This window comes from Duganella aquatilis (assembly GCF_009674565.1).
GTDB classification, from domain to species: domain Bacteria; phylum Pseudomonadota; class Gammaproteobacteria; order Burkholderiales; family Burkholderiaceae_D; genus Rugamonas; species Rugamonas aquatilis.
In genome coordinates this window covers 229329-343104 of the sequence record NZ_WKJL01000003.1, presented here as the reverse complement: position 1 = coordinate 343104, position 113776 = coordinate 229329, and the positions used below count along the sequence as shown (strand labels likewise).

The 113776-nt window shown below is 65.3% G+C and carries 102 protein-coding genes and 1 tRNA gene (2 of these 103 only partly in view); 59 read left to right on the top strand and 44 right to left on the bottom strand.

The features are described 5' to 3' along the window. Positions 1-378, top strand: the final stretch of a protein-coding gene (locus tag GJ698_RS07685; RefSeq protein WP_154357015.1) for a LysR family transcriptional regulator. It extends 534 nt beyond the left edge of the window; the window shows 378 of its 912 coding nt (coding positions 535-912); the start codon falls outside the window, past its left edge; its stop codon occupies positions 376-378. Here the strand turns inward: GJ698_RS07685 and asd are convergent, their stop codons facing one another. Next, positions 379-1224 carry an archaetidylserine decarboxylase gene (gene asd, locus GJ698_RS07680; RefSeq protein ID WP_371865179.1) on the bottom strand — a complete coding sequence of 282 codons (846 nt, stop codon included), beginning with the start codon at positions 1222-1224 and terminating at the stop codon, positions 379-381. Positions 1225-1397: 173 nt separating this feature from the next. Between asd and GJ698_RS07675 the strand changes: the two genes are divergently transcribed. From GJ698_RS07675 to GJ698_RS07655, 5 genes are all read left to right on the top strand, one after another. Then, complete coding sequence (locus tag GJ698_RS07675; RefSeq protein WP_154357013.1) at positions 1398-3596, top strand: TonB-dependent receptor plug domain-containing protein; 2199 nt, start codon at positions 1398-1400, stop codon at positions 3594-3596. 44 nt (positions 3597-3640) lie between these two features. Further along, positions 3641-4555 (top strand): LysR family transcriptional regulator, encoded by a 915-nt coding sequence (locus GJ698_RS07670; protein ID WP_154357012.1) that lies wholly within the window; start codon positions 3641-3643, stop codon positions 4553-4555. 178 nt (positions 4556-4733) lie between these two features. Further along, entirely contained in the window at positions 4734-5024 is a 291-nt protein-coding gene (locus GJ698_RS07665; protein WP_154357011.1) for an H-NS histone family protein, read from the top strand. A 77-nt stretch (positions 5025-5101) separates the two neighbouring features. Next, positions 5102-6391, top strand: coding sequence for a metal-dependent hydrolase family protein (locus GJ698_RS07660; protein ID WP_154357010.1), 1290 nt, complete (start codon positions 5102-5104; stop codon positions 6389-6391). Between the two features lie 34 nt (positions 6392-6425). Beyond that, on the top strand, positions 6426-7040 hold the full coding sequence (locus GJ698_RS07655) for an LON peptidase substrate-binding domain-containing protein (protein ID WP_154357009.1): 615 nt from the start codon (positions 6426-6428) through the stop codon (positions 7038-7040). Here the strand turns inward: GJ698_RS07655 and GJ698_RS07650 are convergent. After that, positions 7037-7996 carry a DMT family transporter gene (locus GJ698_RS07650; protein ID WP_154357008.1) on the bottom strand — a complete coding sequence of 320 codons (960 nt, stop codon included), beginning with the start codon at positions 7994-7996 and terminating at the stop codon, positions 7037-7039. The two genes, GJ698_RS07655 and GJ698_RS07650, sit on opposite strands and share 4 nt — an antisense overlap. A 78-nt stretch (positions 7997-8074) precedes the next feature. Here GJ698_RS07650 and GJ698_RS07645 point away from each other — a divergent pair, with 78 nt between their 5' ends. After that, positions 8075-9433: an erythromycin esterase family protein gene (locus GJ698_RS07645; protein ID WP_154357007.1), complete on the top strand. Its 1359-nt coding sequence runs from the start codon at positions 8075-8077 to the stop codon at positions 9431-9433. Here GJ698_RS07645 and GJ698_RS07640 read toward each other — a convergent pair. Continuing rightward, entirely contained in the window at positions 9363-9647 is a 285-nt protein-coding gene (locus tag GJ698_RS07640) for a DUF1294 domain-containing protein (protein WP_371865178.1), read from the bottom strand. The two genes, GJ698_RS07645 and GJ698_RS07640, sit on opposite strands and share 71 nt — an antisense overlap. A 47-nt stretch (positions 9648-9694) precedes the next feature. Beyond that, entirely contained in the window at positions 9695-10744 is a 1050-nt protein-coding gene (gene trpS / locus GJ698_RS07635) for a tryptophan--tRNA ligase (RefSeq protein ID WP_154357005.1), read from the bottom strand. Positions 10745-10994: 250 nt separating this feature from the next. Here trpS and GJ698_RS07630 point away from each other — a divergent pair, with 250 nt between their 5' ends. After that, positions 10995-11267 (top strand): CCDC90 family protein, encoded by a 273-nt coding sequence (locus GJ698_RS07630; protein WP_154357004.1) that lies wholly within the window; start codon positions 10995-10997, stop codon positions 11265-11267. Here GJ698_RS07630 and GJ698_RS07625 read toward each other — a convergent pair whose 3' ends face one another. Genes GJ698_RS07625 through GJ698_RS07615 form a run of 3 tightly spaced genes read right to left on the bottom strand, consistent with a single transcriptional unit; the run spans position 11268 to position 13990 of the window. Then, entirely contained in the window at positions 11268-12077 is an 810-nt protein-coding gene (locus tag GJ698_RS07625; RefSeq protein ID WP_154357003.1) for a substrate-binding periplasmic protein, read from the bottom strand. Next, on the bottom strand, positions 12074-13312 hold the full coding sequence (locus GJ698_RS07620; protein WP_154357002.1) for a TCR/Tet family MFS transporter: 1239 nt from the start codon (positions 13310-13312) through the stop codon (positions 12074-12076). Before GJ698_RS07620 ends, GJ698_RS07625 begins: the two co-directional genes overlap by 4 nt. Positions 13313-13330: 18 nt before the next feature. Beyond that, a complete protein-coding gene (locus GJ698_RS07615; RefSeq protein WP_154357001.1) occupies positions 13331-13990 on the bottom strand; it encodes an HD domain-containing protein in 660 nt (219 codons plus the stop codon). Positions 13991-14189: 199 nt separating this feature from the next. Between GJ698_RS07615 and GJ698_RS07610 the strand changes: the two genes are divergently transcribed. The 5 genes from GJ698_RS07610 to GJ698_RS07590 all read left to right on the top strand — a co-directional run bounded on the left by GJ698_RS07610 (position 14190) and on the right by GJ698_RS07590 (position 19195). Beyond that, entirely contained in the window at positions 14190-14681 is a 492-nt protein-coding gene (locus tag GJ698_RS07610) for a chemotaxis protein CheW (protein WP_154357000.1), read from the top strand. 83 nt (positions 14682-14764) lie between these two features. Beyond that, complete coding sequence (locus GJ698_RS07605) at positions 14765-16366, top strand: methyl-accepting chemotaxis protein (RefSeq protein ID WP_154356999.1); 1602 nt, start codon at positions 14765-14767, stop codon at positions 16364-16366. A 46-nt stretch (positions 16367-16412) separates the two neighbouring features. Next, positions 16413-17924 carry a dienelactone hydrolase family protein gene (locus GJ698_RS07600; RefSeq protein ID WP_154356998.1) on the top strand — a complete coding sequence of 504 codons (1512 nt, stop codon included), beginning with the start codon at positions 16413-16415 and terminating at the stop codon, positions 17922-17924. Continuing rightward, entirely contained in the window at positions 17921-18940 is a 1020-nt protein-coding gene (locus GJ698_RS30615; protein WP_208023788.1) for a lysozyme inhibitor LprI family protein, read from the top strand. Before GJ698_RS07600 ends, GJ698_RS30615 begins: the two co-directional genes overlap by 4 nt. A 54-nt stretch (positions 18941-18994) precedes the next feature. Continuing rightward, positions 18995-19195, top strand: a complete 201-nt coding sequence (locus tag GJ698_RS07590) for a hypothetical protein (RefSeq protein WP_154356996.1) — start codon at positions 18995-18997, stop codon at positions 19193-19195. On the opposite strand, the gene GJ698_RS07585 is transcribed toward GJ698_RS07590, so the two are convergent. The 3 genes from GJ698_RS07585 to GJ698_RS07575 all read right to left on the bottom strand — a co-directional run bounded on the left by GJ698_RS07585 (position 19192) and on the right by GJ698_RS07575 (position 21029). Next, a complete protein-coding gene (locus tag GJ698_RS07585; RefSeq protein WP_154356995.1) occupies positions 19192-19857 on the bottom strand; it encodes a ribonuclease HI family protein in 666 nt (221 codons plus the stop codon). The genes GJ698_RS07590 and GJ698_RS07585 overlap by 4 nt on opposite strands. Continuing rightward, a complete protein-coding gene (locus GJ698_RS31245) occupies positions 19857-20594 on the bottom strand; it encodes a YXWGXW repeat-containing protein (protein WP_154356994.1) in 738 nt (245 codons plus the stop codon). Before GJ698_RS31245 ends, GJ698_RS07585 begins: the two co-directional genes overlap by 1 nt. A 207-nt stretch (positions 20595-20801) precedes the next feature. Next, on the bottom strand, positions 20802-21029 hold the full coding sequence (locus GJ698_RS07575) for a hypothetical protein (protein ID WP_154356993.1): 228 nt from the start codon (positions 21027-21029) through the stop codon (positions 20802-20804). A 192-nt stretch (positions 21030-21221) separates the two neighbouring features. On the opposite strand from GJ698_RS07575, the gene GJ698_RS07570 reads away from it, so the two are divergent. From GJ698_RS07570 to GJ698_RS07525, 10 genes are all read left to right on the top strand, one after another. Continuing rightward, complete coding sequence (locus tag GJ698_RS07570) at positions 21222-24518, top strand: penicillin-binding transpeptidase domain-containing protein (protein ID WP_154356992.1); 3297 nt, start codon at positions 21222-21224, stop codon at positions 24516-24518. An 82-nt stretch (positions 24519-24600) separates the two neighbouring features. Next, positions 24601-25917, top strand: a complete 1317-nt coding sequence (locus GJ698_RS07565) for a hypothetical protein (RefSeq protein WP_154356991.1) — start codon at positions 24601-24603, stop codon at positions 25915-25917. 11 nt (positions 25918-25928) lie between these two features. Then, positions 25929-26510: a hypothetical protein gene (locus GJ698_RS07560; protein ID WP_307766649.1), complete on the top strand. Its 582-nt coding sequence runs from the start codon at positions 25929-25931 to the stop codon at positions 26508-26510. Next, complete coding sequence (locus GJ698_RS07555) at positions 26511-27800, top strand: hypothetical protein (RefSeq protein ID WP_307766648.1); 1290 nt, start codon at positions 26511-26513, stop codon at positions 27798-27800. It abuts the gene before it with no gap. Further along, a complete protein-coding gene (locus tag GJ698_RS07550) occupies positions 27797-28804 on the top strand; it encodes a hypothetical protein (protein ID WP_154356989.1) in 1008 nt (335 codons plus the stop codon). The genes GJ698_RS07555 and GJ698_RS07550 overlap by 4 nt, the downstream gene beginning before the upstream one ends. An 89-nt stretch (positions 28805-28893) precedes the next feature. Then, the gene (locus GJ698_RS07545; RefSeq protein ID WP_154356988.1) at positions 28894-31152 is read left to right on the top strand and encodes a hypothetical protein; all 2259 of its coding nucleotides are present in this window, start codon (positions 28894-28896) and stop codon (positions 31150-31152) included. 20 nt (positions 31153-31172) lie between these two features. Then, complete coding sequence (locus GJ698_RS07540) at positions 31173-33467, top strand: SUMF1/EgtB/PvdO family nonheme iron enzyme (protein ID WP_154356987.1); 2295 nt, start codon at positions 31173-31175, stop codon at positions 33465-33467. A 36-nt stretch (positions 33468-33503) separates the two neighbouring features. Further along, positions 33504-33845, top strand: a complete 342-nt coding sequence (locus GJ698_RS07535) for a zinc ribbon domain-containing protein YjdM (protein WP_154356986.1) — start codon at positions 33504-33506, stop codon at positions 33843-33845. Next, positions 33842-34528: a YjjG family noncanonical pyrimidine nucleotidase gene (locus GJ698_RS07530; protein ID WP_154356985.1), complete on the top strand. Its 687-nt coding sequence runs from the start codon at positions 33842-33844 to the stop codon at positions 34526-34528. The genes GJ698_RS07535 and GJ698_RS07530 overlap by 4 nt, the downstream gene beginning before the upstream one ends. Positions 34529-34557: 29 nt before the next feature. Further along, on the top strand, positions 34558-37533 hold the full coding sequence (locus GJ698_RS07525) for a sensor histidine kinase (protein ID WP_154356984.1): 2976 nt from the start codon (positions 34558-34560) through the stop codon (positions 37531-37533). Here the strand turns inward: GJ698_RS07525 and GJ698_RS07520 are convergent. The 3 genes from GJ698_RS07520 to GJ698_RS07510 all read right to left on the bottom strand — a co-directional run bounded on the left by GJ698_RS07520 (position 37515) and on the right by GJ698_RS07510 (position 39919). After that, the gene (locus tag GJ698_RS07520) at positions 37515-38468 is read right to left on the bottom strand and encodes an MBL fold metallo-hydrolase (protein WP_154356983.1); all 954 of its coding nucleotides are present in this window, start codon (positions 38466-38468) and stop codon (positions 37515-37517) included. The two genes, GJ698_RS07525 and GJ698_RS07520, sit on opposite strands and share 19 nt — an antisense overlap. Before the next feature lie 133 nt (positions 38469-38601). Further along, entirely contained in the window at positions 38602-39243 is a 642-nt protein-coding gene (locus GJ698_RS07515; RefSeq protein ID WP_154356982.1) for a GNAT family N-acetyltransferase, read from the bottom strand. 1 nt (position 39244) lies between these two features. Further along, entirely contained in the window at positions 39245-39919 is a 675-nt protein-coding gene (locus GJ698_RS07510; protein WP_154356981.1) for a sigma-70 family RNA polymerase sigma factor, read from the bottom strand. A gap of 149 nt (positions 39920-40068) precedes the next feature. Between GJ698_RS07510 and clpP the strand changes: the two genes are divergently transcribed. Continuing rightward, entirely contained in the window at positions 40069-40683 is a 615-nt protein-coding gene (clpP, locus tag GJ698_RS07505) for an ATP-dependent Clp endopeptidase proteolytic subunit ClpP (RefSeq protein WP_154356980.1), read from the top strand. On the opposite strand, the gene GJ698_RS07500 is transcribed toward clpP, so the two are convergent. Then, on the bottom strand, positions 40680-41558 hold the full coding sequence (locus tag GJ698_RS07500; RefSeq protein ID WP_154356979.1) for a LysR substrate-binding domain-containing protein: 879 nt from the start codon (positions 41556-41558) through the stop codon (positions 40680-40682). The two genes, clpP and GJ698_RS07500, sit on opposite strands and share 4 nt — an antisense overlap. A 99-nt stretch (positions 41559-41657) precedes the next feature. Here GJ698_RS07500 and GJ698_RS07495 point away from each other — a divergent pair, with 99 nt between their 5' ends. The 3 genes from GJ698_RS07495 to GJ698_RS07485 all read left to right on the top strand — a co-directional run bounded on the left by GJ698_RS07495 (position 41658) and on the right by GJ698_RS07485 (position 43305). Next, positions 41658-41942: a DUF1330 domain-containing protein gene (locus GJ698_RS07495; RefSeq protein WP_154356978.1), complete on the top strand. Its 285-nt coding sequence runs from the start codon at positions 41658-41660 to the stop codon at positions 41940-41942. Between the two features lie 78 nt (positions 41943-42020). Further along, the gene (locus tag GJ698_RS07490; RefSeq protein WP_154356977.1) at positions 42021-42419 is read left to right on the top strand and encodes an OsmC family protein; all 399 of its coding nucleotides are present in this window, start codon (positions 42021-42023) and stop codon (positions 42417-42419) included. 4 nt (positions 42420-42423) lie between these two features. Continuing rightward, entirely contained in the window at positions 42424-43305 is an 882-nt protein-coding gene (locus tag GJ698_RS07485; protein ID WP_154356976.1) for a pirin family protein, read from the top strand. Positions 43306-43312: 7 nt separating this feature from the next. On the opposite strand, the gene GJ698_RS07480 is transcribed toward GJ698_RS07485, so the two are convergent. The 8 genes from GJ698_RS07480 to GJ698_RS07445 form a co-directional block, all read right to left on the bottom strand. Beyond that, positions 43313-44803: an FHA domain-containing protein gene (locus GJ698_RS07480; protein WP_154356975.1), complete on the bottom strand. Its 1491-nt coding sequence runs from the start codon at positions 44801-44803 to the stop codon at positions 43313-43315. A 142-nt stretch (positions 44804-44945) separates the two neighbouring features. Beyond that, the gene (locus tag GJ698_RS07475) at positions 44946-46025 is read right to left on the bottom strand and encodes a PP2C family protein-serine/threonine phosphatase (RefSeq protein ID WP_229259875.1); all 1080 of its coding nucleotides are present in this window, start codon (positions 46023-46025) and stop codon (positions 44946-44948) included. Further along, positions 46022-46501 carry an SH3 domain-containing protein gene (locus GJ698_RS07470; RefSeq protein ID WP_154356974.1) on the bottom strand — a complete coding sequence of 160 codons (480 nt, stop codon included), beginning with the start codon at positions 46499-46501 and terminating at the stop codon, positions 46022-46024. The genes GJ698_RS07475 and GJ698_RS07470 overlap by 4 nt, the downstream gene beginning before the upstream one ends. Positions 46502-46507: 6 nt before the next feature. After that, positions 46508-48142, bottom strand: coding sequence for a hypothetical protein (locus GJ698_RS07465; RefSeq protein ID WP_154356973.1), 1635 nt, complete (start codon positions 48140-48142; stop codon positions 46508-46510). Positions 48143-48145: 3 nt separating this feature from the next. Then, entirely contained in the window at positions 48146-50611 is a 2466-nt protein-coding gene (locus tag GJ698_RS07460) for an FtsW/RodA/SpoVE family cell cycle protein (RefSeq protein ID WP_229259874.1), read from the bottom strand. Further along, positions 50611-51651: a serine/threonine-protein kinase gene (locus GJ698_RS07455; protein ID WP_154356972.1), complete on the bottom strand. Its 1041-nt coding sequence runs from the start codon at positions 51649-51651 to the stop codon at positions 50611-50613. Before GJ698_RS07455 ends, GJ698_RS07460 begins: the two co-directional genes overlap by 1 nt. 74 nt (positions 51652-51725) lie before the next feature. Continuing rightward, positions 51726-52151, bottom strand: coding sequence for a YMGG-like glycine zipper-containing protein (locus GJ698_RS07450; protein ID WP_154356971.1), 426 nt, complete (start codon positions 52149-52151; stop codon positions 51726-51728). A gap of 146 nt (positions 52152-52297) precedes the next feature. Then, positions 52298-52828, bottom strand: coding sequence for a GNAT family N-acetyltransferase (locus tag GJ698_RS07445; RefSeq protein ID WP_154356970.1), 531 nt, complete (start codon positions 52826-52828; stop codon positions 52298-52300). Positions 52829-52964: 136 nt separating this feature from the next. Here GJ698_RS07445 and GJ698_RS07440 point away from each other — a divergent pair, with 136 nt between their 5' ends. The 5 genes from GJ698_RS07440 to GJ698_RS07420 all read left to right on the top strand — a co-directional run bounded on the left by GJ698_RS07440 (position 52965) and on the right by GJ698_RS07420 (position 57935). Continuing rightward, positions 52965-54395, top strand: a complete 1431-nt coding sequence (locus GJ698_RS07440) for a M20/M25/M40 family metallo-hydrolase (protein ID WP_154356969.1) — start codon at positions 52965-52967, stop codon at positions 54393-54395. A gap of 76 nt (positions 54396-54471) precedes the next feature. Next, positions 54472-54711 carry a hypothetical protein gene (locus tag GJ698_RS07435; RefSeq protein ID WP_154356968.1) on the top strand — a complete coding sequence of 80 codons (240 nt, stop codon included), beginning with the start codon at positions 54472-54474 and terminating at the stop codon, positions 54709-54711. A gap of 41 nt (positions 54712-54752) precedes the next feature. Further along, on the top strand, positions 54753-55127 hold the full coding sequence (locus GJ698_RS07430; RefSeq protein ID WP_154356967.1) for a hypothetical protein: 375 nt from the start codon (positions 54753-54755) through the stop codon (positions 55125-55127). Between the two features lie 58 nt (positions 55128-55185). Further along, positions 55186-56568 carry a TolC family protein gene (locus GJ698_RS07425; protein ID WP_154356966.1) on the top strand — a complete coding sequence of 461 codons (1383 nt, stop codon included), beginning with the start codon at positions 55186-55188 and terminating at the stop codon, positions 56566-56568. Further along, the gene (locus tag GJ698_RS07420) at positions 56565-57935 is read left to right on the top strand and encodes a multicopper oxidase family protein (RefSeq protein WP_154356965.1); all 1371 of its coding nucleotides are present in this window, start codon (positions 56565-56567) and stop codon (positions 57933-57935) included. The genes GJ698_RS07425 and GJ698_RS07420 overlap by 4 nt, the downstream gene beginning before the upstream one ends. Here GJ698_RS07420 and GJ698_RS07415 read toward each other — a convergent pair. After that, complete coding sequence (locus GJ698_RS07415; RefSeq protein ID WP_154356964.1) at positions 57932-58726, bottom strand: hypothetical protein; 795 nt, start codon at positions 58724-58726, stop codon at positions 57932-57934. The genes GJ698_RS07420 and GJ698_RS07415 overlap by 4 nt on opposite strands. Before the next feature lie 110 nt (positions 58727-58836). Between GJ698_RS07415 and GJ698_RS07410 the strand changes: the two genes are divergently transcribed. The 3 genes from GJ698_RS07410 to GJ698_RS07400 all read left to right on the top strand — a co-directional run bounded on the left by GJ698_RS07410 (position 58837) and on the right by GJ698_RS07400 (position 60745). After that, on the top strand, positions 58837-60099 hold the full coding sequence (locus GJ698_RS07410) for a voltage-gated chloride channel family protein (RefSeq protein ID WP_154356963.1): 1263 nt from the start codon (positions 58837-58839) through the stop codon (positions 60097-60099). Positions 60100-60183: 84 nt separating this feature from the next. Next, a tRNA-Leu gene (locus GJ698_RS07405) sits at positions 60184-60268 on the top strand. A 279-nt stretch (positions 60269-60547) separates the two neighbouring features. Further along, positions 60548-60745 (top strand): hypothetical protein, encoded by a 198-nt coding sequence (locus GJ698_RS07400; RefSeq protein ID WP_154356962.1) that lies wholly within the window; start codon positions 60548-60550, stop codon positions 60743-60745. Here the strand turns inward: GJ698_RS07400 and GJ698_RS07395 are convergent, their stop codons facing one another. Together GJ698_RS07395 and GJ698_RS30830 are read right to left on the bottom strand one after the other, a co-directional pair. Next, positions 60746-61033: a hypothetical protein gene (locus tag GJ698_RS07395; RefSeq protein ID WP_154356961.1), complete on the bottom strand. Its 288-nt coding sequence runs from the start codon at positions 61031-61033 to the stop codon at positions 60746-60748. A gap of 77 nt (positions 61034-61110) precedes the next feature. Further along, entirely contained in the window at positions 61111-61779 is a 669-nt protein-coding gene (locus GJ698_RS30830; RefSeq protein WP_229259873.1) for a PEP-CTERM sorting domain-containing protein, read from the bottom strand. 288 nt (positions 61780-62067) lie between these two features. On the opposite strand from GJ698_RS30830, the gene GJ698_RS07385 reads away from it, so the two are divergent. Together GJ698_RS07385 and GJ698_RS07380 are read left to right on the top strand one after the other, a co-directional pair. Then, positions 62068-62904: a hypothetical protein gene (locus GJ698_RS07385; protein ID WP_154356960.1), complete on the top strand. Its 837-nt coding sequence runs from the start codon at positions 62068-62070 to the stop codon at positions 62902-62904. Positions 62905-62921: 17 nt separating this feature from the next. Next, entirely contained in the window at positions 62922-65132 is a 2211-nt protein-coding gene (locus tag GJ698_RS07380; protein WP_154356959.1) for an acylase, read from the top strand. Here the strand turns inward: GJ698_RS07380 and GJ698_RS07375 are convergent, their stop codons facing one another. Genes GJ698_RS07375 through GJ698_RS07365 form a run of 3 tightly spaced genes read right to left on the bottom strand, consistent with a single transcriptional unit; the run spans position 65133 to position 68085 of the window. After that, complete coding sequence (locus tag GJ698_RS07375; RefSeq protein WP_208023787.1) at positions 65133-65519, bottom strand: HNH endonuclease; 387 nt, start codon at positions 65517-65519, stop codon at positions 65133-65135. Positions 65520-65536: 17 nt separating this feature from the next. Further along, on the bottom strand, positions 65537-66721 hold the full coding sequence (locus tag GJ698_RS07370; protein ID WP_154356958.1) for a trans-sulfuration enzyme family protein: 1185 nt from the start codon (positions 66719-66721) through the stop codon (positions 65537-65539). Continuing rightward, positions 66718-68085: a pyridoxal-phosphate dependent enzyme gene (locus tag GJ698_RS07365; protein ID WP_154356957.1), complete on the bottom strand. Its 1368-nt coding sequence runs from the start codon at positions 68083-68085 to the stop codon at positions 66718-66720. Before GJ698_RS07365 ends, GJ698_RS07370 begins: the two co-directional genes overlap by 4 nt. A gap of 67 nt (positions 68086-68152) precedes the next feature. Here GJ698_RS07365 and GJ698_RS07360 point away from each other — a divergent pair, with 67 nt between their 5' ends. Then, the gene (locus tag GJ698_RS07360; RefSeq protein ID WP_154356956.1) at positions 68153-68713 is read left to right on the top strand and encodes a thymidine kinase; all 561 of its coding nucleotides are present in this window, start codon (positions 68153-68155) and stop codon (positions 68711-68713) included. Between the two features lie 26 nt (positions 68714-68739). Here the strand turns inward: GJ698_RS07360 and GJ698_RS07355 are convergent, their stop codons facing one another. From GJ698_RS07355 to GJ698_RS07335, 5 genes are read right to left on the bottom strand one after another with little or no spacing between them, the layout of a single operon-like run. Beyond that, a complete protein-coding gene (locus GJ698_RS07355; protein WP_154356955.1) occupies positions 68740-69444 on the bottom strand; it encodes an ABC transporter ATP-binding protein in 705 nt (234 codons plus the stop codon). 9 nt (positions 69445-69453) lie between these two features. Then, positions 69454-70197 (bottom strand): ABC transporter ATP-binding protein, encoded by a 744-nt coding sequence (locus GJ698_RS07350; protein WP_154356954.1) that lies wholly within the window; start codon positions 70195-70197, stop codon positions 69454-69456. Further along, positions 70187-71170 (bottom strand): branched-chain amino acid ABC transporter permease, encoded by a 984-nt coding sequence (locus tag GJ698_RS07345; protein WP_154356953.1) that lies wholly within the window; start codon positions 71168-71170, stop codon positions 70187-70189. Before GJ698_RS07345 ends, GJ698_RS07350 begins: the two co-directional genes overlap by 11 nt. 13 nt (positions 71171-71183) lie before the next feature. Then, the gene (locus GJ698_RS07340; RefSeq protein WP_154356952.1) at positions 71184-72068 is read right to left on the bottom strand and encodes a branched-chain amino acid ABC transporter permease; all 885 of its coding nucleotides are present in this window, start codon (positions 72066-72068) and stop codon (positions 71184-71186) included. 27 nt (positions 72069-72095) lie between these two features. Then, positions 72096-73310 carry an ABC transporter substrate-binding protein gene (locus GJ698_RS07335; RefSeq protein ID WP_154356951.1) on the bottom strand — a complete coding sequence of 405 codons (1215 nt, stop codon included), beginning with the start codon at positions 73308-73310 and terminating at the stop codon, positions 72096-72098. Between the two features lie 145 nt (positions 73311-73455). Here GJ698_RS07335 and GJ698_RS07330 point away from each other — a divergent pair, with 145 nt between their 5' ends. From GJ698_RS07330 to GJ698_RS07320, 3 genes are read left to right on the top strand one after another with little or no spacing between them, the layout of a single operon-like run. After that, entirely contained in the window at positions 73456-73905 is a 450-nt protein-coding gene (locus GJ698_RS07330; RefSeq protein ID WP_154356950.1) for a VOC family protein, read from the top strand. 18 nt (positions 73906-73923) lie between these two features. Beyond that, complete coding sequence (locus GJ698_RS07325; RefSeq protein ID WP_154356949.1) at positions 73924-75135, top strand: FAD binding domain-containing protein; 1212 nt, start codon at positions 73924-73926, stop codon at positions 75133-75135. Further along, entirely contained in the window at positions 75122-75763 is a 642-nt protein-coding gene (locus tag GJ698_RS07320) for a TetR/AcrR family transcriptional regulator (protein ID WP_229259871.1), read from the top strand. Before GJ698_RS07325 ends, GJ698_RS07320 begins: the two co-directional genes overlap by 14 nt. A gap of 4 nt (positions 75764-75767) precedes the next feature. Here GJ698_RS07320 and GJ698_RS07315 read toward each other — a convergent pair whose 3' ends face one another. Further along, positions 75768-76862, bottom strand: a complete 1095-nt coding sequence (locus GJ698_RS07315) for an amidohydrolase family protein (protein ID WP_154356947.1) — start codon at positions 76860-76862, stop codon at positions 75768-75770. A gap of 174 nt (positions 76863-77036) precedes the next feature. Between GJ698_RS07315 and GJ698_RS07310 the strand changes: the two genes are divergently transcribed. Then, positions 77037-78059, top strand: coding sequence for a porin (locus GJ698_RS07310; protein WP_154356946.1), 1023 nt, complete (start codon positions 77037-77039; stop codon positions 78057-78059). 9 nt (positions 78060-78068) lie between these two features. Here the strand turns inward: GJ698_RS07310 and GJ698_RS07305 are convergent, their stop codons facing one another. Then, positions 78069-78869: a substrate-binding periplasmic protein gene (locus GJ698_RS07305; protein WP_154356945.1), complete on the bottom strand. Its 801-nt coding sequence runs from the start codon at positions 78867-78869 to the stop codon at positions 78069-78071. Between the two features lie 147 nt (positions 78870-79016). Here GJ698_RS07305 and GJ698_RS07300 point away from each other — a divergent pair, with 147 nt between their 5' ends. From GJ698_RS07300 to GJ698_RS07255, 10 genes are all read left to right on the top strand, one after another. Further along, positions 79017-79967 (top strand): LysR family transcriptional regulator, encoded by a 951-nt coding sequence (locus GJ698_RS07300; RefSeq protein ID WP_208023786.1) that lies wholly within the window; start codon positions 79017-79019, stop codon positions 79965-79967. A 119-nt stretch (positions 79968-80086) separates the two neighbouring features. Next, positions 80087-81688 carry a methyl-accepting chemotaxis protein gene (locus GJ698_RS31240; RefSeq protein WP_154356944.1) on the top strand — a complete coding sequence of 534 codons (1602 nt, stop codon included), beginning with the start codon at positions 80087-80089 and terminating at the stop codon, positions 81686-81688. A 134-nt stretch (positions 81689-81822) separates the two neighbouring features. After that, the gene (locus tag GJ698_RS07290; RefSeq protein WP_154356943.1) at positions 81823-83472 is read left to right on the top strand and encodes a methyl-accepting chemotaxis protein; all 1650 of its coding nucleotides are present in this window, start codon (positions 81823-81825) and stop codon (positions 83470-83472) included. Between the two features lie 127 nt (positions 83473-83599). Continuing rightward, complete coding sequence (locus GJ698_RS07285) at positions 83600-84238, top strand: TetR/AcrR family transcriptional regulator (protein WP_229259870.1); 639 nt, start codon at positions 83600-83602, stop codon at positions 84236-84238. A gap of 124 nt (positions 84239-84362) precedes the next feature. Beyond that, positions 84363-85064 (top strand): LLM class flavin-dependent oxidoreductase, encoded by a 702-nt coding sequence (locus GJ698_RS07280; protein WP_166454822.1) that lies wholly within the window; start codon positions 84363-84365, stop codon positions 85062-85064. Positions 85065-85186: 122 nt separating this feature from the next. Continuing rightward, entirely contained in the window at positions 85187-85594 is a 408-nt protein-coding gene (locus GJ698_RS07275) for a hypothetical protein (RefSeq protein ID WP_166454821.1), read from the top strand. Between the two features lie 54 nt (positions 85595-85648). After that, positions 85649-86677, top strand: coding sequence for a porin (locus GJ698_RS07270; protein WP_154356939.1), 1029 nt, complete (start codon positions 85649-85651; stop codon positions 86675-86677). A gap of 13 nt (positions 86678-86690) precedes the next feature. Further along, positions 86691-87845 (top strand): FAD binding domain-containing protein, encoded by a 1155-nt coding sequence (locus GJ698_RS07265; protein ID WP_154356938.1) that lies wholly within the window; start codon positions 86691-86693, stop codon positions 87843-87845. Further along, positions 87838-90459: a putative bifunctional diguanylate cyclase/phosphodiesterase gene (locus GJ698_RS07260; RefSeq protein WP_229259869.1), complete on the top strand. Its 2622-nt coding sequence runs from the start codon at positions 87838-87840 to the stop codon at positions 90457-90459. The genes GJ698_RS07265 and GJ698_RS07260 overlap by 8 nt, the downstream gene beginning before the upstream one ends. Beyond that, complete coding sequence (locus tag GJ698_RS07255; protein WP_154356937.1) at positions 90452-91360, top strand: hypothetical protein; 909 nt, start codon at positions 90452-90454, stop codon at positions 91358-91360. The genes GJ698_RS07260 and GJ698_RS07255 overlap by 8 nt, the downstream gene beginning before the upstream one ends. 51 nt (positions 91361-91411) lie before the next feature. On the opposite strand, the gene GJ698_RS07250 is transcribed toward GJ698_RS07255, so the two are convergent. Beyond that, a complete protein-coding gene (locus tag GJ698_RS07250) occupies positions 91412-92752 on the bottom strand; it encodes an MFS transporter (protein ID WP_154356936.1) in 1341 nt (446 codons plus the stop codon). A 258-nt stretch (positions 92753-93010) separates the two neighbouring features. Between GJ698_RS07250 and GJ698_RS07245 the strand changes: the two genes are divergently transcribed. Beyond that, the gene (locus GJ698_RS07245) at positions 93011-95242 is read left to right on the top strand and encodes an NADP-dependent isocitrate dehydrogenase (RefSeq protein ID WP_154356935.1); all 2232 of its coding nucleotides are present in this window, start codon (positions 93011-93013) and stop codon (positions 95240-95242) included. 94 nt (positions 95243-95336) lie between these two features. Here the strand turns inward: GJ698_RS07245 and GJ698_RS07240 are convergent, their stop codons facing one another. Beyond that, positions 95337-95960: a hydrolase gene (locus GJ698_RS07240; protein WP_154356934.1), complete on the bottom strand. Its 624-nt coding sequence runs from the start codon at positions 95958-95960 to the stop codon at positions 95337-95339. Between the two features lie 137 nt (positions 95961-96097). On the opposite strand from GJ698_RS07240, the gene GJ698_RS07235 reads away from it, so the two are divergent. After that, on the top strand, positions 96098-96646 hold the full coding sequence (locus GJ698_RS07235) for a hypothetical protein (protein WP_154356933.1): 549 nt from the start codon (positions 96098-96100) through the stop codon (positions 96644-96646). 34 nt (positions 96647-96680) lie between these two features. On the opposite strand, the gene GJ698_RS07230 is transcribed toward GJ698_RS07235, so the two are convergent. The 4 genes from GJ698_RS07230 to GJ698_RS07215 form a co-directional block, all read right to left on the bottom strand. Then, positions 96681-97109, bottom strand: coding sequence for a copper chaperone PCu(A)C (locus tag GJ698_RS07230; protein WP_154356932.1), 429 nt, complete (start codon positions 97107-97109; stop codon positions 96681-96683). Beyond that, positions 97106-97720, bottom strand: coding sequence for an SCO family protein (locus GJ698_RS07225; protein WP_154356931.1), 615 nt, complete (start codon positions 97718-97720; stop codon positions 97106-97108). The genes GJ698_RS07230 and GJ698_RS07225 overlap by 4 nt, the downstream gene beginning before the upstream one ends. A 71-nt stretch (positions 97721-97791) precedes the next feature. Further along, a complete protein-coding gene (locus tag GJ698_RS07220) occupies positions 97792-98172 on the bottom strand; it encodes a DUF2946 domain-containing protein (RefSeq protein ID WP_154356930.1) in 381 nt (126 codons plus the stop codon). Positions 98173-98317: 145 nt separating this feature from the next. Continuing rightward, on the bottom strand, positions 98318-100291 hold the full coding sequence (locus GJ698_RS07215) for a methyl-accepting chemotaxis protein (RefSeq protein ID WP_166454820.1): 1974 nt from the start codon (positions 100289-100291) through the stop codon (positions 98318-98320). A gap of 392 nt (positions 100292-100683) precedes the next feature. On the opposite strand from GJ698_RS07215, the gene GJ698_RS07210 reads away from it, so the two are divergent. Beyond that, positions 100684-102939: a carboxy terminal-processing peptidase gene (locus GJ698_RS07210; RefSeq protein WP_154356929.1), complete on the top strand. Its 2256-nt coding sequence runs from the start codon at positions 100684-100686 to the stop codon at positions 102937-102939. Between the two features lie 55 nt (positions 102940-102994). Here the strand turns inward: GJ698_RS07210 and GJ698_RS07205 are convergent, their stop codons facing one another. Beyond that, the gene (locus GJ698_RS07205; RefSeq protein ID WP_208023785.1) at positions 102995-103864 is read right to left on the bottom strand and encodes a LysR family transcriptional regulator; all 870 of its coding nucleotides are present in this window, start codon (positions 103862-103864) and stop codon (positions 102995-102997) included. A gap of 134 nt (positions 103865-103998) precedes the next feature. Here GJ698_RS07205 and GJ698_RS07200 point away from each other — a divergent pair, with 134 nt between their 5' ends. From GJ698_RS07200 to GJ698_RS07190, 3 genes are all read left to right on the top strand, one after another. Then, a complete protein-coding gene (locus tag GJ698_RS07200; RefSeq protein WP_154356927.1) occupies positions 103999-104757 on the top strand; it encodes an SDR family NAD(P)-dependent oxidoreductase in 759 nt (252 codons plus the stop codon). Between the two features lie 183 nt (positions 104758-104940). Then, positions 104941-105453, top strand: a complete 513-nt coding sequence (locus tag GJ698_RS07195; protein WP_154356926.1) for a DUF3592 domain-containing protein — start codon at positions 104941-104943, stop codon at positions 105451-105453. Positions 105454-105632: 179 nt separating this feature from the next. Beyond that, the gene (locus GJ698_RS07190; RefSeq protein WP_371865172.1) at positions 105633-107783 is read left to right on the top strand and encodes a gluconolaconase; all 2151 of its coding nucleotides are present in this window, start codon (positions 105633-105635) and stop codon (positions 107781-107783) included. 21 nt (positions 107784-107804) lie between these two features. Here GJ698_RS07190 and GJ698_RS07185 read toward each other — a convergent pair whose 3' ends face one another. Further along, on the bottom strand, positions 107805-108062 hold the full coding sequence (locus tag GJ698_RS07185; RefSeq protein WP_154356925.1) for an NHLP-related RiPP peptide: 258 nt from the start codon (positions 108060-108062) through the stop codon (positions 107805-107807). A 150-nt stretch (positions 108063-108212) separates the two neighbouring features. Between GJ698_RS07185 and GJ698_RS07180 the strand changes: the two genes are divergently transcribed. After that, positions 108213-109373, top strand: a complete 1161-nt coding sequence (locus GJ698_RS07180) for a putative peptide maturation dehydrogenase (RefSeq protein WP_154356924.1) — start codon at positions 108213-108215, stop codon at positions 109371-109373. Here GJ698_RS07180 and GJ698_RS07175 read toward each other — a convergent pair. Further along, on the bottom strand, positions 109349-113776 hold the 3' portion of the coding sequence (locus tag GJ698_RS07175) for a hybrid sensor histidine kinase/response regulator (RefSeq protein WP_229259868.1). The gene runs 384 nt beyond the window's last position; only the last 4428 of its 4812 coding nucleotides appear in the window; its start codon lies beyond the right edge, outside the window — the gene reads right to left on this strand; it ends in the stop codon at positions 109349-109351. The two genes, GJ698_RS07180 and GJ698_RS07175, sit on opposite strands and share 25 nt — an antisense overlap.

The following is a 113776-nucleotide window of genomic DNA, read 5'->3' as shown; positions in this document are numbered from 1 at the left end:
CTGCCCGAGCACCCGGACGACTTGTTCAAGCACGATCTACTCAGCCTGCCGCCGCGCCTGAACGGGCTGATACGCTGGAATCTGCTGCGCGGCAAAACCTCGTGGGAGCGCGAGCTGCCGGTGCGGCTGCTGGCGAATTCGCCGGAACTGCTGGTGCGCATGGCCAGCACCGGCATCGGCATCGGCGCGTCGACCGAGGCGATTGCGCGGCCGTATCTGCAGCGTGGGGAGTTGGTGCGGGTGTTGCCCGAATGGGCGTTTCCGCAAGTGACGGGCTGGGCGGTGTTCCCCGGGCGGCGGCTGATGCCGGCCAAGACCCGGGTGTTCATCGATATGCTGCAGGAGGCGTTCGATAGCGGCGCGCCGGCCGGCATGTAGTTACTTCGTCTGCGCCATTTCCTCGCCCAGGCGGACGGGGCCGGCTGGCTGCCAGGCGGGATTGAACTTCAGCACATCCTTCTGGAACAGCATCACCACGGTGGAGCCGAGCAGGAAGCGGCCCAGCTCATCGCCTTTTTTCAGCACGATGTTCTGGTCATCGTATTTCCACTCGGTGACTTGCGGCAGGCGCGGCGGATTGACCACGCCGTGCCAGACGGTCGCCATGCTGCCGACGATGGTGGCGCCGACCAGCGTCATCACGAACGGGCCGTGGGCGGTGTCGAACACGCAGACCACGCGCTCGTTGCGGGCGAACAGGCCGGGAATGCCGCGCGCGGTGGTCGGATTGACCGAGAACAGCTCGCCCGGCACGTAAATCATGCGGGTCAGCTTGCCGTCGATCGGCATGTGGATGCGGTGGTAGTCGCGCGGACTCAGGTACAGGTTGGCGAAGCTGCCGTGCTGGAACTGCGCCGCCAGTTGCGCATCGCCGCCGACCAGCGCTGTGGTGCTGAACTTGTGGCCCTTGGCCTGGAAAATCTGGTCGTCCTCGATATCGCCGAACTGGCTGATGCGGCCGTCGACCGGGCAGATGTAAGCGGCGTCTGCCAGCGGACGGGCGTCCGGGCGCAGGGCGCGGGTGAAGAATTCGTTGAAGGTCTTGTAGTGGGCGATATCCGGATCGAATGCCTCGTCCATATTGACGTTATAGCGGCCGACAAACCAGCGGATCAAGCGGGTGGTATAAGCGCCGCCCTTGGCGCCAGCGACGCGGCCGGCGAAATTGGTCAGCGCTCCCTTGGGAAGCAGGTATTGCGGCAAAACGGCTAAGCGGTCGGACACGGGTGACAGATCCATACAAGTTAACGATCGCGCATTATAGCGTCCGCCATTATCGTTTTCGCGATGAGCGTTTATGAAATTTAGCTAAACACGCGATGTTGTTGCTAAATACTGAACATTTTTGTTGGATCAAGGCATAATTTAAGCATCCCAAAACTCGCTCGATCCGTATCATGCCTACTCGTTTGACGCAGATAGCCGCCGCCGTCTTCGCCCTTTGTTCCGCCACCGTTGCCCATGCCGACATGGAGCAGCCCAGGCAGGACGAGATGCAGAAGGTGGAAATCAAGGGCTCCGCCGCCAAATATGATGCGCGCCGCGACGATACCGCCAGCAAGACCGTGGTCAGCAGCGAGGAAATCCAGAAATACGGCGACACCTCGGTCAACGATGTACTCAAGCGCCTGCCCGGCATCACCATCGGCGGCGCGGCCGGTCGCAGCGGCGGCGAGATCCGCATGCGCGGCCTCGGCGCCGGCTACACGCAGATCCTGATCAATGGCGAACGCGCGCCGGCCGGCTTCTCGATCGACAGCCTGGCGCCGGACGTGATCGAACGCATCGAGGTGCTGCGCGCCGCCAGCGCGGAGTTCAGCACCCAGTCCATCGCCGGCACCATCAACATCGTGCTGAAGAAGGCGCTCAAGCCGGCTCAGCATGAACTCAAGCTCACGCAGTCCAGGAGCAGCACCGGCAGCTCGCCGGCCGTCAGCCTGCAAATGTCGGACAAGAATGGTGCGACTTCTTATTCGTTTGGCGGCAATGCCTGGCGGTTCAACTACGACCGCACCACGCCAAGCTGGGAAACCGGCAACGGCGCCGACGGCATCCCCAACGTTTCGCGCGCCATCACCTGGCAGGACATCGGCCATGGCGACGGCTTCAACCTGTCGCCGCGCATCAACTGGAACCTGGCCGGCGGCGATACGCTGACCTCGCAATCCTTCCTCAACTACAACCGCTTCGCCAGCACCACCCACAGCCGCACCGAGACCGCCTTCGGCGCCGGCCCGGACTACGACCGCATCGACGGCACCTACAGCAACCACAACGGTTTCGGCCGCACCGACCTGAACTGGGTGCACAAGCTGGAAGAGGGCGCCAAGCTGGACGTGAAAGCGGCGGTCAGCGACAACCGCAACACGTCCGATTCGCTGCAGGTCGGCGGCAACAACGGGGCGCCGGCAACGCTGGTGCGCACCGTGCATTCCGAAAGCGCGGAGCAGGGCTTCAGCACGCAGGGCAAGTATTCGACGCCGCTCACCTTCGGCACGCCGCCCGCCGGCACGGAGGCCACCGAGCATGCGCTGTCGCTGGGCTGGGACGCCGGCGTCACGCAGCGCGACGACAGCCGCGTCCAGCGCGATGCCGATTTGCCGGGCAGCTCGCCGATCAACAGCGACGAAGGCTTCAACGCCAAGGTCACGCGGCTGGCGCTGTACGGCCAGGACGAGTGGAATATCACGCCGCTGTGGTCGGTCTACACCGGCGTGCGCTGGGAAGGCCTGGACACCCGCGCCGACGGCGGCAGCATCGATCCCGTGCAGAACCGTTCCAGCGTGCTGAGTCCGCTGATGCAGACGCTGATCAAGCTGCCGAACAAGAAAGACCAGGTACGCGTGGCGTTGACCCGCACCTACAAACCGCCCACCACCGCCGCGCTGATTCCGCGCAAGTTCACCTCGACCAACAACAGCCCGACCGAGCCTGACCGTCGCGGCAATCCCAACCTGAAGCCGGAACTGGCGCTGGGCCTGGATGCGTCGTTCGAGCATTACTGGGGCGAGGGCGGCCTGCTGAGCGCCAGCGCCTCGGTGCGCCGCATCGAGAACTATACCCACCAGGGCCTGTTCTTCCAGGACCAGCGCTGGGTTTCGACCGCCATCAACGACGGCCGCGCCGAAACGCGCGGCATCGAGCTGGAAGCCAAGTTCCCGGCCAGCGTGCTGATGGATAACGCGCCCAAGCTGGACCTGCGCGCCAGCGTCAGCCGCAACTGGTCGCGCGTGGACAGCGTGCCGGGGCCGGACAACCGCCTGGATCAGCAGGTGCCGCTCAGCGCCACGGTCGGCATCGACTACAAGACGCCGGATGGCCAGTTGAGCACCGGCAGCAACTTCAGCTTCCGCAACGGCGGCCTGGCGCGCCTGAGCGGCACGCAGGGCGGCTACACCTCGGTGCGCCGCGATCTGGACGTCTACGCGCTGTGGAAGCTGGACCAGCAGAACAATCTGCGCGTCGCCGTCTCCAATCTGCTGGCGCAGGACTACACCACCGAAAGCCTGTACAGCGACAGCAACGGCACGCTGAACCGCACCACCGTGGCCAACGGCGAAACCCAATTCCGCGTGACCGTAGAGACCCGCTTCTGACGGTGGTATGATTTCCCGGTGAATTCTTTCGCCGTGGAATGCCCTTGAAGATACCTAAGAGTACGCTTGAGCAGTGGCAAGTCCTGCAGGCCATCGTCGAGTGCGGCGGCTATGCGCAGGCGGCGGAAGCCTTGCACCGCAGCCAATCCTCGGTCAGCTATATGGTGGCCAAGTTACAAGAGCAACTAGGCGTCGAACTGCTGGAAATCGACGGCCGCCGCGCGCGCCTGACCCGCAACGGCGAAGCGCTGCTCAACAAGGCCCGCGAACTGCTGGGCGACGCCTTCCAACTGGAACAACTGGCCGGTAGCCTGGCTGAAGGATGGGAGCCGCAAGTCAGCATCGCGGTCGACAGCCTGTTCCCGGTCGAACTGCTGGTGCAGGTGCTGCGCGATTTCGAACCCTGGGCGCGCCATACCCGCGTCAATCTGGAAGAAACCGTCCTCTCCGGCTCGGAAGACGCGCTGATCGAAAAGCGCGTCGACATCGCCATCGTCAGCCGCATTCCGTCGGGCTTTCTCGGCGATGCGCTGATGGATATCGAATTCGTCGCCGTCGCCCATCCCTGCCATCCGCTGCATGCCCTCGGGCGCGAACTGGAACTCGATGACCTCGGCCGCAACCTGCAAATCGTGGTGCGCGATTCCGGCACCCTGAATCCGCGCGACCACGGCTGGTTAAACAGCAATCAGCGCTGGAGCGTCACCAGTCCGCACACGCGGCTGGAAATGATTTGTAATGGAATCGGTTTTGGCTGGCTGGCCGAACACAAGATTAAAAACCAGCTGGAACAAGGCTTGCTCAAGCCTTTACCCTTGCGCGTCGGTCAACGACGTAAATTGTCTTTATCGCTGGTGGTGGCGAATCCTGAATTAGCCGGACCGGGCACATGCCGTTTAGCTAATTTAATTCGCAAAGTGGTGGCAGATGGGATACAGTTGCGCCCGTTGTGCGAATGAACCGGCATTTATATTCCCTAAACAGTTGTGGAAAATATCCGTTTTTATAGCTATATTGGTATTTGTTCGGATATATGTGGAATATCTCTGCAAACTTATGGTAAATTGCGCCTATCAAATCTCACACATTGTCACTTGTGGTTTTTTAAATCCAACCCACCGATAAGAAGGAAATAAGATGACGACTTACCAGGAATACAAAGCGAAGATCGCTGAACTGGAAAATCTGGCTGAAACCGCCCGCAAGGACGAAATTGCGCAGGCGAAAGAGAAAATCGCCACCATCATGCGCGATTATGGCCTGACCATCGCCGATCTGGGCGCTGTAGCCAAGGTCAAGACGTCCAAGCCGCGCGCGCCGGTGCCAACCAAGTACCGTGACGACGCCACCGGCCAGACCTGGACCGGCCGTGGCCGCGCGCCAAAATGGTTGGAAGGCAAGAACAAAGATGATTATCTGATTAAGTAATTCTTCAGCAAAAGCTGGTAGCCGGGGTTTATATCGATAAACCCGGTACCAGCTTTTTTCTTTTTGGGGCGCACTCCATGCAGCGTAGCGGCTTTGCAGTCTTATTCTCGATCTTAATCGGCGTATTCTCGCCGCAGGCGCAGGCGGCCGATACCCTGTTAAGTCCGGCGCGGGTGTGGACCGGAGAAGGTGCGGCGCACGCCAATTGGTCGGTGCTTATCAGCGGCGGCAAGATTGCCGCAGTCGGTCCCGGCGATAAAATGAATATCCCGGCCGGCGCCGAGCGTATCAGCCTGCCGGATGCGACGCTGATCCCCGGTTTAATGGATTTGCACTCGCACGTGCTGCTCCATCCATATAACGAAACCTCGTGGGATGACCAGGTCTTAAAGGAATCGGTGGAATACCGGACCTTGCTGGCCAGCCGCCACGCGGCCGCGACTTTACAAGCCGGTTTTACCACCTTGCGCGATCTGGGCACGGAAGGCGCGCTGTATGCGGATGTCGCGATTAAAAAAGCGATTAACGACGGCGTAATTCCCGGCCCGCGCCTGTTTATCGCCACCCGCGCGATTGTCGCCAGCGGCAGTTATGGGCCGTCGCCGCGCAGCTACCGCGACGATGTCGACCTGCCCAAGGGCGCGCAGGAGGCCAGCGGCGTTGACGAAGTCGTCAAGGCGGTGCGCGAGCAGGGCGCGCGTGGCGCGGACTGGATCAAGGTCTATGCCGACTACCGCACCGGCGTCGACGGCAGTTCGCGCGCCACCTTCACCCAGGCCGAACTGAACGCGCTGGTGCAGACCGCGCATGAATCGGGCCGCAAGGTGTCGGCCCACGCCAGCACCGACGAAGGCATGCGCCGCGCCACGCTGGCCGGCGTCGACACCATCGAGCACGGCTACGGCGGCAGCGAAGCCACGTTCAAATTGATGGCCGAGCGCCATGTGGCCTATTTCCCGACGCTGACGGCGCCGGAAGCCACCAGCGAATACTTCCAGAAATACCAGCGCAGCAACTGGCAAACCGCGCCCACGCCGGCCATGCAGGCCGCCGCGCGCGCCTTCCAGCTGGCGCGCAAGCTCGGCGTCACCATCGGCAACGGCAGCGATGTCGGCGTGTTTGCCCACGGCGACAACGCGCGCGAGCTGGAGTGGCTGGTGCGCCTCGGCATGACACCGGTGGAGGCCTTGCGCGCGGCCACCGTGGTCAACGCGGCGGTGCTGGACCAGTCCGCTACACTGGGCCAGATCCGCGAAGGCTATCTGGCCGACGTGGTGGCGGTGCGGGGCGATCCCACGCAAGATATCGCCGCACTGCGCAACGTGCAATTTGTGATGAAAAACGGAACCATTTTCCGTCGCCCTTGAACCGGGGCCAGCCATTTCGTGCGATGATAGCGAAATGCCATCCATCCCACTTTTCCCGTTGAAAACGATCCTGTTCCCTGACGGGCATCTGCCGTTGCAGGTGTTTGAAGTGCGTTACCTGGACCTGGTGAAGCGCTGCATCGCCAAGGGGGAAGAGTTCGGCGTGGTGTCCTTGTTGGACGGCAGCGAAGTGCGCGTGCCGGACCAGCATGAAACGCTGTCCGCCGCCGGCACCATGGCGCGCATCATCGACTGGACCGCGCCGCTGCCGGGGCTGCTGCAAATTTCCTGCATCGGCACCACGCGCTTCCAGGTCAAGTCCGCAGAGCAGCTCAAGCACGGCTTGTGGATGGCCGAAGTGGACGAGGTGGCCGAAGACATGGTGGTGCCGATTCCCAGCGAACAACAGGACGTGGCCAACGCGCTCGGCGCGCTGATCCGTTCGCTCCAGAAGAAACAGATTTCCACCGCCAATATGTCGCTGGCGCCGCCGTACCGGCTGGACGAAGCCGGCTGGGTCGCCAACCGCTGGTGCGAACTGCTGCGGCTGGACCTGGAAGAAAAGCAGCGCCTGCTGCTGCAGGAAAATCCCGTGCTGCGCCTGGAACTGGTGCAGGACGTGCTCAGCGAAAACGGCCTGCTGGATTAACCTGCGTGCGCCTTGCTGGCGTCTTCCAGTGCATGTATCCGTACCGACCACATCACGCCTGCCACCAGCAGCACCATAGCGGCGATCTCCAGCCCGCGCGGCAGTTGCTGCTTGTAGATGAAGCCGTACAGCAGCGCGAATAGCGTCTCGAATAAAATCAGCTGGCCCGACAGGGTCAGCGGCACCTTGCGGCTGGCCACATTCCACAGATGGTTGCCGATGGCCGAAGCGCCCAGCGCGATCACGCCGTTGACGAGCCAGAACAGGCCCCAGTCGCGTCCGCTGGCCGCGCCGGCGGCGCCCGTTACTTCGCCGTGGAACAGGGCGAAAGCCACCAGCGTGATCACCAGCGCGATCAGGCCGCTGGAAACGCCATACAGGGCCGACCACTCGCCGCTGCTGAAATGCGGATTGCGCTTCAGGTAGCGCGCGTTGTCGACCGAGTACCAGGTCCAGCAGGCCAGCGCGCCGGCCGCGCACGCCACGCCCAGCAGCTTGCTGGCCAGCGGCAGGCCGTTGCCGGCGTCATGGGTGAAGACATCGATATTGATGCAGGCGATGCCGGCCGCGACCAGCAGCAGGGGCAGCAGCAATTGCCGCAGCGGCACCGAGCCGTGGTCCTTGTGGCCGATCAGCGTGACCGAGATCGGCAGCACGCCGATGATCAGCGAGGTGGCCGCCACGCCGGCGAACTTCACGCCCAGCGCAAGCAGCATGTAATAGACGATGTTGCCGGCCAGCGCATGCTTGACCATGGCGACGATGTCGGCCCGGTCCAGCCGCCGCAGCAGCGCCGGCAGGCGCGAGGACATCATGACGGCGGCGATCAGGCCATAGCAGAGGTAGCGGCCGCAAGCCATTTCCAGCGGCGTGAAGGCGTTCAGGAACACCGGCGACACAAACACCATGCCCCACAGGGCTCCGGCCAATAAACCGCACAACACGCCATGCCACATCGCACACTCTTTCCAAAGCACAAGTTTCAAAATAACCATAGAGTGTCGCATATCTGCGTACATTTTGGAGGATTTATCATGTCCGACCAAACGACCATGGAGGTGTTGCGCACGCATGCGCTGCCTCTTCGCACTGACGACGACCTCGACGCGGTGGTCGATCATATCGGTGATGCGCCGCTGGTGCTGATGGGCGAGGCCAGCCACGGCACCAGCGAGTTCTACCAGCTGCGCGCGGCCCTCAGCAAGCGCCTGATCGTCGAACGCGGCTTCGACGCCATCGTGGCCGAGGCCGACTGGCCGGATGCCTTGCAGGTCAGCCGCTTCGTCCAGCTCAGCGGCGGCGACCAGACCGCCGACCAGGCCATGGCCGGCTTCGAGCGTTTTCCGCAATGGATGTGGCGCAACGTCGACATCGTCAGGCTGCTGTACTGGATGCGTCTGCACAACGAGCATGTGCATGCGCCCAACCACCGCATCGGCTTTTACGGCATGGACCTGTACAGCCTGCAAAAATCGATGCACGAGGTGGTGCGCTACCTGGACCGCGTCGACCCGCAAGCGGCCAACCGCGCCCGCGAGCGCTACAGCTGCATCGACCACATGGCGGCCGATCCGCAGTTCTACGGCCAGGCCGCGGCGCTGGGCCTGCGCACCGATTGCGAGGCGGAAGTGGTGCGCCAGCTGGCGGACCTGAACGCCCAGGCCGTCCAGCACCTGAGCAGCGCCGGCGGCGTGGTGCCGGACGAACTGTTCTACGCCCAGCAGAACGCGCGCGTGGCGCAGAATGCCGAGCGCTACTACCGCACCATGTTCGGCGGCCGCGACGAATCCTGGAATATCCGAGACACGCACATGGCCGACACGCTGGAAGCCCTGCGCATGCATCTGAGCGTGCGCAAGGGCGGGCCGGCGCGGCTGGTGGTGTGGGCGCACAATTCGCACCTGGGCGACGCCCGCGCCACCGAGATGGGCCGGCGCGGTCAGCTCAATCTCGGCCAGCTGATGCGCCAGCGCTGCGGCGCCGACGCCGTCTACCTGCTGGGCTTCAGCACGCACGACGGCACGGTGACGGCGGCCAGCCGCTGGGATGGCGCCGCCGAGTTGAAGCGGGTACGGCCGTCGTTGCCAGGCAGTGTGGAAGCGTTGCTGCATCAGTTGAGCGCGGCGGAGCCGCAGCGCCTGGCGCGCTTCATGCTGCCGCTGCGCGAACGGCCGGAAGTGGCGGCGGCGTTGCCGAAGTCCTTGCTGGAGCGCGCCATCGGCGTCATCTACCGGCCGGAGACCGAGCGGCTCAGCCATTATTTCGAGGCGGACGTGGCGCGCCAGTTCGACGCCGTCATCCACGTCGACCACAGCAGCGCGGTCAGGCCGCTGGAGTCGTCACCGCACTGGGTGCTGGATGAGTTTCCGGAGACATATCCATCTGGATTGTAGCGGCCAGCACCAGCGCCACGTTGAGCAGCACGGTCAGGCCGAACTTGATCTGGAAGCTGATCTTGCTGGATTTGTGGCGCAGCAGCTGCTGCGCCAGCAGGCCGCCGGGCCAGCCGCAGAACAGTCCGAGCAACAGCAGCGTGCGTTCGGAAATGCGCTGGCGGCGGTCGACGGCGGCCGACTTGTCGAGCGCGTAGGCGATGAAGCAGGCCACGCTGGCGACGCCGTAGAACGACGCCAGCCACAGCAGGTTGAGCGCGATCAGAAGTAGCGCAGGCCGAGGGCGGCCTTGACTTCGTCGGCGGTCTGCGCCGCCACTTCGCGCGCTTGCATGGTGCCTTCCTTCAGCAGCTGCATGATGTAGCCCTTGTCTTTTTCCAGCTCTTCGCGGCGGGCGCGGATCGGCGCCAGCATTTCCTGCAGCACCAGTTCCAGGCGTTTCTTGACGATGGAATCGCCCAGGCCGCCGCGCACGTAGTGGGCCTTCATTTCTTCCAGCTTGTCCTTTTCAGGGTCGAAGGCGTCCAGGTAGATGAAGGCGACGTTGCCTTCCAGGTGGCCGGGATCTTCCACGCGCAGGTGCAGCGGGTCGGTGTAGACCTTCTTGACGGCGGCGGTGATGTCGGCGGCGCTGGCGCCCAGGTTGATGGTGTTGCCCAGCGATTTGCTCATCTTGGCCTTGCCGTCGATGCCCGGCAGGCGGCCCAGGTCCGGCACCAGCGCCTTGCACTCGACCAAAATTTCCTTGTCGGCGATGCGGTTGAAGCGGCGCACGATTTCGTTGGTCTGTTCGATCATCGGGATCTGGTCTTCGCCGACCGGCACCAGCGTGGCTTTGAAGGCCGAGATGTCGGCGGCCTGCGAGGCAGGGTAGGTCAGGAAGCCGGCCGGAATGTCGCGCTCGAAGCCGCGCAGGGCGATTTCGGTCTTGACGGTCGGGTTGCGCTCCAGGCGCGCCACGGTGACCATGTTCAGGTAATAGAAGGTCAGCTCGGCCAGTTCCGGGATCTGCGACTGGATCAGGATGGTCGACTTGGCCGGATCGATGCCGACCGCCAGGTAGTCCAGCGCCACTTCGACCACGTTGCGGTGCACCTTGTTGGTGTCGTCCATGTTGTCGGTCAGGGCCTGGGAGTCGGCCAGCATGATGAATTGCTTGAATTGGTGCTGGTATTCGACGCGGTTGCGCAGGCTGCCGACGAAGTGGCCCAGGTGCAGCGGACCGGTCGGACGGTCGCCGGTCAGGATGATTTGCGGGCCTTTGGGTGCGGTGGCTACGGCGGCGGTTTGTGGCTGTTCAGGCAGACTCATCAGGGTTCCTTTGCGTTGCCCAGGTCCGGCGCTTGGATGTAAAAACGCCACCAGACGAGGGCGGCGTTGATAAAAGTATCACATCACTATGGGTAGACAGTGGCCGCTCGCGCTAGGAGCGGCGCCAATACGTGCGGGTGTGAAGGAGGGCGTAAAAAATCATGGCCGTATGGTTGCAGTTTGGTGGCGGTCTGTCAAGGTCAGGAACCAATTTGTGCGGGAGGCGGTCTAAGCTGAAAAGGAGAATAAGATGGCTAACAATTTCAACATGGTGGCGTTCATGGACTCACTGGTGGAAGGCGGATTCACGGAGCGGCAGGCGAAGTCGCTCGCCACGGCCCTGTACCATTTAATTGACAGCCATCTGGTCACCAAAGATTATCTCGACGCCCGGCTGGCCGAATTCCGTATCGACTTCAAACTGGAAATGGCGACGATGAAATCCGAATTGATTCAATGGATGTGCGGCGTCGTCATCGTCCAGACCGGAATGACAGCAGTGCTGTTCAAGCTGTTGCATTAGCTATTGGCGCGGCCGCACGCTGTCGGTCAGCACTTCCGGGCGGAAGTAGTGCAGGTAGCCTTCCATCACGTGGTTGGACTTGCCGGCTTTCTCCAGCGCGTCGCGCAGGATGGCGAAGTCTTCCGGCTTGAGCGCGTTCGACAGGTAGGCGCCGCTCTGGCGCCATGGCAGTTCCGGTATCGCCTCGGTGCGCAGCTTTTCCTGCAAGCCCTGCACCCGGTGGTCGCGGCGGATCGCGCCGGCCATCAGGCTCGGTCCCATGATGGTGAGGTCGGCCGATCCCATGTTCAGCAGCCGCGCCACGCCGATCACGTCCACCTCGACAAACAGCCGGCCCTGTTTCTGCAACTCCTCGATCAGCGCCGAATACTGCTCGCCGTAGTCGAAACCGCGCACCACGGCCACGCGCAGCTCGCGCCGCGCCAGCAGTTCCTGCGCATTGGCGATCGGCGCCCGGCTGGATTTCACCGAAATCAGCATCGCCCGGTGGTTAATCATCGGAATGAAGGTGCCGATCTGGTCGCGGTCCGCCGTGCGCGTCGCCGGCGCCAGCAGGTCGGCGCTGCCGCTCTTGAACATCGCCACCTGGCGCGCGCGCGGCACCACCACGAAGGTGAACTGGCAGCCGATCTTCGGCCCCATGCTGCGCAACAGGTCCGGATAAATCCCTTTCACATGCGTGCCATCGATAATCACGCTGGCGCCGTTGGCCGACACCGGCATGGCGATCTCGCGCGAGCAGCCGGTGGCGCCGGCGCTGTGGGCTGCAAAACTGGCGGCGCAGGCCGCGATCATGACGCGCAGCTTCATGCCGCCACCTCGTGTTGGTTGAAATAACGCTGGGCCACCAGCACGGCCACCGCCTGCATGGCCGCGCATAAATAAAAGGTGCTGCCGACGCGCCAGTCGCTGGACGCCAGATGGCTGACCTCGCCCAAAATCGCGGAGCCCAGCAGCGGCATGAAAATCACGCCCACGCTGCTGATCGATTGCAGCGATCCCATCAGCTCGCCCTGCTGGTCGGCCGCCGTGTCCTTGGAAATGATGCTTTGCAGGGCAGGGCCGATGGCAAACGACAGCACATTGCACAGGATGAGCACGTACATCATCCAGCCATGCGTGGCCAGGCCGTACAGCAGATACGTCACGCAGCCCGAGATCATGCCCAACTGCGCCAGCCGCACCTCGCCGAAGCGCTTGATCAGCAGCCCGAGCAGGCCGGCCTGCACCACCGCCGCCGTCAGGCCGACGCAGAACAGCGCCGCGCCGTTCTCGCCCGGCGTCCAGTTGAAGCGGAAGGTGGTGTACAGCACCCAGGTGGTTTGCAGCATCATGGCCGCCAGCGTCACCAGCGTGTAGGTGACGATCAGGCCGCGGATGTCGGTACGGCGCGCCAGCTTGACCAGCGCCGCCAGCGGATTGATCTTCGACAGCCTGAACGGCGCGCGGCGTCCGGCCGGCAGCGATTCCGGCACCGCGAAATAGCCGTACACCAGGTTGGCGGCCGACAGCCCGCCCGCCACATAGAACGGCAGATGCAGGTCCACCGTGCCCAGCAGCCCGCCCAGCATCGGCCCGCAGATAAAGCCCAGGCCGAAGGCGGCGCCGATCTTGCCGAAGCTCTTGGCGCGGTTCTCCGGCGTCGACACGTCCGACGCGTAGGCCGAGGCCACCGACATGCTGGCCGACGACATGCCGCCGATCACGCGGCCGATGAACAAACAGGCCAGGTTGGGCGCCCAGGCCGTGGTCAGGAAGTTGACGCTCATGCCGGCCATCGAATACAGCAGCACCGGGCGGCGGCCGACGCGGTCGCTGATGGCGCCCAGCATCGGCATGAAGATGAATTGCATCAGCCCGAAGACGGCGCTCATCATGCCGTACCAGTAAGCCTGGTTTTCACGGGTGCCGGCAAACTCGCCGACCAGCGCCGGCAGCACCGGCACGATCAGGCCGATGCCCAGCATATCGATGAAAACGCAGATCAGGACAAAATTCAGATTGCCGGCGGCAGTCGGCGCCGCAGGTGCAGCAGGTGTGTTCATGTGGACTCGATCGACGTGTTACGGCGCGGCCGGGCTGGCGGCCCACTCGGCGATGAAGTTGTCGCGGAAGGCGATCAGTTCGTTGAGCCGGTTCTCGGCCAGGCGGCGGCCGGCGGCGGTCTGCATCTTGCCGGGCAGGGTGGCCAGCTTGGTGTCGATGTGGTCGAGGGCGTAGGCTTTCTCGTCGAGGTCGCGGTGCAGCGCCATCGGATCGTCGGCATGCGCCAGCGCGGTGCCCATGCGGCCGGCCGTGTAGAACAGCCGCGCCAGGCCGACCGCGCCCAGCGCATCGAGCCGGTCGGCGTCCTGCACGATCTTGGCCTCGATGGTTTCCGGGCGGATGCCGGCGGAAAAACTATGGCTTTCGATGGCATGGGCAACGGCCGACAGCTTGTTCGGCGGGAAATCCAGTTCGGCCAACTGGCGGCTGGCCAGCAGCGCCGCCTTGCGCGAGGCCAGGTGGCGCTCGGGATCGTTCTTCGGCAGGTTGACCAGGTCGTGCAGGTAGCAGCCGGCCAATACGACCAGGGCGTCGGCCTCGGGATAATCGTCGAGCAGCAGGCTGGCGTTACGCCAGACGCGGTGCAAATGGTTGGTATCGTGGGCGCCATCCATCCCCTGCGCCGCGGTGGCCAGGGCGACCAGGCGCGGATGCCAGCTATTGAGCAAGCTATTCATCTATTTCCCTGAAAATATACGACGATTTAGTGCAAATCATACATGCTTGGCGAAGCTTGTGCAGAGGAAAAACCATGGCAGAACTGGCAATCTAGAAATTGCCATAAGTCTATTTGTTGCTTGACTGCATTTTTTTGATGCTATTGATCTTGACTTGCGGTAACATTATGCATAGTCACCACGCATTGAAGGAAAACCCATGTCTAACGTAAGCGAACTGCACGCGACGTCTCCTGCCGGCGAATACCTGGCCTTTACCCTGGGCCAGGAAGAGTACGGCATCGACATTCAAAAAGTCAGCGAAATCCGCAGCTACGAAACCCCAACCCGCATCGCCAACGCCCCGGAATTCGTCAAGGGCGTGGTCAATCTGCGCGGCATCATCGTGCCGATCGTCGATATGCGCATCAAGTTCAACCTCGGCACCCCGACCTACGACCAGTTCACCGTGGTCATCATCCTCAACATCGGCCACCGCGTGGTCGGCATGGTGGTGGACCGCGTGTCGGACGTCACCACGCTGTTGCCCGAACAGATCAAACCAGCACCGGAAATCGGTTCGGCCCTGAATACCGACCACATTGTTGGCCTGGGCACCATCGAAGAGCGTATGCTGATCCTGGTCGATATCGACAAGCTGATGTCCAGCGCCGATATGGGCCTGATCGAAAGCACGGCCCTGGCGGCGTAAGCGCCAGCGTCCACCGCGCCGGGCAGGACCCGATGCTGATCCCGTTTTTTGTTTTTGATTTACTCCGAGAGGTAGGTGCAAGAATGAATATGTTGGCGAATATCAGTATCGGCAAACGCCTGGCGCTGGGTTTTACCGTCATTTTGGCGTTTGCGGTGCTGATTACCGGCATCAGCGTGTGGCGTCTGCAAGGCGTGGCCTCGGCCACCAGCGAAATGATGCAGAACCCGCTGGCCAAGGAGCGCATGATCTCCGACTGGTCCGGCAAGATCGACAGCGGCATCCGCCGCACCACCGCCATCGCCCGCAGCAGCGACCAGACGCTGGGCACCTACTTCGCTGAAGAGTCCAAGGCCTCGTCCGCCGCTTCCGGCGAACTCCAGAAAAAAATCGAAACCCTGATCACCGACGCCGATGAGAAGGAACTGTTCGTCCGTATCGGCGAGCAGCGCAAGGTCTACCTGTCGTCGCGCGACCAGATCAACAAGCTGAAAACCGCCGGCGAACTGGACGAAGCAACCAAGATTTTTGAAAATGTTTTCCGCCCCGGCACCGCCAAGTACCAGGAGCTGATCGGCGAACTGCTGAAAATGCAGCGCGCGAAGATCGACGCCGCCGCCCAGCACATTGAAGACATCGCCAACAGCAGCCGCCGTTTGCTGTTCATCCTGGCCGCGCTTGTGCTGGCCTTCGGCGCTACCGCCGCCTGGCTGCTCACCACCGGCATCGTCCGTCCGCTGCAGGAAGCGGTGGAGGCGGCGCGCCGCGTCGCCAGCGGCGACCTGACCGGCCAGATCGACGACAGCGCCAAGGACGAAACCGGCCAGCTGCTGTCGGCGCTGAAGGAAATGAACACCAGCCTGCTGGGCATCGTTACCGAAGTCCGCACCGGCACCGACCATATCACCACCTCGTCGAGCGAAATCGCCCAGGGCAACCAGGATCTGTCGCGCCGCACCGAGCAGCAGGCCGGCGCGCTGGAGGAAACCGCATCGTCGATGGAGGAGCTGACCTCCACCGTCAAGCACAACGCCGACAACGCGCGCCAGGCCAACCAGCTGGCGGCATCGGCCGCGCAGGTGGCCGTGAAAGGCGGCGCCGTGGTGGCGCAGGTGGTGGGCACCATGGATTCGATCAACCAGTCGTCCAGCAAGATCGTCGACATCATCGCGGTGATCGACGGTATCGCCTTCCAGACCAATATCCTGGCGCTGAACGCCGCCGTGGAAGCGGCGCGCGCCGGTGAGCAGGGCCGCGGCTTTGCGGTGGTGGCGTCGGAAGTGCGCAATCTGGCGCAGCGCTCCGCCTCGGCCGCCAAGGAAATCAAGGCGCTGATCGGCGACTCGGTCGAGAAGGTCAACCAGGGCAGCAAACTGGTGGCCGACGCCGGCGTGACGATGGAGGAAATCGTCGCCAGCGTGCACAAGGTCAGCGACATGATCTCGGAAATCACCGCCGCCAGCAGCGAGCAAAGCGCCGGCATCAACGAAGTCAATCAGGCCATTGGCTCGATGGATGCGGTGACCCAGCAGAACGCGGCGCTGGTCGAGCAGGCCGCAGCGGCGGCGGAATCCATGCAGCAGCAGGCCGCCGCGCTGGCGCAGGCGGTCAGCGTGTTCAAGGTCGATGGCGTGCCGCGCCTGTCGCAGGCGCGCAAGCCGCTACAAATCGCTCGCAGCGTCTGAGCTTTTCACGTAACATTGCCTTTTTGGCTATGTGCGTGGGAGTGTGATGCGATTTCTTTTGTTGCTGCTGGCGGCCCTGGCGCCGCTGGTCCGGGCTGAAACCGGATTTGCCAATCTCGAACGGGGGCCGCACAGCGTCGGCTTCCGCCTGGTCCAGCAATACGATTATTCGCGCAGCTACCGCGAGAAAAACGATGTCGTCAACGGCCAGCCGTTCACCGGCGACCGTAGCCGGCCGGTGCAGACGCTGATCTGGTATCCCGCCGCATCCAACGCCGGCACGCGCCTCCCTTATTCCGACTATCTCCGCACCGAGGCGACCGACGTCCGCTTCGGCCGCGCCACATCCGAGCTGGACGCCTTTGTCGCGGGACGCCTCCAATCCGCCGGCGCGGCCATCGGCGAAGCGCAGGCCAAGGCCAAATTTTCCCAACGTATGTGGGCGGTGCGTGACGCCGCGCCGCTGGCGGGCAAATATCCGGTGGTGGTGTATGCGCCCGGCCGCGGCGGCGCCGCGCACGAGGTGGCCGACATCGCCGAGTACCTGGCCAGCCATGGCTACGTGGTGATCGCCAGCCGCAGCCTGGGCACGCGCAGCTTCGTGATGAATACCGATCTTGAAGGCGCCGAAACGCAGGCGCGCGACATCGGCTTCCTGGTCTCGTACGCGCATACGCTGCCGTTTGCCGATACCGCGCACATCGCGGCGGCTGGCTGGAGCTGGGGCGGCATGGCAAGTTTGTTCGCGGCCGCCGCCGACAACCGCATCGCCGCCGTCATCAGCCTGGACGGCACGCGCGAGCCGGAGCTGACCAGGACTTTGCCGGTGTCGCGCCTGACGATGCCGTGGCTGTACATCTCGCGCAAGCTGGCCACCATTTCGGGGCTGAACCAGGCCGGCATCGATACCTCATTCAGCCTGCTGAACGCGGCGCGCCACATGCAGCTGTACCAGGTGGTGATGCAGCCGATGGTGCATGTCGATTTTTCGTCGGACGTGCTGCGCTTCCAGCCGCCGTCGCACTTTGGCGATTACACCCGCGAGGAAGTGGAACAGGCCTACTACTGGAGCGCGCGCTACATGCTGGCGTTTGCCGATGCCTACCTGAAGAACGACGCGGCCGGCCTGGCCTTCGTGCAGCGCTCGCCGGCGCAGAACGGCGCCCCGCGCCATATGGCCTTGTACGAACCGCGCGCCGCCGATAGCGGTCCGGTGGCCACGCGCGCCGGCTTCGCCGCCGAACTGGCAAAGCGCGGCTTCGATCACGCGGTGGAACTCTACGCCACGCTGCATGGCCGCGACAGCGCATTCGTCTTGTCCGAGTCCGACATCAACAGCTGGGGTTATGAGCTGTTGGGCGCCAACAAGGAGGCAGGCGTGGAAATCTTCAAGCTGGGCGTATCGCTGTATCCGAATGACGGCAATCTGCACGACAGCCTGGCCGAAGGCTACGAAGCGGTATGCAACCAGCCGCTGGCCATCGCCAGCTACCAGCGCTCGCTGGAGCTCAATCCGACGAACGGCCACGCGCTGGCGCGCCTGAAAGCGTTGAAATGAAAGCGTATCACGTAGCCTGCGCCGCCATCGGCCTGCTGATCGCCAGCGCCGGCCTGGCCGCGCAGCAGTATCCGAACACGTCCACCTTCGGCGTGCCGTTTTCCAAGGACGAACCGTGGTATCAGCAATGCATGCGCGTGGCCGACCTGGGCGAAACGCCGCCCAGGGCCGCTGGCGATTGCCACGCCGGCGAGCTGTATTACGCCAAGCGCAGCCAGGCGGTGACCTCGCAGGGCGAGTGGGACCAGGTGCGCGCATGCGCCGTCGCCAGCTCGGACAACGCAGTGCTGATGATGTTGTATGCGAATGGTTTCGGCGTGCAGCGCAATGCCGACATCGCGCTGCACTACGCCTGCCAGCTTGATTTCATCGCCAAGGCCGAGATGGAGGCGCGTGTCGAGCATCTCACCTCGGGCAGGACCGGCAAGGCGCCGTTCGACCAGTGCGACGACATCACCAGCGGCTACATGGGCGGCATTTGCGCGTCAATCCGCGAAGACCTGAACAAGCAGGTGCGCGATGCGCGCCTGGAGCGCGTGACGAAAAAACTGACACCAGCCGGCCAGCAAGCCTTCGCCAAACTGCGCGCTGCGGCGGAACACTATATGGATGCCGCAGCCGGTGAGGTCGACATGCACGGCACGGCTGCTCATGCCTTCGTCTTGCAGCATATGGGCAAGCTGCGCGAGCAGTTCATGCAGGCGGTATTGGACACTGCCGGCGGCAAGCTGCCCGCCGCGTCGGCGGCCGCCTATGCGGAACGGGACGCCAGGTTGAACGAAGCGTATAAAGCCGTCATGGCAATTTCGTCCACGCAGGAGGGATGGCCGGACCGGATCGGCGACTCGACCATCAGCCACGCGGCGGTGCGCGACACGGAGCGCCGCTGGCTGGCCTACCGTGACGCCTTTACCGCGTTTGCCGCCAAGCTGCCATCGGCGCCCGACGCCGCCGCAGTCAAGATCCTGCTGACCAGCCAGCGCATCGCCCAATTGAGCAATCTCGCACGGAATTAATGCAGCTTGCGCGGGATTGAGGTAGAGTGGGTGCAGGTGGTACGGGAGACGATAATGTCGATTATCATTCATACAAAACGCAGCGCTGGCATGGTCCTGGGCGATTTCTTCGCCCTGGTCGGCATCATGACGGCCATGACCGGCAACCAGACCTTCGGCGGCTTCATGCTCATCAGCGGCATCGGCATCTACGCCACCACCGCCGCGACCCGCTGGGCGATTGCGAAAATAGCCTCGTTCTGGCGTAGCAGCTAGTTGTGAGCGTGGACGGCCTGCTGCGACAGGCGGTCCGCATCGCCGTTGCGGTGGCGCGGCACCCAGCGTAGCGTCACCTCGCCCAGTATTGCCATCAATTCCGTCACACGCTGACGATGTTCTTCCAGCCCTTTGGCGCCGCGCGCCGCGCCGAGATTCACATCATTGATCACGACCTGGCTGTCGCCGTGCACCGCCAGCGCTGTCGCGCCGTTGTCGCGGGCCGCTTCCAGCAGGGCCGTCAAGGCCAGATACTCCGCCTCGCTGCTGTTGCCGTGTCCTGCGCGGCGGCTGATTTCCAGCCGCTGCCCATCCGGCCCGCAGAGCAGGGCACCGATGCCGATCTGGCCGGGATTCGGATGCGCCGAGCCGTCGAACCATCCGCGCCAGCCCACGGCAGACGGCTGCATGGCCGCCTTGCGCGCCGCCGCTTTGTGCGCGCTTGCCGCCAGCCTTGCCTGCCGGCGTTCCTCGTCACGCCGACGCAGCGCCTCGCGCTCGGCCAGCAGGTGCGCCAGTCCCGGCGCGCCAGCGGCCAAGGTCAGCACCTGCAACAGCGCCTGCGCCTCGCTCCACTGCATGCGCGCCGCCAGACGACGCGCGGCCACGCGCTCGCCCTTGAAGGCGGCCGTGGCCAGCGTTTCAAACTCCGGATTGCTCATCAATCGCGACGACGGTTGTCGGGATGCTGGTCGTAGCGGTTAGGCACGCCGTCGCCATCGCGGTCGCGGTCATAGCGGTTCGGGATGCCGTCATGGTCCCTGTCGCCGCGGCCGCGATTGTCGCCGCGGTTGTCGTGACGGTCGTAGCGGTTGGGGATGCCGTCGTGATCGCGGTCGCCGTTCGGGCCGCGATCCCAGCGCGCTTCTTCGCGATACCAGTGGCCGTCGCGTTGCGTCCAGCGCGGCTGGTTGTAGACGTAGCCTGGACGCGAGGCGATCCAGCTGCCGCCTATCCATTCGTGGCGGTTGCCGCGCCATTCCCAATAGCCCGGCGCCCAGATGTAGCCGGGACGCGGCGCAGGGATGACTTCATACCGTGGTGGCGGCGGTGCGACGGTGATGTAGTCGACGCGGGACGGGCCGCTGACGACGTACCAGCCACCCGGATCGAAACGCCAGCCGCGGCCATCCTGCACCCAGGCCGCAGGACGCCAGCTGCTGCCGATGCGCTCACGTTCCCAGTGGCCGCCCAGCCATACGTGGCGGTGGCCGTCCCAGTTCCAGTAGCCCGGCGCCCAGACGTAGCCGCGGCGCGGCGCAGGCACGCTTTCAAAACGCGGTGCAGGCGGGGCGTTGCCGATGACGACGCTGACGCCGACTTGTGCGGAGGCGATGGATGGCACAAACGCTGCGGCGCTCAGCGCAAGCAGGGCAGTGGCGAAAATTGGCTTGATCATGATGAAGTCCTCCGTTTTTGTAATCGCGCTGCTTACTGCGCATGGGACGAACTATATCAAGCGGAAAAACCTGTGGTGCTGAATGATGCAACTTTTTACATATGACACAAAGCTGTGCAAAGCTATTGTGCGATGGCGAACAGAAAGCCGCCGGAGAGCGCTTCGCCTGTTACGCGGCCGGCGTACAGGCGAAGGGGAAGCGGGCGTTCAAATTTTGCTCTCTTTGGCGCTGGTGTCGGCGGCCATGGTGGTGGCGCGTTCTTCCAGGACCGACTGCAGTTTTTGTTCAGGCGTCAGGCGCTTGGCGCTGACCACGACCACTTGCATGTTGGTGTCGACGGCGTTGACCGGCGTGGTTTCCAGTGCGTAGGTGGCGGCGCAAGCCAGGGCGGCGGTCACGACGAACAGGGCTTCAAAGTTTTTCAGGACGTTCATTTTAATCTCCTTGCGGTGGGTGAGTGAGCTTCGATGTAGTCACTGTATGCCAAGCCCCCGCAAGCCGCACCCGGATTGCGACGAGCCGCTATTTCGGCGGCGCGAAATGCATTCTGGCGCGATGGGAGGCCGGTTTTTCCTTGCCCCTCTGCTAAGTAGCGGCAGATACCGTTCACCTAGCGCGAGGGGCATATGCCGCGATTCATCAGCACCATTCTGCAAGCCTGGACCGAGCGCCGCCGCGCCCGTCGCCGCAGTGCCAATCTGCGCGCCGGACGGCGTTCCGGCCCGGCCGTGGCGCTGGTGTCGCCCGCCCGCAAGCCATCGCTGCCGCCTGATCAGGGGCGTCGCGCGATCCCCGCGCGCGCCGTCTGGCTGGCGCTGGCCGGCGCGGTCGTGGTGCTGGGCGGCGGCGCGCTGATCGCCGGGCATGCGCGCCATCTGGCCGCTGCCACCGCCAACACGCCGCAGGCGGCCGCCAATATCCGTGCCGCCAACGCTTACCAGTCGGTGCTGCCGGGCGTCGCCTTCACCGTGCCTGAACAGCCGGGCATCAGCGCCAGCCTGCATGCCGGCGGCGCGCTGCTGATCGCCTCCAATCTGCAAGCCGCGCCGCCGGTGCGAGTCGACCTGTGCAGCCAGATGCGCAGTCCGACCGACGCCCGTCTGCTGCCGCTGCGGCTGGGCTACCGCTTCGACGATGTCAAACGCTGGGTGACGCGCAACCAGGAAGCCAATGTCCAGATCTCCCTGCGTAACGTGCTGCTGGTGGCCGATCGCACCAGTGGCGCCGACGCCATGCCCGAAATCGACATCGAAGGCAGCGCCCGCGCCGACTTCAGCGACCCGCTGAGCGAACCGTTGCAACTCAGCTGGCACACCAGGCAGGGCGACGCCCGCTGGCTCAGCGACGCCAGCCTGGGACAGATCGAGCAGGGCGCCAGCGGCCAGGTCGCGCTGCGCCAGCAAGGCTGGCTGCTGTGGGGCGCCAGCTCGGCGCTGCGCATCGAGCGCCGCGCCAACGCCATGTGTCCGCAGGCCGGCGAGCTGCTGGTGCAGATGTATCGCCCGGCCGGGCCGGCCGCCATTGCCGGCCCGGCGCTGGTCACCGCTTTCCCCGCGCGTGGTCGCGCCGTCAGCGCCTATTTCGCGCCCGGCCAGTATCAGGTGCCGCAAGCCGCCGCCGGCGAACTGGAAGACCAGTCGCTGTTCGAAGACCTGCAAGCCAAGGGGCTGATCCGCCTCACCGCCAATGGCGCCATCGAACTGGCCCCGCGCGACCTGCCGCAATGGCAGGCCGCCGGCGGCGCCGAACGCGCGGCGGAACTCGTCGACTGGAAGCAGATCCAGCCTGGCGCCGCCACGCACAAGCTGTTCAAACGGCTGTACTACCAGGCCGATGGCGCCTACGTCCGCCAGCAGATCGACATCTACAACAGCGAACGCCGCCTGCTGGCCTGGCGCATCAAGGCCCCGGACAAGCTGGCGCTGGACTGGACCGCCAGCACCGCCGCCAGCGCCGCCAACGGCAACGCGCCGGTGATGATCGCCACCACCAGCCAGATGCCGGTTGCCGCATCGCGCCTGTTTGCGTCGCTGCCGCAAGGCTGGCAGCCATGGACCCGAGTCGCTCGCTGGCCCCAGGCCGGCGAGGGCAGTGATGGCCGTCCGGTGGTGCACCTGACGTTGAACCTGCCGCATGCGGCCAGCGGCGGCGAAGTGGTGCACCTGCTGGTCGCCGGCCGCGCTGGCAGCGGCATCAGCGGCGCCAGCGCCGACTTTGCGCCAGCCTGTACCGGCCGCGCCTGTGCCAACATCAACGACGTCCAGCAGATCGCCCTGACACTGCAAGCCGGCGCCCGCAGCATCCAGCTGGACGTGCAGCCGTTGGACTTCAGCGCGCCGGAAGACCAGAAATACCGCCACCTGCGCGTGGCCAACGGCCGCCTGATCTGGCAGGCGCTGGCGCAGAGCGACAACACCGCCGCCCGCAGCGCCGCGCCATCGCCGGTTCAGCTACAGGACCGCAACGGCACCGTGCTGTGGACCGACGGCGCGCCCAGCGAAGCGGCGGCGGAGGCGGGACTCGCGCCGCTGCTGGGCGTCAGCACGGAACACGCTAACAGCATCGCCGGCATGCTGGCGCGCCTGCCGGCCGCCAAGGGCGTCGTCAACGCCTCGCTGACGCTCGATCTGCCGTTGCAGGCGCTGAGCCAGCGCGTGCTCGAATGCGTCGCCATGCATCGCGGACGCTGGGATTCGGGCCGCTGTACCGGCGGCCAGGCCGCGCCCGATGACCGCCACGCCGGCCTGGTCATCCTCGACACCGAAACCGGCGACATCCTGGCCGCCGCCGGTGCGGGCGCGGGCGAAGTCAGCGCCGCCAACTGGGCAGAAGTACGCGATTTCGACCGCACCAGCCCCGCGCGCAGTCCTTTGCGACTGCCGGCCTTGCAGCACGACGGCGGCGCGCACCAGAGCCCCGGCTCCACGTTCAAAGTCGTCAGCGCCTTGGGACTGGAGCTGGCCGCGCAAAACGATCCGCAGATGGATGCGCTGTTGGGCGGCATGCCGCTGCCCGTGATCAACCGCGTGGCGGCGCAGCGCGGCTACGGCTTCCAGACCGACGCCGCCACCTATCCGCTCAATCCGCGCCTGGCGCACATCACCAACTACCGCGAGCAAAGCCTGGACCGCCGCGCGCAGGAAGGCCGGCTTGGCCTGGCGCAGGCGCTGACCTACAGCCTGAATACCTGGTTCGCCTGGTCCGGCGAGATGAGCGACCGCAGCCTGTTCGGCCGTCCGGAGGGCGGCGCGCCCGACCTGCAGGCATTGGATGCCGACGCGCTGGATTCGGTGCGTCCCATCGTCGCCGCCGCGCACCGGCTGGGCTTCGAGCAGTCGCAGCGGCTCGACGGCGGCCTGCTGCCGGCCGATTTCAACTGGCGCGCCTGGGATGCGCTGCAATCCACGCCGGCCCACATGGACCCTATCCACACCCGCCACGAACTGCGCCAGATGTCGATCGGCCTGCGCATGCAGGTCACGCCGCTGCAAATGGCGCTGGCGTCGGCGGCGGTCGGACAGGGCAGGGTGGTCACGCCGCGCATGCTGCTGTCGCTGGACGGCCGGGATGGTGCAACGCCGTCCACGCCGCCGCTGGGCATTCGCCTGGACCGCATCAAGGCCGGCATGAAGGGTGTGGTCGATGTCGGCACCGGCGCCGGCGCCTTCCGTGGCGCGCTGCTGGCCCATGTGCGTCCTGGCCTGTACGGCAAAACCGGCACCGCGCCCAGCGGCGAGGACACGGCCACCGTCTGGTTCACCGGCTGGCTGGAAGCGGGCAGCCTGCCCGGCCAGACCCACCGCCTGGCGATGGCGGCCTTCGTCAGCCATTCGGATGCCACCGGCGGCGAGCACGCCGCGCCGGTGATTGCCGCCATTCTGTCCACGCTGGCGGCGCAGAATGGTGAACAGAAGGGGAAATAGCCTTGTAAACGGGATAATGGAAAGGGCGGTTTTATGGCATTCTTGAGAAGCCTTTTTGATTCACCTTCATACACAGGACTTTATGCGCTTGCCAGGAACCCGGTATCAGGAGCACGGCTGGGAACAAGTGCGCAAGCTGCTGGGACTTTGCTCATTGCAGGCCTTCCGGCAGATTGAGATGCACCAGGTGCTCGACCCCGGGCAGCACGCGACGCTGCTCGACGCCTATACCGATGCGGTAGCCGCCTCGCTGCGCGCCAACGCCCGCACCGCGCGCGGCGAGGCGGAGGGCAACAGCTACGGCGAGAGCGTCTATGAACTGTCGCTCGGCCTGTTGTACGAATTGCAGGCGCAGCCGGCGTACTGGTCGGCGTTTGCGGCCGCCATGGCCAGCGAACATGCGCGCAGCGGCGCCTTTTGGCGCGATGCCGCCGCCGAGGGCGTGCTGCGCAAGAAAGTCAACGATATGTACGCCACCTTGCGCGACAAGGTCGATGCGGACAACTACATCGTCGCCACGGGGCGCGACTGCTCGCCCAACAAGATCTACACCTATCGCATGCTGGATACCGCTTACCGCGAGATTTCCGGCCTGTTCGCGGCCTGGGAACAGCATGCGGCGCAGGTCGGCGCGATCCTCGGGCGTCCGCCGGCCGGCACGCCGATCGAGGTGCGGCAGATGAAGTCCATCGGCGGCTGCAAGGCCGAGTGGATCATCCGCTGGAGCGAGACGCTGGAGCAGTTCGGCGGCTCGCCGGGGCCTTTGCACACCAGGTCCAAGCGCTTCGCCAGCCTGAAAAACAGCGTCGACAAGATTGCGGCGCTGCTGGCGGAAATCGGCGATTATGAGGAGCTGTCCGCGAATATGGACAGCGCCGAGGAATGGCAGGGCGAGGCCGGCGAAGCGGCGCTGTGGATGGAAGACTACTGGCGCGTGCTGGGCGAGTCCGAGCAGGCGGAGGCCAGCGGGCTGCCGCAGGACGAGGACCGCATCCTGGCCGCGCCGGAGGACGACGTGGACGATGAAGCGCCCGCCGACACAGGTGACGTCTTCGACGACACGCCGGCGCCCGACGAGGCGCAACTGGCCGCCGAACAGTCCCGCGCCGAAGAGCTTTCCCTGCCCCTCCGCTATCTTGAAATGGCGCGGGCCGCACAGGAAGCCGGCAGCTGGACGGTGCGCATGCTGCACGACGAATCGCTGCCGATCCGGCTGGCCGTGTACCACAAGCTGCTGGGCGTGGCGGACGATACCTATCCCGACGCCTGGCTGGACCCGGCCACCGGCGAGCTGCCCACCTTGCAGCAGTTGGCGGCGCTGGACCAGATTTCGATGCCGACGCTGCGCAAGCGTCGTAATGAAGCAATCGCCAGGCTGCAAGCAGCGGGCGCGCGATGAAGGAGAACGATTTGAACTCAGCACAAGATGACCTGGATGCACGCCTGCGCGAACGCCTGCTGCTGGCGCGCGCGGCGCCGGGCGACCGCCTGATGCTGGCAGACGCCACGCTGCTGGCGGCGCTGGACGGCGTGCGTCCGTTGACGCCGAACGAGCGCCGGGCGTTGTCGTCGTCGCCGCTGACCTTGCGCCGCTTCCGCCAGTTGTCGCTGGAGCGCCATGCGGTGGCCGCGCCGCCGCAGGCCGCCAATGATCCGGTGTGGACCGGCAGCAGCGGCATGCTGCGCGCGGCGTCGACCGCCGAGGCGCTGGAAGCGCTGGTGACCGATGATGGCTATTGGACCTTGCACTTCCTGCCGCAGGATGGCGGCTGGCAGGTGATTCTGAGTCTGTCTGCGGAAGCGCCGTTTGCCGCGCGTTTGCTGCAGGAGCAACCGCAGTTGCGGGTGATCGACGGCGGTGGCTCGATTGTGTTGCAGGGCCGTCTGGATGCGGATGGCGAATGTGAGCGCGCGTGGCCTTTCGACACTGCGCCGGCGTCGCATTTTCAACTGTATGGAGCCGGCTTTGCCGTTCAACCGGTAGCGCCGTAGATGATGGGAATATTCAGCCGCCGCCGCAAGCCGGCCGCCGACACGGGCGGCCTGGGCGCCACCTTGATCGCGCTTCGGCTTGAGGCGGGCGATGTCGCGCCTGCGCAGAGCGTGGTCGTGGTGTTCAACGCGGCGGGCCATGGGCGCCGCGTGGTTGCGGGGAAGGTGGCTTGCGAGCAGGGCGAGATGGCGTTCTGTTTTCATCCGGGGCCTTACACGGTGGACCTGGTGCCGTTTGCGTCGGCGCCGGAGTGGGGCTTGCGGCTGCGGTTTGTGGTCGATGCGCCGAATCCGCGTGTGTCGCAGCAGCGGTTTGATTTGTATTTGTTCAGCGAGACGGCGGGGCGTCTGGAGTTGGCCGACTTCGCCGCTGCCGCCGGCATGGCCTTGCAGGCCGAGTTGGCGCAGGGAGCGCTGGATCTGCCGCCGTGCACGTCGCTGGACGAGTGGCATGCCTTCCGCGCCGGGCTGAATCAGCTGATGTACACGCGTTACGGCGTGACGGTAGACGACTGCCTGCCGGTCGACCTGGGCGAACAAGTCGATTTCGCCACCATCCTCCAGTCCCGCGCCCAACAAGCCGCCGAAGCCGACCGCCGCGCCGCCGAGCAGAAAGCTGTTGCCAATGCCGCCGTCAGCGCGGGCCCGACCGCTCCCGTGGAGCCGCACATCGGCACCGCCGCACCAGGCGCCGCGACCATTGCAACCGCGCCAGACGTCGCCGACACGGCTATTGCCCCTGCCGCTCACGCCTCAGCCACTCGTACCGCCACCACCACCACCACCGTCGTTCGCGCCGCCAGCGCCAGCGGCCATGCGGCGCCGACCGCTGTCAGCACCGGCGTGGCGGGCGGCCAGATGCCGCATGGCGCCACGGCGGCGGAGCAGGATGCGCGCGCGCTGCGTCGCCTGTTCATTGAACTGCCGGTGTTGAGCGTCGAACTGCGTCTGCTCACGCTGCCCGACGGCCTGCCGATCTTCGAGAAGCACCAATCCCTGCTGCTGCGCCTCGGCATGGCCGCGCTGAACGTCAACACCATGCCGTCGCTGGCCTGGGCCGCGCCAGACCAGCCGCTGCCCGCCGCAGACCAGGCCCGCCGCAGCGCACAGACGATGACTGCCCAAACAGCGCTGGACGAAGCCTGGTCCCTGCTGGCCCGCCTTCAGCTGGCCGACAGCCAGCAATGGCCGCAGTTGCTGGACGAAGCAGACCGCATCTGCGCCAACCTGGAAACCGGCCTGTCCCTGCGCCGCGCGCCCCACATCGAACGCACGGAACCCTCGCTATGAGCACTATCTCGATCAGCGCCGTGCCCACCAACGCCGAATGCCGCACCATGCTTGCCGACGGCCGCACACTGACCATCACCGCCAGCCGCCGCCCGCGCGCCAACCGCGCCGACGTCAAATGCTCGGCGCCAAACGCCCCGGCGATCGCGGAACACATGCAGCAGGTCGTGCGCCTCGCGCGCCACACCGAAGCGCGCCTGGACAGCCGCGACCAGGTTGTCCTCAGCATGGACATCGCGCCATCCGCCACCGAGCGCGAGTGGGAACTGGCCGCCGTGCTGGCCGACCGCATGGTGCGCGGCCTGCACGCCGCCAAGCCAGGAACAACGACCACCGCCCAAGGCAGCTCCGACGCCTGGCACCTTGGTCGCGTCACGGGCACCGTGCGCACCGCCAACGGCGAAACGCTGCACATCACCCACCTGGGCGCCCTGAGCGGCCACGCCGATCCGTCGGCCGCAGTGTCCACCGTGCGCACCTGGTTCCCGCTGCACAGCGGCGGCATCAACGACACCCTGGGCTGGCTCGAAATCAGCGTCTTCCCGCTGGAAGCTCCTGCCGCAAGCGAAGAAGACAGCATCGCCGCACCAGGCCTGGATCTGACCGCCCAGCAGGAAGTCAAGCAAACGCTGGCCGCAGCCCGCCATTTCGACGGCAAAGGCCTGAACCGCTGGCGCAGCGTGGTGCGCTTCGGCCAGCCGCGTTTCCAGGGCGGCTCCTACCAGCTGGCGCTGGTGATGGCCGACCGCCTGGCGCGCGGCAGGGAGTTCGTACCGCGCGGACGCATCATCGCCACCGGCTGCTCCAGCGCCTGGCATGCCGGCCGCGTGGAGACCGTGGACGGCCGCGAACCCAAGCTGGAATTAATATTCAATCAAGTAAATCACGGCGACCGCGTGCTGCTGCCGAAGGACTGGCAAGACCAGCTGCCGCCCGGATTTGCGGCCGGACTGCGCCAAAAAGGCGCCACGCTGGCTTGCATCGACAAGATTGGCATGATTTAAACCGTGCGCAAGAAGCAAATCGCGCTCGCCCTGCTAAAATCTGCACATCGCAGGGGAGCCCGGAAGATGAATCGTAGAAGGAGTCTGGCATGTTCCAAATGTTTGGTTTTGGCGGCGTGAAATGCCCGCGTTGCGAGCACAAAAACGACGACCAGTCGGGCTACTGCAAGCATTGCGGCCTGACCTTGGGCGCGTCGCGCAATGAGCCGGTCCTGCGCGACAACCGCTGGGTCCCCGGCGACAATGAACTGGCCGTGTATTTCGGCGTCAGCACGCTGTCCGGCATCTTCACCAAGACGCTGCGCGTGCCGGCCACCACGCGCGCCTACATCCTGCAGGCCGACAAGGCCACCGAGGTGCCGCAGGGCGAATACGAAATCGAAGGCTTCTTCACCCGCCTGAACCACCTGCTGCGCAACCAGCATGCCGAAATCCTGATCACCCGCACCCTGCCGCTGCCGGTGGAGTTCGCGTTCAGCGACCTGCACACCGCCGAGCACCTGAAGATCTCGGCGCGCTTCACCGTCGCCATCCGGATTGAAAACGTGCCGGCTTTCGCACAGCACTTCATGACCGTGCCGGGCGTGGTCAGCACCGTCAATCTGCAGGAGCTGCTGGAACCGTCGGTGCGCCAGCTGGCGTCGGAATTCGTCGGCAGCCGCTCGATGCGCGAAATGGCCGGCAACGCCGACCTGCGCCTGCAACTGAACGAACGCCTGCAAGCCGCGCTCAAACAGCGCCTGGCCACCTACGGCCTGGCAGTGGACGGCGTGGAAACCGCCGCGCTGCGCCACGATAAATTCGACCATAACCGCGAACGCATCGGCACCCTGTGGCTGGTGGCCGATGAGCGCCACGTCCAGCTGGAACACGTCAAGCAGCTGGACCAGATCTACAACGAAGAGGAATGGCAGACCATCTGGCGCGAAGAACAGAAGATGCACTCGGATTTCCGCCGCGCCGAACTGCGCCAGGACGCCAGCGTCAACAAGGCCGAACTGACGCTGAAAGAAGCCGAGCGCGTACAAGCCCTGCGCGCGCGCGAAGTGGAACTGTACAGCCGCGTGATGGACTCCAAGACGCGCAAGGTCGCCATCGACAAAGGCGCTGGCACCGTGCTGGCGGACCTGGAGCACGAACTGGCGAGGAACAAAGCTCACCGCGTAGGCGAGCAGGCCGACTGGGACCACGTGCGCCATCTGGCGCAGATCCGCATGCGCACCGAGCTGGAAGTGCATCAGCAGACCGCCGCCGAACAGCGCCAGTTGGCGCAGCAGCGCCTGTCGCACCAGCTGAAGCAGCAGGCGATTGAAAACCAGATCGCACAAGCCTTGCTGATCGAAGATGAATCGCACAAGCGCAGCGAACTGGCGGCGTTGCGCCAGCGCGAAAAGGACGAAAAAGCGCGCGAACTGCAAATCGAAGCGGAAGCCCATGCCGCCCGCATCCTCGGCATGACGCTGGCGAACGCCGCGCGCCAGCGCGAGGCCCAGCGCGTGCAGGAATGGGAAGACCAGCTGGCGCTGGCCCGCCAGCGCGACCTGCTGCGCGGCGACGCGGTGAAAGATGCCGGCAATGCCGTCGAAGTGGCGGAGATCAACCAGAAGATCGAAGACCTCAAGCGCTCCGGCGCGCAGGCGGATTCGGTCGCCCAGTACGAAAAGCTGCTGCGCACCATCGAGGCGGACGGCATCCACGCGCGTCAGAACCAGGCCAACGCCAAGCAGGCCATGCTGGATCAGCTGGCGGTGGACGAGCAGCGCCAGATGCTCAAGCAGCAGGAGCAGGAAGCCGCATGGCAGCGCGAACTGAGGAAATTCGAGCAGGAACGCGCGGCCGCCTTCAGCACGCAGCAATCGCAGCAGGACCATGAAATCCGCCGCATGGAAACCATGGGTCGCCTGAGCGACATGGCGCTGGCCGCCGTGGCCGCGCCGTCCAATGTGGAAGCGGTGGCGCAGATCATGAAGCTGCAGATCCAGGGCGGCATGACGGCGGAGCAGATCCAGGCGTTGTCGCAGGTGGTCGCGGCCGAACAGGGCGTCACGCCGGCCGAAGCGGCGAAACTGGCTTATGAGCGCGTGGTGGAGGAACGCGCGCACCGCGATGCGGAGCTGGACAAGGACCGCCGCCACCAGGTCGATCTGCTGAACATCCAGAACACCGCCAGCGCCAGTGCCTTGACCACGCAGAGCCAGCTGGGCGTCGGCGTGGCGCAGGCCGGCGCGCCTGTGCATCACCACCATGCGCCGGCGGCGGTGCATCGCTGCGCCAACGGCCACGTGGTGCCGCCGGGCCGCGAGCATGACAAATTTTGCGCCGAGTGCGGCGCGCCCGTAGTTTCGTAGGGAACGGTATAGTTCGAGTAATGATGCAGACAGCAAGAGACAAGATCCGCGAATTGCGGGCCTTACATGATGACGGTTTGTTGAGTCTCCAAGAATTCGACCGTCGCAAGAACGCCATCCTGGACGCGGAGTACGCGCCGCCGGGAGGCAGTGCTGCGTCTGTGCCGATGCCGGCGCGCCAGGGCACGGAACTGGGATTGATGACGGGGCAGGAGATCGGTCCGCAGAACCGCCGCTACCGGCTGGAACGCCTGATCGGCATGGGCGGCATGGGCCAGGTGTGGCTGGCGACCGACCTGGCCACGCACGCGGAGCTGGGCCACAGCGCGCAGGTGGCCCTGAAGATCCTGCCGCCGCAGCTGACCCAAAGCGCCACCCACGCCAAGCTGCTGATCGAAGAGTCGACGCAGGCGCGCAAGCTGGCGCACGAAAATATCGTCCGCGTCTACGAGTGGGCGCAAGACCCGGCCACGTCCAGCTATTTCATCATCATGGAATACCTGGAAGGCCAGGATCTGGATGCGTATCTGGCCGAACAGGGTCCGCTGCCGCTGGAATCGGTCTACAAGTTGCTGGAGCCGGTGGGCGATGCGCTGCAATATGCGTGGGACAAGCACAAGCTGGTCCACCGCGACATCAAGCCGGGCAACGTGTTCCTGACCCAGCGCGGCGAAGTCAAGCTGCTGGACTTCGGCATCGCCTCGCGTGCGCGCAGCGCCGGCAGCAGCCTCGGTTTGCAGACGCCGAACGCCGGCACCGCCGGCTACCGCGCGCCGGAAGCGGGAACGCACCAGCGTCAGCCCGCGCCCAGGCTGGATGTGTATGCGGTGGCGGTGATGATCTACCAGCTGCTGGAAGGCCGCATGCCGTTCGACGACATGCGGCCGGCGGATTTCCATCCGTCGTCGCCGCGCGGCTTGAACGAGCGTCAGTGGAAGGTGCTGCAGCAAGGCTTTGCGTACCTGCAGGAGCGCCGTCCGGCGTCGGTGAACGAGCTGCTGGCGGAGCTGCGCCACGCGGCCGGCCCGACGGATGCTGAACTGGCGGCGCAGGCCGAGCAGGCCGCGCGCGAACAGGCGGCACGCGAGCAGCAGCGCCAGAAAGAACAGGCGGCGCAGGCCGAACAGGCGCGCCTGGCGGAAGAAAAGCGCAAGGCGATGGTGGCCGAACTGGCCGCGCGCCGCCAGGCCGAGATGCAGGCGGCGGCAGTCGACAAGCAGCGCCAGGACCAGCAACGCCGCGCGCTGGAAGCCAGGCAGCGCGCCGAAGCGGAAGCCGCCGCGCAGGCGCGCAAGCAGGTACTGCGCGAGCAGTTGCAGGCGCGCCGCGAAGCCGACGCCAAGGCCGCGCGCGACGCGCAGGAGGAACAGCAGCGCAAGGTCGCGCAGCTGAAGGCGGAAGTCGCCTATCGCCAGGAACAGGAGCGTCATCGCAAGCAGCAGGCCGAGCGCCATGCGGCGGAACTGGCGGCGCTGACCGCCAATGCACCGGTGGCCGACGCCAACGGCGTGCTGCGCGACCGCTTCATCGACGGCACCGGCGCCGGGCCTGACCTGGTGCTGATACCGACCGGCCGCTTCCAGATGGGGTCTCACGAACATGAGCAGGCGCTGGCCGTCAAGGCCGGCGCGCAGAAGAACTGGCTGGACCGCGAACTGCCGCAGCACTGGGTCGGCATCGAGTATTCGTTCGCCATGGCGCGCTTCCCTGTCACGGTGGGACAGTGGCGCCGCTTCGTCAAGGATACCGGCTGGGAGTCGCAGTCCGACACCGACTGGCGCGCGCCCGGCTTCGCGCAGAACGACGAGCACCCTGTGGTCGGCGTCAGCTGGGCGGACGCACAGCTGTACCTGCACTGGCTGTCGGAGAAAACCGGCCATGTGTACCGCCTGCCGACCGAGGCGGAGTGGGAATACGCCTGCCGCGCCGGCACCAAGACCGCGTTCAGCTTCGGCGACACCATCAGCACCGAGCAGGCCAACTACGACGGTCACTACACCTACAACGGCGGCCCGCGCGGCGCCTACATCCAGGGCACCAGCAAGGTGGGCGCGTTCCAGCCCAATCCATGGGGCCTGTTCGACATGCACGGCAACGTGTGGGAATGGACGCAGGACGTGGTACACGATAACTACGCCGGCGCGCCGGCCGACGGCAGCGCGTGGGAGGAGGGCGGCGATCCGGTGCGGCGTGTGCTGCGCGGCGGCTCGTGGCTGTACAACCCGCGCTACCTGCGTTCTGCGGTGCGCAACGGTTTTTCGGCGGTGCTGGCCAACGACATCGTCGGCTTCAGGGTCGCCCGCAAGCTCGCATAAGGTATACTGCCTGGCTTTGAGAAGTCAGGATTATCCATGAGCGCTTTGCCAGCATGCCCCAAATGCAGTTCCGAATACACCTACGAAGACGGCGCCAACCTGGTTTGCCCCGAGTGCGCGCACGAATGGACCGCCGGCGCGGCGGCCGATGCTGACGATGGTCCGCGCGTGTACCGCGACTCGGTCGGCAATGTGCTGCAGGACGGCGATACCGTCACCGTCATCAAGGATCTGAAGCTGAAGGGCGGCGGCGGCACCGTCAAGGTAGGCACCAAGGTCAAGAACATCCGCCTGGTCGACTCCGACCATGATATCGATTGCAAGATCGACGGCTTCGGCGCCATGAGCCTGAAAACTGAATTCGTGCGCAAGGTATGACGTACAAGCTTTTCCTGTTCGACCTGGACGACACGCTGCTCGACTTCAAGGCGTCCGAAGAGTTGTCGTTCGCGCGCACCTTGCAGGCGCTGGGCATGGATGGCGACCTGGCCGAGCTTTTCCTTGGCTACCAGGCCATCAATCTGGCGCTGTGGCGTGCGTTTGAAACCGGCACCGTGTCCAAGGACTTCCTCAAGGTGGAGCGCTTCCGCAAGACCTTCGCCGAGAACGGCCTGGAACTGGACCCGGAGGCGGCCAGCCGCCTGTACCTGGAATCGCTGTCGGATACCGTGGTGCTGATCGACGGCGCGCTGCAGCTGTGCGAAACGCTGGCCGGCATGGGCGAGGTGGGCATCATCACCAACGGCGTGGAAGCGATCCAGAACCAGCGCATCGCCAAGTCCGGGCTGCGCGATCACATCTCGTTCGTGGCGACCTCCGAGGCCTGCGGCTACGCCAAGCCGGATGTGCGCTTCTTTGAATACGCGGCGCGCATGGCGCGGCCGTTCGAGAAGCAAGACGCGGTCATCATCGGCGACCGCCTGGACGCCGACATCCTCGGCGCCAACCGCTATGGCATCGACAGCTGCTGGTTCAACCCGCAGCGCCTGAACAACGCGTCGGAAGCGATTCCGACATTTGAAGTCAACAATCTTCCCGATATCCTGCGTTCGCTGTCATAATCGGCAGTCCACCTGCTGAGGATATCCGCATGATACTAAGCGCACGCGCTTTTGTTCTGGCCGTGTTGACGGCATGCTGGGCCGCCTCCGCAAGCGCGGCTGCGGCCAAGGGACCAGACCTGGCCGATTACAACCGCACGCAGTGGACCGCCGCCGAAGGCGCGCCGCCGGGCGTCGTCGGCATGGCGCAGACGGCGGACGGCTGGCTGTGGTTCGGCACCGCCGATGGCCTGTACCGCTTTGACGGCCTGCAGTTCAGCCGCTACCGCCTGCCGCCGCGCCTGGGGTTGAACCGCGACCGCATCAACATGCTGCGCGCGGCGCCGAACGGCGACTTGTACATCACCTATTACGCCGAAGGCTTTTCGGTGCTGCATCCGGACGGCCGGCTCGAAGCGCTGCCGCCGGCGCCGGCCGCACGCAATGGCATCGGCGCCGTCATCGTCGATGGCGACAACAGCCTGTGGATCTTCGCCGGTAATATCCAGCACTTCAAGGACGGCCATTGGACCGTGGTCGAGGAGGGCCCCGAATGGGCCAGTCCGATCGGATTCAGCATGGTGATGGATCAGGGCGGCGATCTGTGGGCCGGCAATGACCATGGCGTGTGGCGGCTGGATCGCCAGGCCGGCCACTTCATCAAGTTGATGGATGGCGGTGGTCCGCTGCTGTTCTCCCCGGATGGGCGTTTGTGGCAGAAGCGGGATGGCGGCGCCTTACGGCTGCTGGCGCAGCCGGGCGCCCGCTGGCCGGACGCCTACGCGCATGCGGGAAATCGCTGGGGCGCCATCTTCGATAGCGATGGCGCGGTCTGGCAGACCATGGATTGCGCCGCGCTGGTGTGCCGCATGCAGCCGTCGGCGCTGCCGCCAGGTCCACAGCCGGCTGGCACGGAGGCGGCGCTTGCCACCGTGGGTGAAGTGCGTCAGCTGTCCGGCCAGGAAGCGCGCGGCATCCTGCAAGACCGCGAAGGCAATATCTGGGTCTCGACCGAAAACGGTATTGATCGTTTCCGGCGCAACCGCTTGCTGAGCAGCGGCCTGGTTGGCACCGGGATTCGATACAGCCTGTCCACCGACGGCGCTGGCAATATGTGGGCCGCCGATATGGACAGCAACACCTTGTGGCGGCTGAAGGCCGATCGTCCACCAGAGGCAGTGGCGCGTACGCCGGTGACGCTGGTGGCGAACGGCCGCCAGGGCGCTGTGCTGATCGGCAACAAGCGCACCATCGAACGCATTACGCAAGGCCGCAGGGAGGTCATTCCGCTGCCGCCCGGCCCGGACGGCAAGCCGCGCGATCACCACATGATCGGTATTCTGGACGACGGCAAGGTGCTGTGGACCGCCACCATGGAGACCGGTTTGATCGGCTGGCGCGACGGCAAATGGCTGCCGGCGACGGCGTTCACGCTGCCGGCCAAGATCTTTCAGTCCGGCCCCGCCGGCGTCGGGCAACTGTGGCTGGCCACCGGCGACGGCACGCTGGTGTTCTACGACGACGGCAAGCTGACCACCACCGACATTCACCAATTGGGTATGGTCACCAGCGTGTTCCTCAGTGGTGAACCGATAGTCAGCGGCGCCGACGGCACCGGCGTGTTCAAGGACGGCAAGCTGACGATGTGGCGCGCCGCCGATCCCGAAGTGCTGCGCAACGTCTCCGGCCTGGTGGTGACGCGCGACGGCGACCGTTGGCTCAACGGCGCCGCCGGCCTGGTACACGTGCGCGCCGCCGACTGGGCGCGCAGCATCGCCGATCCGGCGCAGCCGCTGCGCTACGAGTTGTTCGGCGCGCTGGACGGCTATCCTGGCCGGGCGGTGATCGAAACGCGCTGGCCAAGCGCCATGAGTCCGGACGGCCGTCATCTGTGGTTGCTGGCCACTGGCGGCGTGGTGTACGTGGATACCGCCGAGCTGCCGCGCAATCGCGCGGTGGCGCAGCCGGCCATCCAGCGCGTGGTGACCGACCGGAATGAGTATCCGGCCGACCGGGCGTTGCGGCTGCCGCCTGGCAGTGGCCACTTCCGCGTCGACTTTACCGCGCCGCTGCTGCGCGCGCCGGAGAGCGTACGCTTCGAATACCGCCTCGATGGCGTCGATGCGAACTGGCAGGACGCCGGCAGCCGCCGCTCGACGTCCTACACCAACGTTGGCGCCGGCGACTACCTATTCCGCCTGCGCGTGTTCAACGAAGACGGCACGCCCAGCGAAAACGAAACCAGCCTGCGGGTGACGGTGGAGCCGACCATGGAGCAGAGTCTCTGGTTCCGCATCAGCTGCGTGCTGGCGCTGGTCTTGCTGGTGTTTGCGCTGTACCACTACCGCATCCGCCAGCTGTCGTGGCGCATGGCCGAACGTCTGCAGGTGCGTGTGGCCGAGCGCGAACGCATCGCCATCGAACTGCATGACACGGTGCTGCAGTCCATGCACGGCGTGATTCTGCATGCGGAAAATGCCGTGGAGAGGATCGAGGGCCAGGCCGAGACGCGGGACAAGCTGGTGCGCGTGATCGAGCACGCCAACAACGCCATCATCGAGGGACGCGAGCGGGTGCAAAGCCTGCGCCATGGCAGCGACGACGAGCTGATCGACCTGTTCGACGCGCTGGTCGAACGCGAAGGCGCGGCGGTGCCTGTACGCGTCGAACAGCAAAGCGTCTCACGCGCCCTGCATCTGGTGGTGAAGGACGAGCTGTATGTGGTGGGCCGCGAGGCGTTGCGCAACGCAATCCGCCATGCGAACGCCACCCAGGTGACGCTGACGCTGGCCTATGCGGCGAAGGAGCTGGTGCTGGAGGTGCGCGACGACGGTGACGGTATTCCCGCCGATATCCTGGCGGCCGGTGGTCGTCCCGGACATCTCGGGATGGACGCCATGCGCCGTCGCGCCGAGCAGGTCGGCGGCAAGTACAGTGTGACTTCGCGGCCGGGCGAGACGATGGTGCGGATCTCGATTCCGGCCCGCCTGGCCTATCTCAGCGATGCTCAGGGGCGCACGGTGTAATTGGCCGGCGTCCAGGTCCAGCTTTTGCCGTTGGCGCGGATGTAGCCCAGGCCTGGGAATTGCAGGTGCGCGGCCGCCACCAGGTCGTCTTCCTTGGCGATCATCGAGAACGCGGTGGTGCGCGCGGCGTAGGCCTGTTTCGGATCGCTGTCGAAGCCGATGGTGACCGACGGCGCGTCAAACTGCACCGCGCCGACGTGTATCAGGTCGCCGAGGATGACCAACTTCTTGCCCTTGCTTTCGACCACGTAGGAAGTGTGGCCGGCCGTGTGGCCGTAGCTGGACAGGGAGCTGATGCCGGGCACCACTTCGCCGTTATGCTCGAAGGGCTTGAACTTGCCGGCCTTGACATAGGGCGTGAGCGACGTCATCGCGCCCTGGAAAAAGCCGGCGAAATCCTTGGGCGCATGCGCCATGTTTTCCTGGCTGAGCCAATAGTCGGCGTCGCGCTTGTCGGCGTGGACGGTGGCGTTGGGGAAGGCGATCTTCCCGTTCACCATCAAGCCGCCGACGTGGTCCGGATGGAAGTGCGTGATCAGGATGTCGTCGACTTGCTCCGGCTGGTAGCCGGACGCCTTCAGGTTGTCGGCCAGTTTGCCCAGGGTTGGGCCGAACAGCGCGCCGCTGCCGGTATCGACTAGTATCAGCTTGCTGCCGGTGTTGACCAGGAAGGCATTGGTCGAGGTGGTGGTGGGCGTGGTCAGGTGCGCCTTGTCCAGCGCGGCCTTGGTTTTGGCTTTGTCGTTCTTCAGCAGGTCGACCATCGGCAGATCGGCGGTGCCGTCGCTCAGTGGCGTGACCTCGACGTCTCCCACCATGATGCGTGCATAGCCCGGCGTTGTGATCTTCGACAGCGGTGCGGCGCCTTGCGCGGCGAAGGTGAGTGATCCCAGTACGAGGGTGGCCAGTGTCGAACGAAGTACCGAATTGGTCATGATGCGCCTTTCTCTGTTAGTCGCGAGTGAGGCGATTACATCATGCGCAATAGGGGCCAGCCACTGGCATAGGATTGAGCCATGCGGCATAGCTGGGATTCGGCAGCGCCGCTTGCGACTTTAGGCGGAGACCTCAGTCGTTCGCTGGCGTCAGCGCCACCGTCGAATAGGGCGAGAGTACGCGCCAGCCCAGCGTGGCATACAGCGAGCGACCCTGTTCGGTGGCCACCAGCACGCGCTGCGCGGCCTGCGAGCGCTGCGCCGTTCCCAGCGCCGCCATCAGCGCGGCGCCCAAGCCCTGGCGCTGGTGCATCGCATCGGTGGCGATGCGGTCGAACACGAATACGCCTTCACATTCCACCGCGTAGCCGCTGGCGGCCAGCGTGTCGTCTTCCGCGTAGATGCGGGCGGTGGTGACGGCGCCTTCGGTCGCCACCTGCATCCAGTAGCCGGGCGGCAGCGACGGCACCGGATTGCGGCCCGGCTCCTTGGTCATCAGGTAGCCGGGCGCCTGCATGTGCCACCTCGGCGTCACGCGCACCAGCAGCTGTTCGCGCGTCCCGCACATTTTGATGACGATGCGCGGGTCGGTGATTTTGCGCGCCAGTTCGGTGATGCCGGCGTCCGGCCCGGCAAACACGTGACGGCATAACTCGTCGGGCAGTCCGGTGTCCACGCGCAGCCCGCCATGGTCCGGCACCGGCGCGGGCAGGCCGCGCGCAATCGACCTGGCGGTCAGCCAGCTTGCAAGCAAATCGGGATCGACGTTGTTCATGCTAGGCGGCCAGGGCGTACACCGCGTCGTTGGCGCAGGCGCCGGTGCGCAGCGATGTGTGCACCGACATCGGCTGCTCTTCGCCGAGCAGCGTCACCATCGCCGGCACGTCGATGCCGTTGATGGCGGCCTGAAAGCGGCGTATCAGCTCGCGGTTGAGTTTTTCGCTGGCCGGCGCTTCGGACTGCTGTTCGCGCAGCCGGCGGCGCGCGCGGGCCAGGTGCTGGCGCGCGTTGGCGGGCTTGGTGCCCAGCGCCGCCGCGATGTCGGCGTGTTCGCATTCAAACACTTCATGCAGCACCAGCGCCAGGCGCTCGGCCGGCGACAGGCAGGTGAACAGGCGCGCCAGCGCGTCGGCCAGTTCCGCGCGGCGCAGCAGCTTGTCTTCCGGCGGCGTGGGCGGCGTTTCCGGCGTCAGTTCCGTGGCGGCGTGCGCCGCCGTGGCATCCCGCGCGCGCTTGCGCAGGCGGTCGATCGACTGGTGCTGCACGACGGTGGTCAGCCATGCCGCCGGCGTTGTCAGCGCCGCCTGGTCGGCGACGCGCCATTTCAGAAAGCAATCCTGCACGATGTCTTCGGCTTCCGCCTCGCTGCCGACAATGCGGCAGCTGATCGCTTTCAGGCGCGGTCGCAGGCGTTCAAACAGGGCGCCATCGGTGTCGGTAGGGCAGGGCATCGGAAATCTCCTGTTGTAGGGCGGTTGTCTCTTGACGCTGGGCGCGGTCCGGATGTGACACGCCAACGATATATTTTTTCGCCGTCACACGGCGCCGGTCTCCACGCGTCAAGCGGACAGTAATTCCACTCTACCGCAAAAGGACGATCATGACTTCACATTCTCCCATGGCGCTGGGCCTGGTGCCGACCGTTATCGAACAAACGGGGCGCGGCGAGCGCGCCTTCGACATTTACTCGCGCCTGCTGAAGGAACGCGTGATTTTCCTGGTGGGCGAGGTGACCGAGCAGTCGGCCAACCTGATCGTGGCGCAGTTGCTGTTCCTGGAGTCGGACAATCCGGACAAGGATATCTCGCTCTACATTAACTCGCCGGGCGGTTCGGTGTATGCCGGCATGGCGGTCTACGATACGATGCAGTTCATCCAGCCGGATGTGTCCACGCTGTGCACGGGTTTCGCCGCCAGCATGGGTTCTTTCCTGCTGGCGGCGGGGGCCAGGGGCAAGCGCTACGCCTTGCCCAACGCCCGCATCATGATCCACCAGCCGCACGGCGGCTCGCAGGGCGTGGCGTCCGACATCGAGATCCAGGCGCGCGAGGTGCTGTACCAGCGCCACCGCCTCAACACCATCATGGCCGAGCGTACGGGGCAAACGCTGGAGCGCCTTGAAAAGGATTCGGACCGCGACAATTTCATGTCGTCCCGCGAGGCGGCCGAATACGGCATCATCGACCGCGTGCTGGTGACGCGCGACAGCGTTTAGCCCAAGCGCTCCAGCGCAAAGTCGACAAAGCTGCGGACCTTGGCGCTGGGCCGCGCTTCCGGGCGGCGCAGGATGTGCATGGGGCGCGTCGGTAGCTCCCAATCGGCCAGCAGGCGTACCAGCTTGCCGCTTTCCAGCGCCGGTTCCATCAGCAAATCGGCCTGCATGGCGATGCCCATGCCGGCGACGGCGGCCACCACCAGCGATGCGCCGGTATTGCTGACCAGCGCGCCGCGCAGCGGCATGTCGATTTGCTCGTCGCCGCGCTGGAAGCGCCACGAAGGCCGGCTGCCGGCGAACACCAGGCAGTTGTGCTCCGCCAGATCGTGCGGATGCTGCGGCGTGCCATGCCGCGCCAGATAGGCCGGACTGGCGGCGACCAGCATGCGGCCCGGACGCAAAGGCCGCGCGATCAGCTCCGTGTCCGTCAGCGCGCCGGAACGAATGGCGACGTCGATGCTTTCCTCCGCCATGTCCACCACGCGGTTGCTCAACACCAGATCGATGCGCACGCGCGGGTAGCGCGCCGCGTATTCGGCGATGATGGGCGTCAGCCGATGTTCGCCATAGGTGGCGGGGGCGGAGATGCGCAAGCTGCCTTGCGGTTCGGCGCGCAGGTTCTCCGCCACGTGGTCCGCCGCGGCCACGCTGGCCAGCACGTCGCGGCAGCGTTCCAGGTAGGCCGTGCCGATTTCAGTCAGCGTCTGGCGGCGCGTGCTGCGTTCGATCAGCCGCGCGCCAAGCTGCTGCTCCAACGCCTGCACGTGCTTGCCGACCATGACCGCCGACATGCCCAACGCCTGCGCGGCGCCGGCAAAGCTGCCTGCTGTGGCGGCGGCCGCGAATACTTCCATGCTGCGCAGCTTGTCGCTCATATTCGGAACTTTTAATTAGGAGTGACTGAAATTCTAGCGCATTTATCGCCCATCAGCTTGTGATCATAATGACTGTTCACTTACTCACTGGAGAACACCATGGCAGCATATGCAATCGGATCCATTACCTTGCGCAGCACCGAGTGGCAGCAGGAATATGGTGCCCACATGCCGGCGCTCGTGGCCAAGCACGGCGGCAAGCTGGTGGCGAAATCGGCGCCGCAGGCGATGGAAAGCGCGCCGGCGCTGCCGCAGACGATGGTTGTCATCGAGTTCCCGTCGGCCGAACAGGCGCACGCGTGGTACGACGATCCGGACCACGCGCGGCTCAAAAAATTGCGCCAGTCCGGCGCCGATTTCTCGATGGTGCTGGTCGGGGCGTGATGGTCTTTTAGTAGAAGCACAACTCCGTCATTCGGTGTACATTGTCGGTTCTGATTTAACGCCTTCAAGGAACGCCGAATGACTATCAAAGCCCTGCGCGACCAATCCCTGCCGATGCGCCATATCGTCCATGTGCGCAACCACATCATCTCCGCCGACATCTCGGCGGAAGAAGGCGGCAGCGACGCCGGACCATCGCCGCATGACCTGTACGACGCTGCGCTGAGTGCCTGCAAGGGCCTGACCGTGGTGTGGTACGCCAAGCGCAAGAACATCCCGCTGGAAAACGTGGAGGTGACCATGGAGCGCGACGACAGCGAGGAACGCCATGGCGTCTACCGGCTGACCGCCACGCTGCACCTGACCGGCGAGCTGACCGACGCGCAGCGCACCGAACTGCTGGCGGTCGCGGAGAAATGCCCGATCCACAAGCTGATGACTTCCGTGACCACGGAAATCACCACCGTTCTGGGATGACATCATGAGCGTTACGAATCTGCTGAAAGGTCACGAAAAAGACCTGGGCGGCGGCCTGCTGGTGCGCCGCTTCCTGCCATCGGCCGTCAAGCAGGCGGTCGGCCCCTTCATTTTCTTCGACCATTTCGGTCCGCTCGACGTGCCGCTGGACGCCGACCACGACGTGCGTCCGCACCCGCATATCGGCCTGGCCACCGTGACCTACCTGTTCGAAGGCGCGATGGACCACCGCGACAGCCTGGGCACCGTGCAGCGCATCGAGCCGGGCGCCATCAACTGGATGACGGCCGGCAGCGGCATCGTCCACTCCGAGCGCACGCCCAAGGATTTGGTGGGCAAGCCGCACCGCACGCATGGCCTGCAGCTGTGGGCCGCGCTGCCGGTGGCGCATGAAGAGGAAGCGCCGGGCTTCTGCCATACGCCGTCCGACGCGATTCCGGAACTGAGCGTGGACGGCGCCAAGGTGCGCGTGCTGGTCGGCTCGGCCTTCGGCCAGACCTCGCCGGTGGTGACCTACAGCCAGACGCTGTACCTGGACGTGGAACTGCAGGCGGAGCAGGAACTGGTGCTGGACAGCCTGCCGGCCGAAGCGGCCATCTATCCGATCAGCGGCGAACTGCACATCGACGGCGTGCCGCTGGAATTGCACACCATGGCGCTGCTGAACACCGCCGGTCCGCAACGCGTGAAAGCCGCTTCGGCCGCGCGCTTTGTGGTGATCGGCGGCGAGCCGCTGGACGGCCATCGCTTCATGTACTGGAATTTTGTCTCGTCGCGCAAGGAGCGCATCTCGCAGGCGGCGGAGGACTGGGAAGCCCAGCGCTTCGCGCCGGTGCCAGGTGAGACGGACTGGATTCCCCTGCCGGCGAAGAAGCCGGCGGCCTGACGAAGGCTCAGGCGGTGGACAGCGCGTTCGCCGCCACAGTGCTGTACATATCCTCGGCGCCGGTGCGGATGATCCAGTGTTCCGGATACGGATCGCTGGCGAAGCGGGTATGGCGCGGCACGCGGCTCAGCTTATCCAGCGAGACGGCCGGCGCCAGCGCGGTTTCCTTGCCGGTCAGCTGGTCCAGGTGCCAGAAGCCGCCGTCGCGGTGCACCAGCAGCGGCAGCGCGGCCGCGTGCGGCGCGGCGGGATAGGACTTGACCGGATAGCCGGGATGCGTGTCCGGCGCCAGCAGGTAGAAGCATTCGGCGTTGGCGCCCTGGTCGACGCGGTGCAGGATCACGCCATGCGGCATGATGGCCGATACCGACAGCGTGACGATGCCCTTGATGCTGGCGCTGAATTCAATGCGCATGCCGAGTCGCAGCGCGGTCGGCTTGTGCTTGCCCGGCCAGACGCCATCGAGCAGGATGCCGTAGCGCGAGACATCTTCAATTTCAAATCCCAGGCCGGAACGGCGGATGATGGCGTGGCGGCCCGACAGGCGGCGCGTCAGGCCGTTGGTGTCCTGGCCGTCCGCAGAGTAGTGGGTCAGCATGACGTCCGCTTCCGGATCGACCAGCTCGAAGCGGCCGATGACGCATTCTTCCATCGCGAACAGGCGGATCTGGCGCTGCGAGCCGGCTTCCGGCGCAGCGTTGACCAGCGACGCCGAACGCGTGGTGTGCGGATGCACGGCCGCCGCCTGCGGCATGTCGATTTCGATCAGGTCTTCGTCCCACGCGATGGTGGTGAAACCCAGGTCCACCTTGCCGGCCGGCGCGTTCAGGTCCAGGTGCGCGATGCCGGCGTTGCGGGCGGTGACGTCGATATCCAGGCTGTCGCCGCCTTGCGCGCTGACGCGGGCGATGGAGGCGTCGTCCGCCATCACGCGCACGTTCTTGTGGGTGCTGAGGAAGATGCGGTGGATTTCGGTGAGCGTCGCGTCCAGGCGCGGCACCAGGATGACGAAGGTGCACACCCATTTGCGCGCCGCCATGCCGGTGTGCTGGCTAAGCAGTTCGATGCTGATCTGGTACTGGCCGTGCTCCTTGCCGCGCGAGGAGAACTCGGCGAACACCGGTCGCCATTCGCCGCTGACCGAGCGCACGAACTGCTGGCGCGAGGCGCCGTTGGGAATCAGGTCCGATTGCAATTGCAGCGTCAGTTGCGGCGCGCAGGTTTCCGGCATGCCGCGCAGTTCCATCTTCAGCGTCTGGCGGCCGCCGGCAGCGCGCGGGTCGAAGCCGCTGATGTGCAGTTGCGGACGCAGCGCCTGGGCGCGTTGATGGGGGCGGGCGTAATTGGCTGGAGGTTCGTGCGTTTCGGCGGATGCAGGGACGGCATCCAGCACCGTGGCCGGCGAGGCGGCACGGTTGGTGCGCAAGGCAGTCAGCAGGTCGTAGCTGGACGCTTCAACTTGGGCGTGGCCGCCTTCACAAGTTTGCGATCCAGGCATGACCCAGAAGGTGCAATGCGGGTGCTGGGCATTACTGCATTTTTTCATGACAAACCGACCGATGGGATACCCGCAAGTTTATGCGGTTTTCGCTCTGTTTGGCAAACTTTGGAACCGATTTTTGATACAGGCTGTGCGGGTATCAAAAATGCGACGGAATTGGTGCTGTTGGTAGTGCTGTTTCGTCAACATTGCCGGTCGTTTTGGGGGGGGTAAAGCGGATCACGATGGCGCTCAGGTTGTCGATGTGGAGTTGCGGCGGCGGATTGTGGGCGTAATCGCTGAACAGGGCGTCGAGCGCGTGGCCGGCGTCCGATTGCGCCAGCAGGGCCGGCCAGCGCTCGATCCACGGCTGCGGATGGGCGCAGGACCAGAAACCGTCGGTGGCCAGCAGGTAGGTGGCGTCAGCGCGCACGGTCACGGCGCGGCGGTCGGCCAGGTGGTGCAGGAAGGGCGGCAGGTTGGTCGCGTCCAGCGGCAGCAGGCCGTCGTCCAGCACTTGCGGATTGGCGAAGGCGTTGCCGAGGATGTAGGCCTGCGAGATCTGCGCGCGGTGCTCGCCGTGCACTTGCTGCCACCATTCCTGCTCGTCCAGCAGGCCGTGCATGGCGAAGGCGGTGGCGGGGACGTGGTCCGCCGTCAGCGGCTTGACGGTTTGCGGCGTGATTTCGTACAGGCGCGAATCGCCGGCGTGGTACAGCATCGGCTCCCGGCCGGGCGGGATTTCCAGCAGCGTGAGCGTGGTGCCGGGACGGCGGAAGGTGTCATGGTCGTCCGGGCGGGCGAAGCGGGCTTGCAGGTCGCGATGCAGCTGGTCGAGGCGCGTGCTCAGTTCTTCCAGGCTGGCGCAGGCGGGAATGCGCAGCAGGCCGGTGGCGACGGCTTCGGCGGCCTGGCGTCCGTGACCATGGCCGCCCATGCCGTCCAGGACCGCGAGGCGCACGTGGCCTTGCGGCCAGTCGGGTAGCTGCGTGGTTTGCGGCGTCTGGTCGCGCAGCAGCACGGCGCGGCCGTTGGCGTCGATGAGCAGCAGGTTGTCCTGGTTTTCCGGCGTTTGCAGTTTGCTGATGCTGGCGCTGCTGCGGGCGGCGACGTCCAGGCCGGGGCCGAAGTTGAGTTGGTCGGTGATGCGTGTCATCGGTGCGGGCGCCGCGGCGCGGGATGCGAAAGGCCACAGCTTAGCCGAAAAAACGCCGGCGGCGGTGGGTGGCGTGTGCGTCATTCGCCGCTCCGGCGCAGCCACAGGCTGCTGACCCAGCCGGTGTTGTCGCGGCCATTGACGCTGGCCTTGATCTGCCACCAGTCGCCATCGCGGGCGCCGGTAGGGGTGACGTCGGCGCCCGCTGGCACGATGGCGACGCGGGCGGCGTGTACGCCAGGCGCGGCGCGCAGATTCAGGTCGCGGTGGACGTGGAAGGGCTGGCCGGCAGCCGGGCCGGATGCGGTGGGCTGCGCTATTTCTGCGGCTGCTGCCGGCGCGATGCTGTTGGCGAGCGCGCTGGCGCTGGCGGTCACCGGGCCGTGCGTGGCATACAGAATCAGGCTGCCGAAGCCCCAGGCGCCGGCCACCATGATGAACAGCGCGCGTGCGTTCGGCCGGCGCCACCAGGTGCGCGGCGTCAGGTAGGCGGCCAGGAACAGCGTGATGATCAGGCCAGCGGCGAAGGCTGCGACGGCATAGAGTTTGGCGGCGTCCATGATGGATCAAGCGTCGAAGCGCAGCACGTAATGGCCGGCGACCAGGTGGTGGCCGCGCGGCAGCAGGTAGGGCGCGTCGCCGATGCTGGCGACGAATTGCAGCTTGTCGTCCAGGTGGTATAGCGCCTGCGTGGCGCTCTGGCGGCCGATGGTGTAGCCCTTGGCGGCCGCTTCAAAGCTGAACGCGGTGCGCGACAGGCCGATGCGGTCGGCGCTGGCCGTGCCTGCGCCGTCGGCGCGCTTGAGGAAGCGCGGCGAGTCGAGCAAACGCAGCGACGCCAGCATCGGCGAGTTGCGGCCGAAGGTGAAGCGCACGCCGCTGGCGACGCCGGCGCTCACCGGCTGCGCGAGGCAGACCATGGCGCGGTAGCGGTCCGCCATCTCGGGCGCGGCGGGCAGCAGGCGCAGTGCGCGTGCATCGACCGGTGCGAAGGTGGCCGGGGCTTCGATGCGCTGGCGGCCCTCTGCGGTGCAGGCGTACAAATCGTCGGCGGCATCGACCATCAGGCTGATGGCTGGTTGCGCGTCGGTGGACAAGGCCAGCGCGCGGTCGAATGGAAGTTCCAGCGCCTGCGCGCCGGTGTCGCGGTAGCGGCTCAGGCGCGGCAAGGCCAGCGCCACCAGGCTGACGCGCTGTTGCGACACCGGCGCGTAGGTGGCGTCGCTTTCACCGGCGCGGTTGGCCGGCTTGTGGCTGGCGGCGGCCGGCACGGCGGTCAGGTCGATCGGCCCGGCGCCGGCCTGACGCGGCAGCCCGGCTGGGCCGGCATGTGCTCGCGCCGCTTCGACCGAGTTCGGCGTGCCGCGCGGGTCCACGCTGGCTTGCCCTGAGCGGCTCTGCCATACCGCCGGATTGCTGGCGGCGACCGGCGTAGCGCTGGCTGCGGGATCGGTGAAGGTGCGCGGACGAACGGGAAACGCCGACGTGCGCGCGATTTTCAGCAAGAGCCGGCCGCCTTGCGGCTCGCGCAGCGACTTGATGGTGTAGTAGCCGCTGCGCGGATCGTAGCGGCAATCGAAAGCATCCTTGGGACGCATCTGCACTACCGGCGGCGCATCCGGGCCGTCGTTGAGGATCAGCAGCGCGGCATCGGGACCGAACGGCCAGCCCTGGGCGACCGCGCTGGCTTCCGCGCCTTCGCCGCCGATCAGCGCCAGGCGCTGGTTCGGATACAGCGGGCAGACCGGATGCCAGATCGCGCTGTCGCGCGACACGCTGATGTTGTACAGAATCTTTTCGTCCGGCGCCGGCAGGTACACGGCATGCCCGAACTTGACCTCGATCTCGCCGGGCGCCAGCGAAGTGGCGCCGACCACGTCGTAGCGCACCTGGTCGCTGCCGAGCAGATCGCCGAAATCCTTCTGATGCAGCGCGGTCAATGTCTCGGCCAGATCGCGTGCCCGCGCGCCGCGCGTCAAGTGATAGTCGTCATCGACGTCCTCCTGCGGCAGCACCAGCGTCACGTGCGAGAAGCAACGGGTGGCGGCGCGGCCCTTGTGTTCGCGCGGGCTGCGCTCCAGCAGGTCGCGCAGCAGCGGGCGGCGCGAGAACAGCGCCAGGCCCGGCGTCTGCCAGATGGCCTCGGCGTTGAATACGTCCGGAATGCGTCCCAGGACGGCGTGTTGGACATAGGTCGGCATGGTTCAAACTCCTTCTGTAGATGGCGCGCTGATCGCACAGAACGTAAGCAGGGGGCAAAGGAAAAACAGCAGATGGCTGCCGCCGGCCGACAGAAAACTCATCGGCTGGCCCATGATGGGGAAGATCGCCAGATTGGTCCCCCACGACAGCAGGAAGTGCGCCAGCACGAAGGCGCCGCCGCCGCACAGTGCGAAGTAGCGGAAGCGTCCCACCCAGGCGTGGCGGAAGTTGCGGGCTGCCGTGCCGCTGCGGTAGGCGCGCACCGCCGTCAGCACGATGCCGATCAGGAACGCGGCCTGCACGGCCCACAGCAGCAGGCCGCCGACCAGTCCATGGCGGTTGAGGAAGAACGAGGCGGCAAAATCGTCCTGCACGGCGGGGATCTGCACCACGCCGCCGGCGGACTGGCCCAGCGCGCGCAGGCCTAGCCAGTGGTCGGCGCCCAGCCAGCCGCCGTCGCCGATGGCGCGGGCGCCCAGCAGCAGTTGCTGGCCGGTGTGCGGGTGCTCGGCGGGATTGAGCCAGACCAGGAAGCGGTCAGCGTAGAAGCCCCAGCGGATCAAATCATCGGTGCCGAAGACGCGCAGGTAAACCACGCCGGCGACGGCCATCAGCGCACCGGCCAGCAGCAGCGCCGCCAATACGCGGTTGCCGGCGGCGACGGCGTAGGCCAGGCCCATGCCGGTGCTCCAGACCAGCAGCAGAATCAGCGGCGAGAAATCGTCCACCTGCACCAGTGCGAGGCTGAGCAGGGCGAGGAACAGCAGCGCGGGCGCGATCAGTTGCAGCCAGCGCGCGCCGTGGTCGGCCAGCCGCTGCGGGCCGCTGTGCCAGTTGAAGCGCAGCGCCAGGCAGTGAGCGGTGAGGGCGGTCAGCGCCAGCTTGGCCAGTTCCACCGGTTGCAGGTCGAAGACGCCGGTTTCATCGCCCCACAGCACTTGCGCGGCCAATGCGGCCAGCGCCACGGCGGCAAATAGTGCAAGCAGCCATTCGATGGTGCGTTGTTGAAGATGCGCGCCACGCGCGGCCTGGTGTTGTGCCCACAGGCGCAGCAAGCCGCCAAGACCGGCGCCGATGGCCAGCATGGCGGCGCTCTTCTGGTAGTAGCGCAGCCACGACGATTCCGGCGCGCCGAGGCCGAGTTCCAGCTGCGCCAGCAGCCCGGCCGCCAGCAGGACGGCGCCGGCGGCGGTCGCCAGCGTCAGGCGGCCCGGCAGCGCAAGCCATACCAGCAGTGCGCTGGCGCCCAGCAGCAGCGAACATGCGGCGCTTGGCGCATAGCCGGCCCGCTGCGCGATCAATGCGATCAGACCGACCGCCAGCATGCCGGCCGCCGCCAGTAATCCGCCGCCGTCGGCCACCCGCGCCGTCCATGGCGAACGGGCCAGGCCGCGCGCGCCAGCGCTGACGGCGACGCAGGCAAGGCACAGCGCCATGCCAATCCAGATGGCGTCCGCATGGCCGCCGCTCCACAGCGTGCGTTGCTGCCATTGCCAGCTGACCTGCTCCGGCAGCTTCAGTTCAGGATCGCTGAACAGCTTGACGTGGCGGCTGGGCTGCAAGGTCAGTTGATCGTCCTGAGTGGTCAATTGAAAGCGCGTGTGGCCGACCATGATGGCGTTCACGCCAGTCAGCGCGGCTTCCTGCTTGCGCAGGTCGGCCTGGCCACTGCGATCCGTCACCAGCACGGCGGCGCGGTCGCCATCCGGATTGCCGGCCGAAAGCTGCAAACGGCCATTGACACGGGCGATTTGCGCGGCGCCGGGCGTCACCTGCGCCAGTCCGAGGCGGTTGTCGCAATACAGGTTGCCGCCGAAGCTCAATGGGCGGGCAATCGTCAGCGCCAGCGGCATGATGCGGTTCCACGCGGACAGCGCCTTGGAGGCCAGCCGCGATTCCGGGCAGTTGGCCTGCTGGCTGCCATCGCGATACAGCACGGCGCCGTCGTAGCGCCATGCGTGGCCGTCGCGGGTGAAGCTCACTTCGTGCGCATCGGCCGCACCGACGTTGAACACTGCGCCATCGATCTGAAAGCGCTGCAAGCCTTGCATGGCCATGCTGCCCAGGCGCTGCTCGCTGCCATCGCGCAGCAGGACGACCTGCTTGCCGGCGCTGAGATTACGCAACGCCCAGCCGTTGGCGTCATGGCGCAGCGACAGGTGGTTGCGGTCGGACTGCGGCGCGGCCAGTTCGCGCTGGCCGAGCGTGATGCTGTCGCCCGCCGCGAGATTGACGGTGATGGCGGCTGGCAGCCAGGCCGCCGGCGCGCGCAGCAAAGCCAGCGCCTGCAAGCCGCACAGGCCCGCCAGCAGCGCCAGCGTGAGCGCCATGCCGATGTTGCGGGCGGCGGCGCGGGCAAGTGCTTGTAGGCCGCTGGTCAGCAGGCCGGCCACGTGTTGGCCGAGCGTGGCGCGCAGCACCAGGCGATGGGGCGTGTTACGCGGCGCCGCGCGGGTCGAGGCGGCCATCACCATGTCCCCCGCGTGGTTTGCCAGCCGTTGGCGGCTGACGGACGGCGCATGCCCAACACCGGATCGACGGCGTCGAAGGCGCCGCGCGCCAGCTTCACACCTTGAATCGCATTCAGCATGCGGCTGATCTGGATGGCGTGGCGCGGCCGCCTGGCCGGATCGATATGCAGCAGGGTGCGCAGCAGATCGAGCGCCGCGTCGCGCTGCGTGGTTGGGATGGCGGCAGCGAAGCGTTCTTCTTCCGCCGCATGCAGTGCGGCGGGAATGTCGCCGCCGTTTCGTCCGCGAATGAGATCGGCGCCGGCGACGTGGTGTTCGCGGTACGCCTGTCCGCAATCGCTGCAAAAGCGCAGCGGCGTGCCGCCGGTAACCAGGAAGTACAGCAGCGCGCCGAGCGAGAAGTAATCGCTGCGCGCGCCGGTGGCGTAACCGCCGCCGTCTGCGGGGAAGAATTGTTCTGGCGCCTGCCAGTTGGCGGTGCCGGCATAGGAGTGCGCCTGCAGGCGGCCCAACTCGCGGTTGGTGCCGAAATCGGCCAGTTTGACGGTATGCAGATGCGGATCGAGCAGCACATTGGCCGGTTTCAGGTCCAGGTAACGCCAGCCGTATTGGTGCACCTTGGCCAGCGCCTGGTTGATCTGCGCGATCCAGCCCAGCGTTTGCGCCAGCGGCACGGTCTCGCCGCGTCCCTTGAGCGCGACCATGTGCTTGCCCAGGTCGGAACCCATCAGCTCCAGCGCCAGCACCGGCAGACCTTCGTGCCAGCCGCTGTCCAGCAGGCGCACGATATGCCGTTCATCCCAGGGCTCCAGCGACTGCAGGAAGGCGATTTCGTTGGTGGCGCTGGTGGTCCAGCGCTCGCGCAGGGCGGGCAGGGCGCGCGCCATCTGTTCCTGGTTAATCAGCTTGATGGCGACGTCGCGCGTGGCCTGCGGCCCGCTGGCGCGCCAGATGATCCCATACGCCGATCCACCGATCTGCTCGCGCAGCCGGTAGTGGCCCAGTTCCAAAGCGATGATTGCGTCTGCTGTCGTCATGATTCCCCCGTTGCAGAACGCTAGCGGGGGGAAGGAAAAAAGCCCCGACGAATCGGGGCTTTTCAGGTCAGGGCTTAACGTCCCCAGCGATCGTGGTGGTGGTCCCAGCGGTCACCGCGATATTCGCGGTAGTACGGGCGGGCCGGTTCAACGTAGACCACGCGTGGTGGCGGTTCGTAGTAGCGTGGTGGCGGCGCATAGTACACCGGGGCTGGACGCTCGTAGTAGACCGGCGCCGGCTGCGTGTAGACGCGGGTTTCGACGTAGTCACGACGGCCGCCGCGATAGTAGCGGTCATCCGAGGTGCGGACACTGTTACCCACTGCCGCGCCAACCAGGCCGCCGACGATGGCGCCATCGCGGCCACCGGCGCTGTTACCGATTGCGGCGCCGACCACAGCACCGGCCACCGTGTTGAAATCACGGTCGCTTGCGAAGGCCGACGACGAAATTGCTGCGGTGGCCAGTAACGCTACACCCATCATTTTTTTGCTCAACATGGTATTTCCCCTTGCTGCGGCTCGGATCGAAATGATTCGTTAGCCAGTGACTCCACTTTAAATCAGGGGAGAATTATTACCACGTCTTATACACATGCTTACAAAGGGGCCTTGCTGGTAATGGCTTGTTACATTTGGTCATACGTTTATAGACGCCGTGTTTCCCACTCCGGGCGCAACAAGCTAAACACCGTCACATCCTGGTAACGGCCGTTGATAAAGAAGGACTGGCGCAGCGTGCCTTCGGCCTGGAAGCCGCATTTTTGCGCGATCCGCACCGACGCGACGTTCTCCGGCGCCGTCAGCAATTCCAGCCGGTGATACTGGTAGACGTTGAACAGATAATCGATCACCAGGCGGCACGCCTCGGTTACATATCCGCGTCCGACCAGTTTTTCGTCGAACAGGCGGTAGCCGATTTCGCGCGTGGTCGGCGTGCGGCTTTTGAAGTGGGTGATGACGCCGATGATGTGGTGGGCCGCGTCTTCGATAACAAACAGTTCGCTGTCCTCGGTGACGAAACTGTTCTGCATGAACTCCCGGCGCATGGTTTCCGGCGACTTGAAGTGCGTGGAAAAATAATCGCCGCGCGACGGCAGGTCGTTGACCAGCGCGATGAAGGTGTTCAGATCTGCGGTGACCAGATGGCGTACGGTGCAGCTTTGACCCTTGAGCATAGACGCTTTCTTCAAGCAGTTGAATATACATGGTAGAGCAAGCGCGATAGCAAATCAACATGGATGACAAGATCGTCACGATGGGTTATCGTTTGAGACGATCTTGCTACCCAACCTCTATTGATACAGGAACCGCATGAAATCCGTCTTCAAACACTCCCTGTCGCTGACCGTCCTGGCCAGCAGCCTGTTGAGCCTCGGCGCCAGCGCCGCACCCGCCAACGATCCCGCCACGCTGGCGCAGATCCGCGACAGTGCGATGAAAAGCGACTGGGCCTACGAGCGCCTGGCCGATCTGACCGACCTGGTCGGCCCTCGCCTGTCCGGTTCCGCCGGCGCCGCCGCAGCGGTGGAGCAGGTGGCGGAGGCCATGCGCAAGCTGGGCGCCAAGGTCACGCTGCAGCCGGTGAAGGTGCCGCACTGGGTGCGTGGCGAAGAGAAGGCGGAACTGGTCGACTACACCGGCCGTCCGAACGGCGTATCGCAAAAAGTGGTGCTGACCGCCCTGGGCGGCTCCGGCGCGACGCCAGCCGCCGGCCTGACCGCGCCGGTGATCGTGGTGCACAGCTTCGATGAACTGAAAGCCAAGGGCGCGCAGGTCAAGGGCAGCATTGTGCTGTTCGACGTGGCCTTCGACCAGGAGATGGCGGATCGCGGCCTGGCTGGTCCAGCCTATGGCCAGGGTTCGCGCATCCGCACCCAGGGTCCTAAGCTGGCGGCTGAACTGGGCGCTGCGGCAGCCCTGGTGCGTTCGGTCGGCGGCGCCAATTACCGCATCGCCCACACCGGCGCCACTGGCCTGGTCGATGGCGCGCGCATTCCCGCCGCCGCGGTGACGGCGGAAGACGCCATGCTGATGAGCCGTTTGTCGGCGCGCGGTCCGCTGAAAATGCACCTGACCCTGACGCCGCAAACCTTGCCGGACGCCGACAGCTTCAACGTCATCGCCGACTGGCCGGGCACCGACAAGGCCGACGAAGTGGTAATCGTCTCCGGCCACCTGGATTCGTGGGACCTGGCCACCGGCGCACACGACGACGGCACCGGCGTGGCCGGCGCCATGGGCGTGATCGACACGCTGAAGAAACTGGACCTGCATCCACGCCGCACCATTCGCGTCATCGCCTGGATGAACGAGGAAAACGGCACCCGTGGCGGCCGCGCCTACTTCGAGGCCAACAAGGACAAGCTGGATAAACATTTCGCCGCGATTGAATCCGACGAAGGCGGCGGGCGTCCGTTCGGCTTCATCGGCAGCGTGACGCCATCGATGGTGAAGTACTTCGCGCCGCTGAAGGCTGCGCTGGAGCCGATCGGCGCCGGCGTGTTCGAGCGCCACGATGCCGCCGCCGGCGCCGACATCGGTCCGCTGGAGCGCGGCGGCGTGCCGTCGTTCCAGCCGCTGGTGGACGCCAGCTTCTACTTCAGCTACCACCATACGCCGGCCGATACGCTGGACAAGGTCAGCACGCTGGAGCTGAAACGCCACGTGGCGGTGATGACGTCGCTGAGCTGGTTCCTCGCCAATATGGATGAGAACATCGGTCGCGTCGCCAAGCCGGAGTAAGCGCCTGGCACCCGGTGCATGCGTGCGCCGGGCTTTGCCTGCCCATGGTAGCCTTGTGCTTAACAAGGAGGCAATCATGGACAGGCTTCATTACAAAGGATGGGACATCATCCCGACCGCGCTGCCGACCAGCGACCACAAATGGACGGCCAGCTGCGACCTCGCACGCGTGAACGCGGACGGCGAGGAAGTGTTCGAAGGCGCCACCATGCAGTTTGTGCGCGACAGTCAGGAAGATGCCATCACCGCCGCCTGCGACGAGGCGATCGTCCAGATCGACAACATCATCGCCAATCCGCTGGTGCGCATGACCTGACGCTAAGCGCAGGCAGTAACGGCTTGTGATAACATAGCCGCATGACTCTCCTGCTCAGATCCTTCATCGTTTGGCTGATGCTGCTGGCGCTCCCGTACCAGGGATATGCGTCGGCGCAGATGCTGCTGTGCGTCGCGCCCGCGACTGCACATGCCGCCATGGCCATGCCATCCGGACCACACGATCATGCAGCCATGATGGCGGCGCAGGCAAAGCAGGAACACGGTTCGTCCTCTCATACCACCATGAAGTGCAGCGGCTCCGCATGCTGCGCGACTGCCGCGCCATTGCTGGCGCTGGAACTGGCTGCACCGGCGCTGCCGACGGCATCGCGCGTGATTCCTTTCTATTCCGATTTCCTCCCTGCGGTCGACCTGGCCCACCCTGAACGTCCCCCTCAAGGCTCCTTCGCCTGATCACACGACAGCTCCGTCCGCGAGCTGGGTTTTCATAACGTTTTTTGAGGTTGAGGACATGACTTCTCTGTATAAACTCGCCGGTGGCGCCAGTTTGCTGGTGCTGCTGAGCGGCTGTGCATCGCTGTCCGGCGATGGCGGCTTTGGCGCCGTTGCCGGCGTCAGCGAACAGCGCACCGGCGCCAGCGCCAGCGTGGCTGGGCGCTTGCCGCGCAATGAGGACGACGCGCGCGCGCTGGCCGCCGTCATTGGCAAAAAACTGGAGCAGCCGCTGGCTGCCGACGATGCGGTGCAGGTCGCACTGCTGAATAACCGCGGGCTGCAGGCGACATACTGGTCGCTGGGCGTGGCCGAGGCGGACCTGGTGCAGGCGGGCCGCCTGCAGAACCCGGTGCTGGACTTCAAGCGTACGCATGGCGGCGGCGAAGTGGGCGTCGAACGCACGCTGACCTTCAATCTGGTGGGCCTGATCACGGCGCCGATGGCCAGTCGCATCGAAGGCCGCCGCTTTGAACAAACCAAATTGCTGGTGTCGAATGAGGCGCTGAAGGTCGCAGCCGATACGCGCCGCGCGTGGGTGGAGGCGGTGGCGGCAAGCCAGGTCGCCGACTATGCGAAACAGGTGCAGGCGTCGGCGCAAGCCAGCGCCGAACTGGCGGAACGCATGCGCAAGGCGGGCAACTGGAGTTCGCTCGACATGGCGCGCGAGCAGGCCTATCACGCGCAGACGGTGGCCGATGTCACCCATGCGCAGAAAGCCGCCGTGGCGGCGCGCGAAAAGCTGACGCGTTTGCTGGGGCTGAGCGGCGAACAGGCGGCGTCCTATCGTCTGCCTGATCATCTGCCCGACCTGCCGGCGGCGCCGCGCGAGCTGGCGGATGTCGAGCAGATCGCCGTCAACGAGCGGCTGGACATCCAGGCGGCCAGGCTGGATACCGAGCAGACCGCATCCACGCTCGGCCTGACGCGCACCACGCGTTTCATCAATGTGCTGGACCTCGGCGCGGTGCGCAATACCGATGGTCCGACGGCCACGCGCGGCTATGAGCTGACGCTGGAGATTCCGCTGTTCGACTGGGGTTCGGCCCGCGTCGCACGCGCGGAAGCGACGTATATGCAGTCGGTGAACCAACTGGCGCAAGCGGCGGTGAACGCGCGCAGCGAGGCGCGCGAGAGCTACGCCGACTATCGCGCTTCCTACGATCTGGCGCGCCACTACCGCGATCAGGTGCTGCCGCTGCGAAAGCAGATTTCGGAACAGACCCTGTTGCGCTACAACGGCATGCTGATGAGTGTCTTTGAGCTGCTGGCCGACGCGCGCGAGCAGTCCGCCGCCGTCAGTGGCTATATCGGCGCGCTGAAGCACTACTGGACCGCACAAGCCAACCTCGATGCCGCGCTGGGCGGCAATCTGACCAAGAATAAAGGAGACCAACCATGACCGACCGCAGATCCTTTTTGACTGGCGCGGCCCTGATCGGCGCCGGCATGGTGAGCAAGGCCGCCGTGGCGTCGCTGCCCGAGGCGCCGGTGCAGTCGTCGGCCGCCACGCAGGGACCATTGACGCCGCCGAACGGCCGCCCGTATAACCCGGTGGTGACGCTGAACGGCTGGACACTACCGTGGCGGATGAAGGACGGCGTCAAGGAGTTCCACCTGGTGGCGGAGCCGGTGGTGCGCGAGATCGCGCCCGGTATGACGGCCAATCTGTGGGGCTACAACGGCCAAAGTCCCGGCCCGACCATCGAGGTGGTGGAGGGCGACCGGGTGCGCATCTTCGTCACCAACAAGCTGCCGGAGCACACCAGCGTGCACTGGCACGGCCAGCGTCTGCCGAACGGCATGGACGGCGTAACCGGGCTGACGCAGCCTGGCATCGCGCCGGGGAAGACGTTTGTGTATGAGTTCATCGCCAGGAATGCGGGCACCTTCATGTATCACCCGCATGCGGACGAGATGGCGCAGATGGCGATGGGGATGATGGGCTTCTGGGTGACGCATCCGCGCGATCCGAAGCAGCATGCGGTGGACCGCGATTTCGTCTTTCTGCTGAACGCCTACGATATCGATCCGGGCAGCTATACGCCCAAGATCAATACGATGACGGACTTTAATCTGTGGACGTTCAATAGCCGCGCCTTCCCGGGCATCGATCCGATGGTGGTGCGCAAGGATGACCGTGTGCGTATCCGCGTCGGCAACCTGACCATGACCAATCATCCGGTGCATTTGCACGGGCATACGTTCGAGGTGACCGGCACCGATGGCGGCTGGGTGCGTCCGGCGGCGCGCTGGCCGGAGGTGACGACCGATATCGCGGTCGGCCAGATGCGGGCCATTGAGTTCATCGCCGACGAGCCGGGGGATTGGTCCTTCCACTGCCACAAATCGCATCACACCATGAACGCGATGGGGCATGCGGTGCCGACCATGATCGGTGTGGATCACAGCGGCGTGGCGGAGAAGATCAACAACCTGGTGCCGGGTTATATGGTCATGGGCGACAAGGGTGGTTCGATGGACGGCATGCAGATGCCGCTGCCGGAGAACACGTTGCCGATGATGACGGGCGAAGGTCCGTTCGGCGGCATCGACATGGGTGGCATGTTCACGGTGCTGAAGGTGAGGGAAGGGCTGGCGCGGAACGACTACAAGGATCCTGGCTGGTACAAGCATCCGAAAGGCACCGTGGCGCATGAATATACCGGCGAACTGCCTCCTGCACCACGTGCACCAGGCGCGCCGCCCGCCAAACCGTCAGAGGCGATGGACGTGAAGCGGGATGGCGATATGCATCACCACCACTAACCCAGGAAGGCCTTGGCCACCAGCGTTGCCAGCGAAAGCAGCACGGTGATCTGGATGCCGAGGCCCCAGCGGATGAAAGTGTGGAGCTCTTTGCGCAGCTGTTCTATCGAAGACTCCACGCTTTCGAAGCGCCTGTCGACTTGTTCGAAACGCTGATCAACTTGTTCGAAACGTTGATCAACTTGTTCAAAGCGTTGATCAACTTGCTTAAAGCGCTCGTTTACCTGGTCAAACCGACGATTGATCTCATCTCGCGGTTCGGCCAGTCGGCGGTTCAACTCTTCTCGTATATCGGCGAATTGCCGGGTTATGTCTTCTCGCATTTCGCTGAAGCGGCGCAGCATATCCTCGCGGATGAGGCTCGTGCTGCTCGCCAATTCTTCACTGGCTTTTTTGAAATCTCGCTCTTCGGCACTGCGTAACATGTCGAAGCGCAGTTCAATCTCGCTTCGCATGCTTGCGAGGCGTTGCTCGATGTCTGCGCGGAAGTCCTGCCGGTGGTGTTCTGCCTCGCGTTGCGCGACGTCGGCAGTACGGTCGATATGCTCGCGTAATTCGACGGAGCGGCGCTGGATGTCTTCCTTGACCTCGGCAAAGCGCCGGTTCATCTCGTCTTGCAGATTCTCCAGGCGATACAGGGTCGACTCATTTTCGGCTTTGGTCCGGCGCAGCTCGCCGAGTTCGGTTTCGATACGGTTGAATCGGTCGTTCATCTCGTTCCCCAGCGCAGCAAGCGCTGAGGCGTTGCTGTCGGATGCCGCTTCCAGAATTGTTATGCGCTCTTCCATCATGAAATCGTCCTCCTGTCGAGCGAGTGGGTCAATGGCGGGCTGATAAGGTGTTAGACCTATCCACAGCAGATTTGATCCACCTCAGCGGATTTGCTAGTATGCTCAGCTCTATGAAGCCATCCCGCTACCCGGAACAAATCCTGCTGCTGCCGTACATTGGCAAGTGGACTCTGCTCGCTGGCCTGATCGCGGCGCTGAGCGGCACCGCCTCCGCCTTCTTCCTGTTTGCGCTGGAGTTTGTCACCGGCTGGCGCGAAACGCATCCGTGGATTATCTGGCTGCTGCCGCTTGCCGGCTTCGCGGTTGGCTGGATCTATCTGAAAGTGGGCAGCAGCGTCGAAGCCGGCAACAACCTGCTGATCGACGAAATCCACGATCCCCAAAAAGTCGTCCCGCTGCGGATGGCGCCACTGGTGCTGATCGGCACCGTGGTGTCGCACCTGTTCGGCGCCTCGGTCGGGCGTGAAGGCACGGCGGTGCAGATGGGCGGCACATTGGCCGACCAGTTGACGCCCATCTTCCGCCTGCGCCACAGCGAGCGCCGCATCCTGCTGATGGCCGGTATCAGCGCCGGCTTCGCCTCCGTGTTCGGCACGCCGCTGGCCGGCGCCATCTTCGGCCTGGAAGTGCTGGCGATCGGCCGCCTGCGCTACGACGCCATCTTCCCCTGCATGGTGGCCGCCATCGCCGCCGACCAGGTGGGCATGGCCTGGGGCGTGCATCACACCCATTACGCGATGACCGCGATGGTGCCGGTCACCTTCTGGAGCGTGGCCGCCGTGCTGGCGGCGGGCATCGTGTTTGGACTGGTGGGCATGGCCTTTGCCAAATCCACGCATGCCGCATCGGGATTCATGAAGCGGCATATCGCCTATGCGCCGTTGCGGCCCCTGCTCGGCGGCGCGGTGGTGGCGCTGGCCGTGTGGTGGCTGGGCACGCGCTACATCGGCCTGGGCATCCCGGTCATCGTGGAGGCGTTTCAGGAACCGGTGGCGCCGTGGGACTTCATCGGCAAATTCGTCTTCACGGTCGGCTCGCTGGGCAGCGGCTTCAAAGGCGGGGAGGTGACGCCGCTGTTCTATATCGGCGCCACCTTGGGCAATGCGCTGGCGCCGCTGCTGCACCTGCCGTTTGCGCTGCTGGCGGGGCTGGGCTTTGTAGCGGTGTTCGCGGGCGCCGCCAATACGCCGCTGGCGTCGACCATCATGGCCATCGAGTTATTCGGGCCGCAGATCGGGCCGTATGCGGCGCTGGTTTGCGTGGTGGCGTATCTGTTCTCCGGCCATTGCGGTATTTATCGCTCGCAGCGCGTCGGCCTGCACAAGTATCGGTTGCCGCCGACTGTCAGCGACCGCAAGCCTCCGGTGTCCTGATGTTGTTAGGAATACCATGTTGACGGATTCAATAGTTGTCTGGCAGTTACGGCTGGTTCATGGCATAATATTGGGCTTGTGTGGGCTCCGATGGTGAAATTGGTAGACACTGCAGACTTAAAATCTGCCGCCGCAAGGCGTGCCGGTTCGATTCCGGCTCGGAGCACCAGCCCAAATTTCCGCCCTTCCTAGTTGGCACACGCCAACTTTTCTTAGACTCGCATACCGCAAAAATTAGGTTTGACGGTCCGTGGTTGACGTCTCGTCTTCTCACCTTATCGAAGTAGAATGCCGGCGCATTTGGCCAGCTCGGCCTGGGTTCGCCATGACTGTGACGTAGTTTGTCAACGCGTCTACCTATCTCATGCAAGACAGCCACAAGCAAGTTTCTAACTAGCAAAGTAAAGCTGACGTGCTACCATCGTTTCTTTGCTTATCGAGTTAAGAAATGGCGTCTGAAAAAGTGGTGAAGATGGGATTGGCGGCGGCGATGGTCGCGGTGGTGCTGGGCGTGGCCGGCTACGTGGTGGTGTTCTGGCATAACTACACCGGCTGCCAGCAGCTGGAGGCCGAGGCGGCGAAGAATGGCAAGCCGATGTCCTGTGCGGACATCAAGGCCGCTGCCAAGGCGCAGAGCACCCGCTAATCAGCCTTCGACCAGCTTGAAGCCGGCCCACGACAGGGTAGTGATTTCCATCACCAGCACCGCCGGCTCAGGCTGGATGGTGCCGGCCAGGCGGTGCACCGCATCGCGCACTTCGTTGATGGTCTCGATGCCGCTATAGCAGAATTCGCCTTCCGGCAGATAGTAGCCCTGGCCGTCGTCGGCCTTGATGGCGTCGGCGATATTGTATTTGGCCAGTTCCGCTTTCACGCGCGCATGGGTGTCGGCGTTGGGGGCGGTGTAGGAAACGCGGATGATGTAGTTGACCATGCTAAATCCTTGTTGTCGATTCCGCATGATGGCATAAAAAAACGCGCCGTAGCGCGTTTTTCTCTGTGGGCCGGGGCTTAGCCCTGGCGGCGGCGCCGGCGGGCGACCATGCCGACCGCACCCAGGCCGGCCAGCAGCATGGCGTAGGTTTCCGGTTCCGGCACGGCAACGGCGGAGATTGCATGGGTGGTGAAGGTGGAGTAGTTGCCATACTCATTGGTGGCGTAGGCCTGGCCCACCGGCGGCGTGCTGCCACCGTAGTAGCTGGAGATGCCCACGGTGTTCGTGCCTACCGATACATTGCTCAGCGTCAGGCTGAAGGTGGCGGTGCCGTTTTGCTGATAGACCGACTGGGTGTTCTGGCCCCAGAACGTGTAGGCGACATAGCCCGTCGGTGCAACCATATTCTGGCTGCCGTCGCCGCGCAGGTCCAGGGTAGGCGAGGCGCCGCTGGTCCAGTAGCCCGGGTTGCCGGCGTAGGAGGTCGGCACGGTGGCGCTGATGACGGTGGCGTTGGTCGGGATGTAGACGGTAAAGCCGTCCAGGCCCGTCTGCGAGCCGACATAGCCCTGGTTTAAGTTGGTGATCGAATAATTGAAGACATATTCATTGCTCTGGCCGGCCACGGGACTGACCGATGATTGCAGCGTGTACTGGTTGGTGAGTACGGTCACGGCGCCAGCAATGTTGCTGAATGCGGCGGCGACAACGAACGCGGCCAGTTTGATGTGAGTTTTTGCAATCATGTTATTTCTCCAAAGAATTAATATTTACTCCAGTGCATTCAAGATAACATGGAAGTAAGTTAATGTCGTTGTCAGAGTGTAATGAGTGTTGTGAAATTGCAAAAGCAAAGCCCCGATCAGGCAGTGAACCTGTCGGGGCTTTTGGTCAATTGGCGGAGAAAGCACGTTTGACTGAGTGAGATCTTAATATGGGTTTCTTAAAATTGCCTTAGTAACCATCATGCCACGTGCCGCTTTTGGCGGACCGCCGGATGGTGTAGCATGCTGGTCGGTATTTCAAGGATAGCTATGCAAATCAAAATTAATGACGTGCTGCGCGCTTACATCGAGCCGCTGACTGAGAGTGAGTATCAAGCGCTGGAGCGCAGCATTCTGACCGAAGGCTGCCGCGATGCGCTGGTGCTGTGGGAAGACGTGCTGGTGGACGGCCACAACCGCTACCAGATCTGCCAACAGCACGGCATTCCGTTCAAGGTGACGGAAAACACCAGCTTCCGCAGCATGGAAGACGTGAAGTTGTGGATGATCGATAACAATCTCGGCCGCCGCAGCATCTCGGACTACCAGCGCGGCGTGCTGGCGCTGCGCAAGAAGGAAATCATGACCGCCCGCGCGCTGGAACTGGCCGCCGAAGCCGCCGCCGAAGATGCGCGCATCGCGCCGGAAGAGGGCGACGCGCCGAAAAAGCCGGCCGCCATGCCGCTGGCGTCGCGCGAGGACATCGCCCGCGCCGCGCGCCTGAGCAGCGCGACCATCGGCCAGATCGAAAAGATCCAGAAGACGGCGACGCCGGAACTGGTGGAAGCGGTCCGCGCCGGCACCATCTCGATCAACGCGGCGGCCACCGTGGCTTCGCTGCCGGAAGAAGTGCAGCTGGCGGCGGTTGCCGGCGGCAAGAAGGAGCTGCAAAAGGCCGCCAAGGAAGTGCGCGAACTGCGTGCCGCCTCGCGTCCGGCCAAGGAGCCGAAGGAAAGCAAGGCCGCGCCGGAAGTCGATTACAGCGACATGCCGACCGACGTGCGCGAACTGCGCGCCGAAAACATGGCGCTGCGTGAAAAGAACGCCGCGCTGCTGGAAGAGATCACCGTTCTGCAACGCCGTATTTCCGAGTTGGCCAGCGCCTGATTATTGGAGTGTTACTTATGCAGCGACTGCAAGCCCCGTTAGCTTTGACTTGTTTGATTTCGATGAGCGCGGCGGTTGCAGCGCCCGCAGTAGCGGCGGTAGCCGAACCCGCGCGCCTGAAGGCGGCCGCGCAGCGCGTCAGCATCCTGCGCGACAAATGGGGCATCCCTCACGTCTACGGCAAGACCGACGCCGATGCGGTGTTCGGCATGGTCTACGCGCAGGCGGAGGACGATTTTCCGCGCGTGGAGCTGAACTTCATCAACGCCATGGGCCGCCTGGCGGAAGTGGAGGGCGAGGCCGAGCTGTATAAAGACCTGCGCATGAAGCTGTTCATCAATCCCGATGAACTCAAGCGCCAATACGCGCAGGCGCCGGCCTGGCTGAAGAAGCTGATGAACGCCTGGGCCGATGGCCTGAACTACTACCTGCAAACGCATCCCGACGTGAAGCCGGCGTTGCTGACGCACTTCGAGCCATGGATGGCGCTGAGCTTCAGCGAAGGCAGCATCGGCGGCGACATCGAGACCATCGACATCAAGCAGCTGCAATCGCTGTACGCCGATGGCGCCAAGCTGCCCCTGATGCCGCCGGTGCTGATGTCGTCCAGCGACGGCGTCGACCTGGACAAGGAGCCGGGCGGCTCCAACGGCTTCGCCATCGCGCCGGCGCTGACCAGGAACAAGCATGCGCTGCTGATGATCAATCCGCACACCTCGTTCTACTTCCGTCCCGAAGTGGCGATGCACAGCGAGGAAGGCCTGAACGCCTATGGCGCCGTGACCTGGGGCCAGTTCTTCATCTACCAGGGCTTCAACGACCGTGTCGGCTGGATGCACACCTCCGGCGGCGGCGACGTCATCGACGAGTACCTGGAAACCATCAGCGAAAAGGACGGCCAGTTCTTCTACCAGTATGGCAGCGAACAGCGTCCGCTGAAGGCGGTCGACATCGCGCTGCCCTACAAGACCAGGGACGGCATGGCCAGCAAGACGGTGCGTGTTTATTACAGCCACCACGGCCCGATCGTCCGCGCCAAGGATGGCAGGTGGGTGGCGGTGCGCCTGATGAACGAGCCGCTGAAGGCGCTGACGCAGTCCTTCAGCCGCACCAAGGCGCGTAACTACAAGGCGTTCTACAAGTCGATGGAGCTGCGCACCAATTCGTCCAACAACACCGTGTATGCGGATGCGGACGGCAATATCGCTTACTTCCACGGCAACTTCATCCCGCGCCGCGATCCGCAGTTCGACTGGAAGCATCCGGTGGACGGCAGCAATCCGGCCACTGAGTGGCAAGGGCTGCACGAGGTCAAGGAGACCATCACGCTGTTCAATCCGAAGAACGGCTGGATCCAGAACACCAACAACTGGCCGTACACGGCGGCCGGCGCCTACAGCCCGAAGGTCAAGGACTATCCGGCCTATATGTCGATGAATCCGGAGAACCCGCGCGGCATCCACGCCGTGCGCGTGCTGCAAAACAAAAAAGACTTCACCATCGACAGCCTGATCGCCGCCGCCTACGACAACCAGCTGCCGGCGTTCGAGCCGCTGCTACCGCAGCTGTTCGCCGCCTACGACGAGCTGCCGGCCGACGACGCGCGCAAGGCCGCGCTGGCGCCGCAGATCAAGGCGCTGCGGGCGTGGGACATGCGCTACTCGCTGGAGTCGACCACCACCTCGCTGGCTGTCTACTGGGCGCAGGATCTGTGGACCACTTATCAGCCAGCAGCCAAGGCCAGGGAAGTGCAGGCGCTGGATTACATCCACGCAGCCATCACGCCGCAGCAGCGGCTGGAAGCGCTGGAACGCGCCATCGCCAAGCTGACGGCGGATTTCGGCAGCTGGCAAACGCCGTGGGGCGAGATCAACCGCTTCCAGCGTCTGACCGGCGACATCGTGCAGCCGTTTGACGACAGCAAGCCCAGCCTGCCGGTGCCGTTCGCGTCGGCCAACTGGGGATCGCTGGCGGCCTATGGCACCACGTCCAAGCAGAAGACAAAGAGGATCTACGGCGAGCGGGGCAACAGCTTCGTGGCGGCGGTGGAGTTCGGGCCGCGCATCAAGGCGCGCAGCATTCTGGCGGGTGGACAGAGCGGCAATCCGGCCTCGCCGCATTTCTACGACCAGGCCGCGATGTATGCGCGCGGTGAGTTCAAGGATGTGCTGTTCTATAAAGCCGACGTGGAAAAGAACCTCGAACGCCGCTACCATCCGGGCGAATAATCAGGGCCGGGGATAGACCACCGGCTCGGGATGTTCAACCTCTTCGAGCCGTACCCACTGCAGGTTGTCCACCTTGTTGTTACGGACATTGCCGTCGCGGTGGCGGATGGCCGGCAGCCGGTTCGGATTCGGCAGGAACACCTCGGCCACCAGGTCGTGCACATAGAACTCGCCGGTGCGCGTGCCGCCGCGCAGCTTGACCTTCAGGCCTTCCGGATACAGCGTCGGTTTGACGGCGGTGACCTTGGGGCCGGCCGCCATCAGCACGCGGCCGTCCTTCGACACCTTGTAATAGTCGCTGCCGACCACCGGCTTGGCCGCGGCCACCAGGATCGAGTAGGCAAAGCCCAGGCCAAGAACGGCGATGATGATGAATATATAGATCATGCGCCGAATCTTAGCAGTTAAATAGCGTCCAGCGAACGGCGAATATCGGCCCTTAAATCCTCTATATCTTCAATTCCAACCGACAGCCGTATCAGGCCGTCGCCGATGCCCAGGGCCGCGCGCTGTGCCGCCGGGATGGACGCGTGGGTCATCAGGGCAGGGTGCTCGATCAGGCTTTCGACGCCGCCCAGGCTCTCGGCCAGCGCGAATACCTGGCAGCTTTCCAGGAAGCGGCGCGCACCCGGCAGGTCGGCATTCAGGTCGATCGAGATGATGCCGCCGAAGCCCTGCATCTGGCGCTTGGCCAGTGCGTGCTGCGGGTGCGATTCCAGGCCGGGGTAGAACACCTTGCGCACTTCCGGCTGTTGTTCCAGCCAGCGCGCCAGTTCCAGCGCGCTGGCGCAGTGGCGCTCCATGCGGATGGCCAGCGTTTTCACGCCGCGCAGCGCCAGGAAGCTGTCGAACGGACCGGCGATCGCGCCCACCGAGTTTTGCAGGAAGGCCAGCTGCTCGCGCCATTCCTTCTGGCGCTCCTCGCCGCCCACCACGGCAATGCCGCCGATGATGTCAGAGTGGCCGTTCAAGTACTTGGTGGCCGAGTGCACCACGATGTCGAAGCCGTGTTCCAGCGGGCGCTGGACGATCGGGCTGGCGAAGGTGTTGTCGGCGATGGCGATGATGCCGCGCTCGCGGCATATGGTGGCGATGGCCTGCAAATCGGCCAGCTTGAGCATCGGGTTGGTCGGCGTTTCGACCCACACCATTTTCGTCTCCGGCTTGATGGCGGCCAGCAGGTTTTCAGGATTGGTCAGGTCGACGTAGCTGAAGTGGTGGCCGGCGCTGCGGCGGCGCACGCGTTCGAACAGGCGGTAGGTGCCGCCGTACATATCGTCGCCGGCGATGATGTGCGAGCCGGCGTCGGCCAGTTCCAGCACCGTCGATATCGCCGCCAGGCCGGAGGCGAAGGCGAAACCTTGCGCGCCGCTTTCCAGGTCGGCCACGCAGCGCTCCAGCGCCCAGCGCGTGGGATTGTGCGAGCGGCCGTAGTCCAGGCCCTTGTGCACGCCGGGACTTTCCTGCACAAAGGTGGAGGTGGCGTAAATCGGCGGCATGATGGCGCCGGTCGATGGATCGGGCGATTGGCCGGCATGGATGACGCGCGTGGCCAGGGCGGATTTGCGGTGGCTCGAATGGTCGCTCAAGATAATGTCCTTCGCAGATGGTTAAGCAGGTCGTAGCGGGTAATCAGGCCGTAGAAGGTGTCGCCGTCGGCCACCACGGCGGTCAGGCCGCGGTCCAGCGTGTCGCGCAGCGCCTGCAGGTCGGCGGACGGCTTGAGGATTTCCAGGCGCCTGGTCATGGTGCCGCCGACCGCGTTGTTGAAGCGCTCCGGCTCCGCGCCCACCGTCAGCAGCACATCGGATTCGTCGATGATGCCGGCCAGCTGGCCTTTTTCCAGCACCGGCAGCTGCGCCACGTCGGCGGCGCGCATGCGGTTGAAGGCGATCATCAGCGTGTCTTGCGGCGTGACGCTGATGACTTCTTCGGCGTCGAAGCGGCGGCCGATCAGGTCGCGCAGGTCGTTGTAGCGCTGGCGTTCCAGCAGGCCCTGGTCGCGCATCCAGCCGTCGTTGTAGACCTTGGACAGGTAGCGGGTGCCGGTGTCGCAGACAAAGCTGACCACGCGCTTGGGCGTGGTCTGTTCGCGGCAGTAGCGCAGCGCGGCGGCCAGCAGCGTGCCGGTGGACGAGCCGCCCGGGATGCCTTCCTCCTTTAGCAGCGAACGCGCGGTGGCGAAGCTGTCGACGTCGCTGATGGTGTAGGCCTTGGTCACGCCGCTCATGTCGGCGATGGCGGGGATGAAGTCTTCGCCGATGCCTTCCACCGCCCACGAGCCGCTGGTTTCCGACACATGGCCGGTGGCGATGTACTCGGCCAGGATGGAACCGGCCGGATCGGCCAGGATGAATTCCACGTGCGGGGCGACCTTGCGGAAGTAGCGCGTCAGCCCGGTCAGCGTGCCGGACGAGCCGACGCCGACCACGATGGCGTCCACATTGTGGGCCATCTGCTCCCAGATCTCCGGGCCGGTGGTGGTTTCATGCGCCAGCGGATTGGCGGGATTGTTGAACTGGTCCGAGAACCAGGCGCCCGGCATCTCGGCCGCCAGCCGCGCGGCGTAGTCCTGGTAGTACTCGGGATGGCCCTTGCCGACATCGGAGCGGGTGGTGCGCACTTCGGCGCCCAGCGCCTTCAGGTGCAGCACTTTTTCGGTGGACATTTTGTCGGGCACGACCAGCAGCACACGGTAGCCCTTGAGCCGGCCGACCAGCGCCAGGCCCAGGCCGGTATTGCCGGCGGTCGCTTCGATGATGGTGCCGCCGGGCTTGAGCAGGCCCTGGGCTTCGGCCGCTTCGATCATGGCCAGGCCGATGCGGTCCTTGATCGAGCCGCCGGGGTTTTGCGATTCCAGTTTGAGGAATAACTGGCAAGGGCCGGTATCGAGACGGGTAATCTCGGCCATGGGCGTCTTGCCGATCAGGTTGAACAGCGCAGGTTTGTGCATGAGTTCTCCTAGGGGCATTTCGGCCAAGTATGCTCTATTTTTTATTTTCGCGGTTTATAATTCGCCCATGGCAAAACTCTATTTCCGATACTCTGCGATGAACGCAGGCAAGTCCACCGCCATGCTGCAGGTGGCGCATAACTACGAAGAACAAGGTCAGCAGGTGCGCCTGTTCACGGCCGCCATTGACAACCGCTATGGCGTGGGCAAGGTGACGTCGCGGCTGGGGCCGCAGCGCGAGACCGAGGTGTTCGATGCCAACACCGATTTTCTGCTAACGATAGACAAGAAAATCGCCTGCCTGCTGGTCGACGAGGCGCAATTCCTGAGCAAGGAGCAGGTCAAGCAGTTGCACCAGCTGGCGCAGGTGCGCGGCATCCCGGTGATTACCTATGGCCTGCGCTCGGACTTCCGCGGCGAGCCGTTCCCCGGTTCGGCCTACCTGCTGGCGCTGGCGGACGATATCGAGGAAATCAAGAACATCTGCTCCTGCGGCAAGAAGGCCACGATGAATATCCGCGTCGACGAAAACGGCAAGCGCATCAAGGACGGCGAGCAGATCAGCATTGGCGGCAACGAGAGCTACCGCCAGGCCTGCGGCCGCTGTTTCTACAGCGAAATGCACTAGGCGCAGGCGGCTGGCGCCGCCTGCTTTCACACCGCGCAGTAGCGCTCCTGGATTTCCGGGTCGGCCAGCATGGCGTCGGCCCGTTCGGTGTAGACGATGCCGCCCTGGTCCAGCACATAGGCGCGGTCGGAAATGCCCAGCGCCGCCTCGACGCTCTGCTCGACCAGCAGGATGGTCTTGCCTTGCCGCTTGAGCTGCTGAAACAGTTCAAACATTTCATCGACCAGCACCGGCATGATGCCTTCGGACGGTTCGTCCAGCAGGATCATGTCCGGATCGGCCGCCGTGGCGCGGGCGATGGCCAGCATCTGCTGCTCGCCGCCCGACATGGTCACCGCCGTCTGCCCCAGCCGCTCCTTGAGGCGCGGGAAGGTCTCGGCGATGCGGTCGATGATGTCCTTTTCCTGCGCCATCTTGCCCGAGGCGACGATGCCCAGCCGCAGGTTTTCCAGCACCGTCATGCCTGGCACGATGCGCCGCTCTTCGGGCACGTAGGCCAGGCCCAGTCCGAAGCGCTGGTGCGCCGCCAGACCCAGCAGGTTGACGCCCTTGAACGACACCTCGCCGCTGGTTTTCTTGAGCAGCCCCATCACGCTCTTGATGGTGGTGGTCTTGCCGGCGCCGTTGCGGCCCAGCAGCGACACCACCTCGCCGCGCTGCACTTCGAGGCTGACGTTTTGCAGGATATGGCTGGTGCCATACCAGGCGTTCAGGTTTTTAATGGTCAGCATGGTAGTTCCTCAGTGTTGGCCCAGATAGACGCGCTTGACTTCGTCGTTGGCGCGGATGTCGTCCGGCTTGCCGGTCGCCAGCAGTTCGCCGTGGTGCAGCACCACGATGCGGTCGCTGATGCCCATCACCATCTTCATCTTGTGTTCCACCAGCACCACCGTGCGTTCGGCGGCCAGTTGCACGATCAAGTCCATCATCGAGCGGGTTTCCTCGGGACTCATGCCGGCGGTCGGCTCATCCATCAGCAGCAGCTTGGGATCGGCCGCCAGCGCGATGGCGATTTCCAGCGCGCGCTGCTGGCCGTGCGCCAGCTCGCGCGCGGTGCGGCGCGTGTGGGCGCCCAGGCCGACCAGCGCCAGGAGTTCCCTGGCGCGGTCGTCCAGGGCCAGCGCCGCGCGCCGGCTCCAGAAATTCAGCCGGCCGACACGCGCCTGCAAGGCGATGCGGACGTTTTCCAGCACGCTGAACGCCGGGAAGATGTTGGTGATCTGGAATGACTTGGACACGCCGACATGGGCGAATTCGTGCTGCTTCAAGCCGGACAGGTCGCGCTGCTCGAACACCACCCGCCCTTCGGACGGCGGAAAGGTGCCGGACAGCAGATTGAAAAACGTGCTTTTGCCGGCGCCGTTGGGGCCGATGATGGCGGTCAGCTTGCCGCGCTCGAAGCCGACCGAGACGTCGTTGAGCGCGGTGAAACCGGCAAAGCGGCGCGTCAGGTTTTCGGTACGCAGGATCAGGTCAGCGGTCATCGAGTTTCTCCAGCAGGGTGCCCCACACGCCTTTGGGGAAGAAGAGCACAAAGAATATAAAGATGGCGCCGACATACAACTGCCAGTGTTCGGTCCATTGCGAGAACAGATCCTGGATCAGCAGGAACAGCGCGGCGCCGATGAACGGGCCGAAAAAGGTGCCCATGCCGCCCAGCAGGCAGATCATCACCACCAGGCCCGAGGTCTCATAGTGCAGGCTCTCGATGGCCACGCTGGACAGGTGAATCGCGTTGAGCGCGCCGGCCAGGCCGCAGATGGCGCCGGACAGGATGAAGGCGATCAGCTTGGTGTGCTCGACGTTGAAGCCGCAGGCGCGGGTGCGCGCCTCGTTCTCGCGGACCGCTTCCACCACGCCGCCGAACGGCGAGGCCAGCACGCGCGACAGGGCGAACAGGGTCAGCGCCACCAGCGCCAGGAAGGCATAGTATTTGTTGGTGGGATTCAGCAGGTCCAGCGTCAGGCCGCCGAAGTCGAGCGCCGGCAGGTTGACGCCGCGCAGGCCGTTCTCGCCGCCGGACAGCGGAAACTGGTAGACCAGGAAGTAGACGCACTGCGACAGCGCCAGCGTCACCATGGCGAAGTAAATGCCGCGGGTGCGTATCGCCAGCAGGCCCATCACCAGCGCCAGCACGGCGGAAGCCAGGATGGCCAGCGGTATCGCCGCCCACCACGACAGGCCGGCGTGGGCGATCAGGATGCCGGCCGTGTATGAACCCAGGCCGAGGAAGGCGGCGTGGCCGAACGACAGCATGCCCATGTAGCCGAACAGCAGGTTGAAGCCCACGCCGTACAGGCCGTAGATCAGGATGTTGACCGCCACCGAATGGTTGGGCAGCAGCCACGGCAGGGCCAGCAGGGCGACGACGGACGCCAGCGCGCGATGGTGGCGCACCAGGTCCAGCGGACGGGCGGCAACGGTCGCCGGCGCCAGGAAATCGGATTTTGCATGCATGATTTTTCTACCTTTAACTCATCAGACCGGGACGGCCGAACAGGCCCTGCGGACGCACCAGCAGCACCACGGCCATGATGACGAACATCGACACCTTGGCCGCTTCGGGAAACAGCAGCACGGCCAGGCTCTCGACCACGCCGACCAGCACGCCGGCGACGATGGCGCCCACCAGCGAGCCCATGCCGCCGACCACGGTCACCACGAAGGCCACCGTCAGCACCGGGCCGCCCATTTCCGGGCTGATGCCCTGCATCGGCGCCGACAGGAAGCCGGCCAGGCCGGCAATGCCGGTGCCCAGGCCGAACACGATCAGCCACACCTTGGCGATATCGACGCCGAGGATGCGGACGATCTGCGGATCGCGCGCGCCGGCCCGGACGATCAGGCCGAACGAAGTTTTCTCGATGAACAGCCACAGCCCGAACAGCACGGCCGCCGTGACGCCGATGACGAACAGGCGGTACAGCGGGAACTGGCCGATCAGGATGTCGGCCGAGCCCTGCAGCAGTTCCGGCGTATCCACCGGCAGGCCCTGCTTGCCGAAGGCGATGCGCACCAGTTCCACCATCACATAGGCCAGGCCGAAGGTCAGCAGCAGCGGATAGTCGATGCCGCGCCCGTACAGCGGCCGCACCAGCACGCGCTCGACCGCCATGCCGAGCGCGCCGACCACCAGCGGCACCAGCACCAGGCACAGCCAGAAATTCGGCTCCACCTGGTACAGCGCGTAGCCGGCGTAGGCGCCGACCATGAAGAACGCGCCGTGCGCGAAGTTGACGATGGTGAGCATGCCGAAAATCAGCGACAGTCCCACCGCCAGCAAAACGTAGACCGCGCCAAGCGCCAGTCCGGTAAACAGCTGTAGTCCCACCAGCTCAAGGGTGATGCCTTCCATGATGCCTCCTGCGGATCGGGTGATGGACTACTTGTGGCCAAGCTCGGCGCAGCTGCGCAGGGCGTCGGCCGACGCCGGCGCCACGCGCAGCACGGTGAACAGGTCGTTGGCATCCTTGGGCGCGGGCTTGGAAGCGATCACCAGCACCGATTGCACCGACTGGTGGTCGCAGGCGCGGTAGAACTGCGGCCCCTTGTAGGTGTCGTATTGCAGCTTGGCCAGCTGGTCGACCACTTTTTCGGTGTCGCTGGTGTTGGCTTGCTTCACCGCGGTCAGCAGCGACTTGACGGCGGAATAGGCCATCGAGCCGTAGTCGGACGGCAGCGCGCCGTTGTTGGCCTGCTTGTAGCGCTCGTTGAGCGCCTTGGCCGACGGGGTGCTGTCCTGGATCTGCCAGTAGTAGGAGCTGCCGCCCACCACGCCCTGGTACACGCCCGGACCGGCGGCGATGCGCGAGGTATAGGTCAGGATGGGCGTGACGAAGCGGATCGATTTCTTCAGGCCGAAATCGCCGGCCTGCTTGATGGAGATCTGGTTGTCGCGGCCGAAATTGTTGAAGACCAGGATGTCCGGCTTCAGCGCCATCAGGCGCGGCAGGAAGGTCGAGTAATCGGTGGCGCCCAGCGGATGCTTGATCTCCCCGACCACGGTGGCGCCGACTTCATTGGCGACCCGCGTGAAGCCGCGCGTCATTTCCTGGCCGTAGGCGTAGTCGGCGGTCAGGAAGGCGATGCGCGCGCCCTTGGTGAAGGCGTATTTGCCCACCGCCTGGGTGGTCATGTGCGGATTGAGCGATTCGTGGAAGGTGTAGCGCGAGAAGTCGGCCGCTTCGTTGATGGCGTCAGACTGGCTGATCGAAATGTACAGCACCTTGCGCTGGCGGGTGACGTTGTTGACCGCCAACTGGGTGGCGGCCGACAGGCTGCCGACGATGAAGTTGACGTGATCCTTCTCGATCAGCTCCAGCGCGCGGGTGGCGGCTTCGCCCGGATTGAGCTTGTCGTCGCGCACCAGCAGCTCGGCCTTACGGCCGTTGAGTCCGCCGGCGTCGTTGAACTCCTTGATGGCCAGCTCGGCGTTCCGGACCTGGTCCTTGGCTTCGGCGCCGTAGGGGCCGGTCAATGGCACCGGCAGGCCGATCCGGATCGGCGCGGCTTGAGCTTGCGATTGAGCATGGGCGGAAGCGGCCAGGGCGGCCAGGGCGAGGCAGGCCGCGCCAGCGAGCGGGCGTAGTGGTTGCATGAATGTCTCCTTTGTTTTTAGTGAGCGGTTGATAAATAATCGAATGTACAGACCGCGATGTCAAGAAAATCTTCAATTTTTCTTCTTGCTAGTTATCGATCGATAACTTATATTGAGTCAAACATCATCAACAATGGAGGAGCACATGGGTATCAGAAAACTGGGGCATTACTCGATCCGCACCGGCGACCTGGAGGCGTCGCGGCGGTTCTACACCGAGATGCTCGGCCTGCGCGAAGGATTTCGCCCGCCGTTCAAATTTCCCGGCATCTGGTTGTACGACAGCAACGATGAAAGCGATTTCGGCGTGGTGCACATCATCGGCATCGACGCCAACGATCCGCAGGGCCTGAAGGACTACCTGGGCGATAAGGACGAGGCCAGCCTGTTCGGCACCGGCGCGGTCGATCACGTGGCCTTCCTGGCCACCGGCCTGGAGGCGATGCGCGCCCGGCTGCTGCTGCGCGCCATGGATTTCACCGAGCGCACGGTGCCGTCGCTGGGGCTGTACCAGGTGTTCATCGCCGATCCCAGCGGCGTGACCATCGAGATGAATTATCCGCACGCCGAGGCGCACGCCCTCGGCCTGGCCTGAGACAACAAGGAGGAGACCATGAAACGAGTAGCGATAATCGGAGGCTCGCTCGGCGGCCTGTTTGCAGCCAACCTGCTGCACCGCGCCGGTTGGGATGTGCAAGTGTACGAACGGGTCAACGAACAGTTGGCGGAGCGCGGCGCCGGCGTGGTGACCCATCCGGAACTGTTCGAGATCCTGGCCCGCATCGGCATCACCGACGACAAGATCGGCGTCGAGGTGCCGTCGCGTATCACGCTGGATCACGGCGGCGCCGTCATCGGCGAGCATCCGCATCCGCAGATCCTGACGGCCTGGGGCCGCTTGTATGCGTTGCTGCGCGCGGCCTTGCCGGAGGAACGCTACCACTGCGGCAGGCATCTGGTGGATGTCACGCAGACCGCGGAGCATGTCGAGGCGCATTTCGCCGACGGCGGCACGGCGCAGGCGGAACTGCTGATCGCCGCCGACGGTATCCGCTCGTCGGTGCGCCAGGTGCTGGCGCCGGAGATCGCACCGGCCTATGCCGGCTACATCGCCTGGCGCGGCCTGGTCGAGGAACACACCCTGAGCGCCGAGACGCACCGGCAGCTGTTCGGCCACTTCGGCTTTTGCCTGCCGCCGCGCGAGCAGATGCTGGGCTACCCGGTGGCCGGCGCCTTCAATGCGATGGAGGCGGGCCAGCGCCGCTACAATTTCGTCTGGTATCGTCCGGCCGACGAGGCGGAAGTGCTGCGCCTGTCGACCGATGCCGCCGGCCATGTCTACGAAAAAGGCATTCCGCCGCCGCTGATTTCGGCCGGCGTGATCAGCGAGATGCGAGCCGCGGCCGAGCAGTCGCTGTCGCCGCAGTTCGCCGAGGTGGTGGCGCGCACCGTGCAGCCGTTCTTCCAGCCGATCTACGACCTGGAATCGCCGAGCCTGGCGTATGGCCGCGTCGCCCTGCTGGGCGATTCGGCGTTTGTCGCGCGGCCGCACTGCGGCATGGGCGTGACCAAGGCGGCCGGCGACGCGCTGGCGCTGACCGAATGGCTGAGCAAGCTGCCGGTGCCTGAAGCGCTGGCCGGTTACTCGGCCGAACGCGTGGCCTACGGCAGCCAGATCGTCGCCCACGCCCGCCACCTGGGCGCCTACATGCAGGCGCAGCTGCGCACCGAGCAGGAAATGCGGATGGCGGAACGCTACCGTACGCCGGAAGCGGTGATGCGCGAAACCGCAGTGCCACCTGGCGCGCATCTTGCCGACGCGTGAAGGACGGCGGCGGCTCGGCTCGGCGGAGCGCGAGCAGCTGATCGTGCAGCAGGCCATCCGGTACTTCGCTACCCATGGCTTCGCTGCCAGCACGCGCGAGCTGGCCAAAGAGCTGGGCATCTCGCAGCCACTGCTGTACCGCTACTTCCCCAGCAAGGAGGCGCTGGCCGAACGCGTGTTCAAGGAAGTGTATCTGTCGCGCTGGAATCCGGAGTGGGACCAGCTGCTGGCCGACCGCAGTCTGGCGCTGACCGAGCGCCTGCACCGCTTCTACCGGCAGTACGCCGGCGTCATCCTGAACAGCGACTGGATACGGATTTTCATCCAGGCCGGATTGAGCTACGAGGGCATCAACCTGCGCTACCTGGCGCGCCTGCGCGAGCGGGTGTTCGATGTGGTGCTGACCGAGCTGCACCGCGAATTCGCGGTGGCGGCGCCGACGCCGCAGCAGCACGAGGACGAGATCGAATTCATCTGGGGGCTGCACGCCGCCATCTTCTACATCGGCGTGCGCAAGTGGGTGTACCGGCTCGGCGTGCCGGAAGAGCTCGACCGGCTGGTTGAGCGCCAGGTCGAGGACTTCATGGCCAGCGCGCCGCTGGTGTTGCGGCAGCTGCGGCAGCCTTAGCGCGCTACAGTCCCAGCACGCGGCGCGCGTTGCCGCCCAGGATGGCCGCCTTGTCGGCATCCGACAGCGCCGGCGTATCCAGCACATGCCTGACCGGCTTGCCGGCCCACGGGAATGGGTGGTCCGATCCCAGCATCACCTGCGACGCGCCGACCTGACGCACCAGGTTGGTCAGCGCCTCCGGCGTGAACACCAGGCTGTCGAAGAACAGCTGGTTGACGTAGTCGCTCGGTTTCTTTTTCAGCGCCGGGCCGTGCGCGCAGGCGCCCGGATTGACGAAGCAGCCGTGGTCCATGCGCGCGGCCGAGGTGGGTAGATAGCCGCCGCCGTGCGCGGCGCAGATTTTCAGCTTGGGGAACTTGTCCAGCACACCTTCAAAAATGAAGTGCTGCAGGGCGATCGTGGTTTCCAGCGGGTAGCCGATGACGTTCGGCATCCAGCCGTTGCCGGCAAGGCGCTTGGCCAGTTCCGGCGTGCCGACCGGGTGGATGAACAGCGTGGCGCCAAGCTCCTCGGCCTTGGCCCAGACCGGATGGAAGCGTGGATCGGCAAAGTCGGCGCCGGCCACGTTGCCGCCGATCGCCGCGCCGCGCAGGCCGAGTTTGGTCATCGCGTGTTCCAGTTCCTGTACCGCCAGGTCGGGATGTTGCAGCGACAGCGAGGCGAAGGCGGCGAAGCGGTCCGGCCTGGCGGCGCACAGCTCTGCCAGCTTGTCGTTCTGCAGGCGGACGACTTTTGCCGAAAGCTCGCGCGGCTGTTCATACCAGAACGGATTGATGCTGAGCACTTCCATGTCCACGCCTTGCGCATCCATGGCGGCCAGGCGCTCGGCGATCACCAGGACGTTTTCCTGGCCGCCGTGCATGGTCTTGGGATACAGCGAAAACACGTCCATGCCCAGCAGGGCCAGCGCCTCCGGAATCATGCAGTGGGCGTGGACGTCGATGGTCTTGACCGGCGCGCCGTTCAGGACCAGTGGGGCGCCAGGCGCGGCGCCGGCCTCGGGCGCGCGCAGCGGCCCGTGCGCGCCGCAGCCGACCATGACGATGCCGCCAACGCTGAGGGCGCCGTGTTTGATGAATTGTCTCCTGCTTGTCATTCTGCTTCCTTGGTTGTTGTAAGAATTCTTTAATGATAGATCGATCAATTGAATTGTGCTGCCGGTTTTTGTATTTTGCTGCGTAAACGAGACAAAGATTGTCAGCGTTCAGGATTGTGTTTGCCAATTCAAATTATCGAACGATAATTAAACTCCATAAAAAACGGAGGAGACATGAAAAAAATTGGCAACCCGGCGGCCATGGCGCTGCTGTTGGCAAGTGCGGCCGGCGCGGCGTCGGCGCAATCGTCGGTGCAGGTCTACGGCGTGCTGGACATGTGGGCCGGCCGCTCCGAGACCAGCGCCGGCGGACCGGCGTCGAGCGTGGTCAACAGCGGCGGCCTGCAAACTTCGTACTGGGGGTTTGGCGGCACCGAAGACCTGGGAGCAGGGCTGAAGGCGATCTTCGCGGTGGAGGGCTATCTCCAGCTCGATACCGGCGCCGGCGGCCGCACGCCGACCGACGCGCTGTTTGCCCGCAACGCCTATGTCGGCCTGCAGGGTTCGGCCGGCGAAATCAAGATCGGGCGGGTGCTTAATCCGCTGTTCGTGGCGACCGCGCAGTCCAATCCCTTTGGCGGCTCGATCCGCCTGGCGCCGCTGCTGGCGCAGGTGTGGTCGATACCGATGTCGCGCACCGTGTATGGCGACACCAGCTGGGACAACGCCATCTCGTACACCACGCCGGTGACCGGCGGTTTCAAGCTTGCCACCTATATCGGTCTGGGCGAGACGAAGTTTGGCACGCGCACCAACAACGTCGGTTCCACCGCCAGTTACGAGCAGGGACCGCTGATGGCGACGCTGACGGTGCAGCGCGTCCGCGTGGGACCGGGGCTGGCGACCATCGGCCAGTCCGAGCAGAAGACTTATTTTGCCGGCGCCAGCTACAACTTCGGTGTCGCCAAATTGTTCGCTTCCTGGGATACGGCCAACAACACCGCGCCGGACGGCAAGGGCAAGACCGGGCAGGCCGGCGTTTCGGTGCCGTCGGGACCGGGCAACATCCTGCTGTCGTGGGCGCAGACCAGGAACACTGCGGCGGGCCTGGCCGATACGCGGCGCGACACCGGCGCGCTGGGCTACGACTACTTTCTGTCCAAACGCACCGAGTTGTACGCCATCCTCCAGACCGACAAACTGAGCACCGCCAACCTCGGCAAGACCTACGCCATCGGCATGCGGCTGAAGTACTGAGCGGCGCCGTCAGCCGCGCCAGGACAGGGCGGCTGGCAGTTCGCTGGCCTCGGTGTTCAGCAGTTCGGCCAGCGCTCTCACGGTCTGGCGCTTGTAGAGGGTTTTGCAGGCCTCGCGGATGGCCTGGCCTGCCGCCGTGGCCGCGCAGGCGGCGGTGGCGTACATGGTCAGCGGCGTGCGGCCGATCAGCAGCGGCTGGCCGACCGCCGCCAGCGGCAGTTGCATCGACTTCAGGGTGAACAACAGCGCCGAGCGGATGAAAATCACCGCGTCGAGCCGCCCGGCGCGCAGCATTTCCAGGCTTTGGCGGTAGCTGCTGGTGTCGTATTTGATGATGTCGGTGGAGGCGGCGAATTCCGCCGCGTATTCCGCATTGCGCAGGCGGCCGACGATTTTCCCCTTCAGGTCCGACATGGCGCGCAGCACCGTGCCGGCGCGGCCGACCACGATGATGTCTTCCATCGACAGCGGTCCCAGGCGGGTGGCGACGCGGTCCAGCTGCTCGGCCTGGAGCGCGACCATCAAGTCCACCTGGCGCTGCCGCAGCATCGCGGCGCCGCGCGGGAAGGGCAGCAGCCGCAGTTGCAGGTCGACCCCGCTCAGCAGCGACAGCGCATCGGCGGTGTCGACCAGGATGCCGGCTTGCGTGCCGTCGGCGGTGGTGGCGGCCCACGGCATCAGTTCGATCAGGGCCAGCGTCAGCGGCGGTTGCGGCGCGCCGCGCGCCGCCAGCGGCAGGCCCAGCAGAGCCGCCGCCAGTCCGAACGACAGTTCCCTTCTTCGCGTTTGCACTGTATCGGTCGTGGTCATCTCGTCTCTCGCGTTTTGCAGGTCTTCCCTCAATATAGTTGATCAATGGATTAATTAAAGGCGACCAAAAGTCTACATCGGCGGGCTGGCGGCGCTCCATGCTGGTTTTTTCTTGTAACATGGGAACATACCGGATACGGAGGACACGTGGGACTGAACAACTTTGGCGAAATTGCGACCTTCATCGCCGCCGTGAACGCCGGCAGCTTCAGCGTCGCGGCCCAGCAGTTGGGCGTCACGCGCTCCGGCGTCGGCAAGAGCATCGCCCGGCTGGAAGAGCGCCTGAATGTTCGCCTGATTAACCGTACTCCGCGCAGCCTGAGCCTGACCGACGACGGCGCCGCCTTCTACAAGCGCTGCGTGCAGCTGATGGACGACCTGGAAGACGCCGAGCTGGCGATGGCCGAGCGCAGCGGCGCGCCGCACGGCCGGCTCAAACTTAGCCTGCCGCTGGCGCTGGGCCATGCGCACGTGCTGCCGGTGATCGACAGCTTCCTGGCGCAATGGCCGAACGTGTCGGTCGAGGTGGGCTTCAGCGACCAGTGCGTCGACCTGATCGAGGAGGGCGTCGATGTGGCGCTGCGCATCGGCGCCCAGCTGCAGGACTCCGACCTGATCGGCCGCACCGTCGCCCAGCAGCGCATGGTGCTGTGCGCCGCGCCGGTCTACCTGGCGCGCCACGCGGCGCCGGCCGCGATCGCCGATCTGAAGGCACACCAGTGCCTGTTCTACGTCAGCGGCGGCAAGCCGCAGCCGTGGGTGTTTTACGACGACGAACTGGAACTCGAATTCACCGCCGCCAGCCGGCTGGCGATGAACAGCACCGAGGCGCTGCGCTTGAGCACGCTCGACGGCGCCGGCATCGGCAACCTGCCGTCCTACCTGATTGAAGACGACCTGCGGGCGGGCCGCCTGCTGGCGCTGCTGCCGGACCACAAGCGTCCGCGCATCCCGATCCGCGTGTTGTACCCGACGCGGCAGCACCTTTCCCCCAAGGTCAGGCTGTTCATCGATGCGTTGATCGCCGCCTGGGGCGACGTGCCGCCGTGGGAGCGCGACCTGCCGTCCGCGCCGGTCCGCGTGGTGGACGTTGCGTAGACTGCCGGTTGACATGAGGTAATTCCAGGGTTTGAAAACATGCCGCACAGAAAATGATCTTGCAAATTATCAACTGATAATTTAAGCTTTTCGGTTTGTACGCAAGGTTATTAACTAGCATGAATATTCGACTCACTTTCCGGCAGAAGCTGTGGTTCCCCCTCGCGGCCAGCCTGCTGTGCCTGGTGGCCATCGCCACCTTGCTGGTATTGAACGCGCGCCATATGCGCTATGAAGAACGCAAGCTCGCGCTGGCCAATATCGACCAGGCGGCGCTGAAGCAGATCGAGCGCTACGCGAACGATGCACAGGAGGGCCGCATCACCGAAGCGGACGCCAAAGAGCGCGCGCTGCTGGCGATGAAGGCGATCCGCTTTGGCGCCGACGGCTACATCGCCATCATCGGCCTGGATGCGCGTGCGATTCAGAATCCGATGGTGCCCGAATACAACGGCAAGGACATGAGCGGCTTCAAGGATGCGAACGGCTTCTACGTCTACCGCGAACTGGCCAACATCGGCAATTCCGCCTCCGGCGAGGGCTTCCTGACCTATCTGTGGCTGCGGCCCGGCGAGCATGCCGCCTCGACCAAGCTGAGCCGGGTGGTCGCCTACAAGCGCTGGGGCTGGATGCTGGTGGCCGGCATGTATATCGACGACATCGACAAGGATTTCTATGCCTCGCTGACGACGGTGGCGCTGATGCTGCTGGTGGCGGCCACCATCCTGACGCTGATTGTGCTGGCGATTAACCGCAGCCTGCAGCGCGCGCTGGGCGGCAGTCCGGAATATGCGATCGAGGTGGCCAAGCAGATCGCCGGCAAGGATCTGAGTGCCGACATCCACACCGCGCGCGACGACACCAGCAGCCTGCTGTACGCCATGAAAACCATGCAGGCCAACCTGGCCGAGATGATCGCCGCGATCCACGACAGCGCGGACGCCATCGCCACCTCGTCGGCGGAAATCGCGGCCGGCAATCTGGACCTGTCCTCGCGCACCGAAATGCAGGCCAGCACGCTGGAGGAGACCGCCGCGTCGATGGAGGAATTCACCCAGGCCGTCACGCACAACGCGGAAAACGCCCGCATCGCCAGCGAGCTGGCCGTCAGCGCCTCGGATGTGGCGAAGTACGGCGGCGGCGTGGTGGCGGAAGTCACCAGCACCATGGCCGCCATCCACACCAGCGCGGCGAAGATCGAGGACATCACCGGCGTGATCGACGGCATCGCCTTCCAGACCAACATCCTGGCGCTGAATGCGGCGGTCGAGGCGGCGCGTGCCGGCGAGCAGGGACGCGGCTTTGCCGTGGTCGCCAGCGAGGTGCGCAACCTGGCCCAGCGCAGCGCCAGCGCGGCCAAGGAAATCAAGACCCTGATCGACGACTCCGTGCAGCGCATCGGCGCCGGCGCGGCGCTGGCCGAAAAAGCCGGCGAGACGATGGAAAAAGTGGTGGGCAGCGTCACCCGCGTGACCGCGATCGTGGCCGACATTTCCGCCGCGTCGCACGAGCAGCGCACCGGCATCGGCCACGTCAACACCGCCATCACCGAAATCGACACCGCGACCCAGCAGAACGCGGCGCTGGTGGAGCAGGCTGCGGCGGCCGCCGGCAGCCTGAGCGAGCAGGCCGCCGGCCTGACCGGTCTGGTCAACAGCTTCCGTCTGGCGCCGGCCGCCGCGCCCTCGCTGGCGGTTCCGCAACGGCTGCGGCTGCGCTGACGCTGTATCGTCCCCCTGGGCTACGCCATGTAGACATCCAGTCGACGCCGATAGCTTGATAATGATCACATGATCAATTAAGGTGATCATATGCCGCCGCCGGTGGCGGGCCGATGTCTAGAAAAGGGAATGGTATGAAAAAGATCACGTTCAAGCAAAAGCTCTGGTTGCCGCTGATTGCCAGCCTGGCATGCCTATGTGCGATTTCGGTCTTCCACGTCATGGAAGCGCGCGACCTGCGGTATGCCGAACGCAAGGCCGACCTGGCGGACGTCGCCAAGGCGGCCCTGACCATTGTCCAGGGCCTGTCGGCCGACGCCGCCGCCGGCAAGATCAGCGAAGCCGAAGCCCGAACCCGCGCCAAGGAAGTCCTGAAAAGCATACGCTACGGCGAGGATGGTTATCTGGTGATCATCAGCATGGACGCGCGGCCGATCCAGAATCCGGCGCGGCCGGAAAACGACGGCAAGGATCTCAGCGATTTCACCGACCCGCGCGGCTTCCACGTGTTCCGTGAAATTTCCAGCATGGCCGCCTCGGCCGCCGGCGAGGGCTATCTGTCGTACTTCTGGCTGCGTCCCGGCAGCACCGAGCCTTCCGAAAAACTCAGCCGCGTGGTCAGCTTCAAGCCATGGGGCTGGGCCCTGGTGTCGGGCCTGTATGTGGACGACATCAACAAGGCCTTCTACGCCTCCCTGCAAAAGGTGGGCGTGATGGTGGCGGCGGTGTGCCTGCTGCTGTCGGCCATCGTGATCGCGGTCAACCGCAGCCTGCACCGGACCATCGGCGGCAGCCCGGAATACGCGGCCGAAATGGCCTTGCGCATCGCCGACAAGGACTTGAGCGTTGCCGTCATCACCGACAGCAAGGACCAGCACAGCCTGCTGTTTGCCATGCGCCGCATGCAGGAAAACCTGGCCGGCATGATTGGCGACATACGCGGCAGCGCGGAAACCATCGCGGCGGCGTCGTCGCAGATCGCCACCGGCAACCTGGACCTGTCCAGCCGCACCGAAATGCAGGCCGGCTCGCTGGAGGAAACCGCTGCTTCGATGGAGCAGCTGACCCAGGCGGTGGCGCAGAATGCCGAACATTCGGAGCAGGCCAACACGCTGGCCAAGGCCGCGGCCGGCGTGGCGCAGCGCGGCGGCCAGGCGGTCACCGAGGTGGTCAGCACCATGGCCGCCATCAACGCCAGCGCCACGCGCATCGAAGCCATCATCGGCACCATCGACGGCATTGCCTTCCAGACCAATATCCTGGCGCTGAACGCGGCGGTGGAGGCGGCGCGCGCCGGTGAACAGGGACGCGGTTTCGCGGTGGTGGCGACGGAAGTCCGTGGCCTGGCGCAACGCAGCGCCGAGGCCGCCAAGGAAATCAAAGTGCTGATCGACGACGCCGTGCGCAATATCGGCGACGGCACGTTGATGGTGGAGCGGGCCGGCGCCACCATGGGCGAGGTGGTCAGCAGCGTGGACCGCGTCACCGCCGTGATTTCGGCGATCAGCGAAGCCTCCAGCGAGCAGCGCACCGGCATAGGCCACGTGAACACCGCGATCACCGAGATGGACAGCGTGACGCAGCAGAATGCGGCGCTGGTGGAGGAGGCGGCTGCCGCTGCCTCCAGCCTGCGCGACCAGGCGGCGTCGCTGTCGGAGATGGTCGGCAGCTTCCAGCTGGAAGCGCAGCCGGCGGCGGCCAGGGCGGCGGCCGAGCCGCTGTCGCGCACCGCCATGCACCTCCAATACGCGGTCAAGGCGCCGCCGCAACTGGCCATGAATTGACGCCCTTCGGCGCGGTTGCCGCCGGATTTGTCAAATGATCCATGGCTGGCTATACTTGGCGCTCTTTTACTGAGAGCCAGACATGGGATCGCCCGCGACAAAAAAAGCTTCTCCCCGCACTCCCTCGATGGCGCCCACGGCGCCGACGCCGCGTCTGGCTCCGGAAGAACGCGAGCAACTGATCGTCCAGAAAGCCATCCGCTATTTTGCCGAGTATGGCTTTGGCGCCAGCACCCGCGACCTGGCCAAGGAAATCGGCGTCTCCCAGCCTTTGCTCTACCGTTATTTCCCGAACAAGCAGGCGCTGGCCGACCGCGTGTTCGAGGAAGTCTATCTGTCGCGCTGGAATCCCGAGTGGGAAGAAATCCTGGCCGATCGCAAGCGCCCGCTGGCGGACCGGCTGCACCAGTTCTACCAGCAGTACAGCAAGGTGATCCTGCAGCGCGACTGGATCCGCATCTTCATCCACGCCGGCCTGTCGCGCGAGGGCATCAACAGCCGCTACCTGACCCGTCTGCGCGAACGCATCTTCAATGTGGTGCTGGCCGAATTGCGCCGTGAATTCAAGGTCGCCGAACCCACCGAGCAGCAATACGAGGACGAAATCGAGTTCGTATGGGGACTGCATGCGGCGATTTTCTATGTCGGCATGCGCAAATCGGTGTACGGATTGCCGGTCCCGCAGGATATCGAGCGCCTGATCGACCAGAAACTCCAGGCCTTCCTGACCAGCGCGCCCTCGGTGCTGAAGAATATCCGCAAGTAGCCGCCTCCCTTCCGGGAGGGCTGGCTTTGCGATCCGCGCAAAGGTGATTTCGGCCGCGGTGGGATTCTCCCTGGCCTGACCTTCCCCTAGACTTGCCACATCCCTAACCCCAAGGATGTGCGCCATGACCAACCCTGTCTACCCCAAGCTGTTCCAGAGCGGCTGCATGACGATGGGACTGATGACGCCGGCGGCGCGCAAGCCGGGCCAGCCTGCCGACGTGGCGATCGAACTGGCGGTGGCCAGGCGCGCCGACCGCTACGGCTTTGCCGCCTTGTGGGCCAGCCAGTCGTCGCCGGATGCCGGTGATGCAATCCTTGACGATCCCTTTGTATGGCTGGCGGCTATCGGCGCCGCGGCGCCGGGCGTCGCGCTGGCCGCCCGGCTGGACCTGCCGCGTCACGGCATGCCGCCATGGCTGGGCGCGGTCCGCTCGCTGCAGCGCATGAGCGGCGGCCGTTGCGTGCTGGGCGCCGCCCTGGCGGACGACTCCGAACCGGCGCGCCTGCACCTGGAAGCCATGCTGGCGGAACAGGGCGCGGAGCGGGTGCCGGTGCTGCATATCGACGGCCGGGCGGATCTGCAGCCGGTGGTGCGCCAGCTGTACCTGGAACTCGATGAACGCGCCGGCGCGCCGGCGCAGCAGTCCGGGCAGGGCTTTCGCGGCGGCCGCATCGCGCTGTCCGCCGAGCTTGAGCGGCTGGCCGAATCCGGCGTCGGGCATCTTCTCGTGCACCTGGTGCGCAATGGCCGGCCGGTGCTGGATGTGCTGGACGAACTGGGCACCGAGGTGCTGCCGCGCCTGCCGCTGGGCGTGGCGCCATGACCGCCTGCGCACCTCGCCAGCGCCGCCTGTCGCGCGCCATCGAACTTTCCGTGCGCGGCGCCGAACTGCTCACCGAAAGCAACCTGCTGCTCCGGCGCATTGCGGAGATCTCGCAGCGGACCGTGGAATCGAATCATCAAACCATGCAGTTGCAGTCGCGCCACGACAAACAGGCGTCGCTGGACGCAGTCCGGCGCATCGCCCGCCGGGCAACCCGGGCTGCGCTGGATATCGGCACGCTGGTGGACGGCCGCGAACCGGCCTGGCGACGCGGCATCGGGGTGCCGGTTGCGCATGTGACCAACCTGGACGACCTGGCGGCGCGCATCCTGGTGGTGACGGTGGAGGTCGAACGGCTTGCACGCCTGCCATTCAGCGACCAGCGGGAACTGGGCACGCTGGTGCAGGCCATGCACGGCATGCGGCAAATCGCACAGCGAAACATCGAGGTCGCGCAGCGTTCCGTGGCCAGCGTGGAGCGCATCCAGGGCGAGGCGCTGCGCTTCGCCCGCCAGCTGGCGGCGCGGTGACGCTTTTTTTTTGCCAAGCAAGTAATCATTCGATCAATTAAAGAAAGGTTCGTCATGAAACGACGTTTCAAGCAAGCGGGCATGTTGACGGCGATGCCGGCCGCACTGCTTGCCGCCAACGCCCATGCGCAGTCCTCCACCAGCTTCTACGGCGTGCTGGATGTGTGGGCCGGTCCGTCGCAGATCAGCGGCGCCGGGCCGTCCACGCTGTCGGTCAACAGCGGCGGCATGCAGACGTCGTTCTGGGGCATCGCCGGCGCCGAGGATGTGGGGCAGGGCGTGAAGGTGATCTATGCGCTGGAATCGTATATCCAGGTCGACAGCGGCACGGCGGGCCGCGCGCCCAACGACGCCATGTTCGCCCGCAATGCCTATGTCGGCCTGCGGACGCGCTACGGCGAAGTCAAGCTGGGACGCGTACTCGATCCGGCGTTCCTGGCGACGGCGCAATCGAATCCCTTTGGCGGCTCGATCCGGCTGGCGCCCCTGCTGGCGCAGCTGTGGGGGCCGGCGACCGGGCGCACGGTGTACGGCGACACCAGCTGGGACAACGCGATTGTCTACACCAGCCCGGCGCTCGGCAACTTCAAGGCGGCAGTGTATGGCGCGCTTGGCGAAACGCGGTATGGCACGGGGACCGGCAACCTGGGCGCCATGCTCAGTTATGCGGACGGCGCGCTGACGGCCTTCCTGTCGGCCCAGAATGTGCGGGTGGGGCAGGCGGTGGCGACGCCCGGCCAGTCGCAGCAGGCCAGCTATTTCGCCGGCGGCAGCTACCGTTTCGACGGCTGGAGCGCCTACGCCTCGTACAACGTCGCGCTGGGCGCCGTGCCGCAGGTCGCCGCCCGCACCGGCCAGCTCGGCGTGTCCGTGCCGGCCGGCAGCGGCAACCTCATGGCGTCCTGGGCGCAGACGCGCAACACCGGCGACGGTCTGGCCGACACGCGGCGCAACACCGGCGCCGTGGGCTACAACTACACCGCGTCGCCGCGCACCGAGCTGTACGCGGTGCTGCAGACGGACCGCCTCAGCACGGCCAACCGGGCGCATACCTGCGCGCTCGGCATGCGCCATAAATTCTGACGGGAGAGCAGCCATGGGCAACCGGGAGTCGCCACGCGCGCTCATTATCGGCGGCTCGCTGAGCGGCCTGTTCGCCGCCACCGCCTTGCGCGCCATCGGCTGGGAGGTGGAGGTGTTCGAGCGCTCGGCAAGCGAGTTGAGCGGACGCGGCGGCGGCCTGGTGTTGCAGCCGGATGTGCTGGCGGCCATCGAATTTGCCGGCCTGAATGCCGGCGGCGCCATCGGCGTGCCGTCCGGCGACCGCATATTTTTGAATAAGGCCGGCGAGGTGGTGCAGCGCAGCCACTCGCCGCAGGCGCAGTCGTCGTGGAATCTGCTGTACGGCATCCTGAAGCGCGGGCTTCCCGCCGGGCTGGTGCACGGCAATGAACAGCTGGTGCGCTTCGCGCAGCAGGATGGCCGCGTCACGGCGCATTTCGCCAGCGGACGCCAGGCCAGCGGCGACCTGCTGATTGGCGCCGATGGGCCGTCGTCCGCCGTGCGCGCGCAGCTGCTGCCGGGGCTGGCGCCGACGTATGCCGGCTACGTGGCGTGGCGCGGCCTGGTGCCGGAGGCGCAGGTGGCGGCGTCGGTGCGCGATCTGCTGCAGGGCGTGTTCGCCTTCCAGCACGGCGATGGCCACATGCTGCTGGAATACATGGTGCCCGGCCGCGACGAATCCATGCAGCCGGGCAAGCGGCGCTGGAACTGGGTCTGGTATCGCAAGGTTGCCGCCGGCGCGCAGCTGTGCCGCTTGATGACGGACGCCGGCGGCACGCTGCGGCGTTTCTCGGTGGCGCCGGGCGCCGTCAAGCCGCGCGATGCCGCGGCGCTGCGCGAGGATGCGCAAATGCTGCTGGCGCCGGTGTTCCAGCAACTGATCGCGGCCACGGACAAGCCCTTCATCCAGACCATCATCGATCTGGCAGTGCCGCGCATGGTGTTCGGCCGCGCGATCCTGCTGGGCGACGCCGCCTTCATCGCACGGCCGCACACGGCCGGCGGCGCCGCCAAGGCCGCCGCCAACGCGCGCGTGCTGGCCGAGCTGTTGCGCGATGAAGGCATCGACGCGGCGCTGGCGCGTTGGGAACAGTCGCAGCTGCCGGCCGGGCAAGGGCTGGTGCAGCGCGGCATCGAAGCGGGCAACCGCATCATGAACATACAAGCACAGAGGAGCGACCATGTTTGAACGTCAAGACCGCAAGCACCAGGTGTTTCGCACGGCCAAGGCCGAATGGACGATGTTCGGCGCGCTGCTGGTGCTGACCGGGGTGATGATGGGCTACTTCGTCTGGAACGAGCGCCAGCTGCTGATCGCTTCCAACGTCGAACGCATGCGCCTGCAGGCCCTGATCATCGATGAAAACCTGACGCACCAGCTGGAAGGCGTGCGCAGCGCGCTCAACAGCGCGCGCCGTACGCTGGCGGCCGATAGCGCCTGCGGCAACGATTGCCGGCGCATCCTGCTGCAATCGCTGGAGCGCGCCGTGCCCGGCGTGCGCGCGCTGGAAGTGTTGACGACGGCGGAGCCGGCCGTCAGCGATCCGGATATGCTGTACATGTCGCTGCCGTATGAAGTCGCGCCCGGCGTGTTCAATCTCAAGCTGACCATGGCGGCGCCCGGCGGCGGCGCCGTGAGCGCGGTTCTGAATCCGGCCTACCTGGACGCCGTCATGCGCTCGGCGCTGTACGCGCCCGACATGAACAGCGCCATCACCGAAAACAGCGGCCGCCGCATGCTGTACGTGCCGGCCGATCCGGTGGCGATGCGGCGCGAGGCCGCCATTGCCGACACCTTCGTGCGCCGTCATCTCGGCAGCCGGCTGGCCGAGAGCGTGCTGGCCGGCACCACCGGCGCCGGCGAGCGGCGGCTGGTGGTGCAGCGCTCGATGCGGCTGGCGGGGCTGCGGCTGGACCGCGCGCTGGTGGTGAGCCTGGGCCGCAGCCAGGCGGTGATCGACGCCGGCTGGCACCGGCAGGCGTGGACCTGCGGCCTGGCCTGGCTGCTGTTTGCCGCGACCGCCGGCGTCAGCATGGCCGTGTTGCAGCGCCGTCGCCGCGTCCACGAGGATGCGGCGCGCGCCTGGGCCGATGCGCAAAGCGCGTCCGCGCAAAAAGTCGAGGCGGCGCTGGACGGCGCCAGCCTCGGCCTGTGGGAATGGGACATGGGCGCCGACTTCCGCAGCGTGGACGTGCGCGGCGCCGAAATGCTGGGCTATACCAGCGACGACAAGGAGGCGCTGAACGACTGGCGCCAGCAGATCCATCCCGAGGATTTGCCGGGACTGGACATCGCCCTGGCGGAACACCTGGCTGGCAACAGCCAGCGCTACGATATCGAGTATCGCATCCGTCATCGTGGCGGCCACTGGGTCTGGCTGCAAAGCCGCGGCAAGATCGTCGAACGCGGCGCCGACGGCGCGCCGCTGCGCATGCTCGGCACGCGCATGGACATCAGCAACCGCAAGGAAGCGGAAGCCAGGATCGCGCATCTGGCGTTCTACGACGGTCTGACCCAGCTGCCGAACCGCCGCCTGCTGATGGACCGCCTGAACCACGCCATCGCCAAGTCGGCGCGCACGGCCAACCACGGCGCGGTGCTGTTCATCGACCTCGACAACTTCAAGGCGCTGAACGACACCATGGGGCACGACATGGGCGACTACCTGCTGCAAATGGTGGCGCAACGGCTGCAGCAGGTCACGCGGTCGAGCGATACCGTGGCGCGCCTGGGCGGCGACGAATTTGTCATCCTGCTGGAAGACCTGGGCGAGGACGAGGGCGCCGCCACGGCGGGCGCGGCGTCGGTGGCGTCCAAGGTGCTGGAGGCGCTCAGCAGCGCCTACGTGCTGGACGGCCATGACGTGCGGACCACGCCCAGCATCGGCGTGGTGCTGTTCGGCGCCGGCCCGCACGCCATCGGCGACCTGTTGCGGCATGCCGACATGGCCATGTACGAAGCCAAGGCCGACGGCCGCGCCACCTGGCGCTTCTTCGATCCGCGCATGCAGCAGGCGCTGGACGCGTCGGCGGCGCTGGAAGCCGATTTGCGGCTGGCCCTGATCCGCCAGCAGCTCTACCTGAGCTACCAGCCGGTGGTCGACCGCGCGGCGCGGGTGACCGGGGTGGAGGCGCTGTTGCGCTGGGCGCATCCGCAGCGCGGAGAAATCGGTCCGACCGAGTTCATTCCGCAGGCCGAGAAGTCCGAGCTGATCCTGGAACTGGGCGAATGGGTGCTGGAAGCGGCCTGCTTGCAGCTGGTGCACTGGGCCGCTTCGGCGCAAACCGCGCACCTGACGATGGCGGTGAATGTCAGCGCCCGGCAGTTCCGGCAGCCCGGCTTCATCGACCAGGTGCTGATGGTGTTGCAGCGCACCGGCGCCGACCCGCGCCTGCTGAAGCTGGAACTGACCGAGAGCATGCTGCTGACCGATATGGACGATGTCATCGGCAAAATGGCCGCGCTGCGGGGGCACGGCGTCGGCTTCGCGCTGGACGATTTTGGCACCGGCTACTCCTCGCTGCGTTACCTGAAGCTGCTGCCGATCGACCAGCTGAAGATCGACCGTTCCTTCGTGCAGGACATGCTGCATTCGCGCCACGCCGCCAGCATCGTGCGCGCCATCGTCAACCTGGCCTACAGCCTGGACCTGGCGGTGGTGGCGGAAGGCGTGGAAACGCGGGAGCAGTGGAGCGCGCTGGAGGCGATCGGCTGCACCGCCTTCCAGGGCTATTTGTTCGACCGACCGGCGCCGATACTGGACGCTGACAGCATGGTAGGGTACGCTTCCCTCCATGCTTAACGATCTCCCCGCACTCGACAACCGCCACGTCAGGACCAGCACCGAGGATGTGCTGGTCGACCGCGTGGCGCCCGGCGAGCTGCTGGTGATCGCGTTCGGCTTCGTGGCCTGGGACAAGCGGCCGGATTTCGATTTCTACGGCCGGCTGAAAAAGCTGGAGCAGAATAGCGGACGGCACATCAACAAGATCCTGGTGCGCGATTCCGGCAACAGCTGGTATCACCGCAAGATCGACGGCCTCGGCGCGCATCCCGACGAAACGGCCGACGGCCTGCGCGCGCTGATCCGCGAGATCCGGCCCAGCAGGGTGGTCACCATCGGCCAGTCGATGGGGGCGTATGCGGCGCTGATGTACGGCATGCTGCTCGGCGTGCAGCAGGTGGTCGCCTTCGGGCCGCTGTCTTTCCTCGATCCGGCGCAGGCCCTGCTGTACCACGAGCGGCGCTGGCTGTCGGTGATGCGCGACCTGGCGACCAATCCGCCGCCGTCCGGCTACGACGATCTGCAGGCGCTGGGCCGCAGCAGGGCCGGCGCGCTGCCGGACATGCATATCCTGTTCGGCACCCGGCCGGACCAGCCCGACAGCACCGAAGCCGTCAACCTCGACGCCATGCACGCGCACCGGCTGGCGGCGCTGGGCAGCTGCACGCTGTATCCGTTTCCGTATTCCGGCCATCCGGTGGTGCAGCACCTGATCGACACCAAGCGCATCAACGCCTTGCTGGCGAAAATCATCGCCGGCATCGCGCTGGAAGAAGAATCGGTGGAGATGACGCCGGAGTGGCAAGGCTGGATCGCGGAAAACCTGCGCCTTGGCGGCGCGCCGGCGGAGCTGGTGGATATTCTCCAGCAGCATGGCTTTTCACATGAAATCAGCGTGCGCGCCGTATTCGGCGGCTAACACGGCATCGGCGATGTCCCCGTGGGAACATCGCCGAAGTGGCAAGGGCAATCAGATGGCGCGCATCACGGGCGTCTTGAATTCAAAACGCTTGATCTCGCCGACCATGAACAGGTAGCACAGCACCGTCACCAGCGCATTGGCGCCGACGAACACCAGCGCGCCGGCGAACGAACCGGTGGCTTCCAGGATGTAGCCGATAACGATCGGGGTGGTGATGCCGGCGGTGTTGCCGAAGGTGTTGAACAGCGCGCCGCTCATGCCGCCCGCTTCTTTCGGCGAGGTATCCGCCACTACCGCCCAGCCCAGCGCGCCGATGCCCTTGCCGAAGAAGGCCAGCGACATCACCATGATGACCACCCAGTCCGCTTCAACGTAGTTGCAGATGATCATGGACATCGACAGCAGCATGCCGCAGACGATAGGCGTCTTGCGCGCCACCGACAGGGTTTTGCCCGACTTGATCAGGCGGTCGGAGATCACGCCGCCCAGCACGCCGCCGAGGAAACCGGCCACCGCCGGCAGCGCGGCCACGAAGCCGGCCTTCAGGATGGTCATGTGGCGCTCGGTCACCAGGTACACCGGGAACCAGGTCAGGAAGAAATAGGTCAGGGTGTTGATGCAATACTGGCCGATGTAGACGCCCAGCAGCATGCGGTTGCCCAGCAGCTGGCGGATGCAGGCCCAGGTGTCGAGCTTGGTGGTGGCGGCGACCTTGTCCTTGCTTTCCAGGTCCACCAGCGCGCCGCCCGCTTCAATATAGGCGATCTCGGCGGCATTGGCTTTCGGGTGGTCTTTCGGGCCGTAGATGGTTTTCAGCCAGACGAAGGCCATGATGACGCCCAGGCCGCCCATGACGAAGAACACGCTTTCCCAGCCGAAGGTATGCACCAGCCAGCCCATGATCGGTGCGAACAGCACGGTGGCGAAATACTGGGCCGAATTGAAGATGGCGGCCGCGGTGCCGCGCTCGTTGGTCGGGAACCAGGCCGAGGCGATGCGCGAGTTGCCCGGGAAGGATGGCGCTTCCGCCGCGCCGATCAGCAGGCGCAGGATGAACAGCGTGGTGACCGCCGCCGCGCCGGACAGGAAACCGACCGTGCCCATCAGCATGGTGAAGACCGACCACAGGAAGATGCTGAAGAAATAGGTGATCTTGGAACCGAAGCGGTCCAGCAGCCAGCCGCCCGGCAATTGCGCCAGCACGTAGGACCAGGCAAACGCGGAAAACACGAAGCCCATCTGTACAGGGGAGAGGCCCAGCAGCTTTTTGAGCTCGGGGCCGGCGATCGCGATGGTGGCGCGGTCGGCATAGTTAATCGTGGTGATGGCAAACAGAATGGCGAGGATCATCCACCGTACGCGGGTGGCCTGGGGTTGTTGCGTGGTCATGCGGTCTCCTTACTTTTGGTGCGACGATCATAGCTCAGATATCGGACATCATACAACTGCATATCTGCTACTGCCTTGCTAGTAAACGTTTAACTTGTTGATTTCTATACACATGCACCACGGCGGTGCGCCCCTTGGTTGTATGATGACAAGAGCACTGATGAATACTGTGGCAAGGTTTGCACAAATAGGCTGACGAGGGTTTAAAATAACGGGCGGAAGTAACTCCAAGCACCGATTGATTACGAGGGAATGAAAATGGCAACACAAAATTCAAAAATCATCTACACGCTGACTGACGAAGCGCCACTGCTGGCAACCTATTCCCTGCTGCCTATTATTAAGAAGTTCACTGCGCCGGCGAGCATCGACGTCGTGCCAAGCGACATCTCCGTCGCGGCGCGCGTGTTGGCTGAGTTCCCTGAGTTCCTGACCGACGAGCAAAAAGTACCGAATACGCTGGCCGAGCTGGGCGCACTGACCCAGAATCCGGAAGCCAACATCATCAAGCTGCCTAACATTAGCGCCTCGGTGGCCCAGCTGCAAGCGGCCATCCGCGAACTGCAAGGCAAGGGCTACAAGCTGCCGGACTATCCGGACGATGCGAAGACCGACGAAGAAAAAGCCCTGAAAGCCCGCTACGGCAAGTGCACCGGCTCGGCCGTGAACCCTGTACTTCGCGAAGGCAACTCCGATCGCCGCGCGCCTAAAGCGGTGAAAGAATACGCCCGCAAGCACCCGCACTCGATGGGCGAGTGGAGCCAGGCATCGCGCACCCACGTGTCGCACATGCACAATGGCGACTTCTACCACGGCGAAAAGTCCATGACCCTGGACAAGGCCCGTGACGTCAAGATGGAACTGATCACCGCCTCCGGCAAAACCATCGTGCTGAAACCGAAGGTCTCGCTGCAAGCCGGCGAGATCATCGACAGCATGTTCATGAGCAAGAAAGCGCTGCTGGACTTCTACGAGAAAGAAATCGACGACGCCTACAAAACCGGCGTGATGTTCTCGCTGCACGTCAAGGCCACCATGATGAAGGTGTCGCACCCGATCGTGTTCGGTCACTGCGTACGCATCTTCTACAAGGACGCGTTTGAAAAACACGCCAAGCTGTTCGACGAGCTGGGCGTGAACGTCAACAACGGCATGGCCAACCTGTACGAGAAAATCGAAAAGCTGCCAGCGTCGCAGAAGGACGAGATCCTGAAAGACCTGCACGCCTGCCTGGAACACCGTCCGAAGCTGGCCATGGTCGATTCGGCCAAGGGCATCACCAACTTCCACTCGCCGAACGACGTGATCGTCGACGCCTCGATGCCTGCGATGATCCGTATCGGCGGCAAAATGTGGGGCGCCGATGGCCGCACCGCCGACGTCAAGGCCGTGATGCCGGAGTCGACCTTCGCCCGTATCTACCAGGAGATGATCAACTTCTGCAAATGGCACGGCAACTTCGACCCGACCACCATGGGCACCGTGCCGAACGTCGGCCTGATGGCGCAGCAAGCCGAGGAATACGGCTCGCACGACAAGACCTTTGAAGTCGCCGAAGGCGGCATCGCCAACATCACCGACCTGGCCACCGGCGAAGTGCTGCTGACCCAGACCGTGGAAGCCGGCGACATCTGGCGCATGTGCCAGGTCAAGGACGCACCGATCCGCGACTGGGTGAAACTGGCCGTGACCCGTGCCCGCAACTCCGGCATGCCTGCCGTGTTCTGGCTGGACCCGTACCGTCCGCACGAAAACGAAGTCATCAAGAAAGTACAGGTTTACCTGAAAGAGCACGACACCAAGGGCCTGGACATCCAGATCATGTCGCAAGTGCGCGCCATGCGTTACACCCTGGAGCGCGTCTCGCGCGGCCTGGACACCATCTCGGTGACCGGCAACATCCTGCGCGACTACCTGACCGACCTGTTCCCGATCCTGGAACTGGGCACCTCGGCCAAGATGCTGTCGATCGTTCCGCTGATGGCGGGCGGCGGCATGTACGAAACCGGTGCCGGCGGTTCGGCTCCCAAGCACGTCAAGCAGCTGGTGGAAGAGAACCACCTGCGTTGGGATTCGCTGGGCGAGTTCCTGGCGCTGGCGGTGTCGCTGGAAGAGCTGGGCATCAAGTTCGGCAACAACAAAGCCAAGCTGCTGGCCAAGACCCTGGACGAAGCGACCGGCAAGCTGCTGGACAACAGCAAATCGCCATCGAGCCGTACCGGCGAGCTGGACAACCGTGGCAGCCACTTCTACCTGTCGCTGTACTGGGCGCAGGCGCTGGCTTCGCAGACCGAAGATGCAGAGCTGGCCGCCAAGTTCGCGCCGCTGGCTAAAACGCTGTCGGAAAACGAGACCAAGATCGTGGAAGAGCTGAACAGCGTGCAGGGCAAGGCCATGGACATCGGCGGCTACTACCAGCCGGATCCGGTCAAGACCGATGCGGTGATGCGTCCAAGCGCGACCTTCAATGCTGCGCTGGATGCGGTATAAGGGTTAAAAGTACGCGGCACCCGTAAAACCCGCACTTCGCTGCGGCCAGGGTCTGACCCCGCATGGGGTCAGACCCTTTCGTTTGGGGGGCTTATTAAGAGAGCGGCGGAAGCATCTGCTTGGCGTAGCGCAGTCCTACCCCATAGCCCCCGCCGTTTTTCTCAATCACCGCGCGCGCCGCGTCATAGGTGTCATGACGGGTCCAGTCGCGTTGCAACTCCAATAGCACCTGCACCCAACTGGTTAGCTGCGCTCCCTTGCCCGCCATGCGTTGCAAGGCCAGGTCATGGCCCACTAGCGTCAGGCCGCCGCAGGCATCTCCCGCCACATAGCATTCATAGCCTTCTTCCAGTGCGCTGAGCACCGCGAAGCTGATGCACGCTTCCGTCAGCATGCCGGAGAAAATCAGTTTCTTGCGGCCGGTCGCTTCGATCGCCGCCTTCACCGCCGGGTCTTCCCAGGCATTCATATTGCGCCGCTCCAGCACCGGATGGTCGGGAATCAGCGCGTGCAGATCCGGCAGCAGCGGGCCGCTATACACCTTGCTGGCCGAGGTGCTGACGACCATCGGCAGCGCAAACGCCAGCGCCGATTCCAGCAGCGCGACCGAATTATTCAGCAGCGTCTGGCGCTCCATCGATTGCACGGCGAATTGCAGGCCGGCCTGCTGGTCGAGCAGCACCAGGGCGGCGTTTTGGGGAGTCAGTAAGTCTTGCATGATGTGTTCTCGCAATGAGGGGAGGATTGCAGATTGTAGGCACACCGCGGCCAGGCGGAATCCCTTGAACCGGCAGGCGATATCTCCCTCATTGGGGGCAGAATTGACGCCGTCCCGGCGCCGTGCGAGGATGCCGCATGAGCAGCCTGTTTGAATGCAGCGTGCTGGCGCCCTCGTGGTTCTGCGACCATCGCGACATCCTGATTTATCTGGCGCCGTCCCTGTTGCTGGCGCTGCTGATCCGCGCCTTGTCGGCGCGGCACCCTTTCTTTTTTTTGTTCACGCTGGCAGGCACCATCTGCCATGAGCTGGCGCATTTCGTTGCCGGCCTGGTGACGGGCGCGCGGCCGGCCGCCTTCACGGTGATACCGCGGCGCATCGGGCAGGGCTGGGAATTGGGATCGGTGCGCCTGACGCGGGTGCGCTGGTACAACGCGGCGCCGTCGGCACTGGCGCCGTTCGCGGTGGTGGTGCTGCCGTTCATGGTGGCCTGGTGGCGCACCCGCAGCGGCCTGCATTTCCAGTGGCTGGACGTGGCGCTGGCATTCGCCGTGGCGCCACAATTCCTCGCATGCTGGCCCTCGACCACGGACTGGAAAATCTCGCTGCGGTCGTGGCCTTACCTTCTGATTGCCGGCCTGGCCTGGGGCGCCAAAACCGGGGTCAGTTCTGCCATTGGTACATGAGCTCGTGTGCGATTGGCAGAACTGACCCCGGATTTCAGTGTGCTGCGTTGAGCGGCTTGACCGGCGCTTCGACGACGACTTTGCTGCGTACTTTCTGCGCGTCTTCGATTTCCAGCGTCAGCGGCACTTTGTCGCCTTCCTTCAGCGGCTGCTTCAGGTTCAGCAGCATCAGGTGGTAGCCGCCCGGCGCCAGCTTGACCGCCTGGCCGGCCGGCAGGTCCAGCGATGGCAGCTGGCGCATTTTCATCATGTCGTCCACCATTTTCATTTCGTGCACTTCGACCGTGCCGGCCACCGGCGAGCTGACGCCCACCAGCTTGGTGGCCTGGGTTGAGGTCAGCGTCATGAAGGCGCCGGTGGCTTTTTGCGCGGCCACAGTGGCGCGCACCCATGGTTCGCCAACCGTCACCTGGGCCAGCGCCGGCAGGGCGGCCATCAACAGCAGGGAGAGTAGTTTTTTCATTGGAAAAGTCCTTTCAGGAAGCCAGTTTCTTTCTTGGGATGCATCAGCAGGCGCAGGTCGTCGGCGCATTGCTGGGCGGTTTCGGCGTGCTTCATCGCCAGGCGGATCTTGCCGCTGGCGTCGAACACGTAGGTGAGGGCGGTGTGGTCCATGGTGTAGGAACTGCCGCTCGGCACCTTGCGGTAAAAAATCTTGAAGTCCTTGGCGGCCTTGGCGGTCTGCTCCAGGTTGCCGCGTACGGCGACGAAGGTCGGATCGAAGGCGCGCATGTAGTCGGCCAGCAGCGGCGCGGTGTCGCGTTCCGGATCGACGGTGACGAAGACGACCTGCAGCTTGTCGCCATCCGGACCGAGCAGGCGCTTGATTTCCACCGAGCGCGCCAGCGCGGTCGGGCAGACGTCCGGGCATTGGGTGAAGCCGAAGAACAGCATCACCACCTTGCCCTTGAAGTCGCGCAGCGAGGCCGGCTTGCCGTCGCCATAGAACAGCTGGTAGTCCGGGCCGATGGCGCTGCCGGTGATGTCGAGGGCGGTGAAGCCGGAAGCGGCGTGGGCGCTGCCGGCGGCAAGCGGCAGCATGGCCAACGACGAAATGAATTGACGGCGTTGCATAGATAATCCTGTAGAGCGGATGTTGCGGGGCACGGCGCGCCGGGCAGGGCGCGGCGGTGCGGCGGACGGGATCAGGCTGCGGCAGGCGGCCCGCGCGGTTGCGCGTCGGACCAGATGAGATGCGGAGGCGATGCGGCGGGGCGCAGCGCGGGATAGGCGTCGTGGCCTTCCAGCACGGCCAACAGGCCGGCTTCAGCCGGCGGCGGCGCGTCGCCGGTGGCGTGGACGGCGCACAGCATGCAGTGCTTGATGCCGTGCGCGGGCAGGCCGGAAGGCGCGCGCTTGCCGGCCGTCACGCCGGCGGCAGGCGTGGCGCTGCAGATTTCCAGGGCCAGCGGATTGGCCGACAGCGCGGTCATCGCATGGCTGATGGCCGGCGCGCACAGGTTCAGCAGGATCGCCAGGGAGACGATCAGGCTGGTCAAACGCCGCTGCTGGAAAAGAATACGCATCCGGCAATTATAAAAGAAAAAAGCCGCCGCTGTTTCAAGGGGCGGCGGGGCGGCCTGTGATGTGATGTGCGCAGCGCCTGTGCAACCCGCACAGCGCTGCGGCCGGGGTCTGACCCCGCATGGGGTCAGACCCCTTCGTTTGGGGCTATTTTGCCAGCTTGAAGATTTTGACCACGTCTTCCAGCTCGTGTGCCTGGTCCTGCAGCGCTTGCGCGGCGGCGGCGGCTTCTTCCACCAGCGCGGCGTTCTGCTGCGTCACCTGGTCCATCTGGGTTACCGCTTCGTGCACCTGGCTGATGCCGGCGCGCTGCTCTTCGCTGGCGTGGCTGATCTCGGCCATGATGTCGGTCACGCGGCGCACGCTGTCCACCACTTCCTTCATGGTGGCGCCGGCCTGTTCCACCTGCTTGCTGCCGGTTTCCACCTTGCTGACGGAATCGTCGATCAGCACCTTGATTTCCTTGGCGGCGGTGGCCGAGCGCTGCGCCAGGCTGCGCACTTCGGACGCCACCACCGCGAAGCCGCGGCCCTGCTCGCCGGCGCGCGCCGCTTCCACCGCAGCGTTCAGCGCCAGGATGTTGGTCTGGAAGGCGATACCGTCGATGACCGAAATGATGTCGACAATCTTGCGCGACGAATCGTTGATCGACCCCATGGTCGCCACCACCTGCGCCACCACTTCGCCACCCTTGGCGGCCACGCCCGACGCGGCCAGCGCCATCTGGTTGGCCTGCGAGGCGTTCTCTGCGTTCTGCGTGACGGCGCTGCTCAGTTCTTCCATCGAGGCGGCAGTCTCTTCCAGGCTGGAAGCTTGTTCTTCGGTGCGCTGCGACAGGTCCAGGTTGCCGTGGGCGATTTCGCTCGACGCGGTGGTGATCTGCTCGGCGCCGCGGCGCACCTGGCCGACCACGCCGGACAGGCTGTGGCTGATATTGTTCAGCGAACGCAGCACCAGGCCGATCTCGTCCTTGTTGTCGATCTCCAGATGCACGTCCAGGTCGCCTTCGGCGATACGTTCGGCCGCTTCCTCGGCGCGCGCAAGCGGACGCGACACCACCGAACGCACCAGCAGGAACAGCAGCACGGCAAACAGCACCAGCGCGATCAGGCCCAGCACGGCGTAGCGGTTGCGCAGCTGCGCCGCTTCGCGGGTGATTTCCTCGGTATAAGTGCCGCCGACGATTAGCCAGTTCCACGGCTTGAAGGTGTGGAACTCGACCATTTTCTCGCGCGGCGCGGCGCCGTCTTTTTCCACCCAGTCATAGGTCATGCTGCCTTCCTTGGCGTCCAGCATTTCCTTCAAGAACGAGCGGCCGTCGCTGCTCTTGATGTCCAGCAGGTTCTCGCCTTCCTTGGCCGGGTGCACCAGCGCGGCGCCCTGGGCCTTGCCGGGGGCGGCGTTGATCACGTAGATGTAGCCGGTTTCGCCGATCTTGATGGCCTTGATCTTCTCCTTCAGCATCGCCATGTTTTTGGAGATGTCGAGGCCGATGAACAGCACGCCGATGACCTTGCCGCTGGCGTCCTTGATCGGGTCGTACTGGGTAATGAACTGCTTACCGAACAGCGTGGCCAGGCCGATGTAGCTGTTACCGGCGCGCAGCAGCGGATAGCTCGGGTGGGCGTGGTCCAGTTCGGTGCCGACGGCGCGTTCGCCGTTTTCCTTCTTCAGCGAGGTGGTCACGCGGACGAATTCCTCGCCCTTGGCGGCAAAGATGGTGGCGATGACGCCGGTGTCGCTGGTGAATTTGTCCGGGATGCTGAAGTCCAGGTTGAGCGTCTTGCCGCCGTGCTTGAGCGACGGCGTCGGCTTGCCGGCGATCTCCACGCTGGTGGCGGTGTCCAGCGTGAACGGGGCGTCGTTGAAGTCCGAGGCGAACAGGCGCGCGAAGCTGGACGCCTCGTTCATCATGGCGGAGTTGAACACTTCAACGGTGTTGCTGATGCCGCTGAGGTTGTACGCGACATTGGCTTTGGCGCGCTCCTTCAGCATGGCGGAGGTGCTCATATTGATCAAGGTGAGCAGGATTGCCAAAATAACACTGATCAGGCCAAACGTAAAAACGGTAATCTTCGTACCGACACCCCAGTTACGGGGATTCATCATTATTGTTTTCATTGTTCTCTTCAGAGAAAAAAGGTGCTGCGGTTTGAGGTCGCTCGGAATCGAGCATGCTCCGGGGGTGCGGGAGCGGTCTGCGGGCGGCAAACGGGCGTGGCCGTCAAATATGAAACCAGGACTACAATGATAGCAGATTTTTGCTATAAAGCAATGAAACCGAAGAATGTCTCGAAAGATTTCTATTTATAAAACAATGACTTGAGTAATAACTTGTCTAAAAGTAAGTGAATATACTTAGTAAAAAAAGATCAGGCCTGTTTCATTTCAGCCGCCCTTAAGCTTAACCAGAGAAACTCTGAAATACCAGCCCCGTGTGGGTTCCGCTATCCTGTAGAATGGGGGCGCGCAGCGCCTATCAAAAATTGATCAATACGTTCCGGAGTAAGCCGATGAAGAAGCAAATGCTGTTGGTGGCCGTGATGGCGGCCCTGTCAGTGCAGGCCGGCGCCGCCGTGCCAGAGAAAACGGCGGATACCCCTCTCAAACCCCAGCCTGGTCAGGCCCAGGCAGCCCTGTGGGCTTCGCGGGTCCTCACCAAACTGCATTACAAACCGGCGCCGCTCGATGACGCCATGTCGGAAAAAATCTTCGACCGCTACTTCAAGTCGCTGGACGCGGAGAAAATGTTCTTCACCCAGGCCGACATCGACCAGTACGCCATCGTGCGCACCCGCCTGGACGACGCCATCACCGGCGAAAACCTCAGCGTCCCGTTCGGCATCTTCAACCAGTACCAGCAGCGCTTCAACGAGCGCATCGCCTATGCCCGCGAGCTGGTCAAGGGCAAGTTCGACTTCACGTCCGACGAAACCTACCAGTACGACCGCGAGAAGGCCGACTGGGCCAAGAGCGACGCCGAGATCAAGGACCTGTGGCGCAAGCGCGTCAAGAACGAATGGCTGCGCCTGAAGCTGGCCGGCAAGGACGACAAGTCGATCCGCGAAACGCTGGACAAGCGCTATGAAGGCTATCTGTCGCCGTCGCGCAAGCTGACCAATGAAGATGTGTTCCAGATCTTCATGAACGCCTACGCAATGTCGATCGAGCCGCACACCAACTACCTGGGCCCGCGCGCGGCCGAGTCGTTCGACATCGCCATGCGCCTGTCGCTGGAAGGCATCGGCTGCGTGCTGCAAAGCCGCGACGACTACACCGTGGTGCGCGAAGTGGTCACCGGCAGCCCGGCCGGCCTGTCCGGCAAGATCAAGGTCGGCGACAAGATCGTCGGCGTGGCCAAGGACGATAAAACGCCGATGACCGAAGTGCTGGGCATGCGCCTGGACGACGTGGTGGCGATGATTCGCGGTCCGAAGGATTCGACCGTCAAGCTGGAAATCATTCCCGCCGACGCCGGCCCGGACGCCAAGCACACCATCGTCACGCTGGTGCGCCAGAAGATCAGCATGGAAGAGCAGGCGGCCAAGAAAGCCGTGTATGAAGTCAAGGACGGCAACACCAAGCGCCGCGTCGGCGTGATCTCGCTGCCAACCTTCTACATGGACTTCGAGGCGCGCCGCAAGGGCGACAAGGACTTCAAGAGCGCCACCCGCGACGTCAAGCGCCTGCTGGGCGAGCTGAAGAAGGACAAGGTCGACAACGTGCTGATTGACCTGCGCAACAACGGCGGCGGCTCGCTGACCGAGGCGGTGGAACTGACCGGCCTGTTCATCGACAAGGGCCCGGTGGTCATGCAGCGCAACAGCGACAACAAGGTTGAAGTCGAAAGCGACACCGATCCGGGCATGGCCTGGGACGGCCCGCTGGGCGTGCTGATCAACCGTGGTTCGGCGTCGGCGTCGGAGATTTTCGCGGCGGCGATCCAGGACTACGGCCGCGGCGTCATCATCGGCGAGCCAAGCTTCGGCAAAGGCACGGTGCAGACCCTGTTCGGCCTGGACCGCTTTGCGCAGAACGACAAGGTGCACTACGGCGAGCTGAAGTTCACCATCGCCCAGTTCTTCCGCATCAACGGCGGCACCACCCAGCTGCGCGGCGTGACGCCGGACATCAAGCTGCCGACCATGGGCGATTCCGACACCTTCGGCGAGTCGAGCTACGACAACGCGCTGCCGTGGACCCAGATCAAGCCTGCCATATACATTCCGGCCGGCGACATCAAGGAAATCGTGCCGCTGCTGGATAAAAAGCACGTGGCGCGCGTGGACAAGGACAAGGACTTCCAGTACCTGGCCGAAGACATCGCCCTGGTGAAAAAACAGCGCAAGGAAAACTCGATCTCGCTGAACGAAGTGGTGCGCCGCAAGGAACGCGACCAGCAGGAAGCGCGCTCCAAGCTGCGCGAAGCGCGCCTGCTGTCGCCGACGCCGGGCGCCGATGATCCGATCCTGGTGCCGGACCCGAAAGACGCGCTGAACAAGGCGATTTCGGCCAAGCCGGCCAGCGGCAAGGCGGCGCCGGCGCCGAAAGTGGCGGGCGTGAAAGGCGCGCTGCGCAGCGACGACGGCCTGCAAGGTTCCGAGCGTTCGCTGGCCGCCGAGCTGGAAGCGGAGAAGCAGGCCAAGGCTGCCAAGGACGTGCTGCTGAACGAAGCGGTGCACATCCTGGCCGACGAAGTGGGCCTGCTGAAGACCGACACCCGCATGGCGTCGCGCGTGCTGCCTTACGCTGCCGCCGACAGCAAGTAATCCCGGTCATCCGGACCAGGGGCCGAGTCCTGCATCGCGCAGGCCTCGGCTTTTTTTATGCCGCCGCCGCCACCATGTCGCGCAGCCAGTCGGCAAACACGCGCACGCGCTGCGGGATGTTGCGGCGGTGCGGGAACAGCAGCCGCACCGTCATCGGCGCGGCCAGGTGCTGCGGCAGTACTTCCACCATCCTGCCGGCGGTGATCTCGGCCAGGGCGCGGGAGCGGGGAATCTGCGCGATGCCGAGGCCGGCGCAGCAGGCGGCGGTGTAGGCCATGCTGTTGTTGACGGTGACCTTGTAAGGCATCGGCGCCTGCACCGTGGCGCCGGCTTGCTGGTACTCGAACACCGCCGGCTGGCTGGCCGGATTGGGCTGGTAATTGATCAGCCAGTGCCGCGACAGCTGGTCCAGGGCCGGCATGCCGTGCGCCGCCACGTAGCCAGGGCTGGCGACGTTGAGCAGGTGCAGCTCGAACAGCGTGCGCGACACCAGCGATTCATCCACCACCGGGCCGGCGCGCACCACCACGTCGAAGCCTTCGCCCAGCAGGTCGACGCGGCGGTCGGTGCTGAAGATGTCGATTTGCAGCGCCGGGTGCGCCTGCAGGAATTCCAGCAGGCGCGGCAGCACCACGTCGGCCATCCCCAGCGGCATGTCGGCCCGGATGCGGCCGCTCAACTGGCTGCCTTGCTGGAACAGGGCGCCGATCTCGTCCAAGTCGTCGAGCAGGCGTTCGCAGCGCTCCAGCAATTCCTCGCCCTCGCGCGTGACCTGCACGCGGCGCGTGGTGCGCTGGAGCAGGCGGGCGCCGAGGCGTTCCTCCAGGCGCTGGATGGCGTTCGAGATCGAGGTGCGCGGCACCTGCAACTGCTCGGCGGCGCGGGTAAAGCTGGACAGCCGTGCCACCCAGAGAAAGATGCGCATGTCTTCGGTTGAAAGGATTGTCTTCATTTTTGGATTAGTGATGTCGTATTCAGACAGTTTATCCGATGATTGGACGGAACTACACTCTATTCAAGGCGGTCCAAGGGTGACCGTATTCATTGAGGAAACCAATCATGAGTAACCGTATTGCATTGATTACCGGCGGCAGCCGGGGCCTGGGCAAATCCGCCGCCGTGCATCTGGCGCGCGCCGGCTGGGACGTGGTGATCACTTATCAGGCCCGCGCCGACGCGGCCGAAGCCACCGTGGCGCAGGTGAGGGCGCTGGGCCGCAAGGCGACGGCGCTGCAGCTGGACGCCGGCGTGGTCGCCGGTTTCGCCGATTTCACGTCCGCCTTCGCGGCGGTGCTGGAGCGCGATTTCGGCCGCCACAGCTTCGATGCGCTGGTCAACAACGCCGGCAACAGCGCCGACGTGCCGTTCGCGCAGACCAGCGAGCAGCAGTTCGACGCGCTGATGAACGTGCATCTGAAAGGTGTATTTTTCCTGACACAGTCGCTGCTGCCGCTACTGGCCGATGGCGGACGCATCCTGAACGTCTCCAGCGGCCTGGCGCGCTTCTCGCTGCCGGGCAAGTCGGCTTACGCGGTGATGAAGGGCGGCGTCGAGGTGCTGACGCGCTACCTGGCCAAGGAACTGGGCTCGCGCGGCATCCGCGTCAACACGCTGGCGCCGGGCGCCATCGCCACCGACTTCAGCGGCGGCGTGGTGCGCGACAATCCGCAGGTCAACGCCATGGTGGCGGGCAACACGGCGCTGGGCCGGGTCGGCGAGGCGGACGACATCGGCGGCGCGGTGGCGACGCTGCTGTCGGAGGAGAGCGGCTGGATCAATGGCCAGCGCATCGAAGCCTCCGGCGGCATGATGTTGTGATGTTATGCGACTGGTGAATTTCTGCTATTGCAAAGATAAATTTGATTTATATGGCGCGATGCAGCATCATTCATCTGTCTCCTCTATTCTCCTCCAAGGAAATAGACTTCAGCCCGCTCCTTGAGCGGGCTTTTTTTTTGGAAAAAGATTAAGATAAAGGCCCCCAAGGAAAAGGTCGATCGCATGAGCCAAACGCAGGGCGTTGTGAAGCCGCCGTCGGACCCGGCGCTGGAGAAGGCGTTCGCCTGGTTCTTCGTGCTGACGGCGCTGGTGGCCGGCTATTTCACCTTCGCGCGCGCCTGGGACAAGCTGGCGTCGCCGCACTGGCCGGCGGTGCAGGCCGAGGTGTTGAGCAGTTCCATGTACCAGCGTACCGGCCGGGCGCGCGACTGGTGCCTGAAATTGTCCTACCAGTATCAGGTTGGCGGCCAGGTCTACCAAAGCAGCGCCATGGGCGTCTCCCGCATCGGCGACGCCGGCTGCCACCGTGAACAGGCCGTCACCGAGCGCCGCCTGCAACGTCTGCAGCCCGGTGCGCTGATGACGATCAGCTACAAGCCGCGCGCGCCCGAAACTGCCGCCGCCTTCATCATCGGCCTTGATCCGCTGGACTATGGGATGAGCGCGATTGTGCTCATCGTATTCGGCGGCGGCGTGCGCGAATTGCGGCGTCTGCGCAAGTTATCGACATTGTGAATGCTCGCTATTGCCAAGATAAATTGGATTTATATGTCGCGATGCAGCATCATTCACCTGTCTCCTCTATTCTCCTCCAAGGAAATAGACTTCAGCCCGCTCTCTGAGCGGGCTTTTTTTTTGCCGCAACGCGCCAGATGGGTTAAGATTTCTTTAAATCAACGTTTAGGTTCGGGCAAGTGTCTCCTACTCAATTCAAACTCTTTCTGGCGGGACTGACGCTGCTGGGCGCCTCAGTCGGCGGTGGCGTCGCCTATGTGCTGGTGAAACCGGCCAAGCACGCCGACAGCGCCGACGCAGCGGGCTCCAGCGCGCAAGGCACACCGGCCGGCTGGCATGCGCGCGTGACCACCATGGCCGGCGATGGCCTGCCGGGCGGCGCCAACGGCAGCGCCCGGCGCACGCGCTTTGCCGATCCGTTCGGCGTGGTGCTCGACCAGCAGGGCAATCTGTACGTGGCCGACGGCGGCGACAACAACAGCATCCGCAAGATCGACCTGAACGGCGTCAGCACCACCTTTGCCGGCGGCACCGAGGGCTATGCGGAAGGCGCGGCCGGCGTGGCCGCCTTCAACACCCCGTCCGGCCTGGCGATCGACGCCGCCGGCAACCTCTACGTGGCCGACACCGGCAACAACGCAATCCGCAAGGTCAAGCCGGACGGCACGGTCTCGACGCTGGCCGGCGACGGCCTGGCGGGGGAGCGCGACGGCAAAGGCGCCGGCGCCCAGTTCAACGGCCCGGTCGGCGTGGCGGTGGACGCCGCCGGCGTGGTCTACGTGGCCGACACCTATAACGACCGCATCCGCCGTATCGCGCCGGACGGCACCGTCACCACCCTCGCCGGCGGCAAGCGGGCAGGGCTGGCTGACGGCGCCGCCGCCCAGGCGCTGTTCGATACGCCCGCCGGCATCGCGGTCAACGCCGCCGGCGAACTGTTCATCGCCGACACCGGCAACCACGCGGTGCGCAAGCTGGGCAAGGACGGCGTCGTCAGCACCATCGCCGCCGCCAGGGAAGATGACCGCGACTCGCTGCTGCGCTCGCCGGTGGGCATCGCCCTGACCAAAGATGGTTTCCTCTACATCGCCAGCAGCACCCACGGCCGCGTGGCGCAGATCAGCCCGCAGGGCACGGTGGCGGCCCTGCAGGACGTCGATCATCCGGCCCAGCCGGGTTATGGCGCGGACGGCGGCGTGCGCCTGTATTCGCCGCGCGGCATCGCCGTTTACAAGGACGGCGCGCTGTTCGTCACCGACGGCGCCACCTTCCGCCTGCATCACATCGCCATGGTGGCGGCCGACACCGAGCCGGTGGCCGACGAGCCGCAGCCGGGTGCTCCGTCGCACAGCGCCACCATGCTGTGGCCGGTGGCGCCGCAGAACAAGGCGCACGAGGTGGTGGGACTGATGGGCGAGGTGCGCGGCGACTTCGACGGCGAGCGCCGCGACCACTTCCATGCCGGCATGGACGTGCAGGCGGCGATCGGCACGCCGGTGCTGACCATCACGCCGGGCAAGGTCAGCGATCCGCGCGCCAGCTGGGGCTACGGCGAGCTGTCGGAAGGGCTGGCGTTTGGCGGCCTGCAATACATCCACCTGCGAGTGGGGCGCGACGCCAAGGACAAGCTGTTCAACGATCCGCGCTTCCTGCTGTCGAAGAACGACAAGGGCGTGGCGCAGCAGGTGCGGGTCAAGCGCGGCACCCGCTTCGTGGCCGGCGAAACGCTGGGCACGGTCAACCGCATGGCCCATGTCCACCTCGATTACAAGCCCAACGGCGGCGCGCTGAATCCGCTGCAACTGCCGTTCATCGATCTGGAGGACACTGTGGCGCCGCAGATCCACAGCATCAGCCTGCTGGACGCCAGCGGCAAGGCGCTGACCGAAAAACGCGACGGCCGGCTGCTGATCCCGCGCAGCCTGGGCCAGGTGCAGATCGTGGTCGAGGCCAGCGACCAGGTCAACGGCAACCAGGCGCGGCGGCGCCTCGGCTTGTACAAGCTGGGCTATCAGCTGCTGAACCAGGATGGCGAACTGATTCCGGGCATGACCGAGCCGGTCATCACGCAGCAGTACGACCGCTTGCCGCGCAACCGCGAAGCGGTCAAGCTGGCTTACGCCGCCAACAGCGGCATCACGGTGCATGGCGCCAGCGAAACGCGCTTTGCCTACGCCATCAACAACAGGCTGATCAACGGCAAGCTGACGCCGGGCGGCTGGAAGGTGGGGGAACTGGGGCCCGGCAATTATCTGCTGCGCATCAGCGCCGAAGATTATGCCGGGAACGCCGCCAACCGCAACCGCGAACTGGCGGTCACGGTCGACTAGCGCGCGCTGCTCACGCGGGGCTCAGGCGGGAACCAGGGCGCCCGACAGCAGGAATGGGAACATGAAGCCGGTGCCTTCCAGTTCACGTTGCAGATCATGTTGCGCCGTTGCGAGCTCTGCCTTGGATGGCAGGTTGATCTCTTCCGGCACCTGGTCGGCGCTCAACTTGATGCCGAGTTGGGCCAGGGCGGCCACCGGATTGGCTTGCAGTTGCGCGCGGAACTTGTCATCGCTGGCCAGTTTGTCGAGGATGGAGCTGAGTTCGTTCGAGGTATGCATGATGAGCCCTTATATAAAAGGAATGGAGAAGCCACGAATGTGACTTCCAGTTCATGCTACGACAAACCGCCGTGCTTGCCAAGACTTTAATTGCCAGAAGGATAACCGTGCGTTAGACTGATAGTATCGTTGCCTGGGAGACTATCAATCATGAAGATACGCCGCTGCGCAGTGCTGTACCTCGAATCCCGCGAACAACTTTCGATCGACTGGCGCACCGTGCTGTCCGGCGGCAGCGCCCTGGCCGCAACCAGCCATTGGGTTGCTCTGGCGCCACACCTGGACCAGGAATTGCCGATCGACGCCGCCGAACTGGCCGCGCTCGGCGACATCAGCCACACGGTCTGGCGCGAGCGCAGCACGGCCGAACAGGCGTTTGGCGAAGTCTGTATCGCCCAGCTGCTGGAGCGCGGTCTGCTGATCGGCGACACGCCGCAATACGCCGCCCAGCGCGCCCGCGACGACACCCTGCGCGATACCTACTGGCGGCCGTTGTCGGCGCTGGCGCATACTTTCGGTCGCTGGCGCGGCGTCACCGAGGAAACCGGCATGGAGGCGCCCAGCTTCGAATCGCTGCTGGAACGCTACGGCGAACCGCCGCCGCCGACGCTCGACATCAATCCTGAACAGGCGCTCAAGCTGCCGGGCGCCGCCGCCGGCCGCATGGACGAGCAACTGCTGCAGCGCTACACCGGCCGCAACTACGATAGCAAGGCCAGCGTGCCGCTGGACGTGGCGGCGCGGCTGCTGCAACGCACTTTCGGCGCGCAGGAAGTGCGCCAGGTCGGCCCGCATGCCAACGTGCTGAAGAAAACCAGTCCGTCCGGCGGCGGCCTGCATCCGGTGGAAGCTTTCGTGCTGGCGCAGCGCGTCGACGGCGTGGCGCCGGGACTGTATCACTACCATCCGATCCGGCACGAACTGCGGCCGCTGCAAACCATGGACCACGAGGCGGCCGCCAAGCTGGCGCGCTACATGCTGGCCGACCAGCACTGGCTGTCGGAGGCGCCGTTGCAGGTGGTGCTGGTGGCGCGGCTGGACCGCATCTTCTGGAAATACCGCAATCACCAGAAAGCCTTCCGCGCCATCGCGCTGGACGCCGGCCATTTGTCGCAGACCTTTTACCTGCTGGCGACGGAAGCCGGTTTGCCGGCCTTCATCACCGCCGCCATCAACGACGCCGACATCGAGCAGACGCTGGGCCTGGATCATTTGCGCCACGCGGTGGTGGCGATGTGCGGCTGCGGTCCGGCCGCCGACGGCCCGGCCGCGACGCTGGAATTGCGCTACGGCGAGACCGGCGCCGCCTGACCGCCGCCGGCGTGCCGCGCCTGCACGCCGTCCAGCACGCGCTCCAGGGCGGCGCCGAAGGCTGCCAGCGCATCCTCCATCTGGCGCCGCTGCGTGGTCCGCAGCAACTGCTCCAGTTCCCCCGCCGCGCGGTGCAGTTCCGGCATCGACAGGTTGCCGGCCGCGCCGCGCACCTTGTGCACCAGCAGCGCTGCCTGGTCGGAATCGCCTTGTTCCATGGCGGCCAGCAGCTGCGCCGGCGTGTCCGCGAAGTCGCTGACAAAACGTTCCAGCAGCACCCCCAGCAGCCGGCTGTTGCCGCCCAGGCGCGCCAGCGCCGCCGCCATGTCGATGCCGGGCAGGGCGGGGATGGCGTCGGCTGCGTCGGCCACGTCCGCCACCGGCGGCGGCGCGCGGTCGGGCGCGCGCCGCATCTGGCCGGCCAGCACCGTGAACAGCCGCTCGGGATCGATCGGCTTGGTGACGTAATCGTTCATGCCCATGCCCAGGCTGCTTTCGCGGAAGCCGGCCACGGCGTGCGCCGTCATGGCGATCAGCGGCAGTTGGGCGTGCTGCGGCCGGGCGCGGATGCGGGCGGTGGTTTCGTAGCCGTCCATACCCGGCATCTGGATATCCATCAGCACCGCGTCGTACTGCGACAGCTCGACCATCTGCAGGGCCTCGGTGCCGCTGCCGGCCAGGTCGACGTGGACGCCGGCGCGCAGCAGCACTTCGCGCGCCACCTGCTGGTTGATGACGTTGTCGTCGACCACCAGCACGCGTGCGCCGGCGATGCGCTGCGCCACTTCCGACAGTGCCGACGCCGCCGGCGCCTGCGGCCGCGCCGGCGCCGCCAGTCCCAGGCCGACCAGCACCGCGTCCAGCAACTGCGCCGGGTTGACCGGCTTGACCAGGATCGCCGCGATGCCGGCCTGGCTGGATGAGGCCTGCGCCGCCGGCTCGCGCGCGAACTCGGTCATCATCAGCACCACCGGCAGCTGCGCGTGGGGCGGCTGGGCGTGGATGCGGCGCGCGATCTCGCCGCCGTTGAGGCCGGGCAGGGCCCAGTCCAGCAACACCAGGTCGGCCGGCTGCGTGGCCAGCCAGTCGAGCGCCGCAGCGCCGGTCGGCAGCGCCTGCACGCTGAAACCTGCGCTGCCGAGCTGGCGCTCCAGCATGTCGCGTAGCATGGCGCTGCCGTCCACCACCAGCACGCGCTTGCCGCCGGCGCCGGCCGGCAGCGCCGGCGGGGCCGGTTGCGCGCCGGGCTGGCGCTGCAGTTGCAGCTCGAAATAGAAGCGGCTGCCGTCGCCGGGCGTGCTGTCGATGGCGATCACGCCGCCCATGGCCTGCACCAGCTGCTGCGAAATCGCCAGGCCCAGGCCGGTGCCGCCGTACAGGCGGGTGGTGCTGGTGTCGGCCTGCGAGAAGGCGCGGAACAGGCGCGCCTGCTGTTCGTCGCTGATGCCGACGCCGCTGTCCTCGACGATGAAGCGCAGCCGCACCGGCGCGTCCGCCGCCGCCGCGTGGCCGGCCTCGGCCAGTTCGACGCGCAGGCCGATATGGCCGGCGGCGGTGAATTTCAGCGCATTGCCGACCAGGTTGACCAGCACCTGGTTCAGCCGCAGCGGATCGCCGATCAGCCGCAGCGGCACTTCCGGCGTGGCCCAGGCCAGCAGTTCCAGGCCTTTTTCCGCCGCGCGCCAGGAGAACAGGTCGGCGATCTGCGCCAGCGTGTCGGCCAGGTCGAACGGCACGGTTTCCAGCTGCAGCTTGCCGGACTCGATCTTGGCGAAGTCCAGCACGTCGTCGATGATGCTGAGCAGATTCTGGCCGGCGCGGCCGATCTTGGTGAAGTAGTCGCGCGGCTTGGCCGGCAGGTCGAGGTGGATGCCGAGGCCGGCAAAGCCGAGAATCGCGTTCATCGGCGTGCGGATCTCGTGGCTGATGTTGGCCAGGAATTCGCTCTTGGCGCGGGTCGAGGCTTCGGCGTCGGCGCGCGCCTGCTGGATGGCGCTGATGGCGCTGGCTTTCTGGAAGGCCGAAACAAACGGCTCCTTCAGCGCCTTGAACATGTCCAGGTCCGTGCGCGCAAACGGCGTGTTTTGCTGGAACACCAGGTAGCCCTGGATCTGCTGGTCGACGCGGATGCGCACCGCCAGCAGGGTGCGCTGCTTGAGGAAGATGTCGGGCCCGATGACGCTGGCGCCGTTGACGAACTGCGCCTGCGCCGCGCTCGGCGCCATGCCGGCCGCGGCCGGCGGCAGGGCCACGCTGCCCCAGCTGGCGCGCAGCGCCATCGGACCGCCCGGGGTCTGCGAGATCAGCGCGTAGGCCGCGCCGACTTCGCCGATGGCCGACGATTCGCGCAGGATGGTGTGCAGCAGGGCGTCGAAATCGAGTTCGTCGTTGATCGACTTGACGATGGCGTGCACCCGTTCCAGGTGCAGCGTGCGCGAGTACACCTGCTGCTGCAGGTTGCGCACGCGCCAGCGGTACAGTGCCCAGCCGGAGGCCAGCACCGCCAGCACCGCGCCGATGCGCGCCCACCAGGTCTGGTACCAGGCCGGCAGGAAATGCAGCTCCATGCTCAGTTCGTGCGGACTCCAGGCGCCGTCGCGGTTGCTGCCGCGCATGTGCAGCCGGTAGCGGCCGGGCGGCACGTTGGCGTAGTTGGCGGCGCGGTGGTTGGCGTCGGCCTCGACCCAGTCGCGGTCGTAGCCGTCGAGCTTGAAGGCGTAGCGGTTGCGCTGGCTGGCGGAATAGTCGAGCGCGGCGATTTCAATCTCGACCTTGCGGGTGCCGGGCGGGATGTCCAGCGAGGCGCCGTCGGCCGCCATCAGCGGCGCCGGCGGCACGCTGCGGTTGTCGAGCCGCACCGAGCTGACCACCAGCGGCGGCTGGAAGCGCCACGCCTGCGGCGGCGCCGGCTGCACCACCACGTAGCCGCCCGAGGTGCCGAACACCAGGTCGCCGGCCGCGGTCTGCCCGGAGGCGTTGACGATGTAGGGCTGGAATACCAGGCCGGCGGCGCGGTCGAGCCGCTGCGACAGCAGGGTAGCGGTGTCGACCGCGGCGATGCCGTCCGAGGTGGAGACCCACATGCGGCCGGCGCTGTCGGCGCGCATGGCGGCGATCTTGTTGGAGGGCAGGCCGTCGGCGGTCGACAGGCGGCGGAAGCGGCGCGTGCCGTTCGGATGGCGGCCGTCGAGGATGGCGATGCCGTCGCTGATGGTGCCGATCCACAAGCGCCCCTGGCGGTCCAGGGCCAGCGCGCCGATCGGGCTGGCCGGTAGCGCGGCGCCCAGGCTGCTGGTGGCGAGGATCTGCTCGGCGCGGCCGCTGGCGGGATCGAAGCGGTTCAGGCCCTTGCGCGTGCCGACCCACAGCGTGCCGTCGGGATCGGGCAGCATGGCGTGCACGCGGTTGTCGCTGAGGGCGCCGCTGCCGGGCGCGCCTTCGGTGTACAGCTGGGCGCTGCGCTGGCGCAGGTCGTAGCGCATCAGGCCCGACGGCAAGCCCAGCCACAAGGTCTGGCCGACGCGCACCATGCTGCCGATGCGCGGATACGGGTCGCCGAGCGGCAGCGGCACGCGCTGCACCCGGCTGCCGCCGGCACTGGTGTGATACAGGCCGAGCCCGGTGCCGATCCAGGCCTCGCCCGGCTCGGCTTCCACCATGCCCAGCACCAGGCGGTTTGGCAGGGCGCTGTCCGGCAGGGCGGGATTCGGGCGCAGGCCGGCGTGGCGGCTGCCGTCGGCGTCGACCAGGTCGATGCCCTGGTCGCCCAGGCCCACCCACAGCCGGCCGCCGCTGTCGGTCATGAAGGCGAAGGCGGAAATTTCCGCCAGGCCGGCGCCGTCGAGGATGGTGTCGACGCCGCGGTTGGCGGGATTGTGAATGTCGACGCCGCGTTCGTTGGCCACCCATACCAGGCCGCTGCGGTCGCGCCAGACGGCGGCCGTGCGGTCGTGGCCGAGGCTGATCGCCAGGGCCGGGCGGTGCAGGATGCGGCGGCTGTGGCCGCTGGTGTCGAATTCGATCAGGCCGCCGCCGTAGGTGGCGGCCCACCAGATGCCGGGCACGGTTTCGGCCAGCGACAGCACCATGGCGCGGCCGGCGTCCGGCACCTGGTCCAGCACCAGCAGGCGCGCGCTGTCGCCGGCCTGGGCCGTGCCGACGCCGCTTTTCAGCGTGCCGAACACCACTTCGCCGGCGCGGTTGCTGGCCAGGGACAGCACGGCGTCGGCGCCGCCGTTGGCAAACGGCATCGGCGTGACCTGGCCGGCGGCGTCGCGGTGCGCCAGGCCGGCGTTGGCGCCGATCCACAGCGCGCCGTTGTGGTCGGCCAGGAGCGCGCGCACCTGGTTGGCCAGCGGGCCGCCGGGCAGCGGGTGGTGGCTGACCACGCCGGCCGCGTCAAT

Bases quoted from the DNA above. Each gene is read 5' to 3' on its own strand.
- GJ698_RS07490 (WP_154356977.1), top strand. From the start codon at position 42,021: ATGACTATCAAAGCCCTGCGCGACCAATCCCTGCCGATGCGCCATATC.
- GJ698_RS07345 (WP_154356953.1), bottom strand. From the start codon at position 71,170: ATGCATGCAAAATCCGATTTCCTGGCGCCGGCGACCGTTGCCGCCCGT.
- GJ698_RS07340 (WP_154356952.1), bottom strand. From the start codon at position 72,068: ATGGAAGGCATCACCCTTGAGCTGGTGGGACTACAGCTGTTTACCGGA.
- GJ698_RS07260 (WP_229259869.1), top strand. From the start codon at position 87,838: ATGTTTGAACGTCAAGACCGCAAGCACCAGGTGTTTCGCACGGCCAAG.
- GJ698_RS31245 (WP_154356994.1), bottom strand. From the start codon at position 20,594: ATGATCAAGCCAATTTTCGCCACTGCCCTGCTTGCGCTGAGCGCCGCA.
- GJ698_RS07315 (WP_154356947.1), bottom strand. From the start codon at position 76,862: ATGACAAGCAGGAGACAATTCATCAAACACGGCGCCCTCAGCGTTGGC.
- GJ698_RS07625 (WP_154357003.1), bottom strand. From the start codon at position 12,077: ATGAAGCTGCGCGTCATGATCGCGGCCTGCGCCGCCAGTTTTGCAGCC.
- GJ698_RS07360 (WP_154356956.1), top strand. From the start codon at position 68,153: ATGGCAAAACTCTATTTCCGATACTCTGCGATGAACGCAGGCAAGTCC.
- GJ698_RS07225 (WP_154356931.1), bottom strand. From the start codon at position 97,720: ATGCAACGCCGTCAATTCATTTCGTCGTTGGCCATGCTGCCGCTTGCC.
- GJ698_RS07195 (WP_154356926.1), top strand. From the start codon at position 104,941: ATGAGCCAAACGCAGGGCGTTGTGAAGCCGCCGTCGGACCCGGCGCTG.
- GJ698_RS07230 (WP_154356932.1), bottom strand. From the start codon at position 97,109: ATGAAAAAACTACTCTCCCTGCTGTTGATGGCCGCCCTGCCGGCGCTG.
- GJ698_RS07185 (WP_154356925.1), bottom strand. From the start codon at position 108,062: ATGCATACCTCGAACGAACTCAGCTCCATCCTCGACAAACTGGCCAGC.
- GJ698_RS07355 (WP_154356955.1), bottom strand. From the start codon at position 69,444: ATGCTGACCATTAAAAACCTGAACGCCTGGTATGGCACCAGCCATATC.
- GJ698_RS07460 (WP_229259874.1), bottom strand. From the start codon at position 50,611: ATGGCCGCCTCGACCCGCGCGGCGCCGCGTAACACGCCCCATCGCCTG.
- GJ698_RS07485 (WP_154356976.1), top strand. From the start codon at position 42,424: ATGAGCGTTACGAATCTGCTGAAAGGTCACGAAAAAGACCTGGGCGGC.
- GJ698_RS07215 (WP_166454820.1), bottom strand. From the start codon at position 100,291: ATGAAAACAATAATGATGAATCCCCGTAACTGGGGTGTCGGTACGAAG.
- GJ698_RS07245 (WP_154356935.1), top strand. From the start codon at position 93,011: ATGGCAACACAAAATTCAAAAATCATCTACACGCTGACTGACGAAGCG.
- GJ698_RS07420 (WP_154356965.1), top strand. From the start codon at position 56,565: ATGACCGACCGCAGATCCTTTTTGACTGGCGCGGCCCTGATCGGCGCC.
- GJ698_RS07310 (WP_154356946.1), top strand. From the start codon at position 77,037: ATGAAAAAAATTGGCAACCCGGCGGCCATGGCGCTGCTGTTGGCAAGT.
- GJ698_RS07675 (WP_154357013.1), top strand. From the start codon at position 1,398: ATGCCTACTCGTTTGACGCAGATAGCCGCCGCCGTCTTCGCCCTTTGT.
- GJ698_RS07430 (WP_154356967.1), top strand. From the start codon at position 54,753: ATGACTCTCCTGCTCAGATCCTTCATCGTTTGGCTGATGCTGCTGGCG.
- GJ698_RS07575 (WP_154356993.1), bottom strand. From the start codon at position 21,029: ATGAACGTCCTGAAAAACTTTGAAGCCCTGTTCGTCGTGACCGCCGCC.
- GJ698_RS07545 (WP_154356988.1), top strand. From the start codon at position 28,894: ATGTTCCAAATGTTTGGTTTTGGCGGCGTGAAATGCCCGCGTTGCGAG.
- GJ698_RS07555 (WP_307766648.1), top strand. From the start codon at position 26,511: ATGATGGGAATATTCAGCCGCCGCCGCAAGCCGGCCGCCGACACGGGC.
- GJ698_RS07335 (WP_154356951.1), bottom strand. From the start codon at position 73,310: ATGCAACCACTACGCCCGCTCGCTGGCGCGGCCTGCCTCGCCCTGGCC.
- GJ698_RS07600 (WP_154356998.1), top strand. From the start codon at position 16,413: ATGCGATTTCTTTTGTTGCTGCTGGCGGCCCTGGCGCCGCTGGTCCGG.
- GJ698_RS07365 (WP_154356957.1), bottom strand. From the start codon at position 68,085: ATGCACAAACCTGCGCTGTTCAACCTGATCGGCAAGACGCCCATGGCC.
- GJ698_RS07550 (WP_154356989.1), top strand. From the start codon at position 27,797: ATGAGCACTATCTCGATCAGCGCCGTGCCCACCAACGCCGAATGCCGC.
- GJ698_RS07530 (WP_154356985.1), top strand. From the start codon at position 33,842: ATGACGTACAAGCTTTTCCTGTTCGACCTGGACGACACGCTGCTCGAC.
- GJ698_RS07650 (WP_154357008.1), bottom strand. From the start codon at position 7,996: ATGTGGCATGGCGTGTTGTGCGGTTTATTGGCCGGAGCCCTGTGGGGC.
- GJ698_RS07495 (WP_154356978.1), top strand. From the start codon at position 41,658: ATGGCAGCATATGCAATCGGATCCATTACCTTGCGCAGCACCGAGTGG.
- GJ698_RS07415 (WP_154356964.1), bottom strand. From the start codon at position 58,726: ATGATGGAAGAGCGCATAACAATTCTGGAAGCGGCATCCGACAGCAAC.
- GJ698_RS07385 (WP_154356960.1), top strand. From the start codon at position 62,068: ATGCAAATCAAAATTAATGACGTGCTGCGCGCTTACATCGAGCCGCTG.
- GJ698_RS07585 (WP_154356995.1), bottom strand. From the start codon at position 19,857: ATGAGCAATCCGGAGTTTGAAACGCTGGCCACGGCCGCCTTCAAGGGC.
- GJ698_RS31240 (WP_154356944.1), top strand. From the start codon at position 80,087: ATGAATATTCGACTCACTTTCCGGCAGAAGCTGTGGTTCCCCCTCGCG.
- GJ698_RS07375 (WP_208023787.1), bottom strand. From the start codon at position 65,519: ATGATCTATATATTCATCATCATCGCCGTTCTTGGCCTGGGCTTTGCC.
- GJ698_RS07425 (WP_154356966.1), top strand. From the start codon at position 55,186: ATGACTTCTCTGTATAAACTCGCCGGTGGCGCCAGTTTGCTGGTGCTG.
- GJ698_RS07410 (WP_154356963.1), top strand. From the start codon at position 58,837: ATGAAGCCATCCCGCTACCCGGAACAAATCCTGCTGCTGCCGTACATT.
- GJ698_RS07615 (WP_154357001.1), bottom strand. From the start codon at position 13,990: ATGAATAGCTTGCTCAATAGCTGGCATCCGCGCCTGGTCGCCCTGGCC.
- GJ698_RS07180 (WP_154356924.1), top strand. From the start codon at position 108,213: ATGAAGATACGCCGCTGCGCAGTGCTGTACCTCGAATCCCGCGAACAA.
- GJ698_RS07290 (WP_154356943.1), top strand. From the start codon at position 81,823: ATGAAAAAGATCACGTTCAAGCAAAAGCTCTGGTTGCCGCTGATTGCC.
- GJ698_RS07470 (WP_154356974.1), bottom strand. From the start codon at position 46,501: ATGGACGCCGCCAAACTCTATGCCGTCGCAGCCTTCGCCGCTGGCCTG.
- GJ698_RS07525 (WP_154356984.1), top strand. From the start codon at position 34,558: ATGATACTAAGCGCACGCGCTTTTGTTCTGGCCGTGTTGACGGCATGC.
- GJ698_RS07330 (WP_154356950.1), top strand. From the start codon at position 73,456: ATGGGTATCAGAAAACTGGGGCATTACTCGATCCGCACCGGCGACCTG.
- GJ698_RS07255 (WP_154356937.1), top strand. From the start codon at position 90,452: ATGCTTAACGATCTCCCCGCACTCGACAACCGCCACGTCAGGACCAGC.
- GJ698_RS07565 (WP_154356991.1), top strand. From the start codon at position 24,601: ATGCGCTTGCCAGGAACCCGGTATCAGGAGCACGGCTGGGAACAAGTG.
- clpP (WP_154356980.1), top strand. From the start codon at position 40,069: ATGACTTCACATTCTCCCATGGCGCTGGGCCTGGTGCCGACCGTTATC.
- GJ698_RS07240 (WP_154356934.1), bottom strand. From the start codon at position 95,960: ATGCAAGACTTACTGACTCCCCAAAACGCCGCCCTGGTGCTGCTCGAC.
- GJ698_RS07535 (WP_154356986.1), top strand. From the start codon at position 33,504: ATGAGCGCTTTGCCAGCATGCCCCAAATGCAGTTCCGAATACACCTAC.
- GJ698_RS07350 (WP_154356954.1), bottom strand. From the start codon at position 70,197: ATGACCGCTGACCTGATCCTGCGTACCGAAAACCTGACGCGCCGCTTT.
- GJ698_RS07380 (WP_154356959.1), top strand. From the start codon at position 62,922: ATGCAGCGACTGCAAGCCCCGTTAGCTTTGACTTGTTTGATTTCGATG.
- GJ698_RS07280 (WP_166454822.1), top strand. From the start codon at position 84,363: ATGACCAACCCTGTCTACCCCAAGCTGTTCCAGAGCGGCTGCATGACG.
- GJ698_RS07660 (WP_154357010.1), top strand. From the start codon at position 5,102: ATGCAGCGTAGCGGCTTTGCAGTCTTATTCTCGATCTTAATCGGCGTA.
- GJ698_RS07210 (WP_154356929.1), top strand. From the start codon at position 100,684: ATGAAGAAGCAAATGCTGTTGGTGGCCGTGATGGCGGCCCTGTCAGTG.
- GJ698_RS07605 (WP_154356999.1), top strand. From the start codon at position 14,765: ATGAATATGTTGGCGAATATCAGTATCGGCAAACGCCTGGCGCTGGGT.
- GJ698_RS07270 (WP_154356939.1), top strand. From the start codon at position 85,649: ATGAAACGACGTTTCAAGCAAGCGGGCATGTTGACGGCGATGCCGGCC.
- GJ698_RS07235 (WP_154356933.1), top strand. From the start codon at position 96,098: ATGAGCAGCCTGTTTGAATGCAGCGTGCTGGCGCCCTCGTGGTTCTGC.
- GJ698_RS07540 (WP_154356987.1), top strand. From the start codon at position 31,173: ATGATGCAGACAGCAAGAGACAAGATCCGCGAATTGCGGGCCTTACAT.
- GJ698_RS07665 (WP_154357011.1), top strand. From the start codon at position 4,734: ATGACGACTTACCAGGAATACAAAGCGAAGATCGCTGAACTGGAAAAT.
- GJ698_RS07500 (WP_154356979.1), bottom strand. From the start codon at position 41,558: ATGAGCGACAAGCTGCGCAGCATGGAAGTATTCGCGGCCGCCGCCACA.
- GJ698_RS07325 (WP_154356949.1), top strand. From the start codon at position 73,924: ATGAAACGAGTAGCGATAATCGGAGGCTCGCTCGGCGGCCTGTTTGCA.
- GJ698_RS30615 (WP_208023788.1), top strand. From the start codon at position 17,921: ATGAAAGCGTATCACGTAGCCTGCGCCGCCATCGGCCTGCTGATCGCC.
- GJ698_RS07205 (WP_208023785.1), bottom strand. From the start codon at position 103,864: ATGCGCATCTTTCTCTGGGTGGCACGGCTGTCCAGCTTTACCCGCGCC.
- GJ698_RS07655 (WP_154357009.1), top strand. From the start codon at position 6,426: ATGCCATCCATCCCACTTTTCCCGTTGAAAACGATCCTGTTCCCTGAC.
- GJ698_RS07520 (WP_154356983.1), bottom strand. From the start codon at position 38,468: ATGACCAATTCGGTACTTCGTTCGACACTGGCCACCCTCGTACTGGGA.
- GJ698_RS07570 (WP_154356992.1), top strand. From the start codon at position 21,222: ATGCCGCGATTCATCAGCACCATTCTGCAAGCCTGGACCGAGCGCCGC.
- GJ698_RS07250 (WP_154356936.1), bottom strand. From the start codon at position 92,752: ATGACCACGCAACAACCCCAGGCCACCCGCGTACGGTGGATGATCCTC.
- GJ698_RS07440 (WP_154356969.1), top strand. From the start codon at position 52,965: ATGAAATCCGTCTTCAAACACTCCCTGTCGCTGACCGTCCTGGCCAGC.
- trpS (WP_154357005.1), bottom strand. From the start codon at position 10,744: ATGAGTCTGCCTGAACAGCCACAAACCGCCGCCGTAGCCACCGCACCC.
- GJ698_RS07220 (WP_154356930.1), bottom strand. From the start codon at position 98,172: ATGCGTATTCTTTTCCAGCAGCGGCGTTTGACCAGCCTGATCGTCTCC.
- GJ698_RS07435 (WP_154356968.1), top strand. From the start codon at position 54,472: ATGGACAGGCTTCATTACAAAGGATGGGACATCATCCCGACCGCGCTG.
- GJ698_RS07480 (WP_154356975.1), bottom strand. From the start codon at position 44,803: ATGCCTGGATCGCAAACTTGTGAAGGCGGCCACGCCCAAGTTGAAGCG.
- GJ698_RS07265 (WP_154356938.1), top strand. From the start codon at position 86,691: ATGGGCAACCGGGAGTCGCCACGCGCGCTCATTATCGGCGGCTCGCTG.
- GJ698_RS07510 (WP_154356981.1), bottom strand. From the start codon at position 39,919: ATGCCCTGCCCTACCGACACCGATGGCGCCCTGTTTGAACGCCTGCGA.
- GJ698_RS07455 (WP_154356972.1), bottom strand. From the start codon at position 51,651: ATGACGACAGCAGACGCAATCATCGCTTTGGAACTGGGCCACTACCGG.
- GJ698_RS07645 (WP_154357007.1), top strand. From the start codon at position 8,075: ATGTCCGACCAAACGACCATGGAGGTGTTGCGCACGCATGCGCTGCCT.
- GJ698_RS07475 (WP_229259875.1), bottom strand. From the start codon at position 46,025: ATGACGCACACGCCACCCACCGCCGCCGGCGTTTTTTCGGCTAAGCTG.
- GJ698_RS07445 (WP_154356970.1), bottom strand. From the start codon at position 52,828: ATGCTCAAGGGTCAAAGCTGCACCGTACGCCATCTGGTCACCGCAGAT.
- GJ698_RS07590 (WP_154356996.1), top strand. From the start codon at position 18,995: ATGTCGATTATCATTCATACAAAACGCAGCGCTGGCATGGTCCTGGGC.
- GJ698_RS07285 (WP_229259870.1), top strand. From the start codon at position 83,600: ATGGCGCCCACGGCGCCGACGCCGCGTCTGGCTCCGGAAGAACGCGAG.
- GJ698_RS07200 (WP_154356927.1), top strand. From the start codon at position 103,999: ATGAGTAACCGTATTGCATTGATTACCGGCGGCAGCCGGGGCCTGGGC.
- GJ698_RS07465 (WP_154356973.1), bottom strand. From the start codon at position 48,142: ATGCCGACCTATGTCCAACACGCCGTCCTGGGACGCATTCCGGACGTA.
- GJ698_RS07450 (WP_154356971.1), bottom strand. From the start codon at position 52,151: ATGTTGAGCAAAAAAATGATGGGTGTAGCGTTACTGGCCACCGCAGCA.
- GJ698_RS07400 (WP_154356962.1), top strand. From the start codon at position 60,548: ATGGCGTCTGAAAAAGTGGTGAAGATGGGATTGGCGGCGGCGATGGTC.
- GJ698_RS30830 (WP_229259873.1), bottom strand. From the start codon at position 61,779: ATGATTGCAAAAACTCACATCAAACTGGCCGCGTTCGTTGTCGCCGCC.
- GJ698_RS07630 (WP_154357004.1), top strand. From the start codon at position 10,995: ATGGCTAACAATTTCAACATGGTGGCGTTCATGGACTCACTGGTGGAA.
- GJ698_RS07515 (WP_154356982.1), bottom strand. From the start codon at position 39,243: ATGAACAACGTCGATCCCGATTTGCTTGCAAGCTGGCTGACCGCCAGG.
- GJ698_RS07305 (WP_154356945.1), bottom strand. From the start codon at position 78,869: ATGACCACGACCGATACAGTGCAAACGCGAAGAAGGGAACTGTCGTTC.
- GJ698_RS07610 (WP_154357000.1), top strand. From the start codon at position 14,190: ATGTCTAACGTAAGCGAACTGCACGCGACGTCTCCTGCCGGCGAATAC.
- GJ698_RS07395 (WP_154356961.1), bottom strand. From the start codon at position 61,033: ATGGTCAACTACATCATCCGCGTTTCCTACACCGCCCCCAACGCCGAC.
- GJ698_RS07620 (WP_154357002.1), bottom strand. From the start codon at position 13,312: ATGAACACACCTGCTGCACCTGCGGCGCCGACTGCCGCCGGCAATCTG.